Annotated in this window: 77 protein-coding genes, 2 rRNA genes and 1 pseudogene (2 of these 80 only partly in view); 26 read left to right on the forward strand and 54 right to left on the reverse strand. The window is 70.2% G+C overall.

Going from position 1 to position 86,182, the window contains the following annotated elements; translation table 11 throughout:
• Positions 1–104, forward strand: partial view of a cupin domain-containing protein gene (locus OG588_RS10280; RefSeq protein ID WP_405953083.1) — the final stretch only. 271 nt of this gene lie to the left of the window's left edge; 104 of the gene's 375 nt are visible here — the last part of the coding sequence; its start codon lies beyond the left edge, outside the window; its stop codon occupies positions 102–104.
• 163 nt (positions 105–267) lie between these two features.
• Complete coding sequence (locus tag OG588_RS10285; RefSeq protein WP_405947014.1) at positions 268–474, forward strand: hypothetical protein; 207 nt, start codon at positions 268–270, stop codon at positions 472–474.
• 28 nt (positions 475–502) lie between these two features.
• On the opposite strand, the gene OG588_RS10290 is transcribed toward OG588_RS10285, so the two are convergent.
• Positions 503–1,483 carry a DNA polymerase thumb domain-containing protein gene (locus tag OG588_RS10290; protein ID WP_405947015.1) on the reverse strand — a complete coding sequence of 327 codons (981 nt, stop codon included), beginning with the start codon at positions 1,481–1,483 and terminating at the stop codon, positions 503–505.
• 307 nt (positions 1,484–1,790) lie between these two features.
• Between OG588_RS10290 and OG588_RS10295 the strand changes: the two genes are divergently transcribed.
• The 3 genes from OG588_RS10295 (at position 1,791) to OG588_RS10305 (ending at position 4,701) form a co-directional block, all read left to right on the forward strand.
• A complete protein-coding gene (locus OG588_RS10295) occupies positions 1,791–2,984 on the forward strand; it encodes a hypothetical protein (protein ID WP_405947016.1) in 1,194 nt (397 codons plus the stop codon).
• Positions 2,985–3,269: 285 nt separating this feature from the next.
• Positions 3,270–4,220 (forward strand): RNA-binding protein, encoded by a 951-nt coding sequence (locus OG588_RS10300; RefSeq protein ID WP_405947017.1) that lies wholly within the window; start codon positions 3,270–3,272, stop codon positions 4,218–4,220.
• A 208-nt stretch (positions 4,221–4,428) separates the two neighbouring features.
• Positions 4,429–4,701 (forward strand): hypothetical protein, encoded by a 273-nt coding sequence (locus OG588_RS10305; RefSeq protein ID WP_405947018.1) that lies wholly within the window; start codon positions 4,429–4,431, stop codon positions 4,699–4,701.
• Between the two features lie 51 nt (positions 4,702–4,752).
• Here the strand turns inward: OG588_RS10305 and OG588_RS10310 are convergent, their stop codons facing one another.
• The gene (locus OG588_RS10310; protein WP_405947019.1) at positions 4,753–8,208 is read right to left on the reverse strand and encodes a DNA polymerase III subunit alpha; all 3,456 of its coding nucleotides are present in this window, start codon (positions 8,206–8,208) and stop codon (positions 4,753–4,755) included.
• A 279-nt stretch (positions 8,209–8,487) separates the two neighbouring features.
• Between OG588_RS10310 and OG588_RS10315 the strand changes: the two genes are divergently transcribed.
• Positions 8,488–9,570, forward strand: a complete 1,083-nt coding sequence (locus OG588_RS10315; protein WP_405947020.1) for a DUF3533 domain-containing protein — start codon at positions 8,488–8,490, stop codon at positions 9,568–9,570.
• Complete coding sequence (locus OG588_RS10320) at positions 9,567–10,766, forward strand: AAA family ATPase (protein WP_405947021.1); 1,200 nt, start codon at positions 9,567–9,569, stop codon at positions 10,764–10,766. Before OG588_RS10315 ends, OG588_RS10320 begins: the two co-directional genes overlap by 4 nt.
• A gap of 103 nt (positions 10,767–10,869) precedes the next feature.
• On the opposite strand, the gene OG588_RS10325 is transcribed toward OG588_RS10320, so the two are convergent.
• The 12 genes from OG588_RS10325 to OG588_RS10380 all read right to left on the reverse strand — a co-directional run bounded on the left by OG588_RS10325 (position 10,870) and on the right by OG588_RS10380 (position 25,059).
• The gene (locus OG588_RS10325; RefSeq protein WP_405947022.1) at positions 10,870–11,952 is read right to left on the reverse strand and encodes a S1 family peptidase; all 1,083 of its coding nucleotides are present in this window, start codon (positions 11,950–11,952) and stop codon (positions 10,870–10,872) included.
• Between the two features lie 231 nt (positions 11,953–12,183).
• The gene (locus tag OG588_RS10330; protein WP_405953084.1) at positions 12,184–13,110 is read right to left on the reverse strand and encodes a slipin family protein; all 927 of its coding nucleotides are present in this window, start codon (positions 13,108–13,110) and stop codon (positions 12,184–12,186) included.
• Between the two features lie 161 nt (positions 13,111–13,271).
• On the reverse strand, positions 13,272–14,168 hold the full coding sequence (locus OG588_RS10335) for a S1 family peptidase (RefSeq protein WP_405947023.1): 897 nt from the start codon (positions 14,166–14,168) through the stop codon (positions 13,272–13,274).
• 241 nt (positions 14,169–14,409) lie between these two features.
• Positions 14,410–15,210, reverse strand: coding sequence for a DUF1684 domain-containing protein (locus OG588_RS10340; RefSeq protein ID WP_405947024.1), 801 nt, complete (start codon positions 15,208–15,210; stop codon positions 14,410–14,412).
• A gap of 44 nt (positions 15,211–15,254) precedes the next feature.
• The gene (locus tag OG588_RS10345; protein WP_405947025.1) at positions 15,255–16,559 is read right to left on the reverse strand and encodes an NtaA/DmoA family FMN-dependent monooxygenase; all 1,305 of its coding nucleotides are present in this window, start codon (positions 16,557–16,559) and stop codon (positions 15,255–15,257) included.
• Positions 16,556–17,632: an LLM class flavin-dependent oxidoreductase gene (locus tag OG588_RS10350; RefSeq protein ID WP_405947026.1), complete on the reverse strand. Its 1,077-nt coding sequence runs from the start codon at positions 17,630–17,632 to the stop codon at positions 16,556–16,558. Before OG588_RS10350 ends, OG588_RS10345 begins: the two co-directional genes overlap by 4 nt.
• Before the next feature lie 104 nt (positions 17,633–17,736).
• Positions 17,737–19,536, reverse strand: coding sequence for an FAD/NAD(P)-binding protein (locus OG588_RS10355; RefSeq protein WP_405947027.1), 1,800 nt, complete (start codon positions 19,534–19,536; stop codon positions 17,737–17,739).
• A gap of 401 nt (positions 19,537–19,937) precedes the next feature.
• A complete protein-coding gene (locus OG588_RS10360; protein ID WP_019059288.1) occupies positions 19,938–20,537 on the reverse strand; it encodes an ATP/GTP-binding protein in 600 nt (199 codons plus the stop codon).
• Positions 20,521–20,877, reverse strand: coding sequence for a DUF742 domain-containing protein (locus OG588_RS10365; protein WP_019059289.1), 357 nt, complete (start codon positions 20,875–20,877; stop codon positions 20,521–20,523). The genes OG588_RS10360 and OG588_RS10365 overlap by 17 nt, the downstream gene beginning before the upstream one ends.
• The gene (locus OG588_RS10370) at positions 20,874–21,302 is read right to left on the reverse strand and encodes a roadblock/LC7 domain-containing protein (RefSeq protein WP_405947028.1); all 429 of its coding nucleotides are present in this window, start codon (positions 21,300–21,302) and stop codon (positions 20,874–20,876) included. The genes OG588_RS10365 and OG588_RS10370 overlap by 4 nt, the downstream gene beginning before the upstream one ends.
• Positions 21,299–23,566 carry a nitrate- and nitrite sensing domain-containing protein gene (locus OG588_RS10375; RefSeq protein ID WP_405947029.1) on the reverse strand — a complete coding sequence of 756 codons (2,268 nt, stop codon included), beginning with the start codon at positions 23,564–23,566 and terminating at the stop codon, positions 21,299–21,301. The genes OG588_RS10370 and OG588_RS10375 overlap by 4 nt, the downstream gene beginning before the upstream one ends.
• Positions 23,567–23,817: 251 nt before the next feature.
• Positions 23,818–25,059, reverse strand: coding sequence for a DUF5685 family protein (locus tag OG588_RS10380; protein WP_405947030.1), 1,242 nt, complete (start codon positions 25,057–25,059; stop codon positions 23,818–23,820).
• A 333-nt stretch (positions 25,060–25,392) separates the two neighbouring features.
• Between OG588_RS10380 and OG588_RS10385 the strand changes: the two genes are divergently transcribed.
• On the forward strand, positions 25,393–25,833 hold the full coding sequence (locus OG588_RS10385; protein ID WP_019059292.1) for a cell division protein SepF: 441 nt from the start codon (positions 25,393–25,395) through the stop codon (positions 25,831–25,833).
• A 70-nt stretch (positions 25,834–25,903) separates the two neighbouring features.
• Here OG588_RS10385 and OG588_RS10390 read toward each other — a convergent pair whose 3' ends face one another.
• Both OG588_RS10390 and OG588_RS10395 read right to left on the reverse strand, forming a co-directional pair.
• Positions 25,904–27,094 (reverse strand): acyl-CoA dehydrogenase family protein, encoded by a 1,191-nt coding sequence (locus OG588_RS10390; protein ID WP_405947031.1) that lies wholly within the window; start codon positions 27,092–27,094, stop codon positions 25,904–25,906.
• 310 nt (positions 27,095–27,404) lie between these two features.
• A complete protein-coding gene (locus tag OG588_RS10395; RefSeq protein ID WP_405947032.1) occupies positions 27,405–29,006 on the reverse strand; it encodes an MFS transporter in 1,602 nt (533 codons plus the stop codon).
• Between the two features lie 260 nt (positions 29,007–29,266).
• Between OG588_RS10395 and OG588_RS10400 the strand changes: the two genes are divergently transcribed.
• Positions 29,267–30,409 carry a hypothetical protein gene (locus tag OG588_RS10400; RefSeq protein WP_405947033.1) on the forward strand — a complete coding sequence of 381 codons (1,143 nt, stop codon included), beginning with the start codon at positions 29,267–29,269 and terminating at the stop codon, positions 30,407–30,409.
• 278 nt (positions 30,410–30,687) lie between these two features.
• Positions 30,688–31,728: a phosphatase PAP2 family protein gene (locus OG588_RS10405; RefSeq protein WP_405947034.1), complete on the forward strand. Its 1,041-nt coding sequence runs from the start codon at positions 30,688–30,690 to the stop codon at positions 31,726–31,728.
• Positions 31,729–31,866: 138 nt separating this feature from the next.
• On the opposite strand, the gene OG588_RS10410 is transcribed toward OG588_RS10405, so the two are convergent.
• From OG588_RS10410 to OG588_RS10425, 4 genes are all read right to left on the reverse strand, one after another.
• Complete coding sequence (locus OG588_RS10410) at positions 31,867–32,082, reverse strand: I78 family peptidase inhibitor (protein WP_026150789.1); 216 nt, start codon at positions 32,080–32,082, stop codon at positions 31,867–31,869.
• Between the two features lie 263 nt (positions 32,083–32,345).
• The gene (locus OG588_RS10415) at positions 32,346–33,347 is read right to left on the reverse strand and encodes a helix-turn-helix transcriptional regulator (protein ID WP_405947035.1); all 1,002 of its coding nucleotides are present in this window, start codon (positions 33,345–33,347) and stop codon (positions 32,346–32,348) included.
• Positions 33,348–33,361: 14 nt separating this feature from the next.
• On the reverse strand, positions 33,362–34,669 hold the full coding sequence (locus OG588_RS10420) for an ABC transporter substrate-binding protein (RefSeq protein WP_405947036.1): 1,308 nt from the start codon (positions 34,667–34,669) through the stop codon (positions 33,362–33,364).
• Positions 34,638–35,192: a hypothetical protein gene (locus OG588_RS10425; RefSeq protein WP_405947037.1), complete on the reverse strand. Its 555-nt coding sequence runs from the start codon at positions 35,190–35,192 to the stop codon at positions 34,638–34,640. The genes OG588_RS10420 and OG588_RS10425 overlap by 32 nt, the downstream gene beginning before the upstream one ends.
• Positions 35,193–35,314: 122 nt before the next feature.
• On the opposite strand from OG588_RS10425, the gene OG588_RS10430 reads away from it, so the two are divergent.
• Genes OG588_RS10430 through OG588_RS10440 form a run of 3 tightly spaced genes read left to right on the forward strand, consistent with a single transcriptional unit; the run spans position 35,315 to position 39,305 of the window.
• Complete coding sequence (locus OG588_RS10430; protein WP_405947038.1) at positions 35,315–35,791, forward strand: hypothetical protein; 477 nt, start codon at positions 35,315–35,317, stop codon at positions 35,789–35,791.
• Positions 35,792–35,799: 8 nt separating this feature from the next.
• Positions 35,800–38,673: an ABC transporter permease subunit gene (locus OG588_RS10435; protein WP_405947039.1), complete on the forward strand. Its 2,874-nt coding sequence runs from the start codon at positions 35,800–35,802 to the stop codon at positions 38,671–38,673.
• The gene (locus OG588_RS10440) at positions 38,670–39,305 is read left to right on the forward strand and encodes an ATP-binding cassette domain-containing protein (RefSeq protein ID WP_405947040.1); all 636 of its coding nucleotides are present in this window, start codon (positions 38,670–38,672) and stop codon (positions 39,303–39,305) included. Before OG588_RS10435 ends, OG588_RS10440 begins: the two co-directional genes overlap by 4 nt.
• A gap of 105 nt (positions 39,306–39,410) precedes the next feature.
• Here the strand turns inward: OG588_RS10440 and OG588_RS10445 are convergent, their stop codons facing one another.
• The gene (locus OG588_RS10445; protein WP_405947041.1) at positions 39,411–40,130 is read right to left on the reverse strand and encodes a transglycosylase family protein; all 720 of its coding nucleotides are present in this window, start codon (positions 40,128–40,130) and stop codon (positions 39,411–39,413) included.
• 502 nt (positions 40,131–40,632) lie between these two features.
• Between OG588_RS10445 and OG588_RS10450 the strand changes: the two genes are divergently transcribed.
• Positions 40,633–41,421: a hypothetical protein gene (locus OG588_RS10450; RefSeq protein WP_405947042.1), complete on the forward strand. Its 789-nt coding sequence runs from the start codon at positions 40,633–40,635 to the stop codon at positions 41,419–41,421.
• 37 nt (positions 41,422–41,458) lie between these two features.
• A complete protein-coding gene (locus OG588_RS10455; protein WP_366097822.1) occupies positions 41,459–41,896 on the forward strand; it encodes a hypothetical protein in 438 nt (145 codons plus the stop codon).
• 142 nt (positions 41,897–42,038) lie between these two features.
• Here OG588_RS10455 and der read toward each other — a convergent pair whose 3' ends face one another.
• The 6 genes from der to OG588_RS10485 all read right to left on the reverse strand — a co-directional run bounded on the left by der (position 42,039) and on the right by OG588_RS10485 (position 47,203).
• The gene (gene der / locus OG588_RS10460) at positions 42,039–43,514 is read right to left on the reverse strand and encodes a ribosome biogenesis GTPase Der (RefSeq protein ID WP_405953085.1); all 1,476 of its coding nucleotides are present in this window, start codon (positions 43,512–43,514) and stop codon (positions 42,039–42,041) included.
• A 75-nt stretch (positions 43,515–43,589) separates the two neighbouring features.
• Positions 43,590–44,177, reverse strand: a complete 588-nt coding sequence (locus tag OG588_RS10465; RefSeq protein WP_078622973.1) for a 1-acyl-sn-glycerol-3-phosphate acyltransferase — start codon at positions 44,175–44,177, stop codon at positions 43,590–43,592.
• 53 nt (positions 44,178–44,230) lie between these two features.
• Positions 44,231–44,926 (reverse strand): (d)CMP kinase, encoded by a 696-nt coding sequence (cmk, locus tag OG588_RS10470; RefSeq protein WP_398853940.1) that lies wholly within the window; start codon positions 44,924–44,926, stop codon positions 44,231–44,233.
• A 282-nt stretch (positions 44,927–45,208) separates the two neighbouring features.
• Positions 45,209–46,303: a prephenate dehydrogenase gene (locus tag OG588_RS10475; protein ID WP_019059310.1), complete on the reverse strand. Its 1,095-nt coding sequence runs from the start codon at positions 46,301–46,303 to the stop codon at positions 45,209–45,211.
• The gene (gene aroH, locus OG588_RS10480) at positions 46,300–46,668 is read right to left on the reverse strand and encodes a chorismate mutase (protein WP_405947043.1); all 369 of its coding nucleotides are present in this window, start codon (positions 46,666–46,668) and stop codon (positions 46,300–46,302) included. The genes OG588_RS10475 and aroH overlap by 4 nt, the downstream gene beginning before the upstream one ends.
• Positions 46,669–46,765: 97 nt before the next feature.
• Positions 46,766–47,203, reverse strand: coding sequence for a YidB family protein (locus tag OG588_RS10485; RefSeq protein WP_405947044.1), 438 nt, complete (start codon positions 47,201–47,203; stop codon positions 46,766–46,768).
• 177 nt (positions 47,204–47,380) lie between these two features.
• Here OG588_RS10485 and OG588_RS10490 point away from each other — a divergent pair, with 177 nt between their 5' ends.
• From OG588_RS10490 to OG588_RS10505, 4 genes are all read left to right on the forward strand, one after another.
• A complete protein-coding gene (locus OG588_RS10490; RefSeq protein ID WP_393042842.1) occupies positions 47,381–48,052 on the forward strand; it encodes a hypothetical protein in 672 nt (223 codons plus the stop codon).
• A 27-nt stretch (positions 48,053–48,079) separates the two neighbouring features.
• On the forward strand, positions 48,080–48,664 hold the full coding sequence (locus OG588_RS10495) for a DUF6529 family protein (RefSeq protein ID WP_405947045.1): 585 nt from the start codon (positions 48,080–48,082) through the stop codon (positions 48,662–48,664).
• A gap of 137 nt (positions 48,665–48,801) precedes the next feature.
• Positions 48,802–49,215 (forward strand): Rieske (2Fe-2S) protein, encoded by a 414-nt coding sequence (locus OG588_RS10500; protein WP_405947046.1) that lies wholly within the window; start codon positions 48,802–48,804, stop codon positions 49,213–49,215.
• 21 nt (positions 49,216–49,236) lie between these two features.
• The gene (locus OG588_RS10505) at positions 49,237–49,929 is read left to right on the forward strand and encodes a DNA polymerase beta superfamily protein (protein WP_405947047.1); all 693 of its coding nucleotides are present in this window, start codon (positions 49,237–49,239) and stop codon (positions 49,927–49,929) included.
• On the opposite strand, the gene OG588_RS10510 is transcribed toward OG588_RS10505, so the two are convergent.
• From OG588_RS10510 to OG588_RS10570, 13 genes are all read right to left on the reverse strand, one after another.
• Positions 49,918–50,328: a type II toxin-antitoxin system VapC family toxin gene (locus tag OG588_RS10510; protein ID WP_405947048.1), complete on the reverse strand. Its 411-nt coding sequence runs from the start codon at positions 50,326–50,328 to the stop codon at positions 49,918–49,920. The genes OG588_RS10505 and OG588_RS10510 overlap by 12 nt on opposite strands.
• A complete protein-coding gene (locus OG588_RS10515; RefSeq protein ID WP_365988945.1) occupies positions 50,325–50,648 on the reverse strand; it encodes a type II toxin-antitoxin system prevent-host-death family antitoxin in 324 nt (107 codons plus the stop codon). Before OG588_RS10515 ends, OG588_RS10510 begins: the two co-directional genes overlap by 4 nt.
• 62 nt (positions 50,649–50,710) lie before the next feature.
• A complete protein-coding gene (locus tag OG588_RS10520; RefSeq protein ID WP_405947049.1) occupies positions 50,711–51,733 on the reverse strand; it encodes an ADP-ribosylglycohydrolase family protein in 1,023 nt (340 codons plus the stop codon).
• Positions 51,730–52,458 (reverse strand): NUDIX hydrolase, encoded by a 729-nt coding sequence (locus OG588_RS10525; protein WP_405947050.1) that lies wholly within the window; start codon positions 52,456–52,458, stop codon positions 51,730–51,732. The genes OG588_RS10520 and OG588_RS10525 overlap by 4 nt, the downstream gene beginning before the upstream one ends.
• A gap of 177 nt (positions 52,459–52,635) precedes the next feature.
• Positions 52,636–53,844 carry a pseudouridine synthase gene (locus tag OG588_RS10530; RefSeq protein WP_405947051.1) on the reverse strand — a complete coding sequence of 403 codons (1,209 nt, stop codon included), beginning with the start codon at positions 53,842–53,844 and terminating at the stop codon, positions 52,636–52,638.
• The gene (scpB, locus tag OG588_RS10535; RefSeq protein ID WP_327405114.1) at positions 53,844–54,500 is read right to left on the reverse strand and encodes an SMC-Scp complex subunit ScpB; all 657 of its coding nucleotides are present in this window, start codon (positions 54,498–54,500) and stop codon (positions 53,844–53,846) included. Before scpB ends, OG588_RS10530 begins: the two co-directional genes overlap by 1 nt.
• Positions 54,497–55,507 carry a segregation and condensation protein A gene (locus OG588_RS10540; protein ID WP_405947052.1) on the reverse strand — a complete coding sequence of 337 codons (1,011 nt, stop codon included), beginning with the start codon at positions 55,505–55,507 and terminating at the stop codon, positions 54,497–54,499. The genes scpB and OG588_RS10540 overlap by 4 nt, the downstream gene beginning before the upstream one ends.
• An 18-nt stretch (positions 55,508–55,525) precedes the next feature.
• A complete protein-coding gene (locus tag OG588_RS10545) occupies positions 55,526–56,077 on the reverse strand; it encodes a hypothetical protein (RefSeq protein ID WP_405947053.1) in 552 nt (183 codons plus the stop codon).
• Entirely contained in the window at positions 56,062–57,198 is a 1,137-nt protein-coding gene (locus OG588_RS10550) for a ParA family protein (RefSeq protein ID WP_366097834.1), read from the reverse strand. The genes OG588_RS10545 and OG588_RS10550 overlap by 16 nt, the downstream gene beginning before the upstream one ends.
• A gap of 401 nt (positions 57,199–57,599) precedes the next feature.
• Positions 57,600–58,715: an alanine dehydrogenase gene (ald, locus tag OG588_RS10555; RefSeq protein ID WP_405953086.1), complete on the reverse strand. Its 1,116-nt coding sequence runs from the start codon at positions 58,713–58,715 to the stop codon at positions 57,600–57,602.
• 142 nt (positions 58,716–58,857) lie between these two features.
• Positions 58,858–60,945: a tetratricopeptide repeat protein gene (locus tag OG588_RS10560; RefSeq protein WP_405947054.1), complete on the reverse strand. Its 2,088-nt coding sequence runs from the start codon at positions 60,943–60,945 to the stop codon at positions 58,858–58,860.
• A 169-nt stretch (positions 60,946–61,114) separates the two neighbouring features.
• Complete coding sequence (locus tag OG588_RS10565; protein WP_405947055.1) at positions 61,115–61,741, reverse strand: NUDIX domain-containing protein; 627 nt, start codon at positions 61,739–61,741, stop codon at positions 61,115–61,117.
• Between the two features lie 124 nt (positions 61,742–61,865).
• Entirely contained in the window at positions 61,866–63,533 is a 1,668-nt protein-coding gene (locus OG588_RS10570) for a CTP synthase (RefSeq protein ID WP_405947056.1), read from the reverse strand.
• A 533-nt stretch (positions 63,534–64,066) separates the two neighbouring features.
• Between OG588_RS10570 and OG588_RS10575 the strand changes: the two genes are divergently transcribed.
• The 4 genes from OG588_RS10575 to OG588_RS10590 all read left to right on the forward strand — a co-directional run bounded on the left by OG588_RS10575 (position 64,067) and on the right by OG588_RS10590 (position 68,646).
• A complete protein-coding gene (locus OG588_RS10575; protein WP_405953087.1) occupies positions 64,067–65,869 on the forward strand; it encodes a glycoside hydrolase family 15 protein in 1,803 nt (600 codons plus the stop codon).
• Positions 65,870–65,989: 120 nt separating this feature from the next.
• Complete coding sequence (locus OG588_RS10580) at positions 65,990–66,613, forward strand: exonuclease domain-containing protein (protein ID WP_405947057.1); 624 nt, start codon at positions 65,990–65,992, stop codon at positions 66,611–66,613.
• Between the two features lie 62 nt (positions 66,614–66,675).
• Positions 66,676–66,891 carry a DUF6243 family protein gene (locus OG588_RS10585; protein WP_405947058.1) on the forward strand — a complete coding sequence of 72 codons (216 nt, stop codon included), beginning with the start codon at positions 66,676–66,678 and terminating at the stop codon, positions 66,889–66,891.
• A gap of 108 nt (positions 66,892–66,999) precedes the next feature.
• Positions 67,000–68,646 carry a PucR family transcriptional regulator gene (locus tag OG588_RS10590; RefSeq protein ID WP_405947059.1) on the forward strand — a complete coding sequence of 549 codons (1,647 nt, stop codon included), beginning with the start codon at positions 67,000–67,002 and terminating at the stop codon, positions 68,644–68,646.
• 11 nt (positions 68,647–68,657) lie between these two features.
• On the opposite strand, the gene OG588_RS10595 is transcribed toward OG588_RS10590, so the two are convergent.
• The 6 genes and pseudogenes from OG588_RS10595 to OG588_RS10620 all read right to left on the reverse strand — a co-directional run bounded on the left by OG588_RS10595 (position 68,658) and on the right by OG588_RS10620 (position 74,543).
• Entirely contained in the window at positions 68,658–69,797 is a 1,140-nt protein-coding gene (locus OG588_RS10595; protein WP_405947060.1) for a glycosyltransferase family 4 protein, read from the reverse strand.
• A gap of 304 nt (positions 69,798–70,101) precedes the next feature.
• Positions 70,102–70,536: pseudogene (locus OG588_RS10600) on the reverse strand (hypothetical protein); the annotation flags it as partial.
• A 116-nt stretch (positions 70,537–70,652) separates the two neighbouring features.
• Positions 70,653–72,371 carry a DNA repair protein RecN gene (recN, locus tag OG588_RS10605; protein WP_405953088.1) on the reverse strand — a complete coding sequence of 573 codons (1,719 nt, stop codon included), beginning with the start codon at positions 72,369–72,371 and terminating at the stop codon, positions 70,653–70,655.
• Between the two features lie 140 nt (positions 72,372–72,511).
• Complete coding sequence (locus tag OG588_RS10610; protein WP_026179466.1) at positions 72,512–73,417, reverse strand: NAD kinase; 906 nt, start codon at positions 73,415–73,417, stop codon at positions 72,512–72,514.
• On the reverse strand, positions 73,414–74,229 hold the full coding sequence (locus OG588_RS10615) for a TlyA family RNA methyltransferase (RefSeq protein ID WP_366097842.1): 816 nt from the start codon (positions 74,227–74,229) through the stop codon (positions 73,414–73,416). Before OG588_RS10615 ends, OG588_RS10610 begins: the two co-directional genes overlap by 4 nt.
• A gap of 14 nt (positions 74,230–74,243) precedes the next feature.
• On the reverse strand, positions 74,244–74,543 hold the full coding sequence (locus OG588_RS10620; RefSeq protein ID WP_405947061.1) for a hypothetical protein: 300 nt from the start codon (positions 74,541–74,543) through the stop codon (positions 74,244–74,246).
• A 42-nt stretch (positions 74,544–74,585) separates the two neighbouring features.
• Between OG588_RS10620 and OG588_RS10625 the strand changes: the two genes are divergently transcribed.
• The gene (locus OG588_RS10625) at positions 74,586–74,933 is read left to right on the forward strand and encodes an SCP2 sterol-binding domain-containing protein (RefSeq protein ID WP_405947062.1); all 348 of its coding nucleotides are present in this window, start codon (positions 74,586–74,588) and stop codon (positions 74,931–74,933) included.
• Positions 74,934–74,960: 27 nt separating this feature from the next.
• Here OG588_RS10625 and OG588_RS10630 read toward each other — a convergent pair whose 3' ends face one another.
• From OG588_RS10630 to OG588_RS10645, 4 genes are all read right to left on the reverse strand, one after another.
• Positions 74,961–75,878, reverse strand: a complete 918-nt coding sequence (locus OG588_RS10630) for an ABC transporter ATP-binding protein (protein WP_405947063.1) — start codon at positions 75,876–75,878, stop codon at positions 74,961–74,963.
• Positions 75,875–76,930, reverse strand: coding sequence for a FecCD family ABC transporter permease (locus OG588_RS10635; protein WP_405947064.1), 1,056 nt, complete (start codon positions 76,928–76,930; stop codon positions 75,875–75,877). The genes OG588_RS10630 and OG588_RS10635 overlap by 4 nt, the downstream gene beginning before the upstream one ends.
• Positions 76,927–77,970: a FecCD family ABC transporter permease gene (locus OG588_RS10640; protein WP_405947065.1), complete on the reverse strand. Its 1,044-nt coding sequence runs from the start codon at positions 77,968–77,970 to the stop codon at positions 76,927–76,929. Before OG588_RS10640 ends, OG588_RS10635 begins: the two co-directional genes overlap by 4 nt.
• A 74-nt stretch (positions 77,971–78,044) precedes the next feature.
• Positions 78,045–79,073, reverse strand: coding sequence for an HAD hydrolase-like protein (locus tag OG588_RS10645; RefSeq protein WP_405947066.1), 1,029 nt, complete (start codon positions 79,071–79,073; stop codon positions 78,045–78,047).
• Between the two features lie 72 nt (positions 79,074–79,145).
• Here OG588_RS10645 and OG588_RS10650 point away from each other — a divergent pair, with 72 nt between their 5' ends.
• Positions 79,146–80,438, forward strand: coding sequence for a DUF1015 domain-containing protein (locus tag OG588_RS10650; protein WP_405947067.1), 1,293 nt, complete (start codon positions 79,146–79,148; stop codon positions 80,436–80,438).
• An 82-nt stretch (positions 80,439–80,520) separates the two neighbouring features.
• Here the strand turns inward: OG588_RS10650 and OG588_RS10655 are convergent, their stop codons facing one another.
• Complete coding sequence (locus tag OG588_RS10655; protein WP_405947068.1) at positions 80,521–81,360, reverse strand: hypothetical protein; 840 nt, start codon at positions 81,358–81,360, stop codon at positions 80,521–80,523.
• Positions 81,360–81,803 (reverse strand): hypothetical protein, encoded by a 444-nt coding sequence (locus OG588_RS10660; RefSeq protein WP_405947069.1) that lies wholly within the window; start codon positions 81,801–81,803, stop codon positions 81,360–81,362. Before OG588_RS10660 ends, OG588_RS10655 begins: the two co-directional genes overlap by 1 nt.
• 73 nt (positions 81,804–81,876) lie before the next feature.
• On the opposite strand from OG588_RS10660, the gene OG588_RS10665 reads away from it, so the two are divergent.
• Positions 81,877–82,941, forward strand: a complete 1,065-nt coding sequence (locus tag OG588_RS10665; protein WP_405947070.1) for a hypothetical protein — start codon at positions 81,877–81,879, stop codon at positions 82,939–82,941.
• A gap of 142 nt (positions 82,942–83,083) precedes the next feature.
• Here the strand turns inward: OG588_RS10665 and rrf are convergent.
• Both rrf and OG588_RS10675 read right to left on the reverse strand, forming a co-directional pair.
• Positions 83,084–83,200, reverse strand: a 5S ribosomal RNA gene (gene rrf / locus OG588_RS10670).
• Positions 83,201–83,306: 106 nt separating this feature from the next.
• Positions 83,307–86,182: ribosomal RNA gene (locus OG588_RS10675) — 23S ribosomal RNA — on the reverse strand; it runs 248 nt beyond the window's last position.

The raw sequence follows: 86,182 nt of genomic DNA on the forward strand, positions 1-86,182 counted from the left end.
AGAACCCCACCGACCGGACCGCGGTCACCTGGGTCACCACGACCATCGGCCTGGAGGCGGAGCTGGCGGACGGCACGCGCATCGTCGCACCGTGGGCCAACTGACGTACGGACAAGCGGCCTTGGTCACATGGGGACGGCGACCGCACGACGTTCTCGTTCCGTAAGGTTTTCGACCGCCCCAGCCGCGCCGAACAGGACGAAGCTGAGCGATGAACGCGGGCGGGTGCCGTCCGCGTGACGTATCGGTGCGGGAAATGGAGTGACCATGGTGGTCCGTGGTGTCGGCGGGATCATCCTCGTCGTGCTCGGCGCGGTCTGGATCGCGCAGGGTGTCGGCGCGATGAACGGCTCGGCCATGTCCGGCCACGGCCAGTACGCGGTACTGGGCGTGGTGGTCGTGCTGATCGGGCTCTTCCTGCTGCTGCGGGCCTGGCGGATACGGAAGAACCCCGACCTGAGCCAACACCCTTGAGCGCAGGGACGGTTGTGGCCGGCAGAGGTCAGTCGGCCAGCGCCGCCGGGCGTACCGCCTCCGGTCCGAAGCGTCGACGGGCACGGTCCGCGGCGGCTTCGACCGCGCGGGCGCGGGCGTCTGCCGGATCCATGGAGAGCTGACGGTAGGCACTGCCGGCCGGCCGCAGATCGTCGGCACGGAGTACGAAGGCGCGGACGCGGGCGCGTTGCAGTCCGAGGGAGGTCAACAGGCCCAGGGCGGTGGCGGCGAGGGCGGGTGAGTGGTCGGTGGGTTCCGGCAGGGCGCGGGTGCGCGTGCTGGAGCTGCGGTCGGCGTAGCGGACCGTGAGAGTGAGTCGGCCCGCGAACTGCCTTTCTCCCCGCAGGCGTTGACCGATCCGGTTGGCAAGTCCCAGGACGGCTCGGTGGTGTTGGGCCGGGTCGAGGCAGTCCCGGCTCAGGACCAGGTCGGCGGCCAAGTGCGCCGCCGGTTCCGCGGGGACGACCGGGCGGGGGTCGTGACCGCGGGCGCGCTCGGTCAACAGCCGTGCCTGGCCCGCGCCGAGGAGCCGTTGCAGGGTCGCCGAGGGCAGGTCGGTGAGCTGACCGATGGTGTGCAGGCCGTACCGGTGAAGTGTGTCCGCCGTGGCGCGGCCGATTCCGGGCAGTGCGGTGACCGGTCGGGGGTGCAGCCAGTCGGCGACCCGTTCGGCAGGGACCCAGGTGGTCTCGCCGGGCGCGGACTCATCAGCCGCCATGGCCGCCAGCATGCGGTTGCCCGCGAGGCCTGCGCTGCTGTCGAGGCCGTAGAAGAGCTTCAGTCTGATCATCGCTGTCTGGACCATGTCGTACGGGCGCAGGTCGAAGTACCGGAGCGCCGACGTCAGATCGAGTTGTACGGCGTCGGGCCGAACGGCCTGGACATGGGGCGTGACTCCAGACATCCGCTCGATCGCGTCGTTGTACTGGGCCTCACTCAGCACGTCGTGCAGGTGCAGGTGGGCGATGTGCCGCTGACGCGTAGTCATCCCGCACTCCCGGGGTTCTCCAGATGCCTCAGGGTGTCTCTTTTCCTTGCCGCGGACGGGCTCGTCGGCATGGGCCGCGAGACGCACGCCGTTCGCAGCAGCATGATCATCCGCCTCTCAGTGCTCCGAGGGTTGCCTCTGCACCCCTGAGATCAATATATCGAACACGAATCGAACATCGCCAGGTGGGCGAAGACTGCCCTTGACGTTCGAGCCCCCTGTGACTGAGCGGGCCGAGCTGCGGTTTTCCCGTTCGTCCCTCTTCCGAGAAGGGGGCGTTGTCAGTGGGTGCTGGCAGGGTGCGTGCATGACGGACAGCGAGAGTGCCTGCATGACGCGGATTTTGAGCGGGTTGCCGGCAGCGGCCCGAGAACTGCTGTTGGGGACGGCCTGGGAGTCCCTCCAGCACGCCTACGGTTCCGGTGAGGACATACCGGTCTCCCTGTGCTCCCTCGTGGACGAAGATCCCGAGGTTCGGTCCGAGGCGTTGGCCGCGTTGGACATGGGCGTGCTGCACCAGGGCTCGCTGTACACCGTCACCGCGCCCGCGGCGCTGTTCGTCGCTGCGGTCCTCGACCACCCCGTGGGCCTCGCCGAGCACGAGGGGCACTTCCCGTGGGACGACGGGCCGCCGCGCAGCTTGCGGGCCGCCCTGCTCGGCTGGCTGGGGCAGGTTGCCGAGTCGGCCGCCTACGGGGAGGACCCGGTGCGCGACCGAACCGACTGGCAGTGGGCGCCCTGGCACGACGCGACGCGACGCGAACACGACCCGGACGAGCTCGCCGCACTGCACGCGTGCCGGGAGATACGCCCCACCCTGTACGACGCCGTCGAGCCGTTCCTCTCCTCTCCCGATCCCCACGTCCGCGAGGCCTCGCTCGGCGCCGCAGTGCCGCTCCTCTCCGCCCCAGGGCTCGCCGACCGGGTGCCGCGGGCCGCCACGCTGCTGCGGGCACGGCTGGGCTCCGCGGCGGGGCGACGGGAGCGAGCGAGTGTGGCGCGGGCGCTCGGCGTGTGGCGGATGGACACCTCCGACCTGCTCGCCGATTCCGACCCGGCTGTGCGGGTCTGCGCCGCGCTCGGTCCCGCCCCTGTTGACCGGCCACGCGCTCTCGCTGTCCTCCTCGACGCCCTGCGGGACCCGCGAACGACGGACAGCTGGTTCCCCGAGCCGCTGCCAGGGCTCGACGGGTGGTTCCGGTTCACCGTGCTGCGCTCCGCGCTCGACCTGGCCGAAACCTTCGAGGAGGTGGCACCAGTGGCAGTCGCCATCGTGACCGCCGACGGCACATCGGTCACCGACCACGAACGCGGGCCGATCCTGCTCAGAGCCTTTGCCGGTGGCTACGACCCGACCCACCCGCTCGCCGCCGCCCAACGCGACCTGTTGCGGGCCTTCGTGGACAACGACGAGGCGACGGGCGGCATCTCCGGGAACGTGTTGTGGTTCCGCGCGGCCGGGCTGCCCGAGAACCGGGAGGGCATCGCCGCGTTGCTGTGACCTTGCCCGCCACCGCACCCTGCACCCATGACATTCCCTGCCTGAGGCTGAGCATCGAAGCTGTCCACCCGGGCCATCTACGGAGCACGGTCACACACCCCCCGTTGATGTGCCTGAGCAGTGGATCTGTTGGGCTGTGTGTATATGCCGGGCAGCCGACAGGGCGGGCCGCCTCGGCTTGCTCTCCTGAGCTGTGAAGCCGTCGCGCCGTCGGAGGGGGCCTCTCCGGCTGGAGTGAAACCGGGGAATTACGCTGGCACCCCTTCCGACCGCGCAGGGAGCAACGTGCCTCCGTCCTTCGTCCACCGGATCACCAAGTACGACCCCGCCGACCGTGACGAACACGGCCACTACACCGGTGCCGAGGAGGCGGTCAGTGACCACGGGCCGGTCGAAGCCGCATACCTCGCGGCGATCGCCGCCTTCGCGGAGGCCTCGGGCATCGATCGGCTGGAGATCCGCGAGCCCGCAGTCACCGGTCTCGTCCACTTCGGCATGGAGCCGCCGGATGCGGGACATGGCCTCGGCGGGCTCTTCCCGCCCGACCTCGCCGGCTACCACGACGGGGCCAAGGTCTCCCTTCCGGTCGCCCTGGAGCTGGTCCGGGCCATGCTCCGCGACCAAGGTGCCTGGTGTCGTCTGGAGGTGGGGGACGTGTTCACCGTGCATGTCGGGTGGGACCAGTACGTGTATGTGGGCAGCGACCGGCTCTGCGGGGACGCCGTGGCCCGTACCCGGGAACTCGGCCTCTTCCCGGAACCGATGACGACCTCCCCCTACGCGGCGGAGCTGGAGGAACCGGATGTGACAGAGGCGGCCGACGAGGGGTTCTGGGCGCGCGTGCGCACGGCGCTGGGCTCACGGAAGGCAGTGCTCCTGGAGGAGGGCTACGTCCGCAACGCTGCACGCTTCCACCGCCTCACGCCGGAGAACCTCGACGCGGTGCGTACCGGTCTCGGCCCGCGCGCCCTGCTGACCGTCTGGCCCGACCTGAACCCCGATGTCGGCGCGGTCCTCGCCACGCTGCCAGAAGAGGGATCCGCGGAGTTCGTCTGGGAGGCACAGGACGGGACGATCAGCCACGCGATCGTCGACGACACCGAGTACCGAGAGCTCGCCACCCTGGTGGTCGGCGCCCGGGCGGCCTGCGCCCTGCCCACGTACCTCGACGAACGCCACCCGCTTCTTTGTGCCGCCCTGCCCGACAGCGACGGCGTGCTGCGCGCCCGGTGGTGACCCGGTTCACGCCGGATGACCACAGACCGGCAGTTCGACCGACCCGACGTCCGTGTCCCGGACTTTGCTGCGGCAGTCTCCGACTCGCCCGATCGCCCGGACCCAACTGACCGAGCAACTCAACGAAGTCGAGCGCGTCCCGCGAACGGTCACACCATGACGTCGGCCGAGCATCTCACCGCGCGCTGAACGCGCCCTGCGCGACGCCGTGGAAAGGCTCTTCACCGGTCGCCCCACCCGCACCGACGGCGAACTCACCAAGGACAACCTCTGGCGGGAAGCCGGCGTCAGCCGCGCCACCATGAACCGTGCCACCCACGTGCCGACCGACTGGGGCCACCGCATCGGGCGCAGCCCCGCCCGTCTCCAAGACCGCAGGCAGGCCGAGACCATCGCCGCCTTGTACGCCGAGAACGCCGCTCGCCGTGAGCAGGTCTCAAGCCAGTCGGCGACCGTCGTACCTCTCACGCTCCGACGGTGACCCCACTCGTCGCCAGCCCCATGGGGACGCACCGCATGTCTCGTGAGGCACCTAAAGATCTGGAGAACCGGGGCTGCGATGGCCGAACTTCTTCAGGTCGGCGGAACGGGTGCCCGCGGGCTGAAGGTCGGCGTACGGATGCAGCCGTGCGCCGGCGGTGCCGTCGGCCAGGGTGCGCTGCGGCTGGGCGGGCGTCGGATGCGGGCGGCTCTGGCCGAGGAGGGCGAGTGCCGCCTCCGGGCCGTCGTCCCGACGGGCGCCCGCAATCTCGTCCAGGTCCCAGGCCATGGAACCGACGACCGTACGACGGGTGCCGCGCACCTGGACCGTGCCGCGCACCAGCAGCAGCCCACTGTGGAACACGGTGTACGCGCAGGCCGGATGGGAGTCCTCGAAGAAGGCGAGGTCGACCAGACCCGAGCCGTCCTCCAGGGTGACGAAGATGATCCGCTTGCCGCTCGCGATCGGCGGGGTCTGCGTCGAGGCCCGCACCCCGGCGACCAACACCTGTTGCCCCGCCCGTAGTTCGGCCAGATGCGCCGCGTCCGTCGCGCCGATCTCGCGCAGCAGCCGGTGGTGATGCTCCATCAGATGCCGGGAGACGTCGATGCCGAGCGTGCCCAACTCGGCGCTCAGCGCCTCGCGTCCGGTCAGCTCCGGCAACCCGCTCGGCTCCACTCCCCCAACGGCGCCCGTGTCCATGGGCAGTTGACCGTCCCCCGCGGTCCGGTTGCGGGACTGCCGGTGCAACTCCGCGATCTGGAGCAGGAGATCACGCCGCGTGAGACGGCCGTCGTGCAGACAGGTCAACGCGCCGATCTCCGCGAGGCGTTCGGCGACCGGCCTGCTCGGCCGACCCCGCTGCCAGAAGTCCGACAGCGATCCGTACGGCTGCCCCTCCTCGATCCGCGCGCCCTCCTCCTCGCTGATACCGCGCACCCCGGACAGCGCGAGCCGCACGCCCCACTCCTCCTTCTCGGTCATCTCCACCGTGTGCTTCACCCGGGAGCGGTTGATGTCAACGGGCAGCACCGGCACACCGCGCCGTCGGGCGTCGGACACCAGGACGCGCTTGGGCCACATCCCGGGGTCGTGTTCGAGCAACCCGGCCAGCAGGAACGCCGGATGGTGCGCCTTGAGCCACGCGCTCTGCAGCGCCGGTACGGCGAACGCGACCGCGTGGGCGCGGCAGAAGCCGTACGCCCCGAAGGCCTCGACGGTCCTCCAGACCTCGTCCCGGACGGCCGCGCTGTAGCCACGCGCGCGTGCCTTCTCATGGAACCAGTCCTTGATCCGGGGCAGTTGGTCCTTGTCGCCGAGAGCCCGCCGGGTGATCTCCGCGAAGGCACGCTCGCAGCCGGTCAGTACATGCAGCGTGTCGATGATCTGCTCGTGCCAGATGGTCACGCCGTAGGTGTCGGCGAGCACGGGTTCGAGGTCCCGGTGCGCATATACCGGCGTACCGCCGTGACGCGCGGCGATGTACCGCTCGGGCATACCGCCGGCGACCGGGCCGGGGCGGAAGAGGCTGATGTCGGCGATGACGTCCTGCACGTCACGGGGTTGGAGCCGGGACAACAGGTCCTGCTGGCCCGGGGATTCCAGCTGGAACAGGCCCAGCGTCTGGCTCTCCTGGATGAGCTTGAACGCGAACACGTCGTCGAGCGGCACCTGTTGGGGGTTGTCGAGGTCGATGTGGTTGCCGGTGGCGCGTTCGATCTCGGTGACGGCGTGGGCCATCGCGGACTGCATCCGGACGCCCAGGACGTCGAGTTTGATGTTGCCCAGCGCCTCGATCTCCTCCTTCGCGGCCATCGCCATCGGGTAGTCGCCCTGCGGGGTGGGCTGCACCGGCAGCCGGTCCAGGAGGGTCGCGTCGCTGATGACCACTCCGCAGGGGTGCATGGCCATGCCGTGGACCAGGGAGTCGAGGCCCTCGGCCAGCTCCCACAGCGGCCCGAACCGACCCGCCTCGCCTGCCAGTTGGCGTAGTTCGGGCAGCTCGGCGAGCGCGCTCCTGATGTCGGAGGCGCGTAGATGCGGGAAGCTCTTGGCGATCCGGTCGACGTCGGCCGGGGCGATTCCCAGCGCGAGGCCGGTGTCGCGCAGCGCCCTGCGTGCCCGGTAGGTCTCGGGCATCGCGGTGACCGCCACCCGTTCCTTCCCGAACCGTTCGAAGATCGTGTCGTAGCACTCCAGGCGGCGGGCGGACTCCACGTCGATGTCGATGTCGGGCAGCGATTCGCGGCGGGTGCTCAGGAAGCGTTCGAACAGCAGGCTGTGGTCGAGCGGGTTGGCGGTGGCGATGTCCAGCGCGTGGCAGACCAGCGAACCAGCGCCCGAGCCGCGGGCGGCGACCCGGATGCCCTTGGCCCGGATGTCGGCGACGACCTGGCCGACGGCGAGGAAGTACGCGTCGTAGTTCCAGTGGGAGATGACGGCGAGCTCCTCCTCCAGCCGGTCGAGTGCCGCGCGGTCACGGTCGAGGCCGCGTCGGGCCAGGCCCTCCTCACACCTCAGGCGCAGCAGCCCGGCCGTGCCGCCCGTCTCCGGTCCGGCGCCGAAGAGCGACGGTTCCGGGAAGTGCGGGGCGCCGAGGCCGAGGTCGGCCGCCGGGTCCACTGCGCACCCGGCCGCGGTGTGCGCGGTGTCCGCCATCAGCCGGCGGGCCCGGCGGTCGTCCGCTCCGGCGCACTCGGCGATCATCCGCGCCACGACCGTCATCTCCCTCTCGTCCTTGAGCCAGCGCTGCCCGCTGTCCAGTCGGCGCCGGTCGATGGGGCGCAGCAGCCGGGCCGCGTCCAGGACGTCGGCGAGGCGGTGCTGGTCGGGGTCGGCATAGCGGACGGCGTTGGAGAGCACGGCGGTCGTCCCACTGCGGTCGGCCAGGGCGAGGGTGCGGGCGGCCAGGCGCAGGGAGCCCGGAGCGGTGCCGAAACGATTCTGCGCTACGACCTCCAACCGGACCCCCTTCCCGAAGATCTCCCGCCAGGGCGCCAGCAGCTTCATCGCGACGTCCTCCCGGCCCACCGACAGCGCCCGCACCGGCTCCGAGAGCGGCCCGAGCAGCACGGTCAGCCCGGGGCCGCCGTACTCGCGCAGCGCCTCCCACGGCACCACCGGCGCCGTACCGGACAGGGCGCCCTCGTGCGCCGCCGACGTGATGCGGCACAGTCGCGCCCAGCCCGCCCGGTCCTGGGCGAGCAGGACGAACCGCAGCGGCGGCTCGACCACGTGCGCGCCGCCGCGTGCGGGGGTGCGCGGGCGCTGTGCGGGCGGCGGGGGTGCGAGGGCCTCCACCGCGAGGTCGATGCCGAAGATCGGCCGGATCCCCTCCTTCGTACATGCCTGCGCGAAGCGGACGGCGCCGGTGACCGTGTCCCGGTCGGTGAGCGCGAGCGCCGTCACGCCCCGCTCGGCCGCCCGGCCGACGAGCTGTTCGGGGTGGGAGGCGCCGTAGCGGGCGGAGTAACCGGACGCGACGTGCAGATGGGCGAAGCCCGCCATGCCGCACCTCCATCGCTCCACCCCTTTTCGGCCATCCGCCCGATATGTTCATCGCACGCCCGTTCGATTACTCTAGCCCCATCAGCCCCGGTCAGCGACCTCATTCGAACATGCAAACGATTCCTTGGGGAGGTGCACGGTGGCCGAAAAAGGCGCCGTTCCGTCAGCTCCCCGCCCGGGCCGGGAAGTTGGCGGAGAAATGTTTTCCGAACACATGTACGGCATCCGTTCGGCCCCTTCCCGCCTGCGTGAAGACCCGGCCGCCGAGACCGTGGGGCCATGACAGAGACCCCGGGTGCCGGTACGTCCCGTACGTCCTTCTTCGGTGAGGTGAAGGACGCGGTCACCCTGCGGGCCGGTCTGCTCGTCGTCGGTGTGGTCGCCCTTCAGCTGCTCTTCATCGCCTCCTACGTAGGCGCGCTGCACAACCCGAAGCCCAGGGACGTGGCTTTCGGGGTCGTCGCTCCCCAGGTCACCGCCGAGCAGACGGTGGCCCGGCTGAAGCAGCTGCCCGGCTCACCGCTCGCCCCGCGCGCGGTGTCCGACGCGGCGACCGCGCGGAGGCAGATCCTGGACCGGGACATCGACGGCGCCCTCGTCATCGACACGCGCGGCACCAAGGACACGCTCCTGGTCGCCACCGGCGGTGGCACCGTTCTCGCGACCACCCTGGAGACCATCACCGCCGGCCTGGACAGGACCGAGCAGCGCACGGTCCGGACGGTGGACGTGGCTCCGGCCTCGTCCCAGGACTTCGACGGGCTGTCGTCGTTCTACCTGGTCGTCGGCTGGTGTGTCGGCGGCTATCTGTGCGCCTCGATCCTGGCGATCAGCACCGGCGCCCGGCCCGCCAACCCGCGCCGCGCGGTGATCCGGCTGGTCACCATGGCGCTGGTCGCGATCGTCGGCGGTCTCGGCGGCGCGGTGATCGTAGGGCCGGTCCTGGGCGCGCTGCCGGGGAGCGTCATGGCGTTCTGGGGGCTCGGCGCGCTGATCACGTTCGCCGTGGGGGCGGCGACCCTCGGGCTTCAGGGGGTCTTCGGGGTCGTGGGCATCGGTCTGGCGATCCTGCTGGTGGTGATCGCGGGCAACCCGAGCGCGGGCGGTGCCTTCCCGTTGCCGCTGCTGCCGCCGTTCTGGAACGCGATCGGGCCCGCGCTGCCACCGGGTGCCGGCACCTGGGTGGCACGCTCGATCGCCTACTTCAAGGGCAACGCCGTGACCGGCCCGCTGCTCGTCCTGTCCGCCTGGGCGCTCGCCGGGATCGTGGTCACCCTGCTGGCGGCGACGCTGCGCCGGAAGCACGAGGATCTCCTGGACCGACCCACGTTGTCAGCCCCGTCTGCAACCCTGGACGCATGATCAGCACCCTCGCCGTCGAGAACTACCGCTCCCTGCGCCGCCTGATCGTCCCGCTGACGCGACTGAACGTGATCACGGGGGCGAACGGCACGGGCAAGTCGAGCCTCTACCGCTCGCTGCGCCTGCTCGCCGCGTCCGCGCGCGGCGGCGCCGTCGCCGCGCTCGCGCAGGAGGGCGGGCTGCCGTCAGTGCTGTGGGCGGGCCCGGAGAAGATCAGCCGCGCGGTGCGCGAGGGCCTCCATCCCGTGCAGGGCACGACCCGCTCGGGCCCGGTCAGTCTGCAACTGGGCTTCGCGGGCGACGAGTTCGGGTACGCGGTCGACTTCGGGCATCCCAGCCCCGCCCCCGGTGCGGGCAGCGCCCCCTCCATGTTCAACCTCGACCCGGAGATCAAACGCGAGTCCATCTGGAGCGGCCCCGTCCTGCGTCCGGCCTCCGTCCTCTCCGACCGCGCGGGAGCCGCCGTCAAACTCCGCGGCGCGGGCGGCGGTTGGTCCCGCGCCCACGGCACCCTGCGCCCGTACGACAGCATGCTCGGCGAACTGGCCGACCCGCAGCACGCCCCCGATGTGCTGGCGGTGCGGGAGTTCATCAGGTCCTGGCGGTTCTACGACCATGTCCGCACCGACGCGGACGCGCCGGCCCGGGCCGACCGGATCGGCACCCGGACACCCGTGCTCAGCGGTGACGGCTCCGATCTGGCCGCCGCCCTCCAGACGATCCGGGAGATCGGTGACGGCGAGGCGCTGGACACCGCCGTGGACGCGGCCTTCCCCGGCAGCCGGGTCCACATCGCCGACCTCGGCGGCCGTTTCCAACTCGCCCTGCGCCAGCACGGGTTGCTGCGCGTACTCACCGCCACCGAACTGTCGGACGGCACCCTGCGCTATCTCCTGTGGGCGGCGGCCCTGTTGACGCCCCGGCCACCGTCGCTGCTGGTGTTGAACGAGCCGGAGACGAGCCTCCACCCGGATCTGATCCCACCGCTCGCCGATCTGATCCTCACCGCCACCAAGGACACCCAGATCATCGTGGTCACCCACGCCCGACCGCTCGCGGACGCCCTCCAGAAGGGCGCGATACGGCACCGTCTCGACGTCAACTCCATAGAGCTGGTGAAGGAGTTCGGGCAGACGACGGTGGCGGGCCGCGAGGGCCCGCTCGACGAACCGCTGTGGTACTGGCCCAAGCGCTGAGCCGACCCCCGGTCCGTACGCGAGAGTCCCGCCCCCTCGCGCGGGGGCGGGACCTCACCGTCGTACTACAACCGTCGTACTACAACTGCCGTACTACCGCTGCTCAGCCGATCTCCGCCCCGAAGGTCGACAGCGCCTCGGTGACCGGCTGGAAGAAGGTCTCGCCGCCCGAGGTGCAGTCGCCGCTGCCGCCGGAAGTGAGGCCGATCGCCGCGTCGCCGTCGAACAGCGAGCCGCCGCTGTCACCGGGCTCGGCGCAGACGTCGGTCTGGATGAGGCCGTTGACGATGTCGCCGTTGCCGTAGTTCACGGTGGCGTCCAGGCCGGTGACCGTGCCGGTGTGGACCTGGGTCGTCGAGCCGCTGCGGGTCACCTTCTCGCCGACCGTCGCGGCGGCGGCGTGGGTGATGGCCTGCGAGGAGCCGTCGTAGAGGTCGACCGTACTCGGGTGGGCGACGTCCGAGGTGTACTTGACCAGGCCGAAGTCGTTGTCCGGGAAGCTGGACTGCTCGTTCGTGCCGATCTCGTTGCCGCTGGAGTCGGACCAGGTGGAGATGGCCTCGGTGCAGTGCCCGGCGGTGATGAAGTACGGCTGGCCGCCCTTGACCACGTTGAAGCCGAGCGAACAGCGCCCGCCCGAGCCGGAGATGGCGTCGCCACCTGCGATGAAGGGCTTGAACTCCCCCTTGGTGCGCTGCAGTTCGGCCCTGCCGCCGAGTCCGTCGACGACCTTGGTGAGCTTGGTCCACTCGGCGTCGGAGACCGTGCGGTCGGCGGTGACGACGACCTTGTTGGTGGTGGGGTCGGTCGCCCATGAGGTGCCGGGGATGGTCGCGTCCTGCTTGAGGGTCGTCCGGGCGCTCGTCAGCTCCGCGAGGGAGTTCTCGACGATTCTCGCCTTGGCGCCGGCCGCCTCGACGGTGTGGGCCGCGCTCTCGTCGAGCACGTTGACCACGAGGCTCTTGGTCTTCGCGTCGTAGAACGTGCCGGCCGCGTCGGTGCCGAGGCTCTTGCCGAGCGTCGAGGCGAGCTTTCCGGCCGCGAGGGCCGAGAGGGTGTGGGGTGCGGCCGCCTGCGAGGTCTCGCTGGCGTTCGCACTCTGCAAGGTGACTCCCGCGACGACCAGTGCGGCTATGCCCGCGCCTGCCACGGCCACCCGTCGCCCGGGTATGCGTCGGTGCTTCAACTCGTGTCCTCCTGTGGGGGGGTCGGCCCGCCAGGTTATGGGGACCCGACCAGCCGAAAGGTAGGTTGACGAGCGCCTACTCTTCCTAATCTCACAGGGAGCGCACAAGGTCGACTTCAGGTCGTGCGGGGAACGCGGTTGCACGCCCCCTCGACTTGAATGTTCACGGTCACCCCAGGCCGTTCGCACTGCAAACACTGGGCGCGAGCACCGCTCATCAGCCGGTGAGGTCTAGTCCTGTCTTGAAATCGCCCCGTCGGAGTCCGGATCCGACTGAGGCTCGGCGGGCGGAAGTTGCTCCTGCACCGGTTGCGGCGCCACAGCGGCAACCGGCGCCGCGGACGCAACGGGTGCCGCGGGAACAACAGGCGCTACGGGCGCGGCCGGTGCGGCCGGAGCCGGGGCCGCGCGCTCCAGGAAGCGCAGCAGCTCGACCGGGAAGGGCAGCACGAGCGTCGAGTTCTTCTCGGCCGCGACCGCCACCACCGTTTGCAGCAGCCGGAGTTGGAGCGCGGCGGGCTGCTCCGACATCTGCTCGGCGGCCTCGGCGAGTTTCTTCGAGGCCTGCAACTCGGCGTCCGCGTTGATGATCCGGGCCCGCCGCTCACGGTCGGCCTCGGCCTGCCGGGCCATCGAGCGCTTCATCGTCTCCGGCAGCGACACGTCCTTGATCTCGACCCGGTCGATCTGCACACCCCAGCCGATGGAGGGGCTGTCGATCATCAACTCCAGGCCCTGGTTGAGCTTTTCGCGGTTGGAGAGCAGATCGTCGAGGTCGCTCTTGCCGATGATCGACCGCAGCGAGGTCTGCGCCATCTGCGAGACGGCGAACCGGTAGTCCTCGACCTGCACCAACGCGTCCGCCGCATCGACGACCTTGAAATAGACGACGGCGTCCACCCGCACGGTCACGTTGTCGCGGGTGATGCCCTCCTGCGCGGGCACGGGCATCGTCACGATCTGCATGTTGACCTTGCGGAGCTTGTCCACGAACGGGACGACCATCGTGAAGCCGGCCCCGCGCACTTCGGGCCGCAGCCTGCCGAGCCGGAACACCACACCCCGCTCGTACTGTTTGACGACCCGCGCCGCCGCCATCGTGTACACCACTGCGACGGACGCGAGTGTCACTCCCGCCGTCACCAGCTCCTCGACCATCACGGCCCCCCAGGGTCCGACGTGGCGCATCAGGTGCCTTCTCCGATACCCACGACGGTAACTCCGTGCACCGCACAAGAGCGAGCCCCCGCACGCCAGTTGCGTACGGGGGCTCACCCGCTGCCGGCTGCAGTCCGGAGCGGAAGTGATTCAGGCGGGCGTCAGCCGACGCTCACGCCGTAGTAGCTCAGCGCCTCGGTGACCGGCTGGAAGAAGGTCGTCCCGCCGGAGGTGCAGTTGCCGCTGCCACCCGAGGTCAGACCGTAGGCCACGGTGCCGGAGTACAGGGGCCCGCCACTGTCGCCGCCCTCGGCGCAGACGGTGGTCTGGATCATCTGGTACACCACGTCGCCGCTGCCGTAGTTGACGGTGGCGTTCAGTGCCGTGACCCGGCCGCTGTGCGTGCCGGTGGTGGAGCCACGACGGTAGACGGTCGTGCCCACGCTCGGCGTGGCCGCGCTGGAGATGGTCTGGGTGCCGACCGTGCTCGGGTGCGCGGCCGAGCCGGTGTAGCGCACCAGCGCGAAGTCGTTGGTCGGGAAGCTGTAGCCGACGTTGGTGCCCAGCACCGTGCTCTGACCGGAGTTGGAGTACCAGGTGGAGGCGACCTCACCGCAGTGGCCGGCGGTCAGGAAGTAGTACGTGCTCCCGCTGTGCACGTTGAAGCCGAGCGAGCAGCGGTAGCCGCCGCCGTAGATGGCGTCGCCGCCGGTGATCAGCCGCTTGAACTGACCCGCCGTGTGCTTGATGGTGAGCGCGCCGGCGGTACTGCCCGCCTGCGACTTGATCTTCGCGATCTCGGCCTGGGAGACCGTGCTGTCGACGGTGACGACGACACGGTTCGTCTTGCTGTCGACCGCCCAGGCGGTGCCCGGGACATCGGCCTTGAGCACGGACGAGTTGGCCGTGGAGAGCTGCGTCGCGCTGAACGTCTGCGCATCGCTGGCGCTCGCGGTGGGGACGGCGAACGCGGCAGCGGCGGCGAATCCGGTGGCCACGGCGATCAGCCTGGTCCGTCTCGCGATTCCGCTGCGGGGGGTGGTGCGCTTGATCCTCACGTTTCGTTCCCTCCTAGGGGAATTCGGGGGCCCGCGTGGGGTCGGGGCCCGTGAGGCGCAGTCAGGGTCGGCCGTCCGGTTTTCGAACACGCCGTGCTCCTGACAAGCGCTGTGGGGGAGTATTCGGCCGCCCGCCCGATGGGCGCAAGGGCGCCTTTCGGCCGTACGACCTTCAACTGGCCCACGATCTACGCGAGTTGATCACCCGAACGCAGTGGGCCGAAAACCGGCCCGCCGCAGGTCAGCGCCCCACCTGCCGAAGGATGCGCTCCCCCGCCTCGATCGCGAGGCCCAGCGTATTCCCGGGCGGCGGGAAAGGGCAGATGAAATGGTCGGCGAACGCGCACGGCGGGAGCACGGACCGGTTGAAGTCGACCGTCGTGCGCCCCTCGTCATCGGGCGCCGCCGGGTACAGGAACCGGAACCGGTAACTGCCCTCCCCGCTCGTGGAGTCGGCGAACACCGCCCACAACTTCCCGTCGGCCTGCACCCCCACCTGCAACGTCGCCTCCAACCCGTCGAGCCGGAAAGCGAGTTCACCCGCGAGCCCGAGCCCACGTTCGACACCGTCTGCCGCGTCGACCCGCACGGTGCGCCGCGTGTCGTACGGCGTGAAGCGCCCCGGCACCGACCAGCGAGGGTCGTACGGCGTGACCTCGACGCCCCGGAACGCGCGGTGCGCCGCCGAGCCGGGGTCGTAGTCCCGCACGCACCAGGCGCCCTCACGGATCAGGACGGCCAGCCGGCGCTCGCCGAGGCCGACGCGGGCCGTGCTCACCGAGCCGGTGTCCACGCCGAGGCGGACCGAGCCGGTGAAGGGTTCCCCGTCGAGGGTCAGTCCGTCGGCCGCCGACGCGGTGAGGACCACCAGGCCGGCGTCACCGTCGAGGACCCATACGCCGGGGATGCCCGGAAGCCGGCCGTCCGGATGGTCCTCCAGCCAGTGCGTGCCGGTGAGGGCGAGGGGCCCGTAGGGAGCCGACACGGTCTCCATCCGCCGCTCGTGCCACTGCTGCCACTCGTCGGCCGCGTCCGAGGTCATGCCGTCAGCTCCATCGTCGTGCGCTCAACCCTGTCGTCGTGCGGTCACCCCTTCCCCGCCGGGTCGGGGAGCCCGAGATGTGAGCGCAGGGTCGTGCCCCGGTATTCCGTGCGGAACGCGCCGCGTTCCTGGAGCAGCGGCACCACCCGGTCCACGAACTCGTCGAGGCCGCCCGGAGTGAGATGCGGGACGAGGATGAAGCCGTCGGCGGCGTCCTGTCGAACGAAGGTCTCCAGCTCGGCGGCGACCGCCTCCGGGGTGCCGATGAAGGACTGCCGGCCGCTCGCCTCGATCACGGTCTGCTGGATGGACAGCCCCTTCTCGCGGGACAGCGCCCGCCACTTCTCGGCCATCGCGACGGTGTCACCGCGCCGGGTCCGCCCCTGGGTGAGCGACGCATCCGGCACCGGGTCGAAGTCGGGGAACGGGCCGTCGGGGTCGTACGAGGAGAGGTCCGTGCCCCAGATCTGTTCCAGGGCGAGGATCGCGTTCTGCGGGGAGACCTGCTGCCGCCGGATCTCGGCGGCCCGCTCCTGCGCCTCGGCCGCGGTGTCGCCGAGGACGACGCTGACGCCGGGCATGATCTTGAGCTCGTCCACGCTACGGCCGTACTTCGCGAGGCGTCCCTTCACGTCGGCGTAGAAGGCACGACCGTCCTCCAGCGTGCCGTGCCGCGTGAAGATGACGTCGGCCGTCCGCGCCGCGAACTCCCGCCCCTCCCCCGAGTCCCCGGCCTGGATGACGACCGGGTGCCCCTGCGGTGAGCGCGGCACGGTGAACTCGCCCGCGATGTCGAAGTGTTGACCCCGGTGGGCGAAGGGACGGGACAGCCCGTCGGGGGTCCAGGAGTCCCACAACTCCCTTGCTACGGCTACGAATTCGGCCGCCCGTGCGTAGCGCTCCGCACGATCCAGATATCCCCCGCGCCGGAAGTTCGCGCCGGTGAAGGCGTCGGAGGAGGTCACCACGTTCCAGGCGGCCCGGCCGCCGCTGAGGTGGTCCAACGTGGCGAGTCTGCGGGCGAGTTCGTAGGGCTCGTTGAAGGTCGCGTTGACCGTGGCGGCCAGCCCGATGCGCGAGGTGACAGCGGCTAGCGCGTTCAGGACGGTGAGGGACTCCGGGCGTCCGACGACGTCCAAGTCGTGGATACGGCCCTTGTGTTCGCGCAGTCGCAGCCCCTCGGCTAGGAAGAAGAAGTCGAAGAGGCCGCGTTCGGCGGTGCGGGCGAGATGCTCGAAGGAGGAGAAGCCGATCTGGGACTTCGACCGCGGATCGGCCCACACGGTGGTGCTGTTGACGCCGGGGAAGTGCGCCGCCAGATGGATCTTCCTGCGTGGCCGTACGGTCATGACGCTCCCCCCGTCACGGCGTACTGGTTGGCGGGCCGGGCCAGGCCCAGGTGCTCCCTGAGCGTGCTGCCCGGGTAGAACGTGCGGAACAGGCCCCGGTGTTGGAGCAGCGCCACCGTGCCGTTGACGAGCCGCTCCAGGTCGCGGCGGGGTTCGACGGGGGTGAGGTGGAAGCCGTCGACGGTACGGTCGCCGTGCCAGCCGGCGATCAGCTCCGCGAGGTCGACGGGACCGCCCCGGTACAGCGGGCCGTGCGCGGTCTGCCGGGGGCCGCCTCCGCCGTGACCCGGCTCGGCCGCGTGCTCGCCGTCGCCGAGGTCGACGACGAGGCTCACCAGGACCCGCAGGGTGTCGGGATCCCGGCCGAACTTCTCGGCGGACGCCCGCAGTTCGGCCCGTACGGCGCCGGCCTGCGCGGAACTCGCCGCGCGGACGAGGGCCACATCGGCGTACCGGGCGGCCGTCCGCCGGGCCTGGCCCTCGGTGGCGTCGACCACGCGGACCGGGTGGCCCTGCGGTGGTCTGGGCACGATCGAGGGGCCCTTGACGGAGAACTCCGAGCCCTCGAAGTCGACGTGATGCAGTTTGTCGCGGTCGACGAAACGGCCGGTGACGGTGTCCCGTATCTCGGCGTCGTCCTCCCAGCTGTCCCACAACTGGGCGGCCACTTCAGCGACTTCACCGGCTTCCGCCCACAACGCGTCGGCGGGCGCGGCATGTCGGCGGCCGAAGAGGCGGGCCTCGCCCTCGGTGGTCGACACATCGAGCCGCCAGCCGGCCCGGCCCCGGCTGACCCAGTCGAGGGTCGCGACCGCGGCCTGCACATGGAAGGGCTCGGTGTGCGTGACGGTCACCGTGGGCACCAGACCGATCCGGCTGGTCACCGGGGCGACCCGGGACAGGACGGCGAGGGCGTCGGGTCCTGGCCGCGCGAAGGTGTCGTCGAGCGTCACGAAGTCGAGGCCGCCGCTCTCGGCGAGCCGCGCCAACTCGACGTAGGAGTCGGCGTCGTAGGCCGACCGCTGGTCGACGGCGGCGGCCAGATGCAGGCCCCGGCCGTGCGAGGAGGTCATGGGAGGAAAGCCTTCCTGTCGTTCGGGAGCAGAGCACCTCGGAGAGGGCCAAGTCCTCGATGAGACGCGGGACTTCACAAGCTCGGGACTTCACAAGCTCGGGGCTACGCGGAGGCCTGACACGCGAGGTCCCGCAGGAACGCCAGCACGGCCCGTGCGGTGGCGTCGTTCTGCCGGAAGGCGGGGCCGCCGGTGCGCGGCCGGGTGAACGCGCCGGGCGTCCGTACGTCGGTGTAGGGCCCGAGCGCGAACCGCCGGGGGTGCGGCTGTCCGTCCCGGTCGAGGATCCGCCCGTCGGTGCGGTCCACCCGCAGCAGCCCTTCGGGAGTCTCCACCACGGCCCCGTCGGCGTGCAGTTGACGCAGCAGCGGATCGACGGACCGCCCCACCGTGGGCTCGGGCAGCCGCGCCTCGACCAGCGCCCGCGCCTCGATCGTCACGCCGGGCACGGTCGCGCTCGACGCCCGGAACACCCCGTCCTCGGCCGCTACGGCCATGTCCGCGCCGACGAACCGCACGAGGCCGGCCCGGGACAGCGCGAGCAGTTGGCGCAGCCGGGGTCCGGGCGGCCCGGAGGCGAGATAGCTGAAGAAGCCGTGCCACCAGGGCCCGACGTCACCGAGCCGGATCAACTGCACGTAGACGGAGAGCAGTCCGAGGAAGACCGCCAAGTCCGGGCTGTTGGAGGGATCGTGACGGCGACTCAGATCGCCCTCGATGTAGGCCCGTAGCCCGTCCTGGAACTCCTCCTCCGACGCGTACCGCACCCCGTCCAGCGGACGGTCGAGTGCCGCGAGGTCGAGCCGGTCGGCGGGGTCGGGCACCGCGGACGCCACGAGGGCCTCGCGCTCCGCCGCCTCACCGGCCGCGTACTTCTCCTCGAAGTCGGTCCAGGCGATCGCCGTCCGCTCGGGGTGCACACCGAACAGCCGGTGATAGTGCGCGAACCCCAACTCCTTCTCGATCAGCGGCCATACGTCCCGCTGGAAGTCGAAGCCCCCCGGCAACGCGAGTATCGCGTCGACCTCGGCGGGCCCGAAGAACCGTGGCAACGGCGGCCGTTCACCGCTCCACTCGTAACCGATCTTCGAGTGGTACGGCACTCCGCGCCGCGACCCGACGTACAGCACCGGCTCCTGCCCCGAGGGGACGTAGGTGTCACCGTCGTAGCGTCCGCCACGGCCCTCCGTGAGCAGCACCATCAGGTCGACGAAGGCGAGGCCGAAGCCGCGGACGAGGACGGGTTCGCCGGGGGCGAGGGAGGTCAGGTCGCTGTCGGCGGTGAAGTCGGGCGGCAGATGGACGAGGTCGTGGGCGCGCGCGTACGCCGCCAACTCGCGCTGGTCCTCGTCGAGTTCGGCGTCGAGGTGGCCGAGGGCGAGGACGACGAGGTCGGCGAGGAGTGGGTCCGGGCTGCCCTCCAGCCACACCTGCTGGCGTCCGTCGCGCGGGCCGCTCACCCGGAGGGCGCGTCGCGGGTGGTGGTGGACGGTGACGCCCGGCGGCAGCGCGGCGACGGCTTCCTCGTGCACCCAGCGCAGGTAGGAGCCCTGGAGCTGGCGGTCGGCGAAGGTGCTGCCCTCGATGGCGGCCCATTCGTGCAGCGTGGGACCGGGGCGCACCGGACCCACCATGACCACCGTCTCGTCGGTGAACATGGTGACGTCCTCGGCATGCGAGTTCATCCACAGCAGCGGGGACTGGGCCGCGCGCCAGATGCGGCCGGCGCCCGGCGGATGGGGGTCGACGAGGTGGATGTCGAGACCCGAACCGTCGTACAGATCAACGGCGTTGGCCGCGATGCGCTCGATGAGACCGGTCCCCCGCGGCCCGGCGCCGACGATCACGAGTGAGAGCCTTGTGGTCGGGGAGGCGGATACGGGGGTGGGAATGTCGGAAGACATGCGAAGACTCCGTGACGTGAGCAACACGGGCGAATGCCTTCACACAGGGCGCCTGGCGGCACCGTACGGCCGAGCCCCTCAGCAGGACCGTCCACCGACTGTACGGCGCCGTTTCCCCTCGGTGTCAAGGAAGTCCACACTGTGAGCAGTACGTCTCATCTTGGTTGACGCCCCACCGGATGCCTGTTCCACTTATCCCATGCATTCGCAGCAGTGGCTGGTCAAGCGCTCCCACATCGACCTCGGTCGAGTGTGGTCCTCTTCCTGTTGAGCTGACCCACTGCGCGTCCCGGTCGCCTGAATCTCCCTCTGGCCGTGCGCTTCACGTGTTCTCCCGCTCCACCCGTTCCGCCTTCACACACCCCTCCCCTCGGGTTCCGTCCGCACTTCCTCCACCACGCCTACCGCGTCAGGGCGGCCGTACGCCGTCGTGGTGCCGCCCGGACCCCGATCACCCGGTCCATCAGCGCCCCCAGCACGTCCCGTACGGAATCGCGGTTCCGCGCGTCGCACTCCAGCACGGGCACATCCGCACCCAGCCCGAGCGCCTCCCGGACCTCGTCCACGTCGAACCGGTCCGCGCCGTCGAAGCGGTTCACCGCGAGAACGAACGGCGCGCCCTGCGACTCGAAGTAGTCGACCGCCGGGAAACAGTCCTCGATCCGCCGGGTGTCCACGAGGACCACCGTGCCGAGCGCGCCCTCCACCAGGTCGTCCCAGAGGAAGGAGAACCGGTCCTGCCCGGGCGTCCCGAACAGATACAGCGCGATCGTCGGGTCGAGCGTGATCCGCCCGAAGTCGAGGGCGACGGTCGTGGTGGTCTTCGCCTCGACCCCCACCAACGAGTCGACGCCGACGGAGACTTCGGTGATCGCCGCCTCCGTGTCGAGGGGTTCGATCTCCGAAATGGCCCCGATGAACGTGGTCTTGCCGACCCCGAGGCCGCCGCTGACCACGATCTTCACGGCCAGCGGCACGATCTTGTCAGAGCGCCCGGACATGGTCCCTGATCCTTTCGAGCATCGGGAGCGGCAGCTCCGCGGGTTGCCGACAGGCGAGTTGCCCGGCGACGACGAGGTCGGAGATGAGCACCTTGGCCACTCCGAGGGGTACGCCGACCCGGTGCGCCACCTCGGCGACGGTCGTCGGCTGTTCGCACACCGCGACGATGTGGCGCCGCTCGAACGTGAGCGACGGATCCGGCACGCCGACGGCGACGACCAGCGTCTCCAGCCGCAGATCGGCCTGGAGAGGCTCGGACCGGCCGCCGGTGATGATGAACGGCCGGACGAACGTCGCGTCCTCGTCAGGTTCTACGTCCCTGGGCTGTTCACCGTTCACCGTGGCAACGCCTGCCGTAGATCGGCGATGAGCGTCGGGGTGAGCAGATCACCCGCCCGCTCCGCGAGCACCGCCATCTCGTAGCCGACGAGGCCCAGTTCACCGCTGCTGTCGGCGAGGACGCCGAGACAGCTGCCGTCCCGGATCGCCGAGACGAGCAGGAAACCCCGGCCCATCTCGATCATGATGAGCTTGACCCCGTCGAAGCTGTACCGCTTGGACGCGCTGCGCGCCAGGCTGCTCAACCCCGAGACGATCGCGGCGAGATGGTCGGCCTCGGTCCGCCCGAGCCCGTCCGACACGGCGATCAGCAGCCCGTCGGAGGAGACGGCGACCGCGTCGCGTACGCCGTCGGTGCTCTTGACGAAGTTGGCGAGCAGCCAGTTGAAGGTCTGCGAGTCGCGCGGGGTGTCGACGGTGGTCACTTGGCGGCACCCTCGTTCTGTTCGGCGGCCTTCTTGGCCTTCTCCTTCTCCTTCTCCACGCTGATGCCGCCGCGCATGTGGGCGCTGCGCAGAGTGGAGAGCATTCCGGAGACTTCCTCGGGGCTGCGGTCGGTGGTCGGTCCGGTGGGCGCCGGGCGGCTGGGCCGGTCCGTCTCGGTGACGGCCTCCGAGATCGCGCTGCGCTGGGGCCGCTTGACGAGTCCGTTGCGGGTACGGGATGCGGAGGTGCCGCCCTTGGAGCCGGAGGCCTTGCTCTCGACGGCGGGCTTCGACCCGGCCGTGACGGTCACCGGCTCCACGGCGTCCTCCTCGTTGCGCGGCGCAGGCAGCACCGGCTTGTCCGCGGCCTTGCCCTGTGGGGCCTCCGTCAACAGCCCCGCGGGGATCAGCACCCGGGCGACCACACCGGCCGCCGGTGCCTCGCCGAGCCGTACCTCGATGCCGCACTTGCGGGCGAGCGCGCCGACTACGAAGTGGCCCAGGAACCGGGTGGGTTCGGCCATGAAGCTGGCGGTGCCGGACAGTCGTACGTTGGCCTCGGCGAGGGCCTGGTTGTCCATGCCGAAGCCGTGATCGACGATCGCGACCAGATAGCCGGCGCTGGTACGCCGCCCCTCGATCTCCACGTCGGAGTCCGGCGGCGAGAAGCTCAGCGCGTTCTCCACCAACTCGGCGAGCAGATGGGCAATTTCGACCACGACCGAGCCGGTGACGAACGCGGGCTCGATCCGGCGCAGGGTGACCCGGCGGTACTCCTCGACCTCGGACAGCGCGGCGCGCAGCACGTCGTTGACGGCCAGCGGCGTGGACCAGGGACGGGGGCTGGACTCCCCGGCGAGCACGAGAAGGCTTTCGGCGTTGCGGCGCATACGGGTGGCCAAGTGGTCGAGTTCGAAGAGATTGGCGAGGGTCGCGGGGTCGGCGTCCTCGTGCTCCAGCTTGTTGATGAAGCTGATCTGACGGCGCACCAGGTTCTGGTTGCGACGCCCCAGGCTCACCAGCGAGTCGGTGGCATTGCGCCGCAACACGGCCTGTTCGGTGGCGAGTTCGAAGGCGGACCGCTGCACCCGGTCGAACGCGTCGGCCACCTCCCGCACTTCGGCCCCGGCCCGGTCGGCGACGGCCAGCGCAGCGGGCGGCTGCGGCGCCGCCCCGGACGACCCGTCCTGTACGGCGGCCACGGCCTGCGGCAGCCGGCTCCCGGCCACCTCCCGTGCCTGCCGGGCGAGTTCGACGAGCGGCGAGGAGACGGACCGTACGCAGTCGAGGGCCAGCGCGCCGAGCGCGACGACCGTGGCGAGGGCGAGCAGCAGGAACAGCAGCAGGTCGCGCTGGGCCGAACTCTCCAACTGGGCAGCCCTGTTCTCGACATCGGTGCCGAGGGTGATCTGGACGTTCCGCATCCCGTTGATGGTGGAGGTCATGGCGTCCCACCAGGCCATGGGCGGGATCGCGCTCGCCTTCAGCTTCCCGGTGCCGTGCACCGCCTTGCTCTCGTACGCCAGCGCGCGCTCGGCGTCGGGCGTGGTCAGGGCGGTGTTCAGGCGCCGTTCCTGGACGGCGGTGGCCGACCGCGGGAAGGCGTCGAGGGCGGCGAGGCGTCCGGCGCGGATCTCCATGAACCGGCTGTAGTCGTCGCCGCGGAACTTCCCGGCGCGTACCGAGCCGAGCACGATGGCGCGTTCCTCGCCGGTGAACTCCTTTGCGTTGCCGAGGACTTGGAGTGCCTGGTAGGCGTCGCGCAGCTTGCCGTCGTGGACGTCTTCGAGGCCGAGGTCGAGCCGGTCGAGGACGGTGATGGTGTTGGTGAAGTAGTCGAAGGTGTCCTTCACCACGCCGCTGCCGTCGTCGGCGCCCTTGCGGATCCCGGCGAGCCCGTCGAGCCGGCCGAGGGACTCGCGCACGGAACCGGCGGCGGAGTCCTCACGCCCCTTCAGGGCCACGTCCAGCTGCTGGCGCGCGGCGTCGGTCGCCTTGCGCTGCGTGGGCAACTTGGCGCTGAACTGCTTGACGCCGCCGACGTATCCGGTGGTGAGTCCGCGCTCCTTCTGCAGTTCGTGGACGAGTCCCTGGAGGGTGATTTCCAGGCGGGCGCTGTCGGCGGTCGCGGAGGCGTTGCGATAGGCGGAGATCTGGTCGGCGGCCGCGATACCGAGCAGGGCGAGCAGGACCACGAGGGCGAGGATCAGAATCCTCAGCAGCCTGGTGCGGATGCTGGTGGTCGCTTTTGTTGTGACGTCCACTGAAGTGCCTTAAGTGGGTGGCGAGTTGATCGGGTTCGATCAGGCTCGATCAGGGATCGAACCTGGGGCAGAAATGGTTCTGCTCCCGCCCAACGACACGCACGGCACACCGGTCACCGGATCATGTTTTTGTTTTACCACCCTGAAACAGGGACGGTCCGACCTCGCAGGTCATCCATGATCCCCAAGTGCCGCGTATACAACGGCAGTGACGACCCGCCACGGTCAACAGATCACGACGCTTGGCATATTCAGCAGTCGCAACACGACAGACATTCACAACATTCGCAGCATTCGCACGCGTCGCAGCACGAGCAATCACAGCTGGAACAGCACCCCTCGCGCCGCCGCCCCGACCACGGCCCCTCGAACTCGTCGGCGCAGCACACCTTGCAGGTGCAGCACAGCCCGAGGGCGACAGCGCACCCGGCCCAGAAACCGCGCCTGTCGGGCCGCGGGGGCTCACCGCCGTAGGGATTGCCGTCGTGCCGCGGATCGCCCGGCAGGTACGGAGTCCGCGGCGGCCCGAAGGCACCCTGCGGCTCTGGCACATGCCCGTGCCCGTGCTCGACCCCGGCCCGGGCCCCGGTCCCGTGCCCGCAGGACTGGGTACCGAAGGCACGGTCCACCGAGCGGCCCAGTTCGTGCGCGAGGAGCAGATGCGCCAGCTTGCCGTCGGTGCTGTGCCTTTCTGGGGAGACCCCAGACCCCCAGGCCATCTCCCGCAGCGCGAGCCGAATCCCGTGCAGCGCGTCGTCGGCGAGCCGCCGGGCCTCGGTGAGCGGGGTGCCGGTCGCGGTGAGGGGATTCCAAGCACCGGCCGCCGCATCCGCCTCCCTGTCCTCCACGGCGTCCAGGAGATGCGCGAGCCGCCCGAAGAGGCGTCCGGCCTCGGCGAGCGGTACGGCGTTGCCGGGCCGTCCGGCCAGGAGCGCGGTGTGCGCGAAGGCGGCGGCGGTGGCGGTCTCGGTCGGTTCGGTGACGGTGAGGATCGGCGTACCGGGCCCGGCGAGCGTCTCGATGCCGAGTTGCCGGTCCACGGCGTCGACGAGGACACCGGCGTCGAACCCGACAGCGGAACCTGTGCGTGCCCCGGCCCGCCCCCAGCTCCCGGCGACCCGCCGCGCGGCCAGCGCCACCGGCCTGCGGGCCAGCAGCCCGTCCCGGTCGGCGACATGGTCACGCACCTTGGCGGAGGCGAGCACCAGCGATACGGCCGCCGCGAGCCGCGCCCCCTCGCCCTGCGCGACGGACGCGGTCCGCATCCCGCGCAGGGGGCAGGGCCCGGCCGTACGACGCCATCCGCCACCCGCCCGCTCGACCTGAGCCTCCGTCAGGACCGAGAGGAGCAGACCGTCGTAGTTCGTGACAATCCTCGCGAACTGCCCGTGGTCCCCGCGCAGCGCGAGACACAGCCCGCACAAATGCGCCATCCACTGGGACTTGAGGTTCTCACCGAGCCGATGACTGCAAGGCCGGACCATTCCGAACACGACAACCCCCCGTGGCGTGAACGACATCTGACTGGGCATCTGGAGATCGACAGGGCAGCTGACCGGGCGTTGAGCAGCCGCATCGCATCGACCACCCCGTTCACCCGTACGCACCAGCCATCACCCGGACGCCGCGAAGAATCATATTTCACTCCCAGTCAGCAGCCCTGTCCAGCAACACCCTTGATACACAGGGGCTCTCGACGTATTGGCTGTGCACCAGTAGCGTCACAAACCCCCCGCGCGGCGTCTATCCACTTGGCGCGCGATCCGCATCATGGATGACCATAGGGATGTGGAAAGCAAGTAAGACCGCTGTGAGAGGAGGCGTCCATGGGATCGGTACGCAAGGCGAGTGCCTGGCTTGGGCTCGTTGACGACAACGATGACGAGCGTTATTACGACGACGACTACTCCGAAGGGACCGAGCAGCCCGGGGATGCCTGGGTCACGGATCCGAGAGTGAAGGTGGCCGAGGACGTCGCCGAGGTGAAGGGCCGACGGATCGGCACGGTCACCCCGGACAGCTTCCGGGACGCCCGCGCCATCGGTGAGCTCTTCCGGGAAGGGGTTCCGGTGATCGTGAACCTCACGGCGATGGAGGCGACCGACGCCAAGCGCGTGGTCGACTTCGCCGCCGGTCTCACCTTCGGCCTGCGCGGCACGATCGAGCGGGTCGCGAACCGAGTCTTCCTGCTGACCCCCGCCAACACGGAGATCGTCAGCGGCGACCCCGCCGTGCGCCGTGAGGACGGTTTCTTCAACCAGAGCTGAGGCAGGGCCGCTTACCGGCCCTGCCTCCCGCAGGGTTGAACAGGGCTTCGGGACTTCCTGTCGGTACTTCCTACCGGAAGGCGTCGAGTCCGGTGAGCGCCTTGCCCAGCACCAGCTGGTGCATCTCGACGGTGCCCTCGTACGTGAGCACCGACTCCAGGTTCGTCGCGTGCCGCATCACGGGGTACTCCAGTGAGATCCCGTTGGCACCGAGGATCGTCCGTGCCGTACGGCAGATCTCGATGGCCTCCCGTACGTTGTTCAGCTTGCCGAAGCTGACCTGCTCGGGACGCAGGCGCCCGGCGTCCATGCGCCGCCCCAGATGGTGGGCGAGCAGAATCCCCTTGTGCAGTTCGACCGCCATGTCGGCGAGCTTGGCCTGGGTGAGCTGGAAGCCGCCGATGGGCCGCCCGAACTGCTCCCGCGTCTTCGCGTACGCGACCGCGGACTCGAAGGAAGCGCGCGCCGCGCCCATCGCACCCCACACGATTCCGTAACGAGCGTGCGACAAACAGCCGAGCGGCCCCTTCAGCCCCACGACCTCCGGCAACACCGCGTCAGCGGGCAACCGCACGTCGTCGAGGACGAGTTCGCTGGTGACGGATGCGCGGAGTGACCATTTGTGCTTGATCTCGGGCGCGGAGAAGCCGGATACGTCCGTCGGTACGACGAACCCCCGGATCCCGTCATCGGTCTGCGCCCATACGACGGCGACGCCGGCCACCGACCCGTTGGTGATCCACATCTTCCGCCCGTTGAGCACCCAGTCGCCGCCGTCGCGCTTGGCGTAGGTGCGCATGGCGCCGGGATCGGAACCGTGGTCGGGTTCGGTGAGCCCGAAGCAGCCGATGACGTCACCGGAGGCCATACGCGGCAACCACGCCTGCTTCTGCTCCTCACTCCCGAAGCGATGAATGGCGTACATGGCGAGGGACCCCTGCACCGACACGAGCGACCTGATCCCGGAGTCGGCGGCCTCCAACTCCAGGCAGGCGAGCCCGTATTGAACGGCGGAGGCGCCGGCACACCCGTACCCGTCGAGCGACATCCCGAGCGCCCCGATGCCACCAAGTTCGCGAGCGAGCTCCCGGATCCCGGGCAACTCCCCCTTCTCGTACCACTCCGCGACGTACGGCAGCACCCGGTCGGCAGCCCACGTACGAACGGTGTCCCGGATCGCGAGGTCCTCGGGGTCGAGCAGATCGTCGATGCCGAGGGGATCGGCGGGGTCGAAGGGGGGCAACTTCGGGGACGCAGCCATGACAGAGCCTCCGGTACTAAAACTATCACCGCTAGTTACGACAACGGGCTCGACGTTACGACGACAGCTCGGGCACGTCCAGCACAGCCACAAGCCTCTCCCACCCGCCCACCCGCCCACCCGTTTACGGGCATCCAAAAGGTGACCGTCTCCGGCGGGGGCGGAACGCCGCGGGCGACCGCGCCCACGACCACAACCACGTCCGAGCCCCCGCAGCCCGCAGCCGCCAACGGCGAAGCACCCCCACAAGACGCGTCCACCCCTCAGTTGCCCGTAAACGGGTGGTGCGTGGGTGGGAGAACGTCTTTGGTCAGGCTGAGATGCGGGAGTCTGCTACTTCCCTGGGGGCAGGGACCGTGGCCAGAGGTGCCTCGCACTGCATCACTCGGGGCAACCGCAATGCCATCACTGCCCCCAGCAACAGCAACCCCGCGCTGACAAGCAACGTGACATGCAGCCCGTGCACGAAAGCGTGCCGAGCCGCCTCGCGCAGGGCCGCTCCACGCTCCCCTCCCAGCCGCCCGGCAACGTCGTACGCCTCGCCCAGCGAATGCCCCGCCGAGGCCGACGCGGACGCCGGTACACCGGGAACGGACGACAACCCGGGCGCGTACGCCGCGTTCATCACGCTTCCGAGGAGCGCGATGCCGATACCCGCGCCGAGTTGGTACGAGGTCTCGCCTATGGCCGCAGCGCCACCCGCCTGCGCCGGCGGCGCCTCGCTCAGCATCGACTCGTACGCCCCGAAGAGCGTCATCTCCAGCCCGAACCCGAGCAACAGGAACCCGAAGAGCAGCAGCCCGGTGTCGTCCCGCTCGCCCATCGCGGTCAGCGTCAGCACCGAGAACGCGGTCAGGCAGAACCCGAAGCACACCATCCGGCGCGGCCCGAACCGCCGGAGCATCCGCGCCCCGAACAACCCCGCCGCCATCGCCGCGAACGTCAGCGGCAGGAGTCGTAGACCTGTCTGGAGGGGCGACAGGCCCAGCACCAGTTGCAGGTACTGCGCCGCGATCAGCTCCAGGCCGACCAGTGCCAGCATCGCCAGCACGATGCAGCCCACGGACGTGCTGAACGCCGGCCTGCGGAACATCTTCAGGTCCACCAGCGGATGCGTACGGCGCCGTTGCCGTCGTACGAAAAGAACCAGCAGCACCGCGCCCACGAGCAGCGGAGCCACCGTCCACCCGCTCTCCACCGGCTCCCCGCCACCGAGCCGCTTCACGCCGAAGACGACGCCGAAGAGACCGCCCGCGGCCATGAGCGCGCCGACGACGTCCCACGGGCCGTTGCGGTCGCCGCGGGACTCGGGCAGCAGGAGCCGGCCGATCGGCAGGCTGATCAGCATCAGGGGGATGTTGACGAGGAAGACCGAGCCCCACCAGAAGTGTTCGAGAAGGAAACCGCCGAGCAGCGGACCCACCGCCGCGCCCACCGCCGCCACCGCGCTCCACACGCCGATCGCCACCGCCCGCTCACGCCGGTCGGGGAAGACCTGGCGGAGGATCGAGAGCGTGGCGGGCATGATCATCGCGCCGCCGACGCCGAGCAGCGCCCGCGCGAGGATCAGGACCTGGGCGTCATGGGCGAGGGCCGCGAGACCGGAGGCGACGCCGAAGAGGCCGTAGCCGAGGAGCAGGATGCGCCTGCGGCCCACTCGGTCGCCGAGCGTGCCGAAGAGGATGAGGAGCGAGGCGCAGACCAGCGGATAGACGTCGACGATCCAGAGCAGCTCTATCGCGCCGGGCTTGAGGTCCTCGGTGACGGCGGGCACCGCGACATGGAGCACGGTGGCGTCGAGCGCGACGAGCAGCAGGCTGACGCAGAGGACGACGAGGACGACCCAGCGGTTGGCACCGGCCCCGGCCGCCCGACGGCGCAGCGCTGCGGCAGCCATGGTCGTCCCGGACATGTACTACCTCCCAGATGTTCCCTCGCGTTCGGCGGGGCTCACGGGGTGGGGACTCCCCGTGACTGCGGCCGGAGAGGAGCGGTGTCTCCGACCCGCGCAACGAAGGCGAGTGAGCCGTCAGAGTACGCGAGTTCACGCCAATGCCACGTGGCGGACCTCTCACACTCTCCGGAGAACACGTGTGGCGTACACCACTCACCCTTCTGTGGACCACGCCCCGCCGGGCCTGCCGGTTCCGCCCGCCCTCGATAATCAGGTCCGTGACCGATCTTGCAGCACCTCTCCGCCGGGCGGCCCCGGCCCTCCTCGGGTACGCCGCCGTCCGCGCCCTGGGCCTGGTGGTGCTCGCGGTGTGGAGCGCGGCGCGCGGCAAGAGCGCCCACACCTTGCTGACGGCGCGGTGGGACGCCCTCTGGTACACCCGGGTCGCCGACCTCGGTTACGGCTACGAGGTCCGCCTCCCGAACGGCGACGTCCACTCGAACCTCGCCTTCTTCCCCCTGCTGCCCTGGCTGGAAAGGCTCATACACGCGATTTCCCCGCTGTCGTACGCCGACGGCGGTCTCGTGGTGAGCGTGCTCGCCTCGCCGGCTGCGGCCTGGGGGATCTTCGCGGTCGTGGAGCATGTCCACGGCCGTCGCGTGGGCGTGTGTGCCGTACTGCTGTGGGCCGTACTCCCCGTCGGGATCGTGCAGTCGATGGCGTACAGCGAGTCGCTCTTCACCGCGCTCGCCGCCTGGTCCCTGTACGCCGTCCTGACCGGCCGCTGGGTGACCGCGGGCGCCCTCGCTCTGTTCGCCGGTCTCACCCGGCCCGTGGGGCTCGCCGTGGTGGCCGCGGTGTGGGTCGCCGGTATCGCCTCTTTCGTGCGGGACCGCAGCACGGCGCCCGCGCCCAGCGCGCGAGTCTGGCCGCGCGCCCTCGGGATGGCGCTCGCGCCCTTGGGCGCCGCCGGGTACGTCCTGTGGGTCGGACACCGCACCGGCAAAGGACCGTTCGGCTATCTGGACGTGCAGGCGGGCTGGCGCAACGGTTTCGACGGGGGCGCCGCCTTCGCCCGTTTCGTCGGCGACAAGTTCACGTCGTTCCCCTCGGCCCTGGCCGGGGTGGGGCTGATCGTCGGGGTCGGGCTGGTGCTCTGGCTGTACGTCGTGGGCGTCCGGCAGGGGCAGCCGCTGCCCCTCCTGGTGTACACGGGGGTCGTCACCGCGCTCGCGCTGTGCGCGTCGAGCTACTTCGGCTCGAAACCGCGCCTGCTGATGCCCGCCTTCCCCCTGCTCCTCCCCCTCGCACTCGCCCTGGCGCGGCTGCGTACCTCCAGGTCAGCGTGGGTGGTGGGCGGTGTCGCGGTGGCATCGGCCGTGTACGGGGCGTTCTGGCTGAACGGATCCGGCCCGCCGTGATCCACTCAGCACGCCCATGATCCACTCGGCGTGCCCCATGATCCACTCGTCACGCTCCATGAGCGCCCGGCCAATTTCACCCCAGGATTTGGTGAACTAATTCATAAGGGCCATAAAACTCGACCCGGCATGATCAAAGGAATTGAAGGACGGAGCCGACCGAGATTGCGGAATCCTCGGAAATAAACCCGCCGCTGAGAGCTTTCCCACATCACATCGTCATCACAAAGCCGCTGATTCGACGGGGATCCACACTCACTCGCTGTAACGTCGATTGGGTGCGTACCGAAGGAAACCTCACCCGTCTGGACCGGGTGTTCGCGAGGCTGGACCGTGAACCTGAACGGCCGGCCAACATCGATGTGCCGAAGATGAGCCGGCACAGGGTCGTGCTCTTTGCGGCGACCCTGGCCTTCTATCTGGCCATCGTGTGGCTCGTCGTGACCACGTCCTGGCTGGTCCGGTTCGACTGGCAGGTCATGTTCTTCCGGCCGTACCAGCAGTGGGCCGGCATCCACTGGTTCGTCGACTACTACGTGGTCCTGGGCCAGCGCGGCCCGACCGCGGTGATGGTCGCGGCCTGGCTGGGCTGGCGCTCCTGGCGGCAGCACACGCTGCGCCCGCTGCTGACCCTGGGCACCTTGCTGCTGCTGCTGAACATCACGGTCGGCGCCGCGAAGCTCGGCATGGGCCGCCTCGGCCCGCACTACGCCACCGTCATCGGCTCGAACGAGATGGGCCTCGGCGGCGATATATTCCCCAGCGGCCACACCGCCAACGCGGTCGTGACCTGGGGAATTCTGGCTTATCTGGCCTCCACGCCGGCCGCCCGCCGCTGGCTGTCCGCCGCCTCCGCGGTGACCTCCCTCGGCGTCGGTCTCGCCACCGTCTACCTCGGTACGCACTGGCTGAGCGACGTCCTGCTCGGCTGGGCCGCCGGTCTGCTGGTCCTGCTCGCCCTCCCCTGGTGCGAGCCGCTGATCGCCCTGGCCGAGACCCGGATCTTCGACCTGCGCGACCGCTGGCGCGCCCGTCGCGGCCGTACGGCACCCGCCCCCGCGCCCGCCTCGCCGGTCACCGCACCGGTACTGCTCAAGCCGCGCGCCTCCTCGGGCGACGAGGTCCCGGCGGCCCGCGAGACGGTCACCGCGAGCCGCTCGGCCCGGCCGCCCGCCCATCTCGCCCCGGGCCCGCACACGACCCGCTCGGAGCGCACCCCGGTCACCCCGATCGGCAGCCGCCGTCCGCCGCACCCGGACCGCGTGGCGCGCGGCACCACCCCGGCCACGGCCGCCGCCCGTCCGGCGACGGGCGGCTGACCCCGCCCCGGACCGCGGGGCCGGTACGCACAACCCTCCCCGCGCATCAAGAAGGCCCCCGTTCCTCCAGCGGAACCGGGGCCTTCGTCGCATCTGCGCTCAATGCGTGCGCCGAACACGTACGCCCGACGTGTGCGCTCAGCCCTTCCAGGCGCGCGTCACCGTGCCGTTCTCGACCTCGAAGTTGAGCCGTCCCACGCGGAACTCCATGGTGATGATCGCCCCCGGCGGCAGCGACCGCACGCTCGACCAGCCGCGCTCCCGCGCGAGCCGCTCGGCCTCTGTCCCGTCGAGGCCCACATAGCTGTTCGGACTGTCCTGGGGCTCTGCCGGTGGAGTCGGAATGGATGCCATGCCCGCCACGCTAGCCCCTCTTCTCCTCTCTCCGTCCCTCTCCGGTCACACTTCTGTCACAGGATCAGGACGTGTGTTTTGTGCTGCATCCCTCACACATATGAGCGGTTCCGTACGTCTTCCGCAGGCATTCGAACGTAATTCCCGCCTGTCGGTCCGGCTCACCGAATAGCCCAACGGAAAGGTGCCGCGAGAACCGGCCGGGCGCCCCATTCCTTTCCGATTCCGTGCCGTACGGCGGAAGCTGACGCCGCATAAGAGTTTCACCGTTTGAGCACAGAACCGCCGTCGGCTCCCCGGCCGTGCCGGTCCAGCGCCCGGGACAGCCGGTCCCGGGCCGTCCTGATGTTCTCGGTCAGCCCGGCGGGCTCCAGGACCTCGAAGTCGAAGCCCATCATCATCACGTGGATCACCATCAGGTCGAGGTTCGGGGCCCCGGTCCGCAGCAGACAGGCGTCCGGTCCGTCGGCCTCCAGCGTCCCGGCGGACGGTGAGATCCGCTCGGCGGCCTCCTGGAGGGGGACGAGCAGCCGTACGACGGCGTGCGAGGCGTACGCGCGCGTGGAGACCCCTTTCGAGACGTACGCGGCGAGGTCCTCGGCCGGTGGTGTGCGCGGGGTGAAGCGCGGCCCGTGCGGTGGCCGGGGCGTGACGCGGTCGACGCGGAAGGTGCGCCAGTCCTCGCGGTCCAGGTCCCAGGCGACCAGATACCAGCGGCGCTCGGTGCACACCAGGCGGTGCGGTTCGACGCGGCGGCGAGTGGGCGTGCTGTCGTGGCTCTCGTAGTCGAAGCGCAGTCGCTCGGCGTCCCGGCACAGGGCGGCCAGCTCGGTCAGCACGGCCGGGTCGACGGCGGACGGCAGCGTGTTGTGCAGCATCGGCACGGTGAACGCGTTGAGGGCGCCCACCCGGCGGCGCAGCCGGTTCGGCAGCACCTGTTCGAGCTTGGTGAGGGCGCGTACGGAGGTCTCGCCGATGCCCTCGATGCCCTGCCCGGCGGCGGTACGCAGCCCGACCGCCACGGCGACCGCCTCGTCGTCGTCCAGCAGCAGCGGCGGCAACTCGGCGCCCGCGCCCAGCTGGTAGCCGCCACCCGTGCCGGGACTCGCGTTGACGGGATACCCCAGTTCCCGTAGCCGGTCCACGTCCCGGCGCACCGTCCGCGGGGTGACCCCGAGCCGGTCGGCCAGGTCGGCGCCGGACCACTCGCGGTGGGCCTGGAGCAGCGAGAGCAGGCGCAGGAGTCGTGCCGAGGTCTCCAACATGGTCGAAGTCTGTATCAAGGGCTGTACGGGAGTTGCGGCACATCGAAACAGGTGCCGTTCATGTCCCCTTGGGAGACCCACCCCTTGCCGTCCTGCCAGCGGGCCACCGACAGGCACGTCCTGCGTGTCGTCGGCGGCTTGGCAAGCCTCTCGAAGGACACGGGAACCAGCAGGCCGTCCGCGGTGTAGTTCTCGCTCCGGTTCATGAAGCCGTCGACGCACGCGCGTGTGATGCCTGTTCCCGCACACGACTTCGCCGCGTCCGTGAACCACATCGCGGCCGCCCACCCCTCCAACTGCCACTGGGAATGCGTCTTCAGCCCCTTCGTCGCGTCCCGGAACTCTCGTACGGCCGCCTGGGAGGTGTCGTCGAAGTCCCGGCTGGACCCGGTCGCCCAGAGCGCGTTGCGGCAGCGCGGGGAGTTTTTGTAGTCCTCCGGGACGGTGGATGTCCAGTTCTGTACGTTCGTCACCTTGGCGATGACCTTCGCGCCGACCTGGTCCATCGCCGCGCACAACTGGGCGTTCCCGTGCGTGTCGATGGCGTCGAAGACGAGGTCGGCGCCCTGTTGCTTCAAGTCGGCTGCCGCGGCGCGGAAGTTGGGCAGCGCGAAGTCGACCTGCTCGGAGACGACCTTGTACCCCTCGGCCTTCAGCCCCTGCTCGACGAGGCGGGCGTAGGCGGCGGACGCGGCCTGGTTGTACGACACGACGGCGGCGGTACGGGCGCCCTGTTCGCGCTTGAAGTACCGGTAGACCTCCGTGCCGCCGTACAACTTCCCGCCCCAGCCCGGAGTCCCGGCGCGGGGCGCGAGGCTGCCGTAGATGCCGTACAGGTGCGGGTACGTGTCGTAGGCGGCCCCGATGGGCTGGCCGCCGATGTCGGGCACGCGCGCGTGGGAGACGCGGGAGGCGCCCGCGTAGTCCAGGGCGGTGGTGGCGACCAGGGCGACGACGGCGTCCCCATCGGCCCCGTCGACGAGTTGGTGCACGCACGCGTTGTTGCCGACACCGCTGCCGCCGTCGTCGCACAGGCGCACCTGGACCGGGTGCCCGCCGATGCCCCCGCGCGCGTTGAGGCGGTCGAAGTACGCCTGGGCGCCGTCGCGGGGGCCGGTGAAGGTGTCGCCGCCGACCGGGCTGGTCGCGCTGGTGATGATGCCGACCCGGATCGGAGTGCCGCTACTGGGCGCGGGCGTACGGGAGTCGCCGTGCTCGAAGTCGCTCTCCGGGAGGCGGCTGCCGCAGGCCGTGCTCCCCAGGAGGAGCAGCAGCACCGCGGCAGCGGCCTCAGCAGTCCGCCCCGGGCGACTGCGAGGCATCGCCGCTCAACGCCACCAGTGCGCACAGGGTGTTGACGGACACCTTCCAGGTGCCGTCCTGTTCGACGCTCGTCCCGGAGGCGTTCGGGAGGGCGGTGGCGCCGTTCAGGGTGAGGCTGTAGGTCACGGTCGCCTTGGTCGCCGAGGTGAACTCGACCTTCTGGACGTCCGCTTGGACCTGTCCGCCGCGCTTGTCGCCGCTGAAGGCCTTCAGGACCGGGCCCATCTGCTCGCCGTTCTCCAGGACGGCCTGTTTGTCCGCGCTGGAGCTGGCCGGGTCGAAGAACGTCTTCCAGTTGGCCTTGATCCGGGTCGTCGCGGCGGCCGGATCCGCGGGCGCGGTCGCCGGTGCGCTCGTCGGCTGCTCGACGGACGGGGTGGGCGGTGGTGCGCTGCCGCCGCCCCCGCTGTCGTCGCTGCAGGCCGCCAGGGCCGGGCCGAGCACGAGGACCAGGGCGGCTGCCGCCGAAGTACCCCGTCCCCGCCGTGTGTTCGTTCGCCTGAGGTCGCTCCCGAGAACCATCTGGCTCACCGCCGGGTGTCGTTCCGGGCCGTGCTCGCCCGGTGTTTTCAGGTCAGGTGTCAGAAGGCATAGTGCAAGCCATTGGCCGGCATGGACAGACACCCGACGTGTGGGGGCCGTAAATGCGGACAGCCCGACTGCGGACCGTGCACCCCGCCCTGTGGGCCGGCTGGGCCGCGCTCGCCGCCGGTGCGGTCCTGTGCGTGATCGGCTGGTACGGCGTCTCCGGCGAGCGCTACGCGGAGCGCCAACTCCCCTACCTGGCCTCCTGCACGATCCCCGGCGCCGCGCTGATCGTCGCCGCCGCAGTCCTCCTCACCCACGGCCGCAGCGCCCTCGCCGCCGCGCGCGTGGAGGAGCTGTACGGCCTTCTCGTGGCCGCCGAACCCGACGACGTCGAGGAGTCCGCCCAGACCGCCGCGGCGCCCATGGCAATCAGCGGAGACCTGCTGATGGTGCCGGGCGGCACGTTGTGGCACCGCGCGGACTGCCCGTTGGTCGCCGGGAAGCCCGAAGCGGTGCCGGTGGACGCGAAGTTGGTGGCGAACGGCGAGCTGAGCCCCTGCCCGATCTGCGAACCCGCCGAAGCCGACGACTGACGCCCCCGATGTCCACCTTCACCTACGACCTCACCCTCGCCGGCCTCTCGATCGGCAGCGCCGCCGCGCTCACCGGGATCGGCCTGATCGTGACGTACCGGGCGACCGGCGTCCTCAACTTCGCGCACGGCGCGATCGCGATGGTGTGCGCGTACGCGCTGCGGCAGTGCGTGGTCGGGTGGGGCTGGCCGCTGTGGCTGGGCGCGATGGTGACCCTGCTCTTCCTGGCGCCGGGTATCGGGGTCGTGCTGGAACGGTTCGTCTTCCGGCCGCTGTCGGTCCTCGGCGGCGACCCGGCGCGAACGCTGGTCGCGTCCATCGGGGTCTTCGTGCTGCTGGTCGGCGGGGCCGCGCTGGTGTGGGGGCAGGGGGCGCGGGACGACGCGCCGGAGTTGGTATCGGCCGATCCCTGGGGGCAGTTGGCGGTGGTGCTCGTGCTGGCCGCCGGAGTCGGGGCGGTGATCCGCTGGACGCGTTTCGGGCGGGAGCTGCGGGCCGTCGTGGACGACCGCCAACTCGCGGTCCTGGGCGGCGTGGACGCGGACCGGGTGGCGGCGGCGGGCTGGGCGTTCGGGGCCTTCACAGCGGGCCTGACGGGCGTACTCCTCGCGCCGTACGTGCGCCTGGACCCGTACGGTCTGCCGCTGCTCGTCATGGAGGTGGTGGCGGTCGCGGTGGCCGCGCGGATGCGGAGCCTGCCGGTGGCCGTGGTGGTGGCGCTGGGGATCGGGGTCGGGCAGAGCCAGTTGACGCGGCTTCATCCGGCGGGCTGGCGTGGGCAGTTGGTGCAGGCGGTGGGCGCGAACCTGTTCGTGGTCGCCCTGTTGGTCGCGGCGCTGGTACTGCCCGGCCTCGGCGCCCGGGACGCCCTCCCCCGTACGACGACGGCGCGCGTCGCGACACCCCCCGGCGCCTGGATCGTGGCCGGGGTGCTGTTCCTCCTCCCCCTCGGCTTCGCGGGCTCGGACCTGCACACGTCGGTCCAAGTCCCGGCGCTGGGTGTGGTGTTGCTGTCCCTGGTGGTGGTCACCGGGCGCGGCGGTCAGCTCTCGCTGGGGCAGGCGGCGTACGCGGGCCTGGGTGCCCTGTTCACGGCGCTGCTGGCGGCGGGCCGCTTCCCGCTCCTCCCCCGCCTCCCCGAACTGGCCGCACTCGCGGTCGCGGTACTCCTGGTGGCTCCCCTGGGCCTGCTGACCGGCTGGCCCGCGATCAGCCGCCACGGCCTGTCCCTCGCCCTCGCGACCTTCGCGGTCGGCGTCGGGGTCAGCCGCTTCGTCTTCGCCCAGCCGTACGCCACGTCGGGCCTGTCGCTCGGCCGCCCGTCCGGCTTCGACGGCGACCGCGCCTACTACGCCCTCGAACTCACCCTCCTGGCAGCCGCGTTGCTGACCACCCACGCCCTGCGCAGGGGCCGCACGGGCCGCGCCCTCGCCGCCCTGCGCGACCACGAACAGGGCGCGTCCGCGGCGGGCGTCCAGGTCCCGCCCCTGAAACTCCTGGCCTTCGTCACGGGCGCCGCCCTGGCCGCCCTCGGCGGCGGCATGCTCGGCATGGGCGTACGCGCCTTCGACCCCTCGGCCTACGACCCCGTACGGGGTCTGCTGTGGTTCGCCGCGGTGGTCGTCCTGGGCGCCGACAGCACCCTGGGCGCGCTGGCCGCCGCGGCCCTGCTGGTCGGGCTGGACGCGGGGGCGCGTGGCGGGGTGGCGGCTGCGCTGATCGGGGTGTTGGCGGTGGGCGTGGGGCGGTTTCCCGGGGGGCCGTACGAGGCGTTGCGGGTGGCGGCGGGGCGGTCGCGAGCTCAACAGAGGGTGCGGCTCACGGTGTTGGGGGTGGGAGTGCGGAGAAAGCTGCGGCCCGTGTATGCGCGCGCAGGGTCAACGGAGACTGCCGGGCCGGGTGTTGTGCGCCAATCGGAGAGCGACGCGGGGCGAGCGCCTGGGGCGCGGAGTCTTCGGGGGCACGCTGCCGGGGCCGGGCAGCGGGGTGGATCGGGCGCAATCACACCTGCCCATGCGGGTGTTGCACATCCTGCCCAGCCCGACACCGGGTCGGGACACGCCACCGAGCCCGGGCATCGGGGCCAGGCGAGCGCAACGCCGGCTGATCACACGGACGTTGCGCGCCCGGCCCGGCACGACACCGGGTGGAAACACGCCCCCGCCCCCGGACGGACACCCACCCCACCCGTCCTCACCGCCCAAGCCCTGCACGCCCGCTACGGCGGTTTCACCGCGCTCGACGGAGTCGATCTCGTCGTGCGGGCCGGGCAGGTCACCGCTGTGGTCGGGCCCAACGGGGCTGGAAAGAGCACCCTGTTCCACTGTCTGGCCGGGACCGTGCGGCCCGCGCGGGGGCGGGTCCGGTTCGGCGGGCGGGACATCACCCGGCTGCCCGCGCACGCCCGGACCCGGCTCGGGATCGCCCGGACCTTTCAACAGCTCGCGGTGTTCCCCTCGTTGACCGTCGCCGAGAACGTGCGCGTGGGTGCCGAGCAGGGTCGGGTCGCCGAACCGGGTTCCGTGGAGCGGGCGTTGCGGCTGTTCGGGCTCGACGGGGAGGTACGGTCGCTGCCCGCCGCCGGGCTGCCCACCGGGACGCTGCGCCGGGTGGAGCTGGCGCGGGCGTTCGCCGGAAGTCCGCGTGTGCTGCTGCTCGACGAACCCGCCGCCGGACTCGACACCGCCGAAGTGGCCGCGCTGACCCTGGTGTTGAGGGCGCTGGCCGCCGAGGGCACCGCCCTGCTCGTCGTGGAGCACGACCTCGATCTGGTCGCCGACCTCGCCGACGTGGTCCATGTGATGTCCGCGGGTCGCATCGTCGCCTCCGGCCCGCCCGATCGCGTCCTTGACGCACCGGGTCCCCAGGAGACCCCAGCATGACCATCTCCCTGCGCCACGCGCGCGTGCGCTACGGCCCCCTCGAAGCGCTCCACGGCATCACCCTCGCCGCCCCCGCCCATGGGCTCACCGTGCTGCTGGGCCGCAACGGCTCCGGCCGTACAACCGCCCTGCGCGCCCTCGCCGGTACGGTCACGCTGTCGGGCGGCGCGGTGGTGTGGGACGGCGCCGAGGTGACCCGTATGCCCGCGTACGAACGGGCTCGCCGGGGACTGTGTCTGGTGCCGGAACGGCGGGCCGTGTTCGGGTCGCTCACCGTGCACGAGAACCTCGAACTCGCCGCGCGGGACTATGCCGTTGCCCTCGACGCGTATCCCCAGCTCCGCCCGCTGCTGCCCCGCCGGGCCGACACCCTCTCCGGTGGCGAGCAGCGGATGCTCGCCCTCTCCCGGGCCCTGCTGGCACGCGCGCGCGTGGTGCTCGTGGACGAACCGGCGCAGGGCATGTCACCCGCGGTCGCGGCGCACACGTACGAACTGCTGGGCGGGTTGGACGCGTGTGTGGTCGTGGCCGAGCAGCGGTTGCCGCCGGTGCTGCGCGGCCGGGCGGCGATCGTGTACGAACTGCGGCGCGGGACGGTCGTGTTCGGCGGCGAGGCGGCCGAACTCGCGTAACGGGCGCGCCCCCGCCCGGTCGGAGGACCGGGCGGGGGCGGCACGGGAGCGGCTCGGCTCAGAGGTCGTTCATCTCAAAGGCCGTCCGTCTCACAGGCGTTCGGCTCAGAGGTCGAGCTGCTGGCCGGGGACGATCAGATCGGGGTCGGTGCCGATGACGGACTCGTTGGCGGCGTAGATCTTCCGCCAGGTGGTCCCGTGCTCGGCCGCGATGCCGCTGAGGGTGTCACCCTCGCGGACGGTGTAGTCGCCGCGGGACGTGCCGCGCGAGGCGTTGTTCGTCCCGCGAGCCGGCGTCTCCGCGGGCTTCGACGGGGTCGCCTTCTTGGTCGACTTCTTGGTCGTCGACTCGGACGTCGACTCGGTGGTCGACTTCTTCGTCTTCGTCGTCGATTTCTCGCTCACCGTGCCGGAGGAGGCCGCGGGTGCGCTGCCGCTCGCTCCTGCCCGTGCCGAGCAGACCGGCCAGGCGCCCCATCCCTGGGCGTGCTGGACCTTGGTGGCCACGGCGATCTGCGCGGACCTGGAGGCCTGGTCGGCGGTGGCCGCGTAGGCCGAACCGCCGTAGGCGCGCCAGGTGCCGGCGGAGAACTGGAGTCCTCCGTAGTAGCCGTTGCCGGTGTTGATGTGCCAGTTGCCGCCGCTCTCGCACTGGGCGATGCGGTCCCACACTCCGCTGTCGGCCGCCGCGGCGTTGCCGCTTGCGGCCAGCAGTCCGAGGGGGGCCAGCAGAGCCGCCCCGGCGAGGACCGCCGTCGTACGCGCATGGCCCTTGTGCTGGGCCTTAGGAGCGTTCTCGCGAGTGGTATCGGCACATTCGGACATGTAGTTCCCTCTCCAACAACCCGGTTCCCCCAAGGCGGTTCGCGGCTTCCACGCATCCACGCGGTCCTCGCGCTCCTCCCCGTCCGCCGGAAGTGGTGCTGCTTGCTGGCTTGTTCGGCCGGCGGACGTACCCGAGCGGTGCTCGTTGCACACAGCCGAGGAATGTACGGAGGTGGACGAGCCGATGTCGACCAACTCCCCGTCCCCGCAGGCCAGTTCACTGTTACCGCGGGTATCGGCATTTTTCGGCCACTCGTTAAATTCTCTTATTTCGTGATTTCTCGACCAGTTGCCGACAAACGCTGTGACCCGCTTCACGTGGCCAACTCCCTTGACCTTTCTCAGAGTTGACATGGAGTGTCCATTTCCGCACCGACTGTGACCATCCGCTTCGGTTGGTTCGATTCGGTTCGCTCCGGGGCGTGACTCCCGCCACAGGTCCTCCGTTGTCTTCTTCATGAGCCCGGGACCCACCGGGCACCGCATTCCGAGGGAGCCACCCGTGCCGCGCATGCTCGACGTCAGCGACGACGTACGCGCCGAGATCGGCGACGAAGAAGCCGACCGGCTGCTCGCCGGAGACAACGCCCCGGGCAGTTACGACTGCACGTCGTGCCGCACCCAGGGCGACTCCGATCAGGAGCGCACCAGCACCGTCCTGTTCATCGGCGACGAGACCGCCGTCCTCGCCTTCGCCCACGCCACCTGCCTGCCCTCCCAGATCGTCCAGGTCACCGAGGAGCAGCTGCAGGGCGCCGTCCGCTCCATCAGCGGCAACACGCACGCCCCGGCCGGCGCACCGGAGAAGGCCGCACCCGAGCAGGCCGTGCTCGGGGTGACCAGCGGACTCGTGCTGATCTCAGGGGAGTTGCACCCCGCCCTGGTGGTCGAGCCGACCGCGCCCATCGTGCGGCCCGGCTCGACCGACACCGGGGACGACTTCCTGCCGCTGCTGATCGAGCAGGGCTTCATGCCGCTCAGCGAGATCACCACCGTGCCGCCCGTGCTGCACGGCTGGTCGGTGCTGCTCGCCGCGGGCCAGCTGCACGCGGTGCTCCAGCCGAGCAGCAACGGCGGTTCCCCGGTGGCCTGGTGGCAGGCGCACCAGGCGCTCCAGGTCACCGACAGCTGGCGGGCCGCCGCCAACAAGCACCAGCAGGTGCTGATGTTCGCGGCGCCGGTCGGCTCGATCGGCCGCCAGCCCCGCGAGGACCTGCTGCGCAGCGCGCTCGACAAGGCCGCGGCGAACGGCCAGTTGGTCGGCTCCGCACTGCCGCTCGCGGGCACCTGAGCCGCATCCCTTCAGGTCACGCGTCGTTTGGACATACGTGCACGCATACGACGTTCCCCGCAGCCGGCCCTATCAGTCGATCCCGTCCTCGCGATCGGACCGGGACAGCACCGGCGGTCCATCGGCCACGCCGATCTACGACCGGCTCTACTCGGAGTGGGTCAAGACCTTCCGCTCGCTGCCGGGCGACCGCAGCGGCGAGGAGGAGCTGGGCTTCACCGCCTTCGGGCACAGCCCGCACAGCACGGGCTCGTTCAGCGGCGGTTCGTTCAGCAACGGCTCGTTCGGCGGGGGTTCACTCGGCGGGGGTTCGTACAGCGCGTACAGCGCGGGGGCCTACAGCGCCCGGCAGCAGTCGCAGTGGCAGCGCGTCGGGCAGCTCGGCCACGCCGGGCAGCAGCAACAACAGCACGGCCACACCGGGATGCACCACATCCCGGCGGCCCTGCCACCCGGCCCACGCCGAGGCATCTGAGCGGCACGGCACGGCACGCACACGAAGAGGGCGGCCCCTGTACCAACAGGGGCCGCCCTCTTCGTCGTAGAACAGCCGGCCGTCAGAACAGTCGGCCGTCGGAACAGCCGTACGGCTACGGCTACTTATTCTCTGACTACGGCTACTTCTTCTTGCCGCGCTTCTCGCGGACCCGGACCGAGATGTGGATCGGGGTGCCCTCGAAGGCGAACTCCTCGCGCAGGCGGCGCTCGATGAAGCGGCGGTAGCCGGCCTCGATGAAGCCGGAGGCGAAGAGGACGAAGCGCGGGGGCTTGGTGCCGGCCTGGGTGCCGAAGAGGATGCGGGGCTGCTTGCCGCCGCGGACCGGGTGCGGGTGGGCGGCGACCAACTCGCCGAGGAACGCGTTCAGTCGGCCCGTCGGGACCCGCGTCTCCCAGCCGGCCAGCGCGGTCTCGATGCCCGGGACCAGCTTCTCCATGTGGCGGCCGGTGCGCGCCGAGATGTTCACCCGGGGCGCCCAGGCGACCTGGGCGAGCTCGGTCTCGATCTCGCGCTCCAGGTAGTAGCGGCGCTCCTCGTCGAGGGTGTCCCACTTGTTGAAGGCGAGGACGATCGCGCGGCCCGCCTCGACGGCCATGGTGACGATGCGCTGATCCTGCACCGAGATGGACTCGGAGGCGTCGATCAGGATGACCGCGACCTCCGCCTTCTCGACGGCGGCGGCAGTGCGCAGCGAGGCGTAGTAGTCGGCGCCCTGCTGGAGGTGGACGCGCTTGCGGATACCGGCGGTGTCGACGAACTTCCATGTCACGCCGCCGAGTTCGATGAGCTCGTCGACCGGGTCACGGGTGGTGCCCGCGATCTCGTTGACGACGACGCGCTCCTCGCCCGCCACCTTGTTCAGCAGCGAGGACTTGCCGACGTTCGGGCGGCCGATCAGGGCGATACGACGGGGTCCGCCGACCGCGGTGCCGAAGGTCTGCTCGGGCGCCTCCGGCAGCGCCTCCAGGACGGCGTCCAGCATGTCGCCGGTGCCGCGCCCGTGCAGCGCGGAGACGGGGTGCGGCTCGCCGAGCCCCAGGGACCACAGGTAAGAAGCATCGGACTCGCCGCTCAGACCGTCGACCTTGTTGGCGGCCAGCACGACGGGCTTGCCGGCCTTGCGCAGCAGTCGTACGACCGCCTCGTCGGTGTCGGTGGCGCCGACCTTGGCGTCGACGACGAAGACGACCGCGTCGGCGGCCTCGATCGCGTACTCGGCCTGCGCGGCCACGGAGGCGTCGATCCCGAGGACGTCCTGCTCCCAGCCGCCGGTGTCGACGACCTTGAACCGACGCCCGGCCCACTCCGCCTCGTACGTCACACGGTCACGCGTGACACCGGGCTTGTCCTCCACGACGGCTTCGCGTCGCCCGATGATGCGGTTGACGAGAGTCGACTTGCCGACGTTCGGCCGGCCGACGACGGCGAGGACGGGCAGCGGCCCGTGTCCCGCCTCGCCGATGGCGCCCTCGACGTCCTCGATGTCGAAGCCCTCTACGGCGGCGAGCTCCATGAACTCCGCGTACTCGGCGTCGCCGAGCGCCCCGTGCTCGTGCTCCTCGCCGGAGCCGTCGGGCTGGATCTGGTCGTTCATGAAGATCGGTACCTCGTTCATCGTGGTGATCGGTGGAACCCCCGGATTTCGGGTGATCCACTACTCAAGTGTCTCTTAGCGCCCGGTGAGGCGCCTGGCGTCGTCCAGGTGGGCGGCCAGCTGCTTCTGGATGCGCTCGGTGGCCTCGTCCAAGGCCTTGCGCGTACGGCGGCCGGAGCCGTCGCCCGCGTCGAACGGGTCGCCGAAGACGACGTCGACGCGGGAGCGCAGCGGGGGCAGCGCCTTTATCAGTCGTCCGCTCTTCTCCGAGCTGCCCAGCACGGCCACCGGCACGATCGGGGCGCCGCTGCGGACCGCGAAGTAGGCGAGCCCGGCGCGCAGCGCGGCGAAGTCGCCCTCGCCACGGCTGCCCTCGGGGAAGATCCCGAGGACCCCGCCGCCCTTCAGGATGTCGAGCGCGCGGGTGACGGCCGTACGGTCGGCGGTCGAGCGGTCGACCTCCACCTGCCCGACTGCGCGCATGAAGGGCCCGAGAGGGCCCACGAACGCTTCCTTCTTCACAAGGAAGTGTGAAGCGCGAGGCGCCACACCGATGACCATCGGGCCGTCGATGTTGTGCGAGTGGTTGACGGCGAGGATCACCGGGCCGGTGGCGGGAACCTTCCAGGAACCCAGCACACGCGGTTTCCACAGCCCGTACATCAGGCCGACGCCGATGCGCCGCCCGATCTCGGCGCCGCGCTGTGAAGGTGCGGTCACTTGGCTGCCCGCTTCTCCCCGACGAGGGTGACGACGCACTCGATGACCTGCTGGAGCGTGAGGTCGGAGGTGTCCACCTCGACCGCGTCGTCCGCCTTCGCGAGCGGCGAGGTCTTGCGCGAGGAGTCGGCCGCGTCCCGCTTCAGCAGCGCCTCGCGGGTGGCCTGGACGTCGGCGCCCTTCAGCTCACCGCTCCGCCGGGCGGCACGCGCCTCGGGGGATGCGGTGAGGAAGATCTTCAGGTCGGCGTCGGGCAGCACAGTCGTACCGATGTCCCGCCCTTCCACCACGATCCCGTGCTCCGCCTCGGCGGCCAGCGACCGCTGCAGCTCGGTGATCCTGGCCCGCACCTCGGGCACCGCGCTGACCGCGCTGACCTTGGAGGTGACCTCCTGCGTACGGATCGGACCGGCCACGTCCACGCCGTCGACGCTGATCGTCGGGTTCGCCGGGTCCGTACCGGAGATGATCTCCGCCTTGCCTGCCACGTCCGCGATCGCGGTCGGGTCGGTGAGGTCGATCCCGTTGTTCACCATCCACCAGGTGATCGCCCGGTACTGGGCCCCGGTGTCCAGGTAGCTCAGCCCGAGCTGCGAGGCGACGGCCTTCGACGTGCTCGACTTGCCCGTGCCGGAGGGGCCGTCGATGGCGACAATCACTGCCGGGGCGGTCCGGGCGGCGCCGTTTTCCACGGGAGGACACCTTCCTGGTGCGGGGTGGTGAGCGGGGCGGGGTCGCGAGTGCGCCCCGGACAAGGTTACTGGGTTCGCGTCACTCGTCCGGCCCCCGCTCTTCTTGGACGCCGGTGCGCGTGATCCAGCCCGCCCGGCACCCTTTCAACACAGGCCGCACACACTCAGCCCGTTGGGGGTCCCCCCTCTGGGGGAGTTTGAGGACGAGGCCCCTTCAGGGCCGACGGGGGTCTGGGGGCAGAGCCCCCAGAAGACGCCCGCCCCCACCCACCCCGCACCTACCTACTGCCGGATCGCCCAGCCCCGCTCCCGCAACCCCGCCGTCAACACCGGCGCAGCCTTCGGCTCCACCATCAACTGCACAAGCCCCGCCTGCTGCCCCGTCGCATGCTCGATCCGCACGTCCTCGATATTGACCCCCGCCATCCCCGCATCCGCGAAGATCCGGGCCAGCTGCCCCGGCTGGTCGTCGATCAGCACAGCCACAACCTCGTAGACCCGCGGAGCGGACCCGTGCTTGCCCGGGACCCGGACCTGCCCCGCGTTCCCCCGCCGCAGCACGTCCTCGATCCCGCCCGCGCCCTCCCGCCGCTTGGAGTCATCGGCGGACTGCAGCGCACGCAGCGCACGCACCGTCTCCTCCAGGTCCCCCGCGACATCGGTGAGCAGGTCGGCAACCGGCCCCGGGTTCGCGGACAGAATGTCGATCCACATCCGGGGATCGGACGCGGCGATCCGGGTCACATCACGAATCCCCTGCCCACACAGCCGTACGGCAGCTTCCTCCGCGTTCTCCAACCGCGCGGCGACCATGCTGGACACCAGATGAGGCATGTGCGACACCAGAGCCACAGCCCGGTCATGGGCATCGGCATCCATGACGACCGGCACCGCACGGCAGTGCGAGACCAGCTCCAGGGCGAGGTTCAACACCTCGGTGTCCGTGTCACGGGTGGGCGTCAGCACCCAGGGACGGCCCTCGAAGAGGTCACCGGTGGCCGCCAGCGGACCCGACTTCTCGCGCCCGGACATGGGATGCGAGCCGATGTACCTGGACATCACCGACGGGTCGAGGCCGAGCGCCTCCAACTCCCGCCGCGGACCGCCCTTGACGCTGGCCACGTCGAGGTAGCCCCGGGCCACCCCCCGCCGCATCGCGTCGGCGAGCACCCCGGCCACCAGCGCGGGCGGCGCGGCGACGATCGCGAGGTCGACGGGCCCGTCCGGCGCCTCGTCGGTACCGGCGCCGAGCGCGGCGGCCGTACGGGCCTGCTCGGGGTCGTGGTCGGCGAGGTGGACGACGACGCCCCGGGAGACGAGGGCGAGCGCGGCGGACGTACCGATGAGGCCGGTGCCGATGACGAGCGCGGTCCTCACTGCGCGATGTCCTTGCGCAGGGCCGCCGCGGCACCGAGGTACACGTGCGTGATGTCGGCGCGGGGCTTGTCGGACTCGATGTGCGCGAGGACGCGGACCACGCGGGGCATGGCACCCGCGATGTCGAGTTCCTGCGCGCAGATCAGCGGTACGTCCGCGAAGTCGCTGCCGAGCTTGCGGGCGGCGGCGGCCGGGAAGTCGCTGTGCAGATCGGGCGTGGCCGTGAACCAGACGCTGATCAGATCCTCGGCGGTGAGGCCGTTCCGCTCCAGAACGGCGGTGAGCAGCGCTCCGACCTGCTCGTCCATGTGGCCGGCGTCGTCCCTGTCCAGTTGGACGGCGCCCCGGACCGCTCGTACCGCCACGGCTCTGCTCCTCGCTGATGTACAACCCGGCTCTCTGTACGACCAGCCTAGTCAGCCCGTCCCGTACGGGTGCCCGGCGCCCGCCCACCGAGACGGGTCACAGGGACTGTTGCCGGACCAGTTCCTCCAGCGAGGCGGCCTGCGGCAGCTGCCCTTCCGGGGTGAGCTTGTCGACGGCCTGGGGCAGCGTCCGCGCGAGGTCGCTCGCGGCCTCCTCCGGGCTGACGCCGGCCTGCTCGGCGACCTTCCGCAGGGTCTCGTCGGGCAGCGCCTGCTGGATCTGGGCGCCGGTGACGGACTGGTTCTGCCCGGTGCCGACCCAGGAGTCCTTCTGGTCGACGAGACCGGACTTGGTGAGCATGTCGAGCAGCCCGCCCAACGGATTGCCACCACTACCGCTACCGCTACCGCTACCGCTGCCCGAGCCACTGCCGAGGGCCCCGAGCAACGCGCCCAGGATGGCACCGCTACCGGAACCACTCCTGCCTCCCCCCAGAAGACCACCGAGAAGACCGCCGAGATCGTTGCCCGCCATGGCTCGCACCTTTCGAGAGCGGCCGGCCGCCGATCGGGGCCCGGCCTCGAACCCTGCCAATGTCACCCGAATCACCCCGTTCCGCTACTTGCGGTGAGATCATCCCGGTATGCCTCTTTACCCACAGCCCCGAGTCCGCTCTCATGGGCTGGAAGCACGCCTCGGGGGAGGGCCACAGTGAAGCGTCCTGGACCATTGCTCACACTTCTGGCGGGTCTGGTGCTCGGCCTGTTCATGCTGACGCTCAACGCGACGTCGGGGACGAAGACCGTCTCGTCGTCCACGCAGCGCGAGGCATCACCGTCGGCGTCGCCGAAGAAATCGGCGAACCCGTCACCGACGCCGACCGTCACACCCAGCCCGACACCGTCGAAGTCGCCTGTCGCGAACGCCAGTTACGCCGGCCGCACAGGCGACGACACCGCGTCGGTCGCCGTGACCGTCCGGGACGGCAAGGCGGTCGCCTACTTCTGCGACGGCCGCTACAAGGAGGCCTGGCTGCGGGGCCCCGTCAAGGACGACGGCAGCATGAAGCTCACCGCCCCGAACGGCGCCGTACTCGACGGCAAGATCGAGCAGGGCAAGAAGATCCGCGGCACGGTCAAGGACGAGGGCCGGAAGTACGCGTTCACCGCGGACAAGGCCGTCAAGCCGTCCGGCCTGTGGCGCGCGACGGCCAAGGTGCGCGGCGCCAAGATCGACGGCGGCTGGATCGTGCTGCCGAACGGCCGCCAGACCGGCATCGTCACCCGCGACGGCAAGGCCGCCTCCGCACCCCGTATCGACCCGGAGACCGGCGCGGTCACGGTCGACGGCCAGCAGCTCACGGCACAGCCCGTCACCCCCTGACCCACCATCCGCCTCAGGGAGCCGATCATGACCGCCGACCCGAACGCCGCCACCCAGTCCTACCCCTCACGACCACCCGCACCCCACCACGACAGCCCCGCCCGCTACCTGGTCCCGGCCCTCGTGGCCGCCGCCGTGGCGGTCGGACTCGGCGTCTACGGCAAGGTCCACGACCCGGCGGGCACCGCCTTCAACCTCGCCGGCTTCAGCAGCACGGGCGCGGTGAAGTCCTGGCTCGCGACCACCGCGTTCTTCTTCGCCCTCGTCCAGGTCGTCTCGGCCTTCATGGTCTACGGCAAGCTGCCGGGCCCGAGTTGGTCGGCGACCCTGCACCGCTGGTCGGGGCGGATCGCGTTCCTGGTCGCGGTGCCGGTCGCGGTGCACTGCCTCTACGCGTTCGGCTACCAGACGTACTCGACACGTGTGATGTGGCATTCCCTCCTGGGGTGCGCGTTCTTCGGCGCCTTCAGTGCCAAGATGCTGCTGCTCCGCTCGGGGCGCCTCCCCGGCTGGCTGCTGCCGCTCGTCGGCGGACTGGTCTTCACCGCCCTCACACTGCTCTGGCTGACCTCCGCCCTCTGGTTCTTCCGCACCGTCGGAGTGACGACATGACCACCGTCGGGGTGACGACATGACCACGGGCGAAGTAGCGACCTGGCCAGCGCCGTAGCGACGCCACGACCACCGTCGTCACGACGACACGACCACCGTCTCAGTGACCACATGACGACCACCTTCGGAGTGACTACATGACCGACAGCTCGACGCGCCGCACGGTCCTCGTGACGGGTGCGGCCGCCGCGCTCACCGCGGGCTGCAGCAAGTACGGCGACAGCAACGACTCCTCGGGCTCGTCGTCCGTGAAAGCCTCCGGCGGCCAGGAGTTGGCGAAGACCTCCGACATCCCCGTCGGCGGCGGCAAGATCCTCAAGGCCCAGAAGATCGTGGTGACCCAGCCGAAGAAGGACGAGTTCAAGGCCTTCTCGGCGATCTGCACCCACCAGGGCTGCACGGTGAGCGCCGTCGCGAACGGCACGATCAACTGCCCGTGCCACGGCAGCAAGTTCAACATCGCGGACGGTTCGGTCGCGGGCGGCCCGGCACCGAAGCCGCTGCCGGCCGAGCAGATCAAGGTGGAGGGAAATTCGATCCGCCTGGCGTGACGTGCCGCGTACGCTCCCGGAATGCACCCCGAGTCCCTGGTCCGCGACCACACGATCTACGCCTGCGTGATGGGTTCACGCGCCTTCGGCCTGGCGACGGACACGAGTGACACGGACCGCAGGGGCGTGTTCCTCGCCCCCACTCCCCTCTTCTGGCGCTTCGACAAGCCGCCGACGCACATCGAGGGCCCGGCGGAGGAGCAGTTCAGCTGGGAGCTGGAGCGCTTCTGCGAACTGGCCCTGCGCGCCAACCCCAACATCCTGGAGTGCCTCCACTCGCCCCTCGTCGAGCACATCGACGACACGGGCCGTGAACTCCTGACCCTGCGCGGCGCGTTCCTCTCCCGCCAGGTGCATGAGACGTTCACGCGCTACGCGTTGGGCCAGCGCAAGAAGCTGGAGGCCGACATCCGCACGCACGGCGCCCCACGCTGGAAACACGCGATGCACCTGCTCCGCCTGCTGATGAGCGCCCGCGACACGCTCCGCACGGGCGCCCTGGCGATCGACGTCGGCGACCAACGCGCCCCGCTCCTCGCGGTGAAACGCGGCGAAGTCCCCTGGCCCGAGGTCGAGTCCTGGATGACCCGCCTGGCAACGGAGACGGAGGAGGCGGCGACCGGCACCCCTCTCCCGGCGGAGCCGGACCGGCGCCGGGTGGAGGACTTCCTGATCGGAGTCCGCCGCGCGTCCGCCGACGCCCTAGCGGGGTGACGCCACCGCAAGCCCCGCGTCGGCGGCGGCCTCGCCCTGGCGCTTGTCGTACGTCACGAACCAGCTGACCCCATGACCGAGCTTGAGGGCCGCCACAGTGTGGATCGCGTCGAGGCTGCGCAACGAGGTGTTCGGCGCCAAGTCCCCGGCCTCCGACATCAGTTCGGGCGTGAGGCGAACGCTGGCGACGGAGTTCAGCAGCGCCTCGGCCGCTGAGCGCTCGACCTCGTCCGCACCGAGCCGATGCAGCAGCCGCCGCACCTCGGTCTGCGCCAGGTCGCAGGTGACGACACGACGCATTCCGCCGTGCTGCCCGATCCACTGCTCCAGCGCGGCCGTCTCCGCCTCGACCCGCAGCAGCTTGGCGATCGCCGACGCGTCGAGGTAGAGCAGCGTCACCGCGTCTCCTCCTCGCGCTGAGCGAGCAGCTCCGCGGTGGGTCCGCGCCCCTCCGCGTCCCGTCTGACCGCGCGCAGCCGCTCCAGTGCGTCCACGGCCTCGACGCCGTGCCCCTCGTCCATGACCGAGGCGTCGAGCAGGCCGATGGCGATCGCGGCACGGATGTCCCGCTCGGCCGGCTCCAGCGGAGACAGTATGGCGACCGGCACCCCGTCCCGAGTGACCTCGATCGACTCCCCCGCCGCCACGGCGTCCAACAGAGCCGCGGTGTGCCGGGACAACTCCCGGACCGGCACGCGCCTGCGCTTCGTCTTACTCATGCCTGCCACGATACGCCTACTGTCTGACACCGTCCATCCACGTCAGACATGGCACCAATTCGTCAGGCATCCCAAAGCGCCCCCAGCCCCAACAGCTCCCCCCGATACTCGATCCGCCCCGCCCACTCCCCCGGCCACACGTCCGCCCCCAGATACGCCCCTGCGAACGCCCCCGCGAGACAAGCGATCGAGTCCGAGTCACCGGACGTACAAGCCGCACGGCGCAACGCGGTCACCGGCTCCCCGGGGAACAGCAGGAAGCACAACAGCCCGGTCGCCAGGGCCTCTTCGGCGATCCAGCCCGCGCCCGTGGCCAGGCACGGGTCGGTCTCCGGGGAGACGGTCCGTACCGCGTCCTCAAGCCGGCCGAGTACCGCCAGGCACTCGTCCCAGCCGCGCGTGATGAAGTGCTCGGGCGTCGGATCCTGGCTCCGCGTCCACAGGTCGCCGAGCCAGCGGTGGTGATACCGGGTGCGGTTCTCCAGGGCGTACGACCGCAGCAGCCCGACCAGCCCGGTCGGTTCGGCGCCCTGCGCGAGCAGCCGTACGGCGTGCGCGGTGAGGTCGGACGCGGCGAGGGCGGTCGGGTGACCGTGGGTCAGCGCGGACTGCAACTGGGCGGCGCCAGAACGCTGTTCATCGTCGAGGCCGGGGACGAGCCCGATCGGCGCGACCCGCATGTTGGCCCCGCAGCCCTTGGAACCGATCTGACTGGCGTCCTGCCAGAGTCGGTCCGTCCGCTCCAACAGGTCGCAGGCCGTGAGGCAAGTGTTCCCCGGAGCACGGTTGTTGTCCGGGGAGCGGTTCCACGCGATGAACTCCGCACGCACCGGCTCGGTCATCCCGTCGGGCCCAAGCACCCCCCGTTCCATGGCAGTTCGCAGCCCCCGCCCCAACGCCAGCGTCATCTGCGTGTCGTCGGTGACGATCGCGGGCCTCGGCAGCTCCATCTCCCGCCAGGGACCGCACTTGGCGAGGATGGAGGGCACGTCGTTGAACTCGGTCGGAAAACCCAGCGCGTCCCCGAGGGCGAGCCCCACCAGGGCTCCGGTGGCGGCGCGCTTGCGAACAGCGGTCGTGGTCATGCGGGACGTCCTTCTCGGGTCGGCCGAAGCAGGGGCGGGTACAGGGCAGTTGCGTCCCCGGTGCGATACAGCGCGGCCGGCTTCCCCCGACCACCCGTCAACTTGGCGCCGCCCGGCACCGGTTCGACGAAACCGGGCGTGGCGAGCACCTTGCGGCGGAAGTTGGGGCGGTCCAACTCGGTGCCCCACACGGTCTCGTAGACCTGTTGCAGCTCCCCGAGCGTGAACTCGGGCGGGCAGAACGCGGTGGCGAGGCAGCTGTACTCCAGCTTGGCGCCCACCCGTTCGTGCGCGTCGGCCAGAATCCGGTCGTGGTCGAAGGCGAGCGGCCCGAGCGCGTCGTACGGCAGCCAGCGGGCCTGCGCCGCGTCGCTGCCCGCGTGCGGCTCGGGCGGGTCGGGCAGCAGCGCGGCGAAGGCGACGGTGACGACCCGCATCCGGGGGTCGCGGTCGGGCTCGCTGTAGGTGCGCAGCTGCTCCAGGTGCAGCCCGGAGACGTCCGACAGGCCGGTCTCCTCGGCGAGTTCACGCCGGGCGGCGGTCTCCGCGGACTCGTCGGGCTGCACGAAGCCACCGGGCAACGCCCAGTGCCCGGCGTACGGCTCCTGGCCGCGCTCGACGAGCAGCACATGCAGGGCGCCCGCGCGGATCGTGAGGACAGCGAGGTCGGCGGTGACGGCGAAAGGTTCGAAGGCGTACTTGTCGTAGCCCGGTGATGTGGTCACGTGCACCCACTCTCTTAATGGTCAGTTAGACCATAAAGAGTGGCCGCACTCCCGCGCAACCCCCCGCAACCGATGGATGCGACCCGACGAAGGCGAAACGACAGAAACGAAACGACGAAAACGAAGCGGCCGGCCCCGGAGAACCCCGGAACCGGCCGCCACGAACAGAACTCAGACCTAGAGATCGACTTCCTGCATCAACATCCCGACCTCGGTGTTCGACAGCCGCCGCAGCCAGCCCGACTTCTGGTCGCCCAGGGTGATCGGGCCGAAGGAGACACGCACCAGCTTGTCGACCGGGAAGCCGGCCTCCGCGAGCATGCGGCGCACGATGTGCTTGCGGCCCTCGTGGAGGGTCACCTCGACCAGGTAGTTCTTGCCGGTCTGCTCGACGACACGGAAGTGGTCCGCTCGCGCGTACCCGTCCTCCAGCTGGATGCCGTCCTTGAGCTGCTTGCCCAGATCGCGCGGGATCGGGCCCACGATGTGCGCGAGGTAGGTCTTCTTCACGCCGTACTTGGGGTGGGTCAGCCGGTGCGCCAGCTCGCCGTGGTTGGTGAGCAGGATCACACCCTCGGTCTCGGTGTCGAGCCGCCCGACGTGGAAAAGACGCGTCTCGCGGTTGGTGACGTAGTCGCCGAGGCACTGTCGGCCCTCGGGGTCCTCCATCGTCGCGACGACACCGGCGGGCTTGTTCAGCGAGAAGAACTGGTACGACTGCGTCGCCACCGTCAGCCCGTCGACCTTGATCTCGTCGTGCTCGGGGTCGACGCGCAGCCCCTGCTCGACGACGATCTCGCCGTTGACCTCGACCCGGGACTGCTCGATCAGCTCCTCACAGGAACGCCGGGAGCCGTAGCCCGCGCGCGCGAGGACCTTCTGCAGCCGCTCGCCCTCCTGCTCGGCGCCCGGGAAGGTCTTGGGCGGCTTGATGTCCTTCTTGCCCGCGTACCGCTCCCGGTTGCGCTCCTCGGCCCGCGCGTCGTACTCCCGCGAGGTCGCCGGCGCCCAGCGCCCGCGTCCGGTGCCCTGGCCCTGCTTGGGGCCGCCCTTGGCACCGCCACGCGCCGCTGCACCACGCCCTGACTTGGGACCTTCGTGGGATCCCGTGGGGCCTACGTCGTAGCGCCGCTCCTCGGGACGCGGCTTTCCGGCGCGCTTCGGCTTGTCGTCACGGCCTCCCGCGCCCCTCGGCTGGGAGCCGCCGCCACCGGCACCCCGGGAGTTGCCGGCCCCACCGGTTCCCCGGGAGTTGCCGCCCGCGCCGGAGCCACGGCCGCCGCCCCCACCGGAACCCCGGGAACTGCCGCCCCCGCCGGGGTTGCCGCGCCCGCCGCTCCTACCGCCGCCACCACTGCTGCCACTGCCACTGCCACTGCTTCGCATCAAAGTTCCGTCGTCGTCGTTTCGTCTGCATCTGCATCCGGTGCATCCGGATCGAACGACGGGACCCCTTCCAGCGTCTCCGCCTCGATCGCCTCAGCCTCAGGGAGGAAGGGCGCGAGCTCCGGGAGCTCGTCCAGGCCGCGCAGGCCCATCCGCTCCAGAAAGTAGTTCGTCGTCACGTACAGGATCGCACCTGTTTCGGGTTCCGTGCCCGCCTCCTCGACCAGACCCCGCTGCAAGAGGGTGCGCATCACACCGTCGCAGTTGACTCCGCGGACCATCGAGACCCTGCTGCGGCTCACCGGCTGGCGGTACGCGACGACCGCCAGGGTCTCCAGCGCAGCCTGCGTGAGCCGGGCCTGCTGCCCGTCCAGGACGAACCCCTCGACGGCCGGCGCGTACTCGGGCCGCGAATAGAAACGCCACCCGCCCGCGATCAGCCGCAGCTCGAAACCGCGCCCCTGCACGGTGTACTCGTCGGCCAGCTCGCGCAACGCGTCCGCGATCCGCCGTTTGGGCCGCTGGAGTATTTTCGCGAGGTGTTCCACGGTCGCGGGCTCGTCCACGACCATCAGGACGGCCTCCAGAGCGGGCTTGAGGGCGAGATCCGCGACGGCGGACGGGCTCGCCGGTACGCCCGTGGTCTCCTCGCTCACGCCGACTCCTCCTTGATCTCCTTGGGCGGCTCGGGCGGCCGGTCGAACTCGTCCGTCACCACCGGCTCACCTTCCCCCTCCCCACCGGTCCAGCGCACGATCAGATCCCCGAGCGCGGTCTCCTGGTCCAGCGCGACGGCCTTCTCCCGGTACAGCTCCAGCAGTGCCAGGAACCTCGCTACGACGGTCAGGGTGTCGTCGGTGTCCTCCACGAGCACGCTGAAGCTGGCCTCGCCGAGCTCCCGCAGCCGCGCGACCACGATCCCGGCCTGCTCCTGCACGCTCACGAGCGGCGCGTGGATGTGGTCGATGTAGACCTGCGGCTTGGGCCTGGGCTGCATCGCCTTCACGGCGAGCTTGGCGAAGCCCTCCGGTCCGATCCGGATGACGACCTCGGGCAGCAGCTCGGCGTGGTGCGGTTCGAGCCCGACGGTACGGGGGTAGCGCCGGGCTTCTTCGTCGAGGCGCCGGTTGAAGATGTCGGCGATCTGCTTGTACGCGCGGTACTGCAACAGCCGCGCGAACAACAGGTCCCGGGCCTCCAGCAACGCGAGATCGGCTTCGTCCTCGACCTCGGCGGAGGGCAACAGCCGCGCCGCCTTCAGATCCAGCAGGGTCGCCGCGACGACGAGAAACTCGGTCGTCTGGTCCAGGTCCCAGTCGGGCCCCATCGCCCTGATGTACACCATGAACTCGTCGGTGACCTTGGACAGCGCCACCTCGGTCACATCGAGCTTGTGCTTCGAGATCAGCTGGAGGAGGAGGTCGAACGGCCCCTCGAAGTTGGCGAGCCGAACCTTGAAGACTCCGTCATCGGGTTCTTCGGCCGAGGCGGCCGGGTGCTCCTCAACAGGCACCTCAGGCTCTTCCACGACGGCCTCGGGCTCCGGCACCGCCACGACGACCGCGATCTCGGCCTCAGGCTCCGGAGCCGTACCCGGCCCCTTCCCGAGCGCACGCCGACGGCCGGCGGGGGCGCCGGATGCGGGAGCGTCGTTCGAGGTCATGGCCCCCGCAGGCTACCGCTACCGCCCGCGAAGCCGACGGACGAGAATGCTCGCGTCCCCGCGGGATTCCAGATCGGCCAAGACGACGGCGACCGCCTCGCGCACGATCCGGCCACGGTCGACCGCGAGGCCGTGCTCGCCCCGGAGCATCAGGCGTGCGTGCTCCAGGTCGATGAGTTCCTCGGCGGACACGTACACGGTGATCTTCTCGTCGTGCCGCTCGCGCCCGGTGGGCCGGCGCTGGGCCTGCGCTCCCTGACGCTGCTTCCGAGGTTGGGCAGAACCTTCCTGCGCCCCCTGACGTCGCCCGGAGCCGTCCGCCGACCGGCTGCGGGACTCACCGCCGTCCGAGTCCGCCGCTACGTGCTCGGCGCCCTCTCCGTCACCGCCCTGGGCGGGTACGGACTGCGGGGCGTCCTCCCCGGCGGCGGCGCCGTCGCTCTCCCCCGCCGGAGCCGGTACCCGGGCCTCGCCGTTGGCCCGGCTCCTGGGTGTGGACGACTGAAGCGCCATCCCCCCTGTCGTACGGAACAGTTCGTCGGCCCCCGGCAGACTCACTCGGCGTGACACCGGGCGAGCACCTCCCTGGCGAGCTGGCGATAGGCGGCGGCACCGACGGAGTTGGAGGCGTACGTGGTGATCGGCTCACCGGCGACCGTGGTCTCCGGGAAGCGGACCGTACGCCCGATGACCGTGTGGTAGACGTGCTCGTCGAACGCCTCGACCACGCGGGCGAGGACCTCACGGCTGTGCACGGTGCGGGAGTCGTACATCGTGGCGAGGATCCCGTCGAGCTCCAACTCGGGGTTGAGGCGCTCCTGGACCTTCTCGATGGTCTCCGTCAGCAGCGCGACTCCACGCAGCGCGAAGAACTCGCACTCCAGCGGCACGATCACCTTGTGAGCCGCCGTCAGGGCGTTCACGGTGAGCAGGCCGAGGGAGGGCTGACAGTCGATCACGATGTAGTCGTAGTCGGCCATCAGCGGCTTCAACGCCCGCTGCAGGGTGGACTCGCGCGCGACCTCGCTCACCAACTGCACTTCCGCAGCCGACAAGTCGATGTTGCTGGGCAGCAAGTCCATGTTCGGGACTGCTGTCTTGAGAAGCACCTCGTCGGCCGACATGCCCCGCTCCATGAGCAGGTTGTAGACGGTGAGGTCCAACTCCATCGGATTGACGCCCAGTCCGACCGACAGCGCGCCCTGCGGGTCGAAGTCGACGAGCAGTACGCGTCGGCCGTACTCCGCGAGCGCGGCACCCAGGTTGATGGTCGACGTGGTCTTGCCGACGCCGCCCTTCTGGTTGCACATCGCGACGATCGTCGCGGGGCCGTGACTGGTCAGCGGACCCGGGATCGGGAAGTAGGGCAGCGGGCGTCCGGTCGGGCCCACGCGCTCACGGCGCTGGCGGGCAGCGTCGGGCGCGAGTGTGGCCGCGTACTCGGGATCGGGCTCGTACTCGGCGTCGGGGTCGTAGAAGTGCCCGTCGGGCAGTTCGTCGAAGTCGGCGAACTGGTTGTGGGGCGCGCCCCTTCCGTCGCCGGCCATGGCGTTCACGTGATGGCCATCCATGCTCTGGTGTGCTGGCTGGGTCGCCCCTGGCTTGTGGTGACCCCGGTGGGCTGCGAAGGTACGCACCGCGACGGAGCCGACAGCCTCGAACCCCGCGGGCTCCTGGCCCTTTGCAGGCATTCCTGGTTGACCACCCCCGGGAGAAAATGTCGACTCATTCACAAGTCGTCTTACCTCCTTGGTGACCAGGGAATTTCTCGATAGGTCAGCGTGGCACCATGCCGACGTTCGGCGACTCTATGGCGTGTCGGGTGTTCGCAGCAACACAATCCGCCTTACCCGGCCCGATGTGTCGGCAATGAAACATCCCTCTGTCAAGGGCGTACGGCAGTCGCACGGCAGGTTTCACCGGTGCACGAATCGGTTCAAGGGTTACGTTCGGGGCGAGTTGGCCTAGTGCCGCAAAGTGACCATACACACACCCGGCCGGACCTTGTCGGGCAAGGTCCGGCCGGGCGTGCGGTGTTGACGACCTGTGTTGACGTATCGCCTTTTACTGAACGGTGACTTAGTCGACAGAGTCAGCCGAGCAGCGATTCCAGCTCGACGTGCTCCAGTCCGTGCGCCTCGGCGACCTCGCGGTAAATCACCTTGCCGTCATGGGTGTTGAGGCCCTTGGCGAGAGCAGGATCACGTCGCAGCGCGTCGGCCCAGCCGCGGTTGGCGAGCTCCACGATGTACGGGAGCGTGGCGTTGGTGAGTGCGTAGGTCGACGTGTTCGGCACCGCGCCGGGCATGTTGGCGACGCAGTAGAAGACCGAGTTGTGGACCGGGAAGGTCGGCTCGGCGTGGGTCGTGGGACGCGAGTCCTCGAAGCAGCCGCCCTGGTCGATCGCGATGTCGACAAGAACACTTCCGGGCTTCATCCGCGACACGAGTTCGTTGGTGACCAACTTCGGCGCCTTGGCGCCCGGGATGAGCACCGCGCCGATGACGAGGTCGGCGTCCAGGACGGCCTTCTCCAGCTCGAAGGCGTTGGACATGATCGCCCGGACCTTGGTGCCGAAGACCTTGTCGGCCTCGCGGAGCTTGTTGATGTCGCGGTCGAGCAGTGTGACGTGGAAGCCCATGCCGACGGCGATCTGCGTGGCGTTCCAGCCGGAGACACCGCCGCCGATGACGACAGCGCGCGCGGGCTGCGTGCCGGGGACACCGCCGGGGAGCACACCGCGGCCGCCGACCGAGCGCATCAGGTGGTAGGCGCCGACCTGCGGGGCCAGCCGGCCCGCGACCTCGGACATCGGGGCGAGCAACGGCAGGGCGCGGCCGGGCAGTTCGACGGTCTCGTAGGCGATCGCCGTGGTGCCGGACTCGACGAGCGCGTCGGTGCACTCCTTGGAGGCGGCCAGGTGCAGGTAGGTGAAGAGCGTCTGGTCCTTGCGGAGGCGGTGGTACTCCTCGGCGATGGGCTCCTTGACCTTGAGCAGCAGGTCGGTGGTGGCCCAGACCTCGTCGGCGGTGGCCAGGATCCGGGCACCGGCCGAGACGTACTCGTCGTCCGTGATCGAGGAGCCGACGCCGGCGTCCTGCTCGATGAAGACCTGGTGGCCGTGGCGCACCAGCTCGTGCACACCGGCGGGGGTGATGGCCACCCGGAACTCGTTGTTCTTGACCTCGCGGGGGATGCCGACCTTCACGTCGATCACGGTCCTTGGCTCAGAGGGTGTGGGGCAATACATCTCATACCCGGACATGCATGAGCGCACCGGGAGACCGCAGGGGAAGGTGCGGCAGAGCCAGTCTAATGAAGGTGTTCTCGGTGTCTAGCCTTTCAATGCATCAATCTTCTGCGGATGTACTACGGATTTCGCAGGCGTTAGCGTCTTGTTCCAGGGGTTCGACGGCGGATTCCGGGGTTTCGGGGGCCGAATCGCCCTCCAGAAGCTCCTCGCCCAGCATCCGCTCGGCCGTCCCCCTGTGCAGCGAGGCGGACGCCGGATCGCCGAGCCGGTCGAGGGTGTCGGCCAGCCGCAGCTGCAACGCCGCCTGCAGCCGTACGTCCTCGGCGCGGCGCGCCCACTCGACGGCCTCGTGACAGGTGGCGAGCGATTCCTCGGGGCGGCCCGCGTACTCCTGGACCCGCGCCAACTCGCTCAACGCCCTTGCCTGGGCGGCCACATCACCGTTCTTGCGGTACCCGGCAACAGCCGCCCGCCAGTTCCTCAGCGCCTCGCCGTAGCGGCCCGCATAGGTGTGCGCGGCGGCGATCCGGCCGTAGAGGCGGGCGGCCTCCGCGCGCTCGTCCCGGGCGAGCCGCTGGGCCAGCGCGCGGCCGAACCAGTCGGCGGCCCGGTCGTGGTCTCCCAGCTCCTGGTGCGCGCCTCCTACGGATTCCATCGCGCGGCCGGTCGCATACGGGTCGTTCGCTTCGCGTCCGGCGTCCAGCGCGGCCCGGTAGCGGACCAGCGCCTCGGTCGTCCGGCCGGTCTGCGCGTCCAGATCGGCGAGGTTGAGCAGCGCGGCGGCCTTCTCGCGGGGCAGGTCGCGCCGCTCGGCCACGTCGAGGACGAGGCGGTGGATGCCGTAGAGCTCGGGGGCGGCGGCCTGGGTGCCGAAGTGGGCGACCATCGCGCGCACCAGCTGGGACATCAACCGGCGGGCCAGCGTGTCGAGTTCGCCGTCGGCGACCGCGAGGCGGGCGGAGGCGAGCAGGGCGGGCTGGCGGACGCGCAGCCAGTCGGCGGCGGCCCGGGGGGTCGGGAAGCGCAGCGCGCGGGGCGTGCCGAGGAGTTTCTCGCGGGCCTGGGGGCTGTCGGTCTCGGTGATGGCGCGGCAGGACTGGAGCAGCCGTACGGTGCGCTCCAGCATGCGGGCGCGGGCCAGCTGGAGTTCGGCCGGGCGGTCCTGGGTCTCGGCGAGGGCGTGCAGGAGGGGCTGGAGGCAGCCGGGGACCTCGTACTGCGGCAGCGGGGAGTCCAGGGTCCGCAGCAGGCCGGCGGCGACGAAGTCGTCCAGGGTGGTGCGGGCGCCGTTGACGGAGCAGCCGGCGAGCGCGGAGGCGGTCTGCGGGTCGACCAGGCCGGCCGGGGCGAGGGAGAGCAGTCGCAGTATCCGGGCGGCGGGGCTCGGCAGCGAACCGTAGACGAGCCGGAAGACGCGGCTCAGGGGCGTGCCCTCGTCGCTCTCGGCGTGCAGGTGCTTGGCGAGGTCGGCGACGGCGGCCTGCGGGCGGGCGGCGAGCCAGCCGCCGGCCAGGGTCAGCGCGGCGGGCTGGGACCGGCAGACCTCGACGAGGCCCTCGGCGGCGACCGGGTCGACGGTGATGCGGACCGCGCCGGTGTAGCGGGTGAGGAGTTCCAGTGCGGACTTGGTGTCGAGGCCGCCCAGGGTGCAGGGACGGACGTCGGCGATGCCGGTGAGCGGGCCGCCGGAGACGGCGACGACCAGGCAGTCCGGGGAGTCCGGCAGCAGCGCGTCGACCTGCTCGGCGTCGGCCGCGTCGTCGAGCAGGAGCAGCGCCCGGCGGTCGGTGAGGGCCGCGCGCAGGATGTCCGAAAGATCGTCCTCAGAGGCGCCGGCCGGGGTCGGCAGCTCCAGGGCGGTGAGGAGTTCGCGGGCGGTGCGCTCGGTGGGGACGGGGGTGCCGTCGGGCTCGCTCAGCCGGGCCCGGAACACACCGGCGTCGTAACGGTCAGCGACCTGTCGGGCGAGTTCCTCGGCGAGGGAACTGCGGCCGGAGCCGGGCTTGCCCGCGATGAGGAGGACGCGTGCGCGGGGGGCCTTGCGGCCCGCGATGGTGTCCAGGCCCGCGCGCTCGATGTCGGCCCGGAGCTCCTTCAACTCTCTTGCGCGGCCCAGGAATTGGCCCTCGGGAGAAGTGTCCTCGGACAGCCTCACGCCGCCGGTGTCCACCGCCTGATCCGTCACGGGCCACACTCCCGTCCCACTGCACGCGCATAGCCCGCCGGGACTCCGGATCGGGTGATTCCAGAGCCTAGTTCACGCTCTGCGACGAACCGTGCGGAGCGCGGCGGGCACGTCCCCCGATCGGATCAGCCGATCGTCACACCGGGGATCGGTGACAAAGGGGCTGCGTTCAGGACTCGAAGGGACGCGCGGGCCACGGCGCCTCGGCGGGGCGCAGCGCGTCGACGCCGTCGCCGTGCCGGGCGGCGACGAGGGCGAGGACGCCGACGGCGAGGCAGTTGTTGTGCAGCTCGCCGGCGAGGACCCCGCGGACCAGGTCGTCGAGGGGCACCCGCGCGTGCTCCATGTCTGCCTCCTCGTCCTCGACCTCGAAGCGCTGTCCCTCGGCCTCGGACAGGTTCCGGGCGAGGAAGATGCGGATGGCCTCGGAGCAGCCGCCGGGCGTGGTGTAGACGTCGGTCAGCACCCGCCAGTCCTCGGCCTTGACGTGCGCCTCCTCGTACAGCTCGCGCTGGGCGGCGTGCAGGGGGTTCTCGCCGGGGATGTCGAGCAGTCCGGCCGGGATCTCCCACAGCTTCTGCCGTACGGGGTGGCGGTACTGCTTGATGAGCAGCACCCGGTCCTCCTGGTCGATGGCGAGGATCGCCACGGAGCCGGGGTGGACCTGGTAGTCGCGGTGCACGACCGTGCCGTCGGGCATGACCACGTCGTCGGTACGCACGGAGGTCTTGTTGCCGACGAAGGGGGTCACGGTCGCCCGGATCTCCCACTCCTCCGGGGTGTCCTTGATCGTCATGCGCTGTCCCTCCACACGTACACGAAACACGTACTCGAAACACACGTTCACGGGCGTCACGTAAAAACGGCCGGGGTGCACACCTTTTGAAGGCGCGCACCCCGGTCACCGTACAACCTTCGTACTACTTGCCCGTCTTGCGTTCCACAGCCGCCTTGACCAGGCCCGCGAAGAGCGGGTGCGGCCGGGTCGGGCGGGAGCGCAGCTCGGGGTGGGCCTGGGTCGCGACGAGGTAAGGGTGCACCTCGCGCGGGTACTCGACGTACTCCACGAGCTTGCCGTCCGGGGACGTGCCGGAGAACTGCAGACCGGCCTTCTTCTCCAGCTCCGCGCGGTAGGCGTTGTTCACCTCGTAGCGGTGCCGGTGGCGCTCCTCGACGTACTCCTTGCCGTCGTAGACCTCGCGCACGATGGAGCCCTCGGCGAGCTTGGCCGGGTACATGCCCAGGCGCATGGTGCCGCCCATGTCGCCCTCGCCGGCGACGATGTCGAGCTGCTCGGCCATGGTGGAGATGACCGGGTGGCCGGTGGCCGGGTCGAACTCGGTGGAGTTGGCGTCCGCGATGCCGGCCAGGTTGCGCGCGGCCTCGATCACGATGCACTGCAGGCCCAGGCAGAGGCCGAGCAGCGGGATCTTGTGCTCGCGGGCGTACTGGATGGCGCCGACCTTGCCGGAGACACCGCGGTCGCCGAAGCCGCCGGGGATGCAGATCGCGTCCACGTCACCGAGCTGCTTGGCGGCGCCGGCCGGGGTCTTGCAGTCGTCCGAGGTGACCCACTTGATCTTCACGCGGGCCTTGTTGGCGAACCCGCCGGCGCGCAGCGCCTCGGTGACCGAGAGGTAGGCGTCGGGCAGGTCGATGTACTTGCCGACCAGCGCGAGGTTGATCTCGTGCAGCGGGTTGTGGACCCGGTCGAGCAGGTCGTCCCAGGTCGTCCAGTCCACATCGCGGAACGGGAGGTCCAGCTTGCGGACGACATAGGCGTCCAGGCCCTCGCTGTGCACGGTCTTGGGGATGTCGTAGATCGAGCGGGCGTCGGGGCAGGCCACCACGGCGGCCTCGTCGACGTCGCACATCAGCGAGATCTTGCGCTTGATCGCGGTCGGCACCTCGCGGTCGGAGCGCAGCACGATGGCGTCGGGCTGGATGCCGATGTTGCGCAGGGCCGCGACCGAGTGCTGGGTCGGCTTGGTCTTCAACTCGCCCGAGGGGCCGATGTACGGCAGGAGCGAGATGTGGACCACGAACACGTTGTCCCGGCCGACCTCGTGGCGGACCTGGCGGACCGTCTCCAGGAAGGGCAGCGACTCGATGTCGCCGACCGTGCCGCCGACCTCGGTGATGACGACGTCGACCTCGTCGGTCGCCATCCGCCGGATGCGGTGCTTGATCTCGTTGGTGATGTGCGGGATGACCTGCACGGTGTCGCCCAGGTACTCGCCGCGCCGCTCCTTGGCGATCACCGTCGAGTAGACCTGGCCGGTGGTGACGTTGGCGCTGCCGTCCAGGTCGCGGTCGAGGAAGCGCTCGTAGTGGCCGATGTCGAGGTCGGTCTCGGCACCGTCGTTGGTGACGAACACCTCACCGTGCTGGAAGGGGTTCATCGTGCCGGGGTCGACGTTCAGGTACGGGTCGAGCTTCTGCATCACGACGCGCAGGCCCCGTGCCTTGAGGAGCATGCCGAGGCTGGAGGCGGTGAGGCCCTTGCCGAGTGAGGAGGCGACACCCCCGGTGACGAAGATGTGCTTGGTCGTCGTGGTGTTGCTGTTTCGGAAAGCAGCGGGCGGCATGGCCAAGAGGGGGCTCCCGTGGTCGCGGTCTGGGGTGCGGTGCGGCTGCCCGCCCGGTGAACCCGGGTTTTTCTGGAGGCGCCGTCGCTGCGGTTCGGGGGTTTCTTGCCCACCGGTCCACGGGCTACCAGGGTATCAGCGCCCGGAGGGGATGGCTTCCGGCCACGCTCCGCGCCCGCCTCGACACGGACGCGACCTGCATCGACGTGAACAGGCCTCCCGTCGACACAGACGCGCCCTGGTTACCTGCTTCTCACCGGGTGCTCACCCGTTCGGCCCAGGTCCGTTGGCGAGAGCGGCACACAGATCATCTACGTGCGTCGTATCCTGCTCGGACACTCGCTGCCGAGCCGGTCCGGAACACGGCACCACCCCCGCCCGTATATCCCGGAACAACGAGAGCTCGTCAGTTCGTTGAGCAACGACCGTCATTTGCTTCATGCCTCAACGACGCACTACAAACGATCCCTTGACCGCACACAGCGACCGCCCCTTTTTCGTGGGGCGACGTGGCCGTTCGACTGGAGTTGCACGTGGCCGGGCGCATCGAAGATTACGCACTCATCGGAGACATGCAGACCGCTGCCCTGGTCTGCCGGGACGGCACGGTGGACTGGCTCTGCCTGCCCCGATTCGACTCCCATGCCATCTTCGCCGGTCTACTGGGAACCGAGGAACACGGCTTCTGGCGGCTGGGCCCGGCTCACGCCTCCGACACGCCGCCGCCCATGGCGGCCCGGCGCGGGTACCGCGGCGACTCGCTGATCCTGGAGTCCGAGTGGGACACCCCGCGAGGCACGGTCCGCGTGACCGATTTCATGCCCCCTCGCGACGGCGCCCCCCAGCTGATTCGCATCGTGGAGGGCATCTCCGGCCGCGTCCCGATGCGCTCGGCCCTCCGGATGCGTTTCTCCTACGGCCGGGTCGTCCCCTGGGTTCACAAGCACGAGGGCCGCACGGTGGCCGTCGCGGGCCCCGACTCCGTGTGGTTCGACACATCGGCGGAGACCTACGGCAAGCAGCTCACGACGTACGCGGACTTCACGGTCGCACCGGGTGACCGCATCGCGTTCACCATCTCGTGGGAGCCCTCGCACAAGCAGCCGCCCGCGCTCCCCGAGCCGGAGCAGTCGCTGGAGGCCACGGAGGACTTCTGGCGCGACTGGGTCGACCAGTGCACGTACCACGGCCCGTACCGCGAGGCGGTGGTCCGCTCCCTGATCACGCTGAAGGCGCTGACCTACGCCCCCACGGGCGGCATCGTCGCCGCGCCCACCACCTCCCTCCCGGAGGAGATCGGCGGCGTCCGCAACTGGGACTACCGCTACACCTGGCTCCGCGACGCGGCCATCACCCTCTCCTCGCTCCTGCGCACCGGCTACCGCGAGGAGGCCCGCGCCTGGCGCGAGTGGCTGCTCCGCGCGGTCGCGGGCGACCCCGAGAACCTGCAGATCATGTACGGCATCGCCGGCGAGCGCGAGCTCGGCGAGGCGGAGCTGGACTGGCTGCCGGGCTACGAGAACTCGGGCCCGGTCCGGGTGGGCAACGGCGCCGCGCACCAGCTCCAGCTGGACGTCTACGGCGAGGTCACCGAGGCCCTGCACCTGGCCCACATGACGGGCCTGGCCCGCAACGACTACGCCTCCCTGCTCCAGCTGAAGCTGATCCGCTACCTGGAGAAGCACTGGGACGAGCCCGACGAGGGCATCTGGGAGGTGCGCGGCCCGCGCCGCCACTTCGTGCACTCGAAGGTGATGGCCTGGGTCGCGGTCGACCGCACGATCAAGCTGATCGAGTCGGGCGACGCGGACGGCCCGCTGGAGAAGTGGCGCGAACTGCGCGACGACATCCATCGGGACGTGTGCGAGCGCGGCTACGACAAGGAGCGCAACACCTTCACCCAGTCGTACGGCTCGAAGGAACTGGACGCCTCGCTGCTGCTCATCCCACAGATGGGCTTCCTGCCCCCGGACGACAAGCGCGTGATCGGCACCATCGAGGCGATCCAGCGCGAGCTGTCCACCCCGGACGGCTTCATCCTGCGCTACCCGACCTCGGGCACGGACGAGGGCGTCGACGGCCTCCCCGGCGACGAGGGCGCCTTCCTGGCCTGCTCGTTCTGGATGGCGGACGACCTCGCGATGATCGGCCGCGTGGACGAGGCCCGCAAGCTCTTCGAGAAGCTCCTGTCGCTCCGCAACGACCTGGGCCTCCTCGCCGAGGAGTGGGACCCGCGCCTGCAACGCCAGGTCGGCAACTTCCCGCAGGCCTTCAGCCACGTCCCCCTGATCGACACGGCACTACGCCTGACGGCTTCGGGGGCCTACGGCGGCTGACAAGCTGCTGAGCGCGCGCCCCGGGCCCGAGTTGTGCCCGGGGACGGCGGCACCCCCGCATCCGCACCACAGCGGGAAATTCAGGTGCCCCGGCCGCCGCTCATCCCTACCCTTCCCGCCATGGACAGCACCAGCACCGGGGCCGGGCGGCTCCTGAACGTCGTGGACGTCGAAGCCACCTGCTGGGATGGCGGCCAACCGCCGGGCGCGGTCAGCGAGATCATCGAGATCGGGCTGACCGTCGTCGACCTGGCCGGCGCGGAACGCCTCGCCCGGCATCGGATCCTGGTGCGGCCCGTCCGGTCCGCGGTCAGCGAGTTCTGCACCGAGCTGACCGGCCTCACGCAGCACGAGGTGGACGGAGGGGTCGGCTTCGCCGAGGCGTGCCGGCTGCTGGCCGCCGAACATCACGCCGGGTCCCGCCCGTGGGCCAGTTGGGGCGACTACGACCGCAACCAGTTCACCCGGCAGTGCCAGAGCACCCGGACGCCCTATCCCTTCGGCCGGCACCACACCAACGCCAAAGCGGCCTTCACCGAGGCGCACGGCCTCCGCAAACGTCCTGGCATGGCGCAGGCCCTGGAGATCGCCGGACTGCGCCTCGAAGGCCGGCACCACCGCGGCGAGGACGACGCCTGGAACATCGCCGCCCTCGTTCTCCACCTGTCCGAGCGGGGCGCGTGGCCGGACACAACGCCCGCGGCGGCGAAGAAGTTGGTCTGCGGGACCGACGGGACCGGGTAACGTCTTCGCCGTGTTCTTCCGATGAATCCGTAGATCACTCCACATCACTACCGGGAGAACCCGTGACCGTGAGCAAGAACATCAACAACCCCGTGGGCATGGGCGGCGGCAAGCGCAAGAAGCAGTCCCGCGAAGAACGGCAGAACCACGGTCCGCACCGCAACCTCGACCGCCAGGGCGCGGCCGACCAGAAGGCGGAGCTGGTGCGCAAGATGCGCGAGAAGGCCCTCGCGGCCGAGGGCGCCGAGCAGGCGGACGACGACACCGCACAGAGCTGACACACCGCCGCGGCCTCCAGCTGCGGCAGAGGAAACGGACACCACCGCCGAGCACACGCCCCGGGCCCGAGATGTGCCCGGGGCGTTTCCGCAGGTACCGTCCGCAGCATGGACAGCCGTACGGACAGCACATTCGACAGCCAGGGCGCCGGCATCACCGTTCAGCGGGCGCTGGAGCTGCCCGGGCTGCGCAGCGGGCTGCCGGAGATCCTGGCGGGCGCCGACCGGCTCCAGCGGACCGTACGGTGGGTGCACGCGGGCGAGGTCCCGAACATCGCCTCCCTCCTCAAGGGCGGCGAACTCCTCCTGACCACGGGCTACGGCCTCGGTACGCGCCCCGCGGAGCAGCGCGCGTTCGTCCGCACCCTCGCCGAGCGCGGCATCGCGGCCCTGGTCGTCGAACTCGGCCCGCGCTTCGACCGTCTCCCCGCCACCCTGGTCGAGACGGCTCGCGCGACCGGCCTCCCGCTCGTCCAGCTGCACCGCGAGGTGCCGTTCGTCGCGGTCACCGAGGAGATCCACACCGAGATCGTCAACGGCCACTACGCGCTGCTCCAGCAGGCCGAGGAGGTCCACCGCCGCTGCACGGAGGCGTTGCTCGGCGGCGGCGGAATCCCCCAAGTCCTGGGCATCCTGGCCGACTTCAGCGGCAACCCGGTCTTCCTGGAGACCCCGGACGGTCAACTCCTCTACGCGGCGGGGGCGGGCCCCGAGGGCGCCGACCCGCTCCAGGTGTGGGAGGGGCTGCGCGGCCAGCACAAGGACGCCTCGCCGCCCGCCGGTTCGGTGATCGTGGAGGTGCCCGGGGGCGGTCCCGGTACGGGTTCGGTGCGGGCGCGGATCGTGCTGCTTCCGGTACGGGGGCCGCTCGCCCCCGTGCACCGCATCGCCGCCGAACGGGCCGCCGACATCCTGGCCGTGGTCCTGATGCAGGCCCGCCAGGAGGAGGAGCTGGCGGCACGCGGACGCGGCGACTTCCTCACCGACCTCGCCGAGGGCCGCATCGCCGCCGAGGACGCCCCGGCACAGGCCCGCGTACTGGGCTTCAAGCCCGGCACCAGCCCGCTGCTGCCCGTGGTGATGCGGCTGGGCGACGCCTTGGCCGCCCCCGGCGGCGGCTGGGCGGTCCTGGCCCGCGCGGTCGCCGAGGAACTGGCCTCGGTGGGCGTCCCGGTCCTGTTGGGCGTACGACCGGTGGAGGGCCGCGTCCCACTCCTCCTCGGCCTGCGCTCGGAGTCGGAGCGATCGGCGGTCTCGGATCGGGTGGCGGCGGCGCTGCGGGCGGGAGTCGAGCGGGCCGGGATGCAACGCCCGGGAGCACAGCCGCCGATCGTGGTCGTCGGCGTGGCCGGCGGCTGGGCGGCCGCGTCGGCGGGCCTACGACACGCGGCCGAGACGGCGACAGCGGCACAGGGCCTGACCGACCAGCCCTGGTACGACGCCCGGCGCCTGGACATCGAGCTGCTGCTGTGGCGACTGCGCGACCATCCCGACCTGGCGGCCTTCGTGGACCGCGCGATCGGCCCGCTCCGCGACCACGACAACCGCTCCAAGCCGCCCCTACTGCCCACCCTGGAAACGTACTTGGCGCACGCGGGCCGCAAGGCGGAGACGGCCCGCGAGCTGCACCTCAACCGGCAGACCCTCTACAACAGGCTCGCCCGCATCGGGGAGTTGCTCGGCACGGACCTCGAAGACCCGCAGACGGTACTGGCGTTGAGCCTGGCGCTGCGGGCCCGCAGGCTCGTCCCCTGAGGTGCCGTTTCTCAGGTGAACGGCAGGGGCTGGGTCAACTCGTCGTAGACGCTCAGCACTTGGGCGACGGTCTCGTCCTCGGTCGGCCAAGTGGCCGCCTGTCGGGCGCCCTTCTCCCGGAGCAGTTCCCGGCGTTCGGGGTCGCGCAGCAGTCCGATGACCGCGTCGGCGAGGGCCTTGGCGTCGCCGTAGGGCACGAGTTCGGCGGCGTCTCCGACGAGTTCGGGGATGCCGCCGACGGCGGTCGCGACGAGCGGCACGCGGGCATGGAGGGCCTCCTGGGCGATCACCGAGCGGGACTCCCAACTGCTGGGCAGGAGTGCGAGGTCGGCGGCGCCGAGAAGTTCACTCACGTCATCGCGCCGTCCGATGAGCCGCACCGGCAGTTCCTCGTCCTCGATGCGGCGCTGCAACTCGCCCCGCAGCGGCCCCTCCCCCGCGATCACGAGCAACGGCGTCGGATCGAGACGGCACCAGCCGCGCGAGGCGTCCAGGAGCGTGTCGTAACCCCGCTGTCGGTCGAGCGAGCCGACGGCGAGGAGCAACGGGCGGTCGGTGGCGCCGAGTTCGGCCCGGAGCTTGGGGCTCAGCGGATCGAGATCTTCATGGTCCGCGACGGCCCGGCGCGGCCCCGGCAGTGCGACGGCGGCGAGACGGGCGTCCCGGGCGCCGGTCCGCCGAGCCCTGTCGACCAGATCGGACGTGGTCCCGAGGACGACGACGGCGGCCTTCACGACCCGCCGCTCCAGCAGCCGCAGCAGGTGTGCCCTGGCCCCTTCGGCATGGGCGCGGTTGTGCCACGTCACGACGAGCGGGGTACGGCGACCACTGAGCGCGAGGACGGCGCGGAAGGAGGCGTGCAGCCCGTGCGCGTGCACGAGGTCGGCGTCGGCGCAGGCCGCTCGCAGCGCGGCGACGGAGGCCGGGTCGCTGCTGCGGGGCACGTGCACGTGTTCGGCACCGGCGCCCGTGAAGTCGTAGGTGTGATCGGCCTCGACGGGGGCGCACACCGTCACCCGCACGCCCCGTGCGACGAGCCCGGAGGCCAGGGAGCGCACATGCGCGCTACTGGCGGCATTGCCTCCGCCGAGCACCTGCACGGTGCGCAGCGGCGACTGGCCGTGCGGTGAGTGGCTGCTCACGGGGGTCACGTGGCCGGGGCTCCTGGTTCGGCGACGGGCGGTCACGAAGAAAAGTACAGAAGGATCGGGCGGAGGGGGTGTACCGCACGCTTCCTACGCGTTCCGTCTCAAGGATGCCAGCACGTACGGGTGTTCCGGCAACGCCGGAAGGTGTGGGGGCTGTGCGGAAGGGCAACAGGGGCGCGGGGATCACCCGTACGAGTGAGGGGGAGGGGGGTTCTGCGGTGGATGAGGCAGGAGGGGTGCGGCGGGCCGCGTCCGAGGGAGCACGCTCACGGACCGTCCAGGCCTGCCCCCGTCCAAGAAGGCACGCTCACACACCACCCGAGCCCGCCGCGCACCCACACCTCACCTCACCGCCCCCTCGCAACGCCCGCGCCAACGCGCTCACCCGGTCTCCGTAGACCGCCGCAGCCACCACAGCGGCGGCATGCGCCACGAGCCCCGCCCGCCCGTTGCCGGCGACGACGGCCACGCCGAGTGCCGCGCCCAAGGCGTGTGCCTCCGCGTCGCCGAGCATCGTCCGCTCACCGAGGTCGTCCGGGAGCACCGCACCGGCGGCGCCGATCGTGGCGGCGGCCAGTTCCGCGCCGGGCCCCCGGCGCAGCAACCCCGGTGCGGCGAGGGCGAGTACGGTGCCGACGGCCCGACCTGGGCGTAGGTCCACGAGGTTGACGAAGTGCGCCGCACCGGCGATCACGACCCCCGCGAGCACCTTGTCGAGAGGCCGCTCCTTGAGCAGCGCCCCGGGCCGTCTCCGAGTCCTCCGGGCCGGCCGGCATCCGGGACAACTCCCGTATCCGGTCCTCGCCTTCGAGAACCTTCACACAGGAGCAGGCACCGGCACCCCCACGGAACTACCCGCTAGCCGTCCGCCCGTGCCGTCGCCAGCAACTCCTCCGCATGCGCCCGCGCCGTCTCCGAGTCCTCCTGGCCGGCCAGCATCCGGGACAACTCCCGTACGCGGTCCTCGCCTTCGAGGACCTTCACGCCGGAGCGGGTGACGGACCCGTCGTTGGTCTTCTCGACCAGCAACTGCCGGTCGGCGAAGGCGGCGACCTGGGGCAGGTGCGTGACGACGACGACCTGCGCGGTCTTCGCGAGCTTCGCGAGGCGCCGGCCGATCTCGACCGCCGCCTTGCCGCCGACGCCGGCGTCGACCTCGTCGAAGAGGTAGGTCGGGACGGGGTCGGTTCCGGCGAACACGACCTCCACGGCGAGCATCACGCGGGACAGTTCACCGCCGGACGCACCCTTGGCGATGGGGCGCGGCGGAGCGCCCGGGTGCGGGGCGAGGAGCAGTTCGACCTCGTCGACGCCCGAGGGGCCGTAGGCGACCGCGCGCCCGCCGACCTCGACGCCCTCCGGGTCCTCGGTCTGCCGGATCTCGAACGACACGCGCGCGTGCGGCATCGCGAGGGAAGCCAGCTCCGCGGTCACCGCCGCGGCGAAGCGCTCGGCGGCCTCCATCCGCGCGTCGGTCAACGCCTGGGCGAGGCCGCCCAGTTCACCGCGCAGCGCGTCCCGCTCGGCGGTCAGTTCGTCGATGCGCTCGTCGTCGCCGTCGAGTTCGGTGAGCCGGGAGGCACCCTGCTCGGCGTACGCGAGCACGGCGGTGATGTCCGCGCCGTACTTCCGGGTGAGCGCGTTGAGGGCGGCCCGGCGCTCCTCGACCGCGGCCAGCCGCAGCGGATCGGCGTCCAGGTCGTCGGCATACCCCGCCAACTCCCCCGCCACATCGCCCAGAAGGATGCCGATCTCACCGATCCGGTCGGTGAGCGAGGCCAGTTCGGAATCGTGCGACCGTACGGCCTCCAGGGCCCGCTGCGCACCCGCGACGAGGGTCGCCGCGTCGATGCCCTCGGGGTCCTCGGGGTTGCCGGCGAGCGCGGCGTGCGCGGCCGTGGCGGCGGACGCCAACGCCTCGGCGTGCCCGAGCCGTTCGGCTTCGGCGGCGAGTTCGACGTCCTCACCGGGACGCGGCTCGACGCCCGCGATCTCGTCGAGGCCGTAGCGCAACATGTCGGCTTCCTGGGCCCGTTCACGCGCGCGGGTGGTGATCTCGTCCAGCTCGACGGCGACGGCGCGCAGCCGCCGATACGCCTCCGCGTATTTCGTGAGCGGTCCGGTGACGGCGTCCCCGGCGTACCGGTCGAGCGCCTGCCGCTGCCGGGACTGCTTCAACAGCCCCTGCTGATCGGTCTGCCCGTGCACGGCGACCAGCTCGTCGGCCAGCTCCGCGAGGACCCCCACCGGCACGGACCGCCCGCCCAGGTGCGCCCGGGAGCGCCCTTCGGCGGAAACGGTACGGCTGATGAGCAGCGTCCCGTCCTCCAGCTCGGCACCGGCCTCCTCGGCGCGCAGCACGGCGGAGCCGCCGGGAGGAACGGAGATCCGCCCCTCCACGACCGCGTTCTTCGCCCCGATCCGCACCAACGCCGGGTCGGCCCGCCCACCCAGCAACAGCCCGAGGCTGGTGACGACCATGGTCTTACCCGCACCGGTCTCACCCGTGACAGCGGTGAACCCCGGCGACAGTTCGACGACAGCATCGTCGATGACTCCGAGCGACCGTATCCGCATCTCTTCCAGCACGGTGAAGACCTTACGAGGTAGGGAGGGAGAAGCGCGAGGCGCCCTGTCACCCGGGGGAGTGTCCCCACTCTGTTTTTTGTTTTTAGGGGCGCGGGGAACTGCGCGCTCAGCCCCCACCGGCGCGCACTCTAATGAGGAGCCCCACGCCACCCCGAAACAGGCAGAGCGAACTTAGCAACAAGCCGATCGGTAAACGACGCATGGTGCAGCCGAGCAAGCCGCACAGGCACAGCGCCCCTACGCACCTCAACCCGAGCCCCGGCAGGCAGCTCAACAGTCCGCCGCCCGTCACACCACAGAACCCCCGGGGGGATATGCGGCAACACCTCAACGGCAAGCACAGAATCCGGCGACGTGACCAACGGCTTCGCGAACAACGCATGCGCACTGATCGGCACCATCAGCAACGCCTCGACCTCGGGCCACACCACAGGCCCCCCAGCCGAGAACGCATACGCCGTAGACCCAGTAGGCGTCGCACAAACGATCCCGTCACACCCGAACCCAGTCACCGGGCGCCCATCAATCTCCAGGACGACTTCCAGCAGCTTCTCGGCGCCGGCCTTCTGCACCGCCGCCTCGTTCAGCGCCCAGTCCGTGTGCACGATGTTGCCGTTCTTGTGCACGACGACATCGACGGTCATCCGCTCCTCGACCTCGTACGCCCGCGTGACCACCCGGTCCACGACCTTGTCGAGATCGTCCCGCTCCGCCTCCGCGAGGAACCCCACGCTGCCGAGGTTGACGCCGAGCATCGGCACCCCGGACGCCCGCGCGAACTCCGCGCCGCGCAGCAGCGTGCCGTCGCCGCCGAGGACGATGAGCAGCTCGCAGCCCTCAAGGCACTGCGGGGTGGCCTCGGTGACCGTCTCCACCTCGTCCGGGAGCGGCAGGTCGCGTGCCTCGTACTCCAGGACGCGCACTCCGATACCGGACTGGAGCAGCCCCTTGACGACCAGCTCGGCACTCCGGATGGCCGCAGGGCGACCCGTGTGCGCGAGCAGGAAAACAGTACGAGCTCGGTTCTGTGTCAACGCGGCCCCTCCGCCACTGCACGGTCAACATCGGCCGGGTCAAGTTCGGGTGCGCCGGCCCGCAGCCACAGAAAGTACTCGACATTCCCGGAGGGCCCGGGCAGCGGGCTGGCGGTGACACCCTCCACCCCGAGCCCCAGTTCCGCGGCCCGCCGGGCGACACCGCGTACGGCCTCGGCCCGGAGTTCGGGGCTGCGTACGACACCGCCGCTCCCCAGCCGTTCCTTCCCCACCTCGAACTGCGGCTTGACCATCATCACCAGGTCCGCGTCCGGCTTCGTGCACCGCGCCAGGGCGGGCAGCACCAGCCCGAGCGGGATGAAGGACAGATCCCCCACGACTAGATCCACAGGCTCCCCATCGATCGCTTCAAGCGTCAACTCGCGTACGTTCGTACGGTCCTTGACGGTGACGCGTTCATCGCTCTGAAGAGACCACGCGAGTTGTCCGTACCCGACGTCGACCGCCACGACCTGCGTGGCACCCGCGCGCAACAGCACATCGGTGAAGCCACCGGTGGACGCGCCGGCGTCCAGCGCCCGCCGTCCCTCGACCACGAGCCCCCGCGGTACGAAGACCTCCAGCGCACCCGCGAGCTTGTGGCCGCCCCGCGAGACGTAGTCGGGGTCGTCGTCATCCGCTACGACGACGATCGCGGCCGCGGTCTCCACCTGGGTGGCGGGCTTGGTCGCGACGGTCTTGCCGACGGTGACCCGGCCGGCGGCGATCAACTGGCTCGCGTGCTCCCGCGACCGCGCGAGCTTCCGTCGGACCAGCTCGGCGTCGAGACGTCGGCGTGCCACTCCTGCCACGTTCGGTTCAGCTCCTAGTTTCCGTACGGCGAGGGGGGCGCCGGAGGTCCCGGGCGGGCGTCGAGCGCGGTGAGTGCGTCGCGCAGCCCCCGGTGTACATCCTCGTACACCTCGACATGCCCGTCCGTGGCGAGGTGGTCGGTGTCGGCCAGCCGCCCGAGCTGGGCGTCGACGTCGGCGTTGCCGCTCGGCGTGCGGTCCACGTTCAGCGGCGCGGGGGCGGCGGGGTCGTACGCGGGCTCCGCCTCCACGACGGCCTCCGGAACACCCTCCGCTACGGCCCCGACCTCGGCCTCGGGCAATGAGTCGCTCATGCCCAGACGCTACCTCGTAGGCCTGGGGTACCGTCGATCACGATGGCAACGATCGAAGAGTGCCGCGTCGCACTCGAGAAGCTCTCGGACAACATGCAGAAGGCCGATGGGAATGTCCGCGCCGCCGCGGCCATGGACCGTTCGGTCAGCTGCCGGATCACCGACCTCGACGTCACGTTCGTCGGCCGGCTCACCGGCGGCCGCATCGTGGTGGACGAGACCGTGCAGGGCCTTCCGGCGGAGAAGGCCCAGATCAGGTTGATCATGGCGGGCGACGACCTGGTCGCCATGGTCAACGGCGGGCTGAACTTCGCGAAAGCCTGGGGCTCGGGCCGGGTGAAGCTGGAGGCCAACGTGTTCGACCTGTTCCGCCTCAGGAAGCTTCTGTAGTCGCGTCAGGAAGCTTCTGTAGTCACCTCAGGGAGCTTTTGTGGCGGCCACCTTCCGGTGGTCGGTCCGCGCCTGTGCCGTACGTGCCTTGCGCGCCGCCGGCACCACCAACGGCGTCCCCGTCTCCGGATCGTCGATGACCTGGCAGCGCAGCCCGAAGACCTCCTCGACCAGTTCGGCCGTGACGATGTCGCTCGGGGCGCCCTGCGCGATGACCGCGCCCTCCCGCAGCGCGATGAGGTGGGTGGCGTACCGGGCGGCGTGGTTGAGGTCGTGCAGCACCGCGACCAGCGTGCGGCCCTGCTCCTCGTGCAGTTCGGCGCAGAGGTCGAGGACGTCGATCTGGTGCTGGATGTCCAGATAGGTGGTCGGCTCGTCGAGCAGCAGCAGGGGTGTCTGCTGGGCGAGCGCCATCGCGATCCACACGCGCTGCCGCTGCCCGCCGGACAGTTCGTCGACATAGCGATCGGCCAGCTCGGCGACACCGGTCTGCGCCATCGACTCCTGTACGACCCGCTCGTCCTCCTGGGACCACTGGCGCAGGATGCCCTGGTGCGGATACCGGCCGCGGCCCACGAGGTCACCGACGGTGATCCCGTCGGGCGCGATGGACGACTGCGGGAGCAGGCCCAGGGTGCGGGCGACCTTCTTCGCCGGCATCGACTGGATGACCTGCCCGTCGAGCAGCACCCGGCCCTCGTTCGGCTTCAGCATCCGTGACAGGGCGCGCAGCAGGGTGGACTTGCCGCACGCGTTCGGGCCGACGATCACCGTGAAGGAGTTGTCGGGTATCTCCACCGACAGCTCGCGTGCGATGACGCGCTGGTCGTAGGCGAGGGTGACGTTCTCGGCGGACAGGCGGTTCACGGTGCTCCTTCGATTGTTCAGCCCGCTGCTGAGGCCGCTCTGGTCGTTCTGGTTGCCCTGGTTGCCCTGGTCGTTCATATCCGGCCCGCCTTGCGCTCGGTGACCAGGAGCCACAGCAGGTAGACCCCGCCGAGGACTCCGGTGACCACGCCCACGGGCAACTGGTCGGCGCCGAACGCCCGTTGGGAGGCCCAGTCGGCGGTGACCAGGAGGGTGGCGCCCATGCACAGCGAGGGCACCAGGTTCGGACCCGGCGAGCGGGTCAGGCGCCGGGCGAGCTGCGGCGCCGTGAGCGCCACGAAGCCGACCGGTCCGGCGGCGGCGGTCGCGGCCGAGGTGAGCAGCACGGCGGCCACCATCAGCAGCAGCCGTACGCGCTCGACGCGGACCCCGAGGGCGTACGACACGTCGTCGCCCATCTCCATCATCCGCAGCCCGCGCGCGTTGGCGAGGACCAGCGGCAGGAGTACGGCGCACAGCGCGAGCAGCGGCCAGACCTGGGTCCAGTCACGGCCGTTGAGGGAGCCGGTCATCCAGACGACCGCGCGGGCCGCGTCGACGAGGTCGGCCTTGGCGAGCAGATAGCCGTTGACGGCGGTGACGACGGCGGAGACGCCGATGCCGACGAGGACGAGCCGGTACCCGTGCACCCCCTGCTTCCAGGCGAGCAGGTAGATCGCGAGCCCGGTGACCAGACCGCCGACGAGCGCCCCGAGGGTGACGGCCGTAGCGCTGCCGGAGAACAGCACGATCATGACGAGCGCCCCGGCCGTCGACCCCTGCGAGAGGCCGAGCACGTCCGGACTGCCCAGCGGATTGCGGGAGATGGACTGGAACAGCGCTCCGCCGAGCCCGAGCGCGGCCCCGACCAGCAGCCCGACGAGGACGCGCGGCAACCGCAGTTCGTTGACGATGAACTCCTGACCCGGATCACCTCCCCCGAACAGCGTCTTCAGCACATCCCCGGCCGAGATCGGGAAGTCCCCGGTACCGATCAGCACGACACTCGCGGCGAGCGCGCAGACCAGGAGAAGGACGACGACCGTGAAGGCACGGAGGTCGAAGCGGAGGGAGAGCCCGCCGGTCCGTACAGCTCGCGTACGGAGAGCCTGAGTTGATGTGGCCGTCACAGCTGGGCCGTCCTCCGCCGTCGTACGAGATAGATGAAGACCGGACCACCGATGACCGCGGTGACGATGCCGACCTGCAACTCCGCGGGCCGCGCGATCATCCGCCCGAGGACGTCCGCGCCGAGCAGCAGCACGGGCGACAGGATCGTGGCGTACGGCAGGATCCAGCGCAGGTCGGGCCCGGTGAACGAGCGCACCACGTGCGGCACCATCAGGCCGACGAAGACGATCGGGCCGCAGGCGGCGGTCGCCGCCCCGCACAGCACGGTCGCGGAGAGCATGGCGAGCGCGCGGGTCCGGTTGAGGTTGGCACCGAGGGCGCGGGCGGTGTCGTCGCCCATCGCCACCGCGTTCAGCGGCCGGGCGAGCAGCAGGGCGACGACCGTGCCGACCGCGAGGAACGGCGCTACCTGGGTGATCGTCGAGCCGGTGGCCGAGGACAGCGAACCGACCGTCCAGAAGCGCATCTTGGACAGCGCCGCGTCGTCCATGATCATGACGGCCTGGAGATAGCCGTAGAGCGCGGCACTGATCGCGGTACCGGCGAGCGCGAGGCGCACGGGTGTGGCGCCTCGGCTGCCGCCCAGGAACCAGACCAGAGCGCCGACGACAGCCGCGCCCGCGAAGGCGAACCAGACGTAGCCGCTCAGCGACGTGACACCGAAGTACGTGATCGCGGTGACGACCGCGGCCGAGGCGCCGGCGTTGATGCCGAGCAGGCCGGGGTCGGCGAGGGGGTTGCGGGTGAGCGCCTGGAGGACGGCGCCGGAGAGGCCGAGCGCGGCACCGGCGAGCAGCCCGAGGACCGTACGGGAGATCCGGTCGTCGACCACGATGTCCGCGTAGGTCCCCGAGTCATGGAACAGGCCGTGCCACACATCCCCCAACGGCAGCGATTTCGCGCCGATCGCGATGCTCGCCAAGGCGACGAGCACCAGGAGCGCCACGGAGGCGAAGAGCCCAAGGACACGTATCGCCCGGCGGGTTGGGGGCGCGGGGGCGGTCTCCGCGCGCTGTTCTGGGGGACTGTCGACCAACACGAGGTTAGGTTAGCCTACCCTCGCATTCCGGCCGAAGGTCGAGTCCCTCCGTACCCCTCTCGACGAGCGGCGCCTCACACCCCCAGTCGCGCCAGCGCCTTCTCCCCGTCCAGCGTGCAGGAACCGTCCCCCGCCGCCGTCCAGGCCGCCGCGCACAGCGCCCGGAGCCCGTCCAAGGGCTCGCCCTCACCGTCGAGTTCCAGCCGGTCGCGGCCCGCCGTCGCCGTCCAGCCACCGCACCGGAAGCCGTCTCCCGCCTCGGTGACCTCGGGCTGCCCGGTGAGCATGCCCCGCAGATCGGCGTCGACGTACGTCGGCCGGTGCTGCGGCGGCGCGGCGAGGAGCTGAGCGCCGTCGGTCACACCGGTCAGGACGAGCAGGGAATCCACGTCCCCGTTGAACGCCCCCTCGATGTCCGTGTCCAGCCGGTCCCCCACGACCAACGGCCGCTCGGCGCCCGTCCGCAGGATCGTCTCCTTGTGCATGGGCGGCAACGGCTTCCCCGCCACCTGCGGCTCGGCCCCGGTCGCTATCCGTACGACCTCGACCGCCGCGCCGTTGCCCGGCGCGATGCCGCGCGCGCTCGGGATGGTGAGGTCGGTGTTGGACGCGAACCACGGCACCCCGCGCGCGATGGCGTAACAGGCCTCCGCGAACCGCCCCCACGCCAGGTCCGGGCCGCCGTACCCCTGCACGACCGCGACCGGCTCGTCCTCCGCCGAGTCGACAGGCTCAAGTCCGCGCTCGCGCAGCGCGACCCGCAGCCCCTCCCCGCCGATCACCAGCACCCGGGAGCCCGCCGGCACCTGCTCGCTGATCAGCCGGGCGACGGCCTGCGCGGAGGTGATGACGTCGTCGGCACCGGTCGGTATCCCCAGCTCGGTGAGATGCTCCGCCACGGCATCCGGCGTCCGCAGCGCGTTGTTGGTGACGTAGGCCAGCCGCATCCCGCCCCCGCGCGCGGTGGCGAGCGAGTCGACCGCGTGGGCGATCGCGTTGCCCCCCGCGTACACCACCCCGTCGAGGTCGAGCAGCGCCGTGTCGTACGCCTCGCTCAGGGCCCGGGCACTGCCGTCGGGGCTCGTCCTGACGCTCTGGCTCATTCCACATCGCTCCTCGTTCGATCGCTTTCACCCGATCATCCCGCATGCCACTGACACACGTACGATGCCGGGATGAACACCGCAGGTCACTCGGAAGCAACGGAGCGCCGAGGCCTGGAACTCACCCCGTTCCGAGGCCTTCGCTACGACCCCGACCTGGTCGGCAGCCTGGCCGCCGTGACGTCCCCACCGTACGACGTGGTCGTACGCCCCGACGGCCTGCACCACCTTCAGGACTCCGACCCGCACAACATCGTCCGGCTGATCCTCCCGCAGGCCGTCACCCCGAGCGCCCGCAACGAACAGGCCGCCGACACCCTGCGCCGCTGGCTCTCCGAGGGAGTCCTCACCACCGACCCCGAGCCCGGCCTGTACGTCTACGAACAGCGCGACGGCAACGGCCTGTTGCAGCGCGGCGTCATCGGCGCCCTGCGCCTGTCGGACCCGTCGGAGGGCGTGGTCCTGCCGCACGAGGACGTCATGCCGCACGTGGTCGCGGACCGCGCGGCCCTCATGCGCGCCACCTCCGCGAACCTCGAACCCTTGCTCCTGACGTACCGGGGCAACGGCTCACCGGCCGACACGACGACGGTGGTCGAGCGCATCGCCGAGCACCCCGCACTCCTGTCGACGACTACGGAGGACGGCTACAGCCACCGCCTCTGGTCGGTCACCGACCCCACCGACCTGGCCCGCATCCAGTCGGACCTCGCCCAGCACCAAGCCCTGATCGCCGACGGCCATCACCGCTGGGCGACGTACCGACGTCTACGCGCGGAGCACCCTTCTCCCAGCCCCTGGGACTACGGCCTGGTCCTCCTCGTCGACACGGCCCGCTACCCGCTCCGCGTCCGCGCGATCCACCGCCTCCTGCACGGCGTCCCGGTGTCCGACGCGCTGGCGTCCCTGGACGGCCTGTTCCGCGTACAGCACTTGGAAGTCCCGCTCCCGGAAGCCCTGGAGGCCCTCGCCGACGCGGCCTGCGCGGGCAACGCGTTCCTCCTCGCCGGCGACGGCGCCTTCCACCTGGTCGACCGCCCGGACCCGGCTCTCCTGGCCCGTACGATCCCGGCCGACCGCCCCACGGCCTGGCGCACCCTGGACGCCACGGTCCTGCACGCCACCCTCCTGGACCACGTCTGGCTCATCCCTGAGGACGACCCGGCCCGCATCGCCTACATCCATGACACCGCCGCCACGGTCCGCAAGGCCGAACGCGACGGCGGTACGGCCGTGTTGATGCACCCCGTCCGCGAGGAGGTCGTACGCGACCTGGCCCGCCAGGGCGTCACGATGCCCCGCAAGTCGACGTCCTTCGGCCCGAAACCGGCGTCGGGGCTGGTGCTGCGCGCGCTGGACGTCTGAGACGCCGCGACCGACTCCGGAGACGCGAAAGGGCGGGACCCCAGAGTGCTGGGTCCCGCCCTTGTCACTTCACTGACGTAGGTCAGTTCTTGTCGTCGTCTTCTTTAAGAAGGACATCGTCCGTGACGACGTCTTCCTTGCCCTCGGCCGCGGCTTCGACCTCGACCTCGTCATCGACGTCCTCGTCCTCGTCGTCCAACTCGTCGACTACGGAGACGTCGTCCTGAGGCTCGGCCTCGACCTCGTCATCGACCTCGGTCTCAGCGTCAATCACACCGACGGTGTCGCTGGCGTCCTCGTCCTCGTCGAACGCGTCCACGAACTCGACACCGTCCATCGCGGCAAGGCGGTCCGACGCGTCCGTGCTGTCGTCCTTGTCGGACTCCACGGCCTTGACGAACCACTCCCGCGCCTCGTCCTCACGCCCGGCGGCGAGCAGGGCATCGGCGTAGGCGTACCGCAGCCGCGCGGTCCACGGCTGCACGGTGTTCGAGGCCAACTCGGGGCTCTGCAACGTGACGATGGCCGCGTCGAGCTGGTCCATGTCACGCCGGGCGCCGGCCGCGACGAGCCGCATCTCGACCTGCCCGGCCTTGTCGAGCTTGTGCACCTCGGGGGCCCCGGCCATGTCCAGCGCCTTCTCGGGCCGCCCGAGCCCACGCTCGCAGTCGGCCATCACGGGCCACAGATCCACGCTGCCGGTCATCCGCCGCGCGGCCCGGAACTCGGCCAGCGCCTCGCTGTACTTCTGGTTCGCGTACGCGGCGAACCCGGCCGCCTCACGTACGGCGGCGACGCGCGACGCCAGACGCAGGGCGATCTTGGAGTAGGCGTAGGCGCCCTCGGGGTCCTCGTCGATGAGCCGGGCGACCATCACCAGGTTCTTCGACACGTCCTCCGCGAGCCCCTTCGGCAGACTCATCAGCTCCTGCCGTACGTCCTTGTCGATCTCCTCGCCCGTGACGTCCTCGGGGATCGGCAGCCGCTTGATCGGCTCACGGTCGCGGTCACGCTCCCGCTCGTCACGGAACCGGCCACCGCCACGCCTGTCGTCGTCACGGCGGAACGCCGGCCGCTCACCGCGGCTGTCATCCCGACGGAACCCTCCACCTGCGGGACGTCCTCCGCGCTCGCCACCACGGTCATCGCGACGCGGGCCGGCGGGCCGGTCGTCACGACGAGGACCGGACGGGCGGTCGTCACGACGGGGACCGGACGGGCGGTCGTCACGACGGGGACCGGAGGGCCGGTCATCACGACGCGGAGCCGCGGAACGGTCGTCACGCCCACGGAATCCACCACGGTCACCGCGGTCGTCGTCACGCCGGAAGGCAGGACGCTCGCCCCGATTTTCGCTGCGGTCATCACGCCGGAACGGCGGACGCTCACCACGGTTGTCATCCCGGCGGAAGGCCGGACGCTCACCACCACGGTCATCATGACGCGGCCCGGACGGACGGTCGTCACGACGCGGGTAGCTGCCACGGTCACCGCGGTTGTCGTCCCGCCGGAAGGCAGGACGGTCACCGTCACGACGATCGTCCCTACGGTCATCACGACGGAAGGGCGGACGCTCGCCACCCCGGTTGTCGCTGCGGTCGTCACGGCGGAACGGCGGACGCTCACCACGGCTGTCGTCACGACGGAAGGCCGGACGATCGCCCCCGCGGTCATCGCGACGGGGGCCGGCGGGCCGGTCGTCACGACGCGGAGCCGCGGAACGGTCGTCACGACCACGGTAGCCACCGCGATCGTCACTGCCACGGCTGTCGCTACGGCGGTCATCGCGACGGTCATCACGGCGGGGGTAACTGCCACGGTCACCGCGGTCGTCGTCACGCCGGAAGGCAGGACGCTCACCTCGGTTGTCGCTGCGGTCATCACGCCGGAACGGAGGCCGCTCACCGCGATTGTCGTCACGCCGGAAACCACCACCGCCACCGCGATTGTCGTCCCGACGGAACGGCGGACGCTCCCCCCGGTTGTCATCGCGACGGAAACCACCGCGATCGCCACGGTTGTCGTCGCGACGCTCGCCGCCACGGTTGTCGCTTCGGTCATCACGCCGGAACGCGGGGCGCTCACCACGGTTGTCGTCCCGACGGAACCCTCCGCCTGCGGGACGTCCTCCGCGCTCGCCACCACGGTCATCACGGCGCGGGCCGGCGGGCCGGTCGTCACGATGCGGCCCGGACGGACGATCATCGCGACGCGGGCCGGCGGAACGGTCGTCACGTCCACGGAAACCACCGCGATCGCCACCGCCACCACTACCGGCACCGCCACTGCCACGGTCGTCGCGGCGCGGGGCGCCACCACGGTTGTCATCACGACGGCCGTAGCCACCGCGATCGCCGCTGCCGCTGCCGCCGCGGTCGTTTCCTCGATCGTTGCTACGGCTCGGGCCACCGCGGTACCCGCCACGGTCGCCGCGGTCACCACTGTCCCGTCGCCGCTCGTCGCGCTCCGGTCGGTCCTCGGGAGAGTTGGTGGACATCGGTGACTCCTGTCTTCGGTACCGCAAGTCATTCTCGCGCAGCCAGCTACTCGGCGCGCTCCGGACTGTGTTTCTGAAAGTTTCTGGAAAAAACAAAAGGACCCCTGGTCCCAGCGTGAACGCTGGGACCAGGGGTCCTCCAAATATTGTTCGGCGGCGTCCTACTCTCCCACAGGGTCCCCCCTGCAGTACCATCGGCGCTGTAAGGCTTAGCTTCCGGGTTCGAAATGTAACCGGGCGTTTCCCTCACGCTATGACCACCGAAACCCTAATGGTTTCGAGCGAACAAGCACACTTTTCTGTTGTGTGGTTCAAGCTCTAGCCGACAACTGTTCGTTGTCTCAGAACTAACACAGTGGACGCGAGCAACTGAGGACAAGCCCTCGGCCTATTAGTACCGGTCACCTCCAGCGGTTACCCGCCTTCCAGATCCGGCCTATCAACCCAGTCGTCTACTGGGAGCCTTAACCCATCTAGTGGGTGGGAACACTCATCTCGAAGCAGGCTTCCCGCTTAGATGCTTTCAGCGGTTATCCCTCCCGAACGTAGCCAACCAGCCATGCCCTTGGCAGAACAACTGGCACACCAGAGGTTCGTCCGTCCCGGTCCTCTCGTACTAGGGACAGCCCTTCTCAATGTTCCTGCGCGCGCAGCGGATAGGGACCGAACTGTCTCACGACGTTCTAAACCCAGCTCGCGTACCGCTTTAATGGGCGAACAGCCCAACCCTTGGGACCGACTCCAGCCCCAGGATGCGACGAGCCGACATCGAGGTGCCAAACCATCCCGTCGATATGGACTCTTGGGGAAGATCAGCCTGTTATCCCCGGGGTACCTTTTATCCGTTGAGCGACGGCGCTTCCACAAGCCACCGCCGGATCACTAGTCCCGACTTTCGTCCCTGCTCGACCCGTCGGTCTCACAGTCAAGCTCCCTTGTGCACTTACACTCAACACCTGATTGCCAACCAGGCTGAGGGAACCTTTGGGCGCCTCCGTTACTCTTTAGGAGGCAACCGCCCCAGTTAAACTACCCATCAGACACTGTCCCTGATCCGGATCACGGACCCAGGTTAGACATCCAGCACGACCAGACTGGTATTTCAACGACGACTCCACCTGAACTGGCGTCCAAGCTTCACAGTCTCCCAGCTATCCTACACAAGCCGAACCGAACACCAATATCAAACTGTAGTAAAGGTCCCGGGGTCTTTCCGTCCTGCTGCGCGAAACGAGCATCTTTACTCGTAGTGCAATTTCACCGGGCCTATGGTTGAGACAGTCGAGAAGTCGTTACGCCATTCGTGCAGGTCGGAACTTACCCGACAAGGAATTTCGCTACCTTAGGATGGTTATAGTTACCACCGCCGTTTACTGGCGCTTAAGTTCTCAGCTTCGCACACCCGAAAGTGCACTAACCGGTCCCCTTAACGTTCCAGCACCGGGCAGGCGTCAGTCCGTATACATCGCCTTACGGCTTCGCACGGACCTGTGTTTTTAGTAAACAGTCGCTTCTCGCTGGTCTCTGCGGCCACCCCCAGCTCACGGAGTAAATCCGATCACCGGTGATGGCCCCCCTTCTCCCGAAGTTACGGGGGCATTTTGCCGAGTTCCTTAACCATAGTTCACCCGAACGCCTCGGTATTCTCTACCTGACCACCTGAGTCGGTTTAGGGTACGGGCCGCCATGAAACTCGCTAGAGGCTTTTCTCGACAGCATAGGATCATCCACTTCACCACAATCGGCTCGGCATCAGGTCTCAGACTATGTGAGTGGCGGATTTGCCTACCACTCGTCCTACACCCTTACCCCGGGACAACCACCGCCCGGGATGGACTACCTTCCTGCGTCACCCCATCACTCACCTACTGCAGGTCTGGTCCGTCGGCTCCACCACTTTCCATTCCCCGAAGGGTCCGGAACGGCTTCACGGACTTAGCATCGCCTGGTTCAATGTTTGACGCTTCACAGCGGGTACCGGAATATCAACCGGTTATCCATCGACTACGCCTGTCGGCCTCGCCTTAGGTCCCGACTTACCCTGGGCAGATCAGCTTGACCCAGGAACCCTTAGTCAATCGGCGCACACGTTTCTCACGTGTGTATCGCTACTCATGCCTGCATTCTCACTCGTGAACCGTCCACCACTAGCTTCCGCTGCGGCTTCACCCGGCACACGACGCTCCCCTACCCATCCCAGCGGGCGTTGGCCCTATTGCTGAAATGACACGACTTCGGCGGTACGCTTGAGCCCCGCTACATTGTCGGCGCGGAATCACTAGACCAGTGAGCTATTACGCACTCTTTCAAGGGTGGCTGCTTCTAAGCCAACCTCCTGGTTGTCTCTGCGACTCCACATCCTTTCCCACTTAGCGTACGCTTAGGGGCCTTAGTCGATGCTCTGGGCTGTTTCCCTCTCGACCATGGAGCTTATCCCCCACAGTCTCACTGCCGTGCTCTCACTTACCGGCATTCGGAGTTTGGCTAAGGTCAGTAACCCGGTAGGGCCCATCGCCTATCCAGTGCTCTACCTCCGGCAAGAAACACACGACGCTGCACCTAAATGCATTTCGGGGAGAACCAGCTATCACGGAGTTTGATTGGCCTTTCACCCCTAACCACAGGTCATCCCCCAGGTTTTCAACCCTGGTGGGTTCGGTCCTCCACGAAGTCTTACCTCCGCTTCAACCTGCCCATGGCTAGATCACTCCGCTTCGGGTCTTGAGCGCGCTACTGAATCGCCCTATTCGGACTCGCTTTCGCTACGGCTTCCCCACACGGGTTAACCTCGCAACACACCGCAAACTCGCAGGCTCATTCTTCAAAAGGCACGCAGTCACGACGCATTGAGTAAACTCAATGCGCGACGCTCCCACGGCTTGTAGGCACACGGTTTCAGGTACTATTTCACTCCGCTCCCGCGGTACTTTTCACCATTCCCTCACGGTACTATCCGCTATCGGTCACCAGGGAATATTTAGGCTTAGCGGGTGGTCCCGCCAGATTCACACGGGATTTCTCGGGCCCCGTGCTACTTGGGTGTCTCTCAAACGAGCCGTTGATGTTTCGACTACGGGGGTCTTACCCTCTACGCCGGACCTTTCGCATGTCCTTCGCCTACATCAACGGTTTCTGACTCGTCCTGTCAGCCGGCAGACGACAGAAGAGAGATCCCACAACCCCGTATACGCAACCCCTGCCGGGTCTCACACGCATACGGTTTGGCCTCATCCGGTTTCGCTCGCCA

Origin of the sequence: Streptomyces prunicolor (genome assembly GCF_045162825.1) — a bacterium.
Classification (GTDB): Bacteria; Actinomycetota; Actinomycetes; order Streptomycetales; family Streptomycetaceae; genus Streptomyces; species Streptomyces prunicolor.

Coding starts and splice junctions, on each gene's coding strand:
- OG588_RS10650 (WP_405947067.1), top strand. CDS start 79,146: ATGAACACCGCAGGTCACTCGGAAGCAACGGAGCGCCGAGGCCTGGAA.
- OG588_RS10430 (WP_405947038.1), top strand. CDS start 35,315: ATGCGGACAGCCCGACTGCGGACCGTGCACCCCGCCCTGTGGGCCGGC.
- OG588_RS10345 (WP_405947025.1), bottom strand. CDS start 16,559: ATGACCGTACGGCCACGCAGGAAGATCCATCTGGCGGCGCACTTCCCC.
- OG588_RS10465 (WP_078622973.1), bottom strand. CDS start 44,177: ATGTACGGGCTGTGGAAACCGCGTGTGCTGGGTTCCTGGAAGGTTCCC.
- OG588_RS10655 (WP_405947068.1), bottom strand. CDS start 81,360: ATGAGTCTGCCGAAGGGGCTCGCGGAGGACGTGTCGAAGAACCTGGTG.
- OG588_RS10410 (WP_026150789.1), bottom strand. CDS start 32,082: ATGGCATCCATTCCGACTCCACCGGCAGAGCCCCAGGACAGTCCGAAC.
- OG588_RS10340 (WP_405947024.1), bottom strand. CDS start 15,210: ATGACCTCGGACGCGGCCGACGAGTGGCAGCAGTGGCACGAGCGGCGG.
- OG588_RS10360 (WP_019059288.1), bottom strand. CDS start 20,537: ATGTCCGGGCGCTCTGACAAGATCGTGCCGCTGGCCGTGAAGATCGTG.
- OG588_RS10440 (WP_405947040.1), top strand. CDS start 38,670: ATGACCATCTCCCTGCGCCACGCGCGCGTGCGCTACGGCCCCCTCGAA.
- OG588_RS10320 (WP_405947021.1), top strand. CDS start 9,567: ATGATCAGCACCCTCGCCGTCGAGAACTACCGCTCCCTGCGCCGCCTG.
- OG588_RS10495 (WP_405947045.1), top strand. CDS start 48,080: ATGACCGCCGACCCGAACGCCGCCACCCAGTCCTACCCCTCACGACCA.
- OG588_RS10645 (WP_405947066.1), bottom strand. CDS start 79,073: ATGAGCCAGAGCGTCAGGACGAGCCCCGACGGCAGTGCCCGGGCCCTG.
- OG588_RS10330 (WP_405953084.1), bottom strand. CDS start 13,110: ATGGTCGAGGAGCTGGTGACGGCGGGAGTGACACTCGCGTCCGTCGCA.
- OG588_RS10390 (WP_405947031.1), bottom strand. CDS start 27,094: ATGGCTGCGTCCCCGAAGTTGCCCCCCTTCGACCCCGCCGATCCCCTC.
- OG588_RS10565 (WP_405947055.1), bottom strand. CDS start 61,741: ATGACGATCAAGGACACCCCGGAGGAGTGGGAGATCCGGGCGACCGTG.
- OG588_RS10580 (WP_405947057.1), top strand. CDS start 65,990: ATGGACAGCACCAGCACCGGGGCCGGGCGGCTCCTGAACGTCGTGGAC.
- der (WP_405953085.1), bottom strand. CDS start 43,514: ATGAACGACCAGATCCAGCCCGACGGCTCCGGCGAGGAGCACGAGCAC.
- OG588_RS10445 (WP_405947041.1), bottom strand. CDS start 40,130: ATGTCCGAATGTGCCGATACCACTCGCGAGAACGCTCCTAAGGCCCAG.
- OG588_RS10515 (WP_365988945.1), bottom strand. CDS start 50,648: ATGAGTAAGACGAAGCGCAGGCGCGTGCCGGTCCGGGAGTTGTCCCGG.
- OG588_RS10425 (WP_405947037.1), bottom strand. CDS start 35,192: ATGGTTCTCGGGAGCGACCTCAGGCGAACGAACACACGGCGGGGACGG.
- OG588_RS10500 (WP_405947046.1), top strand. CDS start 48,802: ATGACCGACAGCTCGACGCGCCGCACGGTCCTCGTGACGGGTGCGGCC.
- OG588_RS10550 (WP_366097834.1), bottom strand. CDS start 57,198: ATGCCTGCAAAGGGCCAGGAGCCCGCGGGGTTCGAGGCTGTCGGCTCC.
- OG588_RS10620 (WP_405947061.1), bottom strand. CDS start 74,543: ATGAGCGACTCATTGCCCGAGGCCGAGGTCGGGGCCGTAGCGGAGGGT.
- OG588_RS10395 (WP_405947032.1), bottom strand. CDS start 29,006: ATGTCCGGGACGACCATGGCTGCCGCAGCGCTGCGCCGTCGGGCGGCC.
- OG588_RS10520 (WP_405947049.1), bottom strand. CDS start 51,733: ATGACCACGACCGCTGTTCGCAAGCGCGCCGCCACCGGAGCCCTGGTG.
- recN (WP_405953088.1), bottom strand. CDS start 72,371: ATGCGGATACGGTCGCTCGGAGTCATCGACGATGCTGTCGTCGAACTG.
- OG588_RS10310 (WP_405947019.1), bottom strand. CDS start 8,208: ATGGCGGGCTTCGCCCATCTGCACGTCGCGTCCGGTTACTCCGCCCGC.
- OG588_RS10665 (WP_405947070.1), top strand. CDS start 81,877: ATGACGCGGCCCGGACGGACGGTCGTCACGACGCGGGTAGCTGCCACG.
- OG588_RS10290 (WP_405947015.1), bottom strand. CDS start 1,483: ATGACTACGCGTCAGCGGCACATCGCCCACCTGCACCTGCACGACGTG.
- OG588_RS10485 (WP_405947044.1), bottom strand. CDS start 47,203: ATGGCGGGCAACGATCTCGGCGGTCTTCTCGGTGGTCTTCTGGGGGGA.
- OG588_RS10630 (WP_405947063.1), bottom strand. CDS start 75,878: ATGAACGACCAGGGCAACCAGGGCAACCAGAACGACCAGAGCGGCCTC.
- OG588_RS10355 (WP_405947027.1), bottom strand. CDS start 19,536: ATGTCTTCCGACATTCCCACCCCCGTATCCGCCTCCCCGACCACAAGG.
- OG588_RS10385 (WP_019059292.1), top strand. CDS start 25,393: ATGGGATCGGTACGCAAGGCGAGTGCCTGGCTTGGGCTCGTTGACGAC.
- OG588_RS10660 (WP_405947069.1), bottom strand. CDS start 81,803: ATGACCGCAGCGAAAATCGGGGCGAGCGTCCTGCCTTCCGGCGTGACG.
- OG588_RS10435 (WP_405947039.1), top strand. CDS start 35,800: ATGTCCACCTTCACCTACGACCTCACCCTCGCCGGCCTCTCGATCGGC.
- OG588_RS10570 (WP_405947056.1), bottom strand. CDS start 63,533: ATGCCGCCCGCTGCTTTCCGAAACAGCAACACCACGACGACCAAGCAC.
- OG588_RS10530 (WP_405947051.1), bottom strand. CDS start 53,844: ATGCGAAGCAGTGGCAGTGGCAGTGGCAGCAGTGGTGGCGGCGGTAGG.
- OG588_RS10625 (WP_405947062.1), top strand. CDS start 74,586: ATGGCAACGATCGAAGAGTGCCGCGTCGCACTCGAGAAGCTCTCGGAC.
- OG588_RS10420 (WP_405947036.1), bottom strand. CDS start 34,669: ATGCCTCGCAGTCGCCCGGGGCGGACTGCTGAGGCCGCTGCCGCGGTG.
- OG588_RS10505 (WP_405947047.1), top strand. CDS start 49,237: ATGCACCCCGAGTCCCTGGTCCGCGACCACACGATCTACGCCTGCGTG.
- OG588_RS10540 (WP_405947052.1), bottom strand. CDS start 55,507: ATGACCTCGAACGACGCTCCCGCATCCGGCGCCCCCGCCGGCCGTCGG.
- OG588_RS10350 (WP_405947026.1), bottom strand. CDS start 17,632: ATGACCTCCTCGCACGGCCGGGGCCTGCATCTGGCCGCCGCCGTCGAC.
- OG588_RS10295 (WP_405947016.1), top strand. CDS start 1,791: ATGACGGACAGCGAGAGTGCCTGCATGACGCGGATTTTGAGCGGGTTG.
- OG588_RS10590 (WP_405947059.1), top strand. CDS start 67,000: ATGGACAGCCGTACGGACAGCACATTCGACAGCCAGGGCGCCGGCATC.
- OG588_RS10315 (WP_405947020.1), top strand. CDS start 8,488: ATGACAGAGACCCCGGGTGCCGGTACGTCCCGTACGTCCTTCTTCGGT.
- OG588_RS10285 (WP_405947014.1), top strand. CDS start 268: ATGGTGGTCCGTGGTGTCGGCGGGATCATCCTCGTCGTGCTCGGCGCG.
- OG588_RS10415 (WP_405947035.1), bottom strand. CDS start 33,347: ATGTTGGAGACCTCGGCACGACTCCTGCGCCTGCTCTCGCTGCTCCAG.